A 112,150-nucleotide genomic window follows, 5' to 3' on the forward strand; every position below is an offset into this window, starting at 1 on the left:
CATTAGAAATTCCTGCAGATTATAGGAATTCCAGAATCTTATCGATAAGCTTTTCTACTTTAGAAGAATCGGTAGCCTCATCTAACTTCTGGTTTATCTTTTCTTCTATTTTCTTGCCTACCTTTTCTGCTGCTTTATCCATGGCCTGGTTTGCCTTGTCTTCCAGTCTTTTCTGAACCTTGGCACCAAAACCTTCATCATCAGAAGTATCATTGGAAGAACTGGTGCTTTCATCGTTGGTTCCATCAATGGAAGAGGTGTCGTCGGATGAGGAAGAGTTCATTTCTTCCAGCTGCAGATTGTCGGCACCTTCCAGCGCCTTTACCATATCATCGGCATTCATGGTGTAAACTGTGCCAAGGATACCGAAGCTGACGGTGTGCTGCTTGCCATTAAACTCTACGGTACCTTTAGAACATACGATGTAGTTGTGGTATTCGAAGAGCTGGTTCATGGCTTCATCCATGACGCTGCCCGCCATCATCTTGGCTACCGAGCGGAGGGCTTGAGAGAAGAAATTGTTGTCAGAAGTACTTGTTGCCTTTTCGATGGCTTTGCCTACTTCCGTGCGAACCTTCTCCTTGTGGGCATCAGCTCCTGGATTGGAAACAGCGAAAACGGCTATGATGAAGACAATCAAGCCGATAATCAGCTTCATTGCCATATGGCTCTTTCGTTTCTTTGGTTGCTGCTGGAAGTTGGCATTCATGGCTGCTCCCTGTTGGAAACCTTGCAGGTAAGCCTGTTGCTGAGCCTGCTGATATGCCTGTTGCTGAGCCTGCTCAGAAGTTTGCTGCTGAGGCTCTTGGTTTTCCTGCTGGTTCGTGGCGTTTGTCTTGTTGGCTTCAACAGCCTCCAGTACAGTTCTCAATTCTTCAACTTTCCACGCCGGTGTCCAATCTGCCATTCCCTGTTTCCAGACTAATGTTTCTGGGCTGATGGCTTTCTGGACAAGCTGGTCCTGACTGAAAGGACCTGCTTGCTGACCGTTATTATCTATGATAAAATATTCCATCTTTGTTTTTTGATTTTTGTACATTGAACTTAATGAAGCGGTCTAACCTGTGGTCAAACCGTTTCATGTTAATGTGTAGCTTTCCACCAACCGGTCTTCTCTCTTCCCTTGATAGCTACGCTGTTCTGGCTAGGGTCGGAGACGGAAAGACCGCAATAGTTCTTCACCTTGAAGGTCTTGCCATAAAAACTCATTAAGGCAGTATAGGCTTCATCCGTATGTTCCGCAGCCTTGATGGTGAGCTTTAATTGTGATGTGAACTCATCTTTCAGATAGCCGCTAGGGTAGAGGCTGTCTACGTAAACCGAGAGATCGTAGAAGAGATTTGGCGAGAAACCATCCAGAGGCTGGATAGAGTCGAGTGGCACTGTCGAAGCCAATGTATACTTGCTGTTGATCTCTTTCATGATGCTTGCCAGTTTGTCTATCTGTCGGCAGTCAATAGCCGCCATGTTGCAGTAAGGTACAGTGGAATTCTTATAGAAGTTGACGATGCCTGATACTGCGCTGGAATAGTTTGGCACAGATGAGCAGAGATAGCTCCATATAGTCTTGTATGGGATGCCTTCGCCCATCACTTCGCTGCTGGAACTGATCAGGAAGTTGGTTACATCCTTCAGTTCGTAAGCAGTCTCTACATTGCCCATGTAGCAGGCATCAAAGAGGATGAATTGCATCTTGAGTCCGCTGAGTTTGATGCCTTCGGCTAAGGTGGTGACATCGATGGCATTGTCTGCCTGACTTACGCTTCCAAAGAAGCGGGTGACAGGTTTGTTGGGATCATTGCCAAACTGGATGCCGCTAAAACTGTTGGAAGTAGCATTGGATACAGCATTATCATCATTTCCATTTCTGATGGAACCGCCTTTTGGTCGTGCCTTATATGGATAATTCACCCAGTCGTTGGCGTAAGTCCATCCGCAACCATGTGCTCCGATAATCAAGGAGTAGTTGAGGGCTTCTGCGTTTTGTCTTACTTCGTTCAGCAAGTCAGCGAATCCTTCAGCTGTGCAATGACGGTTGCCTTCGTATTTCTTGATAGGAATACGGTTCACGGTCTTGGTTGTTGCGTCATACTGAAGATCGTAGAGTGTGCTCTGATTGTATTTTTCGGTGAAGAAAACTAATACTCTGGCATTGGTAAGTCCCTTCTTGTCAACAATGCCAGCGCACATACTGTCTACATTATTTTTCAATTCACTATATAGACCCGATGAGCCCGTATCGCCTGTCCATGGATAGAAGACGAAAATAGTCTGCTTGTTGACTGTTTCCACATCAACGGCTTCATCGCTACAACTGGTGAAAGTCATAGCAAGCGAAAACAAACATATAAATAAGGTGAAAAGCTTCTTGATCATGTTTCTCTTAAAATATGAAATGTTAAGCGTGAAATGCTAAGTTCAAACACTTAACATTCAACGCTTAACATGACAAATATAATATTATTACTTCTTCTTGAGTTCCTCGATGGTTGCCTTGAGGGCAGCGATCTTCTCTACAGAGTCGCTTTCCTTCTTGCGCTCCAGGGCAACTACCTTCTCAGGAGCGTGAGCTACGAAGTTCTCATTGCTGAGCTTCTTGCGTACACCCATCAGGAAGCCCTCCAGGTGCTTGAGCTGAGCCTCTGCCTTCTCAATCTCGGCTGCCACGTCGATGAGGTCGCCCAATGGAACGGCAAACTCGTCGGTACCTACCATGAAGCTTGATGCATCGGCACTCTTCTCTGCGATGACCTCAATCTTGTCGAGGTTGGCCATCTTTAGAGTTACGTCGTTGTAAGCCTCGAAATCGTTCTTGCCTACTACCTGAAGAGACAACTGCTCCTTCTGGGCAATGTTCTTCTGGTTGCGAACGGTACGAACGCCGGCAATAATCTGCTTCACAGCCTCGATATCTGCTGCCAACTTCTGCTCCTCAGCTGTAGGTGCAGGAATCTCCAGCTTCTCGCGCATGATGCTCTCGCCATCCTTGCGGTCGTAGATGTGCTGCCACAATTCCTCGGTGATGAATGGCATGAATGGATGCAACATCTTCAGGAGGGCATCGAAGAAACGGAGGGTAGCGTCGTAGCTCTTCTGGTCGATAGGCTGGCCGTAAGCTGGCTTCACCATCTCCAGGTACCAAGATGAGAACTCATCCCAGAACAGCTTATATACAGTCATCAAAGCCTCAGAGATACGGTAGTCCTTGAACTGCTTCTGCATCTCTTCGTTCACCTCCTTGAGCTTGGCATCAAACCACTTCACGGCGATTTCGGCACTCTTAGGCTGCTCGATATCTGCAGTCTCCCAACCCTTCACGAGGCGGAAGGCATTCCAGATCTTATTGTTGAAGTTACGTCCCTGCTCGCAAAGGCTCTCGTCGAAGAGGATGTCGTTGCCGGCTGGAGCACTGAGCATCATACCCATACGAACACCGTCGGCACCAAACTTATCGATCAAATCCAATGGGTCTGGTGAGTTACCGAGACTCTTGCTCATCTTGCGGCCGAGCTTATCGCGAACGATACCTGTGAAATATACGTGCTTGAATGGCATCTTGCCACGATACTCGTAGCCAGCCATGATCATACGTGCTACCCAGAAGAAGATGATATCCGGACCAGTTACGAGGTCGGAAGTAGGGTAGTAGTAGTTGATCTCCTCGTTGTCAGGATTCTCGATGCCATCAAACAGAGAGATAGGCCACAACCATGAAGAGAACCAAGTGTCGAGGCAGTCGCTCTCCTGCTCAAGATCCTCAGCCTTGATGCTGGCATTCTTCTCCTGAGCAAGCTTCAGCGCTTCCTCTGCAGTCTCTGCTACCACGAAATCCTTCTTGCCGGCATTGTCGAAGTAGTAAGCTGGGATGCGGTGACCCCACCAGAGCTGACGGCTGATACACCAGTCCTTGATGTTCTCCAACCAGTGGCGATAGGTGTTCTTGTACTTCTTAGGATAGAACTCAATATCATCGTCCATTACTGGAGGGAGGGCGATGTCAGCAAAGTGCTGCATCTTGAGGAACCACTGTGTAGAGAGCTTTGGCTCGATAGGCACATTGGTACGCTCAGAGAAGCCCACCTTATTATTATAGTCCTCAATCTTCTCCATCAGGCCGGCATTCTGAAGGTCGATGGAAATCTGCTTGCGCACGTCCATGCGGTCCATGCCAACATAGAGACCTGCTGCCTCGCTGATGGTACCGTTGTCGTTGAAGATATCGATGGTTTCCAAACCGTGCTTCAAACCGAGTGCGTGGTCGTTGATATCGTGAGCTGGAGTTACCTTCAAGCAACCGGTACCGAACTCGATATCTACGTATGTATCCTCGATGACAGGAATCTCGCGGTTTACGAGAGGCACAATCACGTGCTTACCCTTCAACCAGGTATTCTTCTTATCCTCTGGGTTGATACACATGGCAGAGTCGCCCATGATGGTCTCAGGACGGGTGGTTGCTACTACTGCATAATATCCCTTCTCATCCTTGTGAATCACGTTCTCCTCGTCCACCTGCTGGCAGTCCTGCTCTACTACATGATACTTCAGATGGTAGAGCTTAGAGTGCTCATCCTTGTAGATAACCTCCTCGTCAGAGAGTGCAGTCTGAGCCTTAGGGTCCCAGTTAACCATGCGCACGCCACGATAGATGAGGCCCTTCTGGTAAAGGTCGCAGAATACGTGGATGACGGCACGGGAACGGGTCTCGTCCATGGTGAATGCTGTGCGGTCCCAGTCGCAGCTGGCACCGAGCTTGCGGAGCTGCTTGAGGATGATGCCACCGTGCTCGTGAGTCCAGTCCCAAGCGTGCTTGAGGAACTCTTCGCGGGTAAGGTCTGTCTTCTTGATGCCCTGCTGAGCGAGGCGGTTAACCACCTTTGCCTCAGTAGCGATACTGGCGTGGTCGGTTCCAGGTACCCAACAAGCGTTCTTGCCCTCCATGCGAGCACGGCGAACGAGAATATCCTGAATTGTATTGTTGAGCATGTGTCCCATGTGGAGCACACCCGTTACGTTTGGTGGAGGGATCACCACTGTATAAGGTTCACGACCATCTGGCTTAGAGCTGAAAAGCTTGTTGTCGAGCCAGTACTGATACCATTTACTTTCCACTGCTTGTGGATCGTACTTACTTGCTAATTCCATTCTTAATATGTCTTTTTAATTTTCTAATCTTTTTATCTTCGAAAACTGCCCCAAAAGTTACCGCAAACAATCAATTATACGATAAAATATGCAAGTTTCCTTAAAAATACGGTGCAAAGATACTACTTTTTGAGCGAAAATCATTATCTTTGCATGAAAAAATTGCAGAATGGCTAGTCAGATACCATATTTAGACGTACAAAACCTCACCAAACGATTTGGTGCGCAGGTTCTTTTTGATAAGATTTCCTTCTCTATCGCCGAAGGACAGAAGGTGGGACTCGTGGCACGTAATGGCACGGGAAAGTCTACCTTGATGTCTGTTCTGATGAATAAGGAGGGACATGAAAGCGGTGATATCATCTATCGTCGCGATTTGAAGATAGGATATTTGGAGCAGTCTCCTCAATTCGATCCGGAGGAGAGCGTGCTCGATGCATGTTTCAATCATGAGGGAGACCCGGAGAAGGTGCTCCGTGCCAAGCAGATCCTGACCCAGCTACATATTACCAATATGGAGCAGCCGATGGGGCAGCTTAGCGGAGGACAGCAGAAACGTGTTGCCCTGGCTAATGTGCTGATAGAGGAGCCCGATTTCCTGATGCTCGATGAGCCTACCAACCACCTTGACCTGGAAATGATAGAATGGCTGGAGGGATACTTGAACAGAGGAAACAAGACCATCTTCATGGTTACTCACGACCGTTTCTTCCTGGACAAGGTGTGCAATACCATCCTGGAACTTGACGATAAGACCATCTATACCTATAGAGGCAATTATGCTTACTATCTGGAGAAACGTCAGGAACGCATGGATAATCTCCGGGCTGAAATTCAGCATTCCAAGAATCTCTACCGCAGAGAGTTAGACTGGATGCGCCGCCAGCCTCAGGCACGTGGTCATAAGGCTAAGTATCGTGAAGATGCCTTTTATGAACTGGAGAAGGTGGCTAAGCAGCGTATCGAAGACCGACAGGTGCGTCTGAAGGCTTCTACCGTATATATCGGTTCCAAGATATTTGAATGTCAGTATGTAAGCAAGGCTTTCGATGACCGTGGTAAGAAGAAGGTGATACTCGATAACTTCTATTACAACTTTGCCCGATTCGAGAAGATGGGTATTGTGGGTAATAACGGAACGGGTAAGTCTACCTTCATCAAGATGCTCTTGGGTGAAGTTCAGCCGGACAGCGGTAAGTTTGACATCGGTGAGACGGTTCGCTTCGGTTATTTCTCGCAGGAGGGATTGAAGTTCAAGGAAGACCAGAAGGTGATTGATGTCATTACTGAGATTGCCGATTATATCGACTTGGGTAATGGCAAGCACATGACGGCTTCGCAGTTCCTGCAGTTCTTCCTCTTTACTCCAGAAGAGCAGCACAACTACGTATATAAGTTGAGTGGAGGCGAGAAGCGCAAGCTCTATCTCTGTACGGTGCTGATGAGGAATCCTAACTTCCTGGTTCTCGATGAGCCTACCAACGACCTTGATATCCAGACACTCCAGGTACTGGAGGAATACTTGCAGGATTTCGCCGGTTGCGTTATCGTAGTAAGTCACGACCGCTATTTCATGGACAAGGTAGTGGATCATCTTCTGGTGTTCAAGGGCGAGGGCGAGATACAGGATTTCCCTGGCAACTATACCCAATACCGTGACTGGAGCCGATTGCAGGAGAAGGATGAGGCAGAGAAAGCTGCGGCTAAAACTGCCAGCAATAATGCTGCAGTCAATGATGGCGCCGGCACAGCCAAGCGTGACGCCAACTTTGAGAACAAGCGCAAGATGAGCTACAAGGAGAAGCGTGAATATGAACAGCTGACCCAGGAAATTGATAAGCTTACCGAAGAGCAGAAAAAATTGGAAGAGGCCCTTTGCAGCGGAACGCTTTCGGTAGATGAACTGACGGAAAAGAGCAAGCGACTGCCGGAAATCAAGGATGAACTTGATGAGAAGGAAATGAGATGGCTGGAATTGTCAGAGATGCTATAGACTTTGAACTTTGAACATTGAACTTTGAGGTTTGAACATTGAACTTTTGATTAGTTCGTTTGCTGACATTTAGTGATTAACATAATAATAGAAAACATAACGATGGAAATTAAGAAATCTGAATTTACAATATCTGCTCCACGAGTGAGCATGTGTCCAAAGGATAATAAGGCTGAGTACGCCTTTATCGGTCGAAGCAATGTGGGTAAGTCTAGTCTTATCAATATGCTTTGCAATCATAAAGGTTTAGCTAAAACTTCAGCCACACCGGGTAAGACGTTGCTGATCAATCACTTCATTATCAATAATGAATGGTATCTGGTTGACCTTCCCGGCTATGGATTTGCCAAGCGCTCCAAGACTGTCCAGAAGCAGTTGGAGCAGATGATCAGCAGCTATATCCTTCAGCGCCCTCAGTTGGCAAACGTCTTTGTTCTTATCGACGTACGCCATGACCAGCAGAAGATTGACCGTGAATTCGTAGACTGGTTGGGCGAAAGCAATGTGCCATTCTGTATCGTTTTCACCAAGGCAGATAAGTTGGGACCGGTAAAGGCTCGTATGAATGCCGAGAAATGGATGCATGCATTGGAAGATCGCTGGGAAGAGCTTCCTCCTTATTTCATTACAAGTAGTGAGAAAAAGATGGGACGTGACGAAGTACTCGATTATATTGACGAGATCAACAAGTCGCTTGCTGGAGAATAAAAATCATCGAAACGTATGAAACAGATCAATTGGGGATTTATCGGCTGCGGAGAAGTAACCGAAAAGAAGAGCGGACCGGCCTTCAATGAGGTGGAAGGTTCGCAGGTTGTGGCAGTGATGAGCCGTAGCGAGAACAAGGCTCGTAGTTATGCTGAGCGTCATCATATCCGTAAATGGTATACGGATGCCCAGGAATTGATAGATGACCCTGATGTAAATGCCATCTATATCGCTACGCCGCCATCGTCTCATGCCACCTTTGCCATCATGGCAATGCGTGCAGGCAAGCCTGTTTATATAGAAAAGCCATTGGCAGCAAGCTATAACGACTGTATCCGTATCAATCGTATCAGTGAGCAGACAGGTGTTCCTTGCTTTGTGGCTTATTACCGTCGTTATCTTCCATATTTCCAGAAAGTGAAGGAGATCATTGAAAACGGTACCATCGGTAAGGTAATCAATGTTCAGATAAGGTTCTCTGTGCCTCCTCGTGACCTTGACTATAAAAACGAAAAGGAATTGCCTTGGAGGTTGCAGCCGGATATTGCGGGTGGAGGTTATTTCTATGATTTGGCCCCACACCAGATTGATTTGTTGCAGAATATTTTCGGTGTTATCACCCGTGCACATGGTTATCCTGCCAATCGTGCTCATCTCTACAAGGCAGAGGATACCGTTTCAGCTTGTTTCTTCTTCGAAAATGGGGTTACGGGCAGTGGAAGCTGGTGCTTTGTGGGACATGAGAGTGCAAAGGAAGACCGTATCGAGGTTATCGGTGATAAGGGTTCCTTGTCTTTTTCGGTATTTACATATGAACCTATTGTTCTCATCACCAGTGAAGGAAAACAGAGTATTACCGTACCAAATCCTTCCTATGTGCAATTGCCGATGATCAAGCATGTCATAGAGCATTTGCAGTGCATCGGGCATTGCGACTGTACGAGTATCTCGGCTACACCGGTTAACTGGGTGCTAGACCGTGTTTTGTGGAAGAATTAGACTTAAAATAAAAAAGTCTCTGTATGAGAAAAATTTGTTTTTTGTGGATGATGTTAGCCTTTTTTCTGCTGCCTGTAGGGGCAGCAGAAGAGGAATCTTTGTCTGCAAAAGACAATGAAAAGAGGGTGGAGGTGACGGACACCCTTTTTGTACGCCATCTTTTCAATTCTACCATGTTTAAGCACAACTCCACGGATAGCCTGATAAGAGCCCGTCATAAGCGGACTTTCTTTCATCAGGTGGGCAACGTCTTTACCCGCTTTTTCCGGGAATTCAATACCACCGATTCTTCCTATATCGAAGACCAGCATTACAACTATACAGTAATGCTGCAGAATACGAATACCTACGAGATTTATACATTGCGCAACAAGGAGGGACAGAGCATTACCTTTGCCCCTGACCCTTCCTGGCGATTAGGTCCGTATCTGGGATGGCGATGGGTATTCCTGGGTTATACTTTCGACTTGAAGCATATCAATGCCAATAACAGTCATACGAATAAAAAGGAGTTTGACTTGAGTCTCTACAGCAGTCTGCTGGGTGTTGATCTCTTCTGGCGTCAGACAGGTAATGATTATCATGTCAAGCGCATGAATCTGGGAGAACATATCAACTGTAATGCGATGAGAAAGGCGCCTTTCGGGGGATTTAAATCGAGTATCAAGGGGCTCAACCTTTACTATATCTTTAATCATCGAAGATTCTCTTATCCAGCTGCTTATGCACAGAGTACCGTACAGCGCAGAAGTGCCGGCTCCATGCTCCTGGGCATCGGATATACCCAACACAAACTGGAAGTGGATTGGGACAAGTTCACCCAGCTTGTTGATGATCGCTTGAACCAGGGTGTTCCTCCTGGAGAGCAGGCTAAGATAGACAGTAGCCTGATGTTTTCGCAGGTGAAATATAGTGATATCAATGTAAGTTGTGGCTATGCTTATAACTGGGTGTTCGCCAAGAATTGGCTTTTCAATGCCTCGCTCTCGGTGGGGCTTGCCTACAACCAGTCTACCTCGGATACCGAAAGTGAACATTTCGACATCATGAACTTCCGTTTCAGGAATGTCAACTTGGATGGTATAGGAAGATTTGGAGTAGTATGGAACAATACCCGATGGTATGCGGGCATGAGTACTATCATCCATTCTTATAATTATAGAAAATCTCAGTTTTCTACCAATAATTCCTTCGGTTCGGTCAATCTGTATTTCGGAGTTAATTTTGGAAGAAAACGTAATCATTAAAACTGTAGGAAAATGAAAATTCTAAAGAGAATATCTGTATTAGTTTTGGCTGTCTTGTCGTTGATGCCATCTATGGCAAAGAGTGGTGTTGTGTATCAGCGCCAGGACAGTATTCGTATCATCAACTTGTTGAAGCAGGCAAAAGCCTTGAAGACGAAACCTGCCAACTGGATGTTGTGGTTTGGCAAGCAGTTTGTGGGGATTCCATACGTTGGAGGTACCTTGGATAGGACAAAGGAAGAGGTTCTCATCGTGAATACACGTGAACTCGACTGTACCACCTATGTAGAGATGGTGACAGCCCTGACGATGTGCGCCCAAAAGCATGAAACCTCCTTTGCTTCCTTCTGCGAACATTTGAAGCACGTGAGATATGTAGGTGGGGAAGTATCTTATGTGAAGCGCCAGCATTATTTTACCATTTGGATGGACGATAATGAAAAGGAGGGTATTGTCAGAAACATCGCTCCTAATCCGCCATTTACTGCCGTCCAGACCGTCAATGTCAACTGGATGTCTACTCATACATCGAGCTATAAGATGCTTTCTGCTCATCCTGAGTGGAAAGCAGGCATTCGCCAGTTGGAGAAGAGCGTAAACGGGAAAAAATACCGTTATGTTCCCAAATCGACCATTGCCAATAACCAGATATTCAGAAAGGCTATTCATGACGGTGACATCATCGTGATTGTTACCAACAAGAAAGGATTGGACACCACGCATATCGGTCTGGCTTCCTGGCACAGGGACGGACTCCACCTGCTCAATGCGAGCAGTATACATAAAAAAGTAATAGACGAACCGATGACACTGTATACCTATATGCAGAAACATCCGGTGCAGATTGGCATCAGGGTATGTAGGGTGCTGTAATTTGGCACGCTATTTGTATAAGCCATAGCAAACATAAAAAATAAAATAATAACATTAAAAGATATAATAACTATGGCACAGAAAGGTAATATCGGTGTAACGACAGAGAACATTTTCCCTGTCATCAAGAAATTCTTATATTCAGATCATGACATCTTCCTCCGTGAGATGGTTTCCAACGCTGTGGATGCTACACAGAAGTTGAAGACTCTTGCTGCCCAGGGCGACTTCAAGGGTGAGATAGGTGACACTACCGTTCGCATTTCTCTCGACGAGAAGGCTGGTACCCTCACTATCAGCGACCGTGGTATCGGTATGACAGAGGAGGAAATCGATAAATATATCAACCAGATTGCATTCTCTGGTGTAACAGACTTCCTCGACAAGTATAAGGAGAATGCCAATGCCATCATCGGTCACTTCGGTCTCGGTTTCTATTCTTCTTTCATGGTAGCCAGCAAGGTGGAAATCATCACCAAGAGCTACAAAGAGGGTAGCAAGGCTGTAAAGTGGAGCTGCGACGGTTCACCAGCTTTCGAAATTGAGGACGCTGACAAGGCTGACCGCGGTTCAGATATCGTTCTCCATATCGCTGACGACTGCAAGGAATTTCTCCAGAAGAGCAAGATTGAGGAACTCCTGAACAAGTACTGCAAGTTTATGGCAGTGCCTGTAGCCTTCGGCAAGAAGACTGAGTGGAAGGACGGCAAGAACGTGGAGACAGACGAGGATAACATTATTAATAATGTAGAGCCTCTCTGGACCAAGACTCCTAGCACCTTGAAGGATGAGGACTACAAGAAGTTCTATCATACTCTCTATCCAATGCAGGACGATCCATTGTTCTGGATTCACCTGAACGTAGATTTCCCATTCAACCTGACGGGTATTCTCTACTTCCCACGCATCAAGAACAGCATCGACATGCAGCGCAACAAGATTCAGCTGTATTGCAACCAGGTATTCGTAACAGACCAGGTAGAGGGCATCGTTCCTGAGTTCCTGACCCTGTTGCATGGTGTTATCGACTCACCGGATATCCCATTGAACGTGAGCCGCAGCTACTTGCAGAGCGACAGCAACGTGAAGAAGATTTCTACCTACATCACCAAGAAGGTAGCAGACCGCTTGAACTCTATCTTCAAGGAGAACCGTAAGGAATTCGAGGAGAAGTGGGATGACCTCAAACTCTTCATCAACTACGGTATGCTTTCACAGGATGACTTCTACGACCGCGCCAAGGACTTCGCTCTCCTGAAGGATGTGGAGGGTAAGTACTTCACTTACGAGGAGTACAAGACACTCATCAAGGACAACCAGACCGATAAGGATGGCAACCTGGTATATCTCTATGCCAACAACAAGGAGGAGCTGTACTCTTACATCGAGGCTGCCAAGCAGAAGGGTTACTCAGTGCTTCTGATGGAAGGTCAGCTGGATACCCCAATGGTGAATATGCTGGAGCAGAAGTTGGAGAAGAGCCGCTTCACCCGTGTGGATGCGGATATCATTGACCGACTCATTGTAAAGGAAGATGCCAAGAAGACAGATTTGACAAAAGACCAGTCTGACAACTTGACAGAAGTATTCCGTTCTCAGATGCCTAAGCTCGACAAGGCAGAGTTCTTTGTAGAGATTCAGGCTTTGGGCGAGCAGAACCAGCCAGTGCTCATCACCCAGAATGAGTACATGCGCCGCATGAAGGCGATGAGCCAGTTCCAGGCAGGCATGAACTTCTACGGTCAGATGCCAGACAGCTACAACATCGTGTTGAACTCCGACCATGCTTTGGTGAAGAAGGTATTGGAGGATGCTGAGGCTAATACAGCAGATGCATTGAAGCCAATCCTTGCTGAAATCAAGGGTCAGGAGGCTCGTCTTGCAGTACTTCATCAGGAGCAGGGCAAGAAGAAGCCAGAGGAGATTACCCAGGAAGAGAAGGATGATGTTCACAATACAGAGAAGGCTATCAGCGATGAGAAGGCAAAGCGCAATGATATCATCTCGGGTTATGCCAAGAACAACAACATTGTTCATCAGCTTATCGACCTCGCCCTGTTGCAGAACGGTATGCTGAAGGGTGCTTCTCTTGATGCTTTCCTGAAGAGAAGTGTGGATATGATCAAGTAATTGGGGCTTTATTAAAGTGTATATTACTTTACGAAATGTAACATTGAAGGTTACAAATTGTTTCTAGATATGTGCTAAATGTTTCAAAGCAGACATTTAGCACATTTTTTTATCTCATTTCTTTGGTGATGCTATCTGTTTTTCGTACCTTTGCAATACAATTAATGTAAAAACATAATAATCAAAACCACCATCATGGAACAGAACATTGAATCTAAGCACAGCATCATTGCTGAATACTATACAGAGTGCTACGCCGAATTGAAAGGTTTTGTAGCTTCTCGCTTGCTGGGGGATGAAAAAGCCGAGCAGGCAGAAGATATCGTGCAGAATGTTTTCGTGCGCTTGTTGAAGATGGATTGTATGATTACACGTATTACTTTACCTTGTCTGGTATATACTATAGCACGCAATCTTATTCTGGATTATTGGCGTCACAGGCACTGTCTGGAAAAATATGAGTATGTAGTCCGGAATACTGATTGGCAGAACAGGTATGTAGATGATGTTGCTACCATCTATTCTGCCCATGAGATTCAGGCGAAACTGGAAAATGGTATTGCACAACTTTCAGAGAAGCAAAGTAGTGTCTATAGGTTAAACCTGGAAGGAATGACAGTGAAGGACATTGCTCTCCACCTGAACATCAAATATAAGTGTGCAGAGCATTATTTAGGTAATGCGCGTAAGAGTGTGCGAAGATACGTAAAAGAGGAAATGGCTTCTTAGTTTTTATATGTGTGTAAGAAAGAAATATGTGTATAAGATAGAAAATATGTGTGTAAAATAGAAAAAGGTGTCAGCAATCTCGTCAGAGAATGGCTGGCACCTTTTTGGTTAGTTTTGCTTGAAGGCGACGACATGAGTCAGCGCCTTGTCCATATAGAATGTCTGTGTGAGCTCTTGCTGTTTGCCATCTTTGTCGGTCAGCTTATAAGTGGCCCTTATATATAATAAGGTGTCGGTAATGGCATTGTCATTATAGCTGATGTCTTTCTTGATGTATGGCAAAGTGCTCATCTCCTTGCGCATTGATTTTACTTTATCTATGTCAATCATGGCAGTAGGAGTGAGATTGCTGAATCGCTCATAGCTGCAGTCGTTGTCCGTGGCAAGGTTCTCTTTCAGGAAATCCTTGACCAGTGACTTGGCCTTGTACTGGTCTCCACAGGAGGTGAGAGCCAATACGAAGCCCAATGTCAATACATATAATATCTTTTTCATATCCTGAGAATGTGGGAAATGAAACAATATCTGTTGTTATTTAACGCTGCGCAGAATGTCCAGCAAGTGATCCCATACCATCTGGACGGTAGGAATCAGAAGAGCCTCGTCTGGAGTGTGGACATTGCGAAGAGTAGGACCGAAGCTTACCATGTCGAGGTCTGGGTAACGCTCAGAGAAGAGACCGCACTCCAGACCGGCATGGATGCCCTTTACCAATGGCTTCTTGCCGAAGAGCTTTTCGTAACTCTTCACGGTGATGTCGGTCAGCTTGCTGTTGGCACGCATCTTCCATGCTGGGTATTTTCCGCCAACGTTTACCTCGGCTCCAGCCAGGAGGAATGCTGCCTTTACAGTGTTGGTCATATTATCCAGGTTGCTCATCACGTTACTGCGCTGAGAAGCCACGATGTGGATGCTGTTCCCGTCGGTAGCAACGCTTGCCACATTGCTGGAAGTCTCTACCATCTCGGCGAGTGCCTCGTCCTGACAGTTGGTAAGAGGACCATTGTCTACAGCCTGCAAAGCCATGATGAACTTGTCTGCAACGGTCTTCTCGATGACAGGAGCAGCATCGGCAGAACCCATGTTGAACTGCGTAGACTGTTCTGTAACATGGAATTCATCCTCTACTTCAGAAGCGAAGATGTTCCAATCAGCACGTACCTGCTCTTTAGCTTCATTCTTGACAGCGAAGACAATCTTGCCGTCACGAGGGATGGCATTGTGCATCTTTCCGCTGTTGAAGTTAACCAGACGGAGTTCACCACCCAGCTTCTCATTCTCCAGGAAGAGGAAACGTGCAAGCAACTTGATGGCATTGGCGCGCTTCTTGTTGATGTCATCGCCTGAGTGACCACCGTTGAGACCCTTCAGGGCAGCCTCCATGAAGAAATAACCTGCAGGAGCCTCCTCACGGTTGAAGTGGAAGGTAGCCTTGGTAGTCTGACCGCCTGCACATGATACGAAAATCTGTCCCTCATCCTCTGAATCGAGGTTGATGAGCATCTTGCCGGTCATGAAACCAGCCTTCATGCCAACGGCACCTGTCAATCCTGTTTCCTCATCACGGGTGAAGACGCACTCGATAGGACCATGCTCGATATCGTCGGCAGCGAGGATGGCAAGTTCGATGGCACAGCCGATACCGTCGTCAGCACCGAGGGTAGTACCCTTTGCCTTCAGCCATTCACCGTCTACGTAGGTCTGGATGGCATCCTTATGGAAGTCGAACTCTACGTCTACCAATTTATCGCAAACCATATCCATGTGGCTCTGGAGGATGATGGTATCAGCGTTCTCATATCCTGGAGTTGCAGCCTTGCGAATGAGAACGTTTCCTGTTTCGTCGACCAGAGTCTCGAGCTGATGGCTTTTGCCGAATTCCTTCAAGTACTCAATCATGTTTTCCTCATGCTTGGAAGGGCGAGGTATTTCGTTGATTTTAGCGAACTGCTCAAACACGAGAGCAGGTTTTAATTCTTTTTTTTCCATTTATTGATATATTTATGTTATTTTGTTTTGAATTTTCTATTATTTCTTTATTTTATTTTGAGTTTTCCTCGAAAAATCGTACCTTTGCAACGCGAAGTGCACTAAGGCACTGCAAAGGTAATAAAAATGGTAAAATTAATGTTATTAAGTCTGTTAATAATTGCTATAGCAATGGCATTATTTAGCGTGAAATTGATTTTCAAAAAGAATGGTAAGTTCTCTTCCCAGCATGTTCACGATAATCCGGGCTTGCGCAAGATGGGTATCCACTGTGTGGTAGATCAGGATCGCGAGGCGCGTGAAGCCAATAAGGCTTATTAGAAATATGAATGAATTGAATTTACCGGGAGTAAGAAATTAATAAGTAGAAATATAAATTATAAAATACTAGAAAATGAAAAAGAACATTTTGAGTTCAGTGGCTATTGCTGCTGTTGCTGCTTTGTCATTGGCATCTTGCAACAAGTCACAGCCTCAGGTTGAGGCTAAATCAGAGACTAAGGCTTCTACGGGGTTGAAGGTTGCATACGTTGAGGTTGACTCAATCATGACTCAGTATACCTTTGCTAAGGAGTATTCTTCTATCTTGGAGAAGAAGGGTCAGAATATTCAGGCTACTATCGCACAGAAGGGGCAGCAGTTGCAGGCTGCTGCTGCTAATTTCCAGCAGAAGATTCAGCAGAACGCATATACTCGTGAGCAGGCTGAGGCTATTCAGGCTGGTCTTCAGAAGCAGAACAATGACCTTCAGGGATTGCAGCAGCGTTTGAGCAATGAGTTTGCTGCTGAGCAGGACAAGTATAACAAGGCTCTCCACGACAGCATTGCCAACTATCTCAATAGATATAACAAGGAAAAGAAGTATAGCATCATCTTCTCTAAGAGTGGTGATAACCTGCTCTATGCTGATAAGGTTTTGGATATTACCAACGAGGTGATTGCTGGCTTGAACAAGGCTTACAAGGGTAAGTTGAAGGGTGCAGAGAAAACTCCTGCTAAAAAATAAACAATATGCTTCGTAACGAAAGATATAATTTTATATTGAATCACTTCAGAGATGCGCTGCCGAATGTGACTACCGAGTTGCAATTCGGTAGCGCATTTCAGCTTCTGGTGGCTACCTTGCTTTCGGCCCAATGTACCGATAAGCGTATCAATATGGTTACTCCGGCTCTTTTTGCCCGTTATCCCGATGCTCTGCACATGGCGCAGGCGAGTGAGGAGGATATTTATGAACTGATCAGTTCCGTCAGCTATCCCAATGCCAAGGCAAAGCATCTTGCCCAGATGTCCCGTCAATTGGTGGAGATGTTTGGGGGCGAAGTGCCTGAGGCGACTGATGATCTGGTGAAGTTGGCTGGAGTGGGGCGCAAGACTGCGAACGTGATTCGTGCCGTATGGTTCGGCTATGCTACGATGGCGGTGGATACGCATGTCTATCGTGTGAGCCATCGTATGGGATTGGTGCCCCGCACGGCAGATACGCCTCGCAAGGTAGAGGATTATCTGATGAAGCATATTCCTGCAGAGGATATTCCGAATGCTCATCATTGGATTCTGCTGCATGGCAGATATATCTGCAAGAGTGCCAAGCCGCTTTGTGATAAATGCTTTTTCAATGAGCATTGCCCTAAACTATTAAAGGACAGTAAACTTTAGGTAATAATTAGTGAATAGTTAGTAGTGATAAGTTTGTTAATCACTACTAACTATTCACTAATTAAAGTTTTATGGTTTTATTCATCAGATAGTTATCCAGGATAACCATGGCTACCATTGCCTCTACTACTGGTACGGCTCTTGGCAATACGCATGGATCATGTCGGCCGCGGGCTGTAAGCTTGGTCGGATTTCCTTCCAAATCCACAGTGTCCTGTTCCATCAATAGGGTGGCTACAGGCTTGAATGCTACCCGGAAATAGATATCCTGACCATTGCTCAAACCGCCCTGGATACCTCCGCTATGATTGCTTCTGGTCGTGATGCGGGCTGCAACATCCTGGTTGATGGATTTATCTGCAGCCTGATTTGTATTTTCATCCTTCGGAACAAACACATCATTCTGTTCGCTTCCACGAGCGGTAACGCCAGCAAATCCCTCTCCATATTCAAAACCCTTCACGGCATTGATGCCGAGCATGGCTGCACCCAGTTGTGCATGGAGCTTGTCGAATTCCGGTTCACCCAGTCCCTCAGGGCATCCCTTGATTACGCATGTGATGATGCCTCCAATGGTATCACCGTCGGCTTTAACCTGGGCAATGAGGTTTTCCATCTCCTTGGCTTTAGCCTGGTCCGGACAACGTACCGGATTGTCTTCGATGGTGTTGAGGTCATACTGATGGTAATCTTTCTCCAAAGCGATGTTTCCCACCTGCGATGTGTAGGCAGTGATGCTGATGCCCAGCTGGCGGAGTGCCAACTTGGCAAGGGCGCCACCCACGCAGCGTGAGATGGTGATGCGGGCAGATGAGCGTCCGCCTCCACGATGGTCTCTGATGCCATACTTCTCGTTGTAGGTGAAGTCGGCATGTGATGGGCGAAACAGACAGCGCATGTTCTCATAGTCTTGAGAATGCTGGTTCTGGTTTCGTACTTCAAAGCCGATAGGTGTTCCCGTTGACTTTCCCTCGAAGACACCACTTAGAAATTCCACCTTGTCTGCTTCCTTTCGGGCAGTAGTAATGTGACTTTGTCCAGGGCGTCGACGATTCAGTTCGCTCTGGATAAAGTCCATGTCTATGTCAATGCCAGCAGGGAAACCGTCGATGACGCCTCCTACAGCTATGCCGTGACTCTCTCCGAAAGTGGTGAGAGTGAAAAGATTGCCAAATGTATTCCTCATTGTCCTATGTATGATATAGAGGCTCGTTCTTCCCATGATGATAGGGTAGGTAAGCCTCATGAGTTGATATGAAGAGCGGCTATCCCAATTTTGCTTGAGACAGCCGCTATGGTTTATTCTCAAATATTACTTGTTGCAATCGCAGCCGCCTTCGCAGTTGCCGTCCTTGCAGTCGCCACCACAGTTGTCGCAACCGCCACCGCAACCACCAGCTTCACCGCTGATCATCTGAGCCATCTTAGCGATTTCCTCAGCTGTTGCTTCACGGCTTTCCAATACCTGACCGCAGAAGTTGAGCTTCAAACCTGCCAATGGATGGTTGAGGTCGCATGTAACCTTCTCGTCGGTGATATTCTTAACGACAGCATTGAAGTGGTTGCCGTCCTCGTTCTGCAATGGGATGATGGCACCAACCTGTACGTGCTGAGCATCAAACTGGCCATTGACTGTAAAGATCTGCTTGTCGAGATCGAGTACGCGCTCGTCATAGTGGAGGCCATAAGCCTGCTCTGGCTCCAGCTCAAAGTCGAACTCCTCGCCCTTTTCAAGATTTACCATCTTCTCTTCGAATGCTGGCAATGTTACGCCCATGCCGCTGATGAAGATGAAAGGACGCTCGTCTGTTGTACGCTCGATGAGCATTTCTTCACCGTTATCACCTTTAGTTACATCGTAGAGTGCATAAGACACTACAATAAATTTGTTCTTGTTGTTTGATTCCATTATTATTTATGTTTTTATTTTATCTTGTTTTGATACTATTACCTATTTTATATATATAGGCAATATGATTTTATTTTTTCTTATTCATGCGTTGGCGTCTTTGAATGCTGACGCTTTTCACCATTTCCATGCGCTCCAGATAGATAGGACGCCATTTGTCTATGATGTCTTGCAGGCTCTTGCTCTTTTGGGATAGTTCTGCATATTCATCACCTTCTGTCTGATTTGCCTTTTTCAGTTCAAGCATGCGGGCGATGAAATGCTTCTGCTGTTCTTCGGCTGCCTTCAGTTGGCTGCCGAGTTTTTCCAAGCTTTCCATAAATGCCAGTGCCTTGTCTATATGTGTCTGTTGTTCCATTTCTTCTTTAATTGTTGCTTAACTTCTGCAAAGGTACAAATAAATATTGGGATATGGAAGAGAAATCAAGGAAATTTTCCTCTCCACCTTAATTATTTTGAGCCATCTTACAATTTGTTAGCTAAAATCTGTAAAAAATTACTTTCTGCTCCTGGTTTTAGACTGCTCTTGTTGATTTATGTCAAATAATAAACGGATTTTTGAAAAAAAACAAATAAATGTTTGCGCACACAGCAGAAAGTTCGTATCTTTGCAGCGTCTTAAAGAAATAAGACTATAGGATAATGTTTAACAAGAGTTCTCTGGAAACGGAGCAATTAGGATATCTGCTCCATGAGACTCGTAAAGTAAAGAAAGGTAAAAAGATTATGAAGAAGATTATGATTTTAGCAGTAGCATTGTTGAGTATGACAACTACTTTTGCAGCAGAAGAGGCTACAAACGCAACAGCAGCTTACAACATGAACATCAAGATGGGTAGCTTGGCTGATGCATTGTCACTTAATATCGATCAGGTTGATGCTGTTTCTGACGTTCACAAGAACTTCACAGCAGACATGATGAATGCTGCTTCTGCATCTAAGGAGGATCGTGCAGCTATGATTGACAAGGCTGTCATCAAGGATTTGAAGTACATGCACAGCATCCTCAACAATACACAGTATCGCAAGTACGTGATGCTTTTGAATGCTACACTCATCAACCGTGGTTTGAAGTAATCACGCAGGTGTAGATTCAAGAATCAAAATAGATTGAGAGAGAGATTTTAATAGAAACTGCAGGTTGGATTTCATATCTGACTTGCAGTTTTTTTATTGTCTGCGTTTGAAAACTCTGGGTTTTTCCGGGATATCTCTGTGAAATAAATCCGTATCTCTGTGTTTTTCACTCCGTATCTCTGTGATATAAATTCATATCTCTGTGTATTCTATTCAGAAATGCGCAGTTTTCTTGTCCTGATTCTGTATATTCCGGAAACTATCGTATGTTTATCTTTTTTCAGATACCTACTATTAGGTAATAGTGAAAACCCCCATTTTTAGGTATTGCACATTCAGAGAAAAAGTAGTACCTTTGCAAACGAAAACAAGAAGATGTTTGAAACTTAAGATATATTCGGTTTATTGTGACTTTTAGATAGAATAGTTACTTATCAGAAAAATAAGAATCTTGTTCGCTAATAGAAATAATTCATAATGTTTTTGTACAATATGTAGAAAGGGCTGCCTGTGAAGGTAGCCCTTTTCTGCTTTTGTCCTATTTTACATATCTCAGTATCTCCTTGCTTTTTCTGCTTTTTTTTGCCGGAAGGGGCATGAAGCCCTCGGTAAGTCCGGTTTTCTCTGTCATCGCCTGGAATACTGCTGCCGCATAGCCGGAAAGCTTCAGCGTCTGCAATTCCTCATTGATGGCATCCTCATCATAATTATCGGCATATAATAAGGTATGCAGGCTGTCCAGATAGTTCTGTGGAATGTTCTGGTGAGGCATACGACTCTTTATCTGCAGGATTTGAGCGATGATAGGTTCCTTGGTCTGTGCTGCAATCATTTCTGCCTTGTGCTGTTCAAAACCGGAAAGGGTAGAGATGTTGGTGTCTGCCCAGTTGTCCAGCATGGCGCCTTCTGATGTGAGATGACTGTAACCGAAATATCTGATCAGGGCGATGTTCTTGTTCCAACCCAGCTGGGCGAGATAGTTCTTCTCCATCGGTGTTGTGGCGATGACGAGATCAGCTTTTTGATACATCGTCTTCTGATACACGAGCGACTGGAGGCTGCGCTTGAGGTGAGGATTCTTCCGGTTTCGTTCAGAGATGTCTCCGAGTGGACACACCATGTATGGAATGCCCATCTTGCGTGATTTTCCGGCAAGCTGTGCTCCCTGCATGGTCCATGCTCCCAATATCATAACGATGTCGGCATCTGCCAGATTGTGGGTGATGTCGAGCTTTTTGCCAAGTGCTTCAATGTATGGGAGGTACATTTTCAGCGTCTTCTTCTGTTTAGCTATATACAAATATACTTTCATGGTTGTGTCTTTTTAAAATCCTTTAATTCAGATTTTCCTCTTGTAATCTATTTCCCGAAATCTATTTCTCCGGTATCTTACAGCTTATGGCTGGTGAAGTCATTCTTGTCTGCACGCCAATATCTTATCTTGTTGGCGAGGTTTCTCCAGATGATTCCATATTCATAGAACGGCAACTTGATGCTGTTCATCTCATCGTCGAAGTGCCTGATGGCCTTGATGGCAATGATCATGCGGAGCAGGAAGAGCAACAGGAGAGCGAAGCCGGCTATTCCCGTTAAGAGCCAATCCTGCGTGATGATGGCGAAAGCTAATACTGCAATAGAAGCAATGAGGCTGAGATGAGGGAAGAGATGATCGAAGAACATCAGAGTACGCATCGATTTCGCCCTATCTAAACTCTTTCGTGATGACAGGTGATAGAGGTGGGCGTTGTGCCATGACTTGTTGGTTGGTTCGTCACGGACCAGCCAGGCATCGCTATCCAATACTACAGCTGTTTCTCCCAGTTGTCCATACTTGTTGACAAGGAAATCATATTCTCCACGTACATACTCCAGGTTGCCCTGGTAGCCTTGTTCCTGCATGAACTGGCTCTTGCGGAAAGCTACGTTTGGCATGTGGCTGCGATAGCCATAAGAGTGCTGGGCACGTCTTAACAGATAGAATGCCTTGCGTATGCTGTCGAAGCGGCGGACTCCTTTGGTTTCTTCATCCAGTTCTACATAGCCCAGGACCAGATTGCATGATTGACAGAAGTGTTGAGACATGGCTGTCAGCCAATTGTCGTTCTTTGGCTTGCAGTTTGGCTCGGTGAGGATGATCCATTCATACTTGGCTGCTTTTACACCGAGCGTAATCTGCAATTTCTTGCGGCTCATATAGCGGGAACTCTCAGGAATGTATGTATAATACAGATGAGGATTCTCTGCAGACAAGCGCTTGAGATAGTCCTGGGTTTCTGCATCTGTGCTTTGGCAGACTACGATGACCTGATAATCGGCAGCGTATTGCTGCTTGAGGAACAGCGGGAGGTTGCGTTCCAGTTCGGGCAGATTATCATGAGCGGTAATAATTACTGTTATCGGTTCTTTGGATACCGGAGTATCTTCCTCATTTTCCTCTGTTTTAGGAAAACGCAGCGAGCGCAGGAATGGGTTTATCAGCGATCCGAGAATCGCCAATAAAACCACTGCTGCGCCAGCTATAATAGTTGTTAAACTAATTGTCATCATTTCTTTTTCTCGTATTTCTTATGCTTTTGCCCTTCTGGGGGCATACGGCATTTGACTTTAAAAGTCTTCAGTGATGTAACCCTTTGGCAACTGACGGCAATTGTACTGACTCGCCATAATCTCACCGTAAGCGCCGGCAGAGCGGAGAGCGATGAGGTCGCCGCGATGGGTCTTGTTCAAGTCGGTTGCCTTAGCGAATACATCGCTTGATTCACAGATAGGGCCTACCACATCGTATGTCTCCATAGGTTCATCGCTGGAGATATTCTCGATTTTGTGATATGCCTGATAGAGGGCAGGGCGAATCAAATCGGTCATTCCGGCATCAACGATGGCGAACTGCTTGGCTGTACCCTGTTTGATGTAGAGGGTCTTGGTGATGAGGCTTCCCATCTGACCTACTACGGCACGACCTAACTCGAAGTGGAGTTTCTGACCATCACGCAACTTCAACTTCTTGGCGTATGTATCAAAGTAATCCTTGAAGTCTGGGATTGGTACACGGTTAGGGTGGTTATAATCGATGCCCAGGCCACCACCTACGTTGATGTTCTTAACCACGATATGATGAGCTTCCAGCTGGTTCTGCAACTCGTTGATTCGGTTGCAGAGAGCCTCGAAGTCACCCATGTCAAGTATCTGACTACCAATGTGGAAGTGAAGTCCCAGGAACTTGATGTTCTTCATTTTTGCAGCTTCCTCGATGACGCTCTCCATATCGCGCATGGCGATACCGAACTTGTTCTCTGCCAGACCGGTTGTGATGTTGGCATGAGTATGAGCGCCCACATCAGGGTTGATGCGGAAGCAAACCTGAGCTATCTTATTCTGTTTTTCTGCAAGTTCGTTAATAATCTCAAGTTCCGGAATGCTCTCTACATTGAAGCAGAAGATGCCCTTCTCCAGACCGAGATTGATTTCCCAATCACTCTTGCCTACACCTGCATATACAATCTTGCTGGCAGGGAAACCTGCCTTGATGGCAGCCTGAATCTCTCCTCCGCTCACGCAGTCGGCTCCTAATCCTGCCTGACAGATGATGTTGAGCACCTTAGGATTGGCGTTTGCCTTCACGGCATAGTGAACCTCAAATCCCGGATGTTTGCCAGCCTCTTCGTTGATGGTCTTCAAGGTTTGGCGCAACACATTGGTGTCGTAATAGTAAAATGGAGTCTGTATCTCCTGAAATTTGTCTATCGGAAATGTTCCTTTCATTTCGCTTAGTTTTAAATTAAAATTTTATTATAGTCAAATTAGAAATCAAACGAAGAGTGGACAGGAATCATTACATACGAATTCTCCACTCTTCACTCTTCGTTCTTCACTGTTATATTACTTCTCGAACAATACCTTGCTCAAGTTCTGTAATGCCTGCTTCTTGTCTCTTTCCTTGATGAGGAATGAGATGTTGTAGTTGCTGCCACCGTATGAAACCATGCGGATAGGGATATTCTTCAATGCATCGGTTGCGATGGTCTCGAAGCCTACATTGCTCCAATCCAGGTCACCAACAACGCAGATGATACACATGTCTGCATCTACGGTAACAGTACCATACTTCTTCAGCTCATTGACGATGTCGTTGAGGTGAGTGTCGTTGTCGATACTCATGCTCACGCCTACCTCTGAGGTAGCAATCATGTCGATTGGAGTCTGGTAGCTCTCGAAGATTTCAAATACCTTGCGCAGGAAACCTGTGGCGAGCAACATGCGGCTACTCTTAATCTTGATAGCTGTGATATTGTCTTTGGCAGCAACAGCTTTGATCTTGCCACGAACGATGACGTTGTCGATGATGGTACCGTCAGCCTTTGGATCCATGGTGTTCTTCAAGCGTACAGGAATGCCGGCATACTTAGCTGGCTGTACGCAGGTAGGGTGGAGAATCTTTGCACCGAAGTAAGCCAACTCGGCAGCCTCTTCAAAGTTAAGCTGGCGAACAGCTTCTGTGTGCTCAACTATACGAGGGTCGTTATTGTGCATACCGTCGATATCTGTCCAAATCTGAATCTCCTCAGCCGGGAGAGCTGCACCGATGAGTGATGCTGTGTAGTCGCTACCACCACGCTGGAGGTTGTCTATCTCACCGTAAGCATTGCGGCAGATGAAGCCCTGGGTGATGTAAATCTGATAGCCCTGGTTCTCCTCCATGAGAGCGGCAAGCTTTTCCTTGATGTACTGTGGATCTGGCTCAGCATTCTTGTCTGTGCGCATGAAATCCAATGCGTTGAGCAATACTGCCTTTACGCCCTGTTCCTTCAAGTAGTTTACAACCATGTTGGTGCTCATCATCTCACCTTGAGCTACGATGCTCTTCTCCTCGAAAGAAGTGAAGAGATCCTTGGTAAATGAGCGGAGATAGTTGAACTCTCCCTGCAGGAACTCACGTGTGGTCTGTTTCATCTCATCTGTAGAGTAGAGCTCTTCCACGTGCTGCATGTATTTCTTCTCCAAGTTGTTGATTACCTCGTTTGCACCCTCTGGGTTCTTCTTGTAAAGATAGTCAGAGATCTCAACGAGAGAGTTTGTTGTACCGCTCATCGCAGACAATACGATGAAAGTTGGTTCACCTGATTCTGTAACCAAAGAGGCTACTCCCTTCATGCGCTCTGGTGAGCCTACAGAAGTACCTCCGAATTTCATTACCTTCATAGTCGTAATATTTTAATAATTTATAATTTACATTTCATTTAATTCTCCTCGCCATCTTCAGTGAGGTCGATGTGATTGTATTCTTTTGTTACGTCGCGTAAAATTCCGTCTTTGCAGCGATATACGATACCTGGGAATTTGTCAAGCATCGGGATGTTGTGAGTTGTCATCACTACGGCGGTGCCTTGTTTGGTGATGTCTTTCAGCAGACTCACAATGTTGGTGGCAGTCTCTGGGTCGAGATTGCCCGTAGGCTCATCTGCGATGATAATCTTAGGATTGTTGAGCAGAGCTCTTGCTATAGCCACACGCTGCTGCTCACCGCCAGAGAGTTCATGAGGCATCTTGTCGATTTTATCTATCATGCCAACCTCGTTGAGAACTTCCTCAATGCGCTGGGTGATTTCTTTCTTTCCCTTCCATTTAGTTGCCTTGAGCACGAACTCAAAGTTCTTGCGGACTGTGCGGTCGTGGAGCAGCTGGAAGTCCTGGAAGATAATGCCCAGTTCTTTGCGTAATGCTGGTATTTCCTTGCGCTTGATGGTCTTGAGGTCTCTACCGAGGATTTCTGCTTTCTCGGTTTCGCCTTCTACTAGATCAAGCTCGCAATAAAGAGTCTTTAAAAGAGAACTCTTACCAGATCCCACTTTACCGATAAGGTAAGCAAACTCGCCTTCATCAATATGGAAATTGATGTCCTTGAGGATGCATTTGTCGGCTTGGTATATGCTTACATTTTGATAATCTATTAACATCTCCTAATTTTTTCTCTTTGTTATTGGTTTATTTCATCTCGCCCTTGCTTTTGGCTATGCGGCGTTTCTTATCCCATTCCGGGTCGTGGCGCATCTGTAATTCCTTCACTACATCTTCTATGCTCAAGCCCTTGCTGGTGAGCAATACGATGAGATGGTAGAGGAGGTCTGAACTTTCGTAGATGAGCTTTTCGTCATTGCCGTTTGTGGCTTCGATGATAGTCTCAACTGCTTCTTCTCCAACCTTTTGTGCCATTTTGTTAACGCCTTTCTTGAAAAGACTTGTTGTATAGCTGCCTTCTGGCATCTCTTCATGGCGCTTATCAATGAAGTCTTGAAGTTCTGACAGGAAGAGAATCGGATTCAGAGTGTTCTCTTCTGCCCAGCAAGTATCTGTACCCTTGTGGCAGGTAGGTCCGTCTGGATGTACCTTTACCAATAAGGTGTCGTTATCGCAATCGTTCTGGATGCTGACGAGGTTGAGGAAATTTCCTGATGTCTCGCCTTTTGTCCAAAGGCAGTTTCTGGAGCGGCTCCAGAAGGTTACCTTCTTTGTTTCTATGGTTTTATCGTATGCTTCCTTGTTCATGAAGCCAAGCATCAAGACGTTTTTGGTTACTGCGTCCTGGATGATTGCCGGAACAAGTCCACCCATTTTTTCAAAATCTATTTCCATTGTATCTTGTTTAAACAGGTTATTTTCTTTTTATATTCTCACGTTGATACCTTCTTCTCTCAAGTAGTGCTTGAGGTCAGGAATGGCGATTTCGCCAAAGTGGAAGACGCTGGCTGCCAAGGCTGCATCAGCTTTTCCTAATGTGAATGCATCACGGAAATGCTCCATCTTGCCTGCGCCACCTGATGCGATGATTGGGATACTTACCTCTTCGGCCAGTCGGGCAAGAGCTTCGTTGGCAAAACCTTGCTTTACGCCGTCATGATCCATACTGGTGAAGAGAATCTCGCCAGCACCGCGGTCGGCTACTTCCTTTGCCCAGTCGAACAAGCCAAGTTCTACCCGTTCTCGGCCACCCTTCACGTAGCAATGCCATCCATCTGCATCCAGGCGGGCATCAATGGCGCATACGCAAACCTGAGAACCGTAATGATTGGCTATCTCATTGATGAGTTCAGGATGTCGGATGGCAGCACTGTTGATGCTCACCTTGTCGGCTCCCGCATTCAATAGACGATCAACGTCTTTAAGCTCGTTGATGCCACCGCCCACAGTAAATGGAATGTTGATTTCGGCAGCCACACGAGTCACCATATCGGTAAAGGTCTTGCGCTCTTCGAAGCTGGCAGTAATGTCGAGAAAGACGAGTTCGTCGGCTCCAGCATCGCTATAGGCTTTACCCAGTTCTACTGGATCGCCTGCACTACGGAGGTTGACGAAGTTGGTACCCTTTACTGTCTCTCCGTTCTTGACATCGAGGCAAGGGACGATTCGTTTTGCCAAGCCTTTTTTACTTTGAACTTTGAACATTGGACTTTGAACTTTATGATTACTTAACTCCTAGCTAATCACTAATCACTAACAACTAATCACTAACAACCAGCTTTTCAATATTGATTTTACCCTCGTAGAATGCTTTTCCAAAGACTACGGCAGGAATGCCAGTGGCTTCCAAAGCCAGTATGTCTTCATTGCAGCTTACACCGCCAGAAGCGATGAGATGCAACTGAGGATAGGTTTCCATAACCTTTTTATATAGGTCGATGGCTGGACCCTGTAAGGTTCCGTCCTTGCTGATTTCCGTGCAGAGTACGTAGCGCACTCCTTTATCAATGTACTTCTTGAGGAATGGAAGAAGGTCTTCTGAAGAATCTTCTTTCCAGCCATTGATGGAAATCTTGCCGTTTCTTACATCGGCTCCCAGAATGAGTTTATCTGCTCCATACTTGTCCAGCCATTCCATAAAAAGGTCGGGATTGGTCACGGCGATACTACCCACTGTTACCATCGTTGCCCCAGCGGCAAAAGCCTTCTCTATATCTTCCTCGGTCTTGATGCCACCGCCAAAATCAACCACAAGATTTGTCTCTGCAGTGATGGCTTTCAGTACGGCATCATTCACGATGTGCTTTGATTTGGCACCGTCCAGGTCTACTACATGAAGTCTCTTAAATCCCAGACTTTCAAATTGTTTAGCCACTTCGGCAGGATTATCATTGTAGACTTTTTTCTGGTCGTAGTCGCCCTTGGTAAGTCTGACACACTGACCATTAATCAAGTCGATGGCTGGAATTAATTCTATCATATTTCTTTTATCTCTAAGAAGTTCTTTATAATCTGTTCTCCCACCTTGCTGCTTTTTTCCGGATGAAATTGGCAAGTGAAGAAATTGTCTTTGTGGAGCGATGCGCTGTAGGGAAGAATATAATCTGCCTTGGCGATTGTCTCCTCGCAGAGAGGTACATAATAACTATGTACGAAATAAGAGTAGGGATGTGATAAGGCATCTGAAATGACTTCGTCTGTTTCGTCAATTCTGTTGCTGAATCCCCTATAAAGGTCTGTTTTCAAATCGTAAATCTCATTCCATCCCATAGCTGGCACTTTGTCTTCATGCTTCTGCGGTTGAAAACGCTTTACATCTACATCAAAGATGCCGATGCAGTCTACATTGCCTTCCTCCGAGTGACGGCACAACAGTTGCTGCCCTACGCAGATGCCCAGGACGGGTTGTTTCAAGTTTTTTATCACTTGATCCAGTTTGTGTGCCTTTAGATAATCCATGGCTTCTCTAGCTTGACCTTGTCCCGGGAAGAGTACACGGTCTGCTTTCTGAAGTATTTCGGCATCATCGGTGAGCATAGGCTCAATCCCTAAACGCTTCATGGCGTTGACTACCGAATAGATGTTTCCGGCATTGTATTTTACGATTGCTACATCCATAACCTAACGTGTTTCTAATTTTCAGTTGCAAAGGTACATATTTTCTTTCAATTTAAAGAAAATATTAGCAAAAAGATTACGGAAACAAGGAAAATTCTTGCAGATAGTTAGTAAAAGGGACAGAAAAACCGTCTTTATTATCACCATTCGGGATAATAAAGACGGTTTTTCTTTCATTTTATCTTGTCTTCTATTTTTTCTTTTATTTTTCTTCGCTATCAGCCGTTCTGAGAATGATACTCGTTGCTCCGATGGTGAAGAGGGTACCGTCTTCGATGACACGTCGTTCACGGTCGCCCAATATCTCATTGTCTACGAAGGTTCCTGTATAGCTTGGACCATCGCGGAGAACGTACTTTAAACGTCCTTTTTTGTCGCGGCTGACATTGATGACGCAGTGGTTCATGTCTACGCTAGGGTCTACAGTCTCAATAGGACAGTTGATGCCACTGTTTTTCATGTATCTGCCAATTACATTATCACCCATTTGAAGTGGAATGACCTGCTTGTATGCGAATACGTTCTCGATAACTACGATAGAACCCACGCCGTTTTCATTGGCATTTTCATCTATAGTCTCTTCCTTGCGGGTTTCGCGAAGTTTGGATACACCCATGCGGATTCCAAACTGTTTGTTGCAGTTTGGGCAAACGAAGACGAGGCTTTGACCTGCTTCATACTTGGTTTCATCGAATGTGATGAAATTATCGCATTTCGGGCAGCGTACTCTTTTCATATGTTTTTTTCTTTATTTCTTTTGTTTCTTGATTATTCCTTTACTTTTGTAATCCAGCCATCCGTGAACTCCTCATAGCTGTGTAAGCGATTGAGAGCTGTATATGCCTCATTTTCTGTGCTGTACGATCCGTAGATTACTTTTACATTGGTATCGGTGATAAGTACTCGAGCTTCCTTGAACCCCTTGTTCTGTAAATATTCTGCGTATGTGGCAGCATTGCGCTTGGTAATACGGCTAGCCAGTACAATGCTGTAATAGGCAGAAGATGTGGTGGTTATTTCGCTGTCCTGGGTCATCTTGCCAGTATTGGCGGCAGGGGTTTCTGCAGCCTGAACATTGTTGGCTAATACCAACTCGTGGGCAGGCTGTGTCAATTCCTTAGGCATTACCTTGGTAAGCATACCTGTGTCGATTTGACTCTTCTGGACATTAGAAGTGCCTAATGGGGTAGAAAGTGTGAAAAAAGCAATGATGGCGATGCAGGCTGCAGCTATATTGCGAAGCCAACTCTTTCGGATACTGATAAATTCTGTACTTGAGTTCTCTTCTTCCTCTTCTTCGTTGATGAATACGGAGTTGTTGGCAGAGACAATGTTTGCCTCTTTCTTAATGTCGGAACTCTCTCTCTGCTGAGCAGGCTTGTATTCGTCTGCAGTCATCTCAACGACTGTAGTATGTTCGGCTGTTTCCGTATTCGAAATCTGTGCGAGTGGAAGCATGTCGAAACCGCCTAAACCATACAGCTCAGGTGTTAAGATGCCAGCTTCACAAGGTTCGAAAGTATAATTGCCGGTTTCATTCAATATGATGGTGCCGATATCGTTGAGTTCGAATCTGCCTGTATTCTCCAATGTCTGTTTGATTTCTGCAACTTCATCTGCAATACGGTTCAGCGCTTCTGGGTAGCTGATGTCATATGTTTCTACGTATGAAAGTGCGAGCAGAGAATCGTTCATTGTGAGCTGTGGATTAAAGCCAATGGTTCTCTGCGGTGGCAAAAACATGTTGTCTCTGCCATCGTAACGTGCATCTACATGATGAGCCATGAAGCCACCAAACTCTGGGACAATCACGCAATCGTTGCTCAAAAGTAGGATCTCTATATGTCTTTTTAGTTCATTCACGTTTGCAAAGGTAGCTATTTTTTCGGAAAAGACCAACGGTTTTTGAAGAAAATTTTATCCGGAATGATAAAAAGTTCTAATTGTTTTGTCATTCCGAGAAAAAACATTATCTTTGTGCCTAAAAAATAAATAAGGTATAATGGAATATACAGAAACAGAAATCGATGGCGTTTGGATTATCCAACCTAAGGTTTTCAATGATGCCCGAGGTTATTTCTTCGAGGCATGGAAACAGGCAGAGTTTGATGAGCATATAGGTCATCATGTGGAATTTATACAAGACAACGAGTCTAAGTCTAGTTTCGGTGTGTTGCGCGGACTTCATTATCAGAAAGGTGAATTCTCACAAGCTAAGCTGGTACGTGTTATCAAAGGCAAGGTTCTGGATGTTGCCGTTGATTTGCGCCGGAGCAGCAAGACTTTCGGTAAAAATATAATGGTGGAATTGAGCGAGGATAATAAGCGCCAGTTCTTTATTCCTCGTGGCTTTGCCCATGGATTCCTTGTGCTCAGTGAGGAGGCTGTTTTTACTTATAAGGTTGATAACGTCTATGCACCGCAGCATGAGGCTAGTATCAGGTGGAATGATGAAACCGTAGGTATATCTTGGCCTATAGAGGGCGAAAACGTTGTACTCTCAGATAAAGACCTCAATAAGGCAAAGGCGTTTGAGGAGGCTGATTATTTTGAGTAATATTAAATTTAACATGAAACAAGCATTTAACATTTTGTTGTTGGTATGCTTCCTGATGGGGGTGGCTGCATGTGGACAGAAGTCTGAAAAAGAACAGCCTGAACAAAAGGAGGATACTACTGCCAAGAAGCTGTTGCAGGGTATTTGGCTTGATGGAGATGACGAGGATAATGTTGTCTTCCGGGTTAAAGGTGATACAATCTATTATCCTGATTCTACCAGCCAGCCTGTGTACTTTTACATTCTGGGTGATACGCTCGTGATGAAAGGAGCTAATCTGAGCAAGTATCCTATCATGAAGCAGGCTGCACATATTTTCCAGTTTAAGGTTCAGAATGGTGATATTGTCAAGCTTGTCAAGACTGATGATCTATCTTATCTGCAGCAATTCTCTCATGAACAGCCTGTGACACTTAATCAGAACAAGCTTGTAAAGCGTGATACGGTTGTGAATGCTGGAGATGAGAAATTGCATCTGTATGTACAGGTGAATCCTACAACTTTCAAGGTCTATAAGAGCAACTACAACGATGATGGGGTAGAGGTTGATAATGTTTACCATGATAATATCGTAAATGTAAATATCTATCAAGGCTCCCGCAAGATTTTTGGTCGAGATTTCCGCAAGGAGGATTTCAAGGAGCAGGTCCCTCATGAGTTCTTGAAGCAATCGATATTGAGTGATATCGTGTTCAGAAAGGTTGATGCTGATGGCGTTCATTATAGAGTGGTGCTGGCGATGCCGGATAGCAGTATGAGTTATCAGGTGGAAATCATCATTTCGCGTGAAGGTAAAATGACAATCCGGAAAAGCTAAGCTGTTTTTCGGGAAAGATAGAAAGAAGTAATAAACCTATATATGATAAAAGGGAATTTGCAAATGAGCAAATTCCCTTTTATCGTTTAATTGAAGAAGCCAAGCAGGGCTCCTGCTGCTACGGCAGAACCGATAACTCCTGCAACATTAGGGCCCATGGCGTGCATGAGCAGGAAGTTGTGGCGGTCGTACTCCAAACCGAGGTTGTTACTGATGCGGGCGCTCATTGGCACGGCACTCACGCCGGCGTTTCCGATGAGCGGGTTCAGCTTCTTGCCCTTTGGCAGGAAGAGGTTCATCAGTTTCACGAAGAGGATACCGCTGGATGAAGCGATGATGAATGCCAGGGCACCGAGGGCGAAAATCTTGATGGTATTAAGTGTCAGGAACTCCGATGCCTGAGTGGAGCATCCCACGGTAAGTCCGAGCAGCATCACCACGATGTCATTCAGGCTGCTACCTGCCGTCTTGGCAAGTCGGGTAGTCTTTCCGCTTTCCTTCAGAAGATTTCCAAAGAAGAGCATGCCGAGCAATGGAAGTCCCGATGGTACGATGAAGGTTGTGAGCAGCAAACCTACGATAGGGAAGAGAATCTTCTCGGTCTGCGATACCTGGCGGGCTGGCTTCATCTTGATGATACGCTCTTCCTTGGTGGTGAGCAGACGCATCAATGGAGGCTGGATTACTGGCACCAATGCCATGTAGGAGTAGGCACAAACGGCGATGGCTCCCATCAGGTTAGGACTTAACTTACTGCTCAGGAAGATGGCGGTAGGTCCGTCAGCACCACCTATGATGGCAATGCCGGCTGCCTGGTTGGGTTCGAAACCTAGCGCTAAGGCTATCATGTAAGCACCGAAGATGCCAAATTGGGCGGCGGCTCCAATCAGAATCAGCTTCGGGTTGGATATCAATGCAGAGAAGTCTGTCATCGCTCCGATACCCAGGAAGACGAGTGGGGGATACCAACCCTGCTTTACTCCTTGGTAGAAAATGTTTAATACTGAGTTGTCTTCGTACAGGCCAATCTCTAGTCCGGCATCTGCACGGAAGGGGATGTTGCCAAGAATGATACCTAGTCCGATAGGAACCAGAAGAAGCGGTTCGAAATCCTTCTTAATGGCAAACCAGATAAAGAGGGCTCCCACTACAATCATGGCGAGATTTCCTGCCGTGGCATTTGCAAAGCCAGTATAGGTCAGGAACTCATTGAAGTTTTGTATGATGAAATCCATAATTTACTTTGAACTTTGAAAGTTGAACATTGAACTTTATGATTAGTTTTCTTATTTGAAAGAGTAATCATAGTTGTTCCTGCTTTATCGCGTGTTAGGCGATAGTCACCAGTGTATCTCCTTCCATCACGGCATCGCCCTTGTTCACGTTGATGCTGGTGATGGTTCCGGAAGTCTCAGCCTCGATGTTGTTCTGCATCTTCATGGCTTCAAGGATCACGACGGTATCGCCAGTGTTAACCTTGTCGCCCACCTTCACCTTGATTTCATTGATGGTTCCTGGCAGAGGGGCTACTACTGGCTTGCCGGAGGCTGCAGCGGCAGGTTGGGTGGCTGCTGTTGTGGTTAATGCCGGTGTGGCTGTTGCGGTCGATGTGGTAGTCGGTGCTGATTCCTTTCGTTCTCCACTCAACTTCACTTTCTGCTTGCCAGCCTTCACAGGCAGTTTCATTTCCACTTCGAATGGGATGCCATTTACGGTTACGTTGGCGATATTGCCTTCTATATCTTGGATTTCGACCTCATAGTCGATACCTTTCACTGTATATTGATACTTCATATCCTTTGAATTTTGAACATTGAACTTTGAACTCTATGAAGTGTAAAGCTGTAGAATTGGCTTACCCCTCGGTCGCCGAACGTTGTTTCTTCACTCTTCACTTTTCGTTCTTTACTTAATATTATTAAATTTCGGAGCATTCCATCTTGTCTGTTTAGGTTTGATGGTAATGATGCCAGATTCCACATCATGTACATCCTCCAGATATTCCTTGAGGGCGAGTGAAATCACTGCCATATAAATTTCCTTATCGATTCCCTTGGTTTTCAGACCATCTTTCAGAATCACGTTGGTCTTATGACTCAGGTCTTGCGTTACCTCGATGGTCTTCTTACCCGTCTTATATAATAAGGTGGCATGCTTCTCTGTGGCGCGGGCAATGCGCTGTTTGTGTTTCATGTAGGCTCCGAATGCCCAGAATACGACGAAGAGCAGGGCGAGACAAGAGAATACAATTCCCATTGAAAGTACGGCTATGCCGATGCCGTAGGGGTCCTGCTTCTTTAGAAGCTGCGCCTTGCTCAAGCCTACGTGCTGTGGCAGATAGCCTGGAGTTATGGCACCTGCAATGGCTTTATCCCATGTCTTGAAATCCTGGCTCAACTTGTAGCTCTCGTCGGCTGCCAATATCGGCACACTTACGGAGTCTATCAGGTCGACGGCATTTCCATCATAAAGTGCAATCCAGTTGGTCTTCTTTTCCTGAAGAATAAGGTTGAGATGAAAAGGTCCCGTTTTGGCAGAATCCTTTGCCTTCCATTGATGCCCGTTACGGCCATCTTTGTACCAGGAACTGCTGTCAAAGATGATGATACTCTTCTTGCCCCCCAGTGTGGTTCGGGGTTCATTGTTCGGTAATGGACACATCAGTTGGCGGCGTAGTTCTGGCGACATTTTCTTGTCGAGAACCCTTCGGTCGGTGGTTAGGAACATACCACGCACATTATACGTGGTAAAGGAGGAATTGCTTAATTCCACCCATGATTTGTGCAGGCCGTACTCATCTACAAGATTTGTACGGTTGTTGGTCATCACCTCCGTAATACGGATGCTCTTGGCTCCTTGACTCCAAGTGGGCAAGGAAGTGAAGACTAGCATGGTTATCAAAAATCCCAATTTCTTCATACGCTTCTAACGTTTTATAGGGTTATTGTTTCTTGTTTCGAAATACTCTTTTATCATGTAGAAACTTCAGATGTTTCTATAGATTCATTAGGTTTATTTCTTGTGCTCAAAGGTACGAATAATTTCTGAAAAGGCAACAAAAAAGGTGCACAAATTTTTATCTTTGTGCACCTCTTTTATAATTTATAACTATTACTAGTTGTTTTGTTAACTTTTGTAAGCCTTTATCCTCCGCAGAAGAACAGCACAACAATCTGAGCTGTAAAGATACGGAGGAACATACTCAATGGATATACAGTAGAGTAACCTACGGCTGGAGCCTCCTTAGAGCATGATGCGTTGGCATAAGCCAATGCTGGAGGGTCGGTATAAGTACCGGCAAGCATACCCATGATAGTAAAGTAATTAAACTTAAACTTCAATCGAGCGATAGTACCGATGATGAGGATAGGAATGATGGTGATGAGGAAACCGCATCCCACATATTTCAATCCGTCGCCCTGTACCACTGTATCCCAGAATCCGGCACCAGCCTTGATTCCCACACTTGCCAGGAAGAGTACCAAACCTATTTCTCGCAGCATCATATTAGCCGAAGTTGTGGTATAGGTTACCAGCTTCATGCGATAGCCGAAACGGCCGATGAGGATAGCGATAATCAGCGGACCACCTGCGATACCCAATTTCAGAGGTACAGGCATGCCTGGAATAGCAAATGGGAGAGAACCGAAGATGATACCGACCATGATACCGATAAAGATGGTAGCGATGTTTGGTGCATCAAGGCGCTTCACAGAGTTACCCATAATTTCTGCTACACGGTTTACGTTCTCTTCTGGACCTACAACCAAGATTTTATCACCCACGTGGAAGTGGTGGTTTCTGCCAGCAAAGATGTCCATACCCTGGCGTGAGATACGGGTAACGTTTACACCGTATACACTGGAGAAGTGCATCTTACCGAGGGTCTTACCATTCATCTCTGGACGGGTAACGATGATACGGCGAGATACGAAATGTTGAACTTCATCCTTCTCGCGATCCCATTCTGCTTCTACTTCGGGACCGATGAAAGCCTTGATTGCTTCAGCATCTGCCTCTGCACAAACAACGAGCAACTCATCGCCAACCTCGAAATGTGTCTTGCTGTTAGGAATACTTACTACTCCGTCGTGGAGAATACGAGAGCAGACAATGTCTCGATTCAAGAACTCAGAAACCTCTCTCAAGGTTCTTCCAGTAATGTAAGCGTTCTCAACGCGCAAATGCATATTATGAGCCTTGGCATGAGGGTTAGCCGCGTCCTCATCGTTCAACTGCTGTTCCTCCTCATCTGTATCAATCTTACAGATGTACTTGATAAGGATGGTTGCACCGATGATACCAACTACACCGAGAGGGTAAGCGCAGGCATAACCGTTGGCGATACTAGGAGCGCCATTAGGGAAAACGCTGAGCAAAGCCTCGTTGGCGGCACCAAGACCAGGGGTGTTGGTAACGGCACCATAGAGCGTACCTACCATCATTGGCAGGTTGTTAGGATTGCTGGTGTCAAAAAAGAGGTAATAACATCCGAACATCACCAGGATGTTGAGCAAGATGGCAGAAGCCGACAACATATTGAGGGTTACACCACCTTTCTTAAAACTCTCGAAGAAACCTGGACCTACCTGCAAACCAATCATGAAGACGAAGAGAATCAATCCAAAGTCTTGTACGAAGGTGAGGATTTCTTTTGGGCCTGTAAAGCCTACATGTCCAGCCAAGATACCAGCAAAGAGCACGAAGGTTACACCCAACGAGATGCCGAAAATCTTGATCTTGCCTAGATAGACACCAATGGCAATCACTATTGCATAGAGTAGGGCGATGTGTGCCACTGACTCCGTATTGGTGAAAAGATTAATAATCCAATCCATGAATTTGATTTAAAATTTTAATTTTATAATGATTAAAGGGAATTTTGAAAGATCGATTGAGTCTGTTTGGTATCTTTTCTTATTAAGGTGTGTACCGGATATGGCTACCTTCGTTAGGATACCTATATCTGATAACTGAAAAATCGAGGACATCCGCAATGGGATGCCCCCGAACTATGTATATAGATACCTATTGATTACTTCTCAATAGCTGCTACACCTGGCAATACCTTACCCTCGATAGCCTCGAGGAGAGCACCACCACCTGTAGAGATATAAGATACCTGATCTGCCAAACCGAACTTGTTGATACAAGCTACAGAGTCGCCACCACCGATGAGTGAGAATGCACCTTCCTTAGTAGCCTCAGCGATTGCGTCAGCGATAGCCTTAGAACCACCAGCGAAGTTGTCGAACTCGAATACACCTGCAGGACCATTCCAGAGGATTGTCTTAGCGCCCTTGATAGCTGCAGCGAATGCCTTGCGAGTCTCAGGACCTGCGTCCATACCCTCCCAACCGTCAGGGATATTGTTAGATGGGCAAACCTGAGTGTTGCAATCGTTCTTGAAGTCGTCACCGCAGATAGAGTCTGTACCGAGTACGAGGTTTACGCCGTTCTCCTTAGCCTTCTTGATTACGTCAAGAGCAACGTCGAGCTTGTCATCCTCGCAGATAGACATACCGATCTTGCCGCCGAGAGCCTTAGAGAATGTGTAAGTCATACCACCGCAGAGAATCAGGTTGTCAACCTTAGTCAACAGGTTCTCGATGATACCAATCTTGGTAGAAACCTTAGAACCACCCATGATAGCTGTGAATGGGCGCTTGATGTTGCCGAGAACTGCGTCAACAGCCTTTACCTCTTTCTCCATCAAGAAACCGAGCATCTTGTGATCCTTTTCGAATGAATCTGCGATAACAGCTGTAGAAGCGTGCTTGCGGTGAGCTGTACCGAATGCATCCATTACATATACATCAGCATAAGAAGCCAACTTAGCAGCGAACTTCTTCTGGCGCTCCTTCATCTCAGCCTTAGCAGCGTCGAACTCAGGTGTACCCTTCTCTACGCCAACGGGCTTGCCTTCCTCTTCTGGATAGAAACGAAGGTTCTCGAGCAAGAGAGCCTCACCTGGCTTCAAGGCAGCAGCCTCAGCATCAGCGTTACCACAGTCCTTAGCGAACTTAACCTCTACACCGAGAGCGTCAGAAACGTTCTTTACAATCTGAGAGAGAGAAAGCTCTGGCTTAACCTTGCCCTTTGGCTTGCCCATGTGGCTCATCATGATGAGCGCACCGCCGTCAGCGAGAACCTTCTTCAAAGTAGGGAGGGCACCACGGATACGAGTGTCGTCTGTTACATTACCATTTTCATCCAATGGCACGTTGAAATCAACGCGTACGATTGCCTTGTGACCGGCAAAGTTAAAATTTTCAATCTTCATTTTTCCTAAATTTTATATTAGTTATTACTTAATTGTTTATTTCTCTTTTCTGAATTCCCGAGTAGATAGCTGCTTTTATTTGGAAACTTATCTGTATACAGACTGGTCCTTTCAGCACTGTTAATCTCGAGTCTTCCTTGAATTAAATATTTTTCAACTCAATGCGTAGGCAAAAGTAAGAAAAATAATTGGTATAGCCAAATGTTTGCCGACGTTTTAATCATTTTTTGTTCTAGATGGCAATGAATTGCAATATCTAGGTAGCAAAAAGCGTAACTGTGACGGTGCCAGTTACGCTTTTTGCCTTTTTTTCTTTTTGTATCGTTACTTCTTTTCGCTTTTCTTTTTCTTCTTCTTCAATCTGTTGATTCCAAAGAAGTCACGCCAACCGTTGAAGTCTTTCTTCATGATGAGACCGAGGCCTTGTGTGTTAAGACTGTTACGGGTAAAGTAACGGTCGTTTGTCTGGTTATACATTCGGATAGCCAAATTACCATTCGGGAAAATGAGGTATCTCATGTCAAAATCACCGATGAAACTCTGTGTGGCATTCGCATTGTCGCGATAGCCAAACTGACCATTGAACAACAGGCGGTTATTGAGTAGCTTGCCACTCAGGATGCCCTCATACTCGGCATTATTGAAGCCTTCGTCACCCGTAGAAATATTTGCACCGAAATTCCAGTTGTTACTCTTTACGACATTGGAAAGTACAGTGTTTATCTGTTGTGAGATGGTGCCGCTCAGAAGACTCTGCATGGCTAATGATGTCTGACTCTGTTGGGCAGCATCTTCGCTTGCCTGATTGTTGTTTGTCTGTGAATAGAAGCGGCCGATTCCTAAGAGGTAGAGTACCTGCTGGTTCATCTCTTCCTGTGAATTGATGATAGAGTAAATCATCTGTTTAGCATCGCTGTTTACTGTTGGCAAATCCATGGAGAAGTCTACTTTCGGAGATTCCGGTGTGCCTGTGATATTCATCAGGCAGTCTACACGGATGTTGTTGCTACTGAAAGATTTTCCTATGCTGAGGTCGCTCAGTGGTACACCGTTTACCGTGTATTTTGCCTGCAGATTGAGAGGCGCATTGTATGGATTTCCACCGAAGGCAATGGTTCCGCCATGCATGAATTCAAACTCCTTCTTGATAAGATTCTGGATTGTGAGTTTATACATGCCATGATCTACCACATAGTTGCCAAACATGTCGAATGCTCCTTTGTTATAGTAATTGGCTCTAATCACACCGTTTCCGTTCAGAGAGATATAGTCACCTGACTGCTCGTCCATAATGAGCTTCAGGGTGAGGTTCTGGTTGGTATTGACGAGGAAGTTTATGCGCATATCCGATGAGAAGTCGATGTCGTCATTATCTTCTTGATCCTTGAGTGTCATCTGCCTGTTGATACTGTCGGCAAGTTCCGGTACAATCTCATGCCAGTGTATAAAGCTCTTATCGCTGATGGCGTCAGGGCTGGCTACATTGTATACGAAGATACTTCCTTTTTCTGGTTCTGCATTGATGTCTATAATGGTTTCTCCGCTCTTGCCGTGAATGCCTACATCGCCTGTTGCATAAACCGTGCCATAGAAGGTGTTGTCTCCAAACTCATGGGTGTCATATCCCAGAAAATTACGAGTCTTCAGGTCAAGGTCGTAACTCAATTTGGTGAGGTGTTTATGGTGGATGCCGCCATTGACGATGGCAAAGTTGTTGTTGCGGTCGTAGATGGTATCTCCTTTTAACTGGATATCATCAGGAATGGCATGGGCACGCAGTCTGTTGAAAGTGTAGTCGGTATTCAGCTGCTTCATGTGCATCTTGCCATGTGCCACGATGTCGCCAACGAGGTTGATGTTGCTCAGATTGCCTACGACATTCAACTTTCCGTTGCCCCAAGCTTCTACGTTGTCCATAAAGCTGCCGCAGAAGTTCTCTATAAACTTCATGCTGGTTCCTCTTGCATCAATACCAAGATCTATATAATTGCGCTTAGGAGATACATAGCCGGCAATGAGGGTTTGGTGTTCTGGACCGTCATCTGCCACAGCGTTGATGTCAATCTGCTCCTGCTCCTTATTGTAGCATACATTGGCGTGCAATATACCCAACGGTCCATTCTCAAAGGTGAACTCCTTGACGTCCAGGTGAGCTTGTGCGTCAGGATCGTTTAAAATGCTTTTTAAGATAGCCTTGCCCGAAGCTCTTCCGGTGAAGTCTACCGAATGGAAGTTGACCAGGTTCAGAATATACGCTACGTCTACATCCTTCAGGTCTGCCACAATAGAGTCTTTCTTGTTTGGAGTGGCGAGGCCGTCGATGATGATGTGCTGCTGGTTGTGACTTACGGCAAAGTGATCTATCTCTAGATGATTCTTGCTGTATGTTATTTCTGAAGGATGTACTTCCCAAGGTTTATCGCCAAGTTTAAACTGTGATGGCAATACGCTGATATGGGCTGTTGATACATCATTCTGATTCTTATAGAACTGAGCCAGCGATTGGAGAGTAGCATCTACTGGCAGTTTCTTGGAACGGTTGTCGTAATGCAACTGAGTGGCGAGGGTGTTGTTGGCTGCTGCCGCCTTGATGTTGACGATAGGACCAACTGTGCCCTGTGCTCCTTGCTGGATACTAGCCTTCAGTTTCAGCGTGTCGCCCTGAGTGTGAACATTAACCAAGCCGTTGCTGAATGCCTTTCCGTTATATACGAATCCAGGGATATTTGCATAGAGGTTGGCTGCTTTTTCCTTATCGGAAATCATGCCATCAGCATAGATTGGATTGTTGATGTCGAGAGGAATGCCGAGCATTCTTCTGAGAATCTCGGTAGAGCGAACCTCCAGGTTGATGGCAAAGTTGTTTCTGGCTTGATTCGAAATCTTGCCGATTCCTGGTAGGGTAGGCAGTTTGCTGGCCACTAAGTTCTTGCAGCTCTGATAGAGAGTTGCATAGTCGTACTGTCCCTTTACGTGGATATCTGCAAATGGAGCTTCCAGGTCGAAGTAGCAGTCTCTGCCTTCGTTCTTGGCACTCACACTGATATTGTCGAGTGTGTAGCTAGGGTCAGCCATCTTTATGCCTAAGATGCTAGGCAGAAGGTGGTTGATGTTGGCTGTAGCTGCATATTGCTTTTTCTTGAAATGGTATTGTCCGCTTACCTGCAGGTCGATATTAGGGTCGGCAATGGCTGCCAATCCTTCCAGGAGTCCCTGGTTGTAGCTTCCGTCAATTTTGATGTTGCGATAGTTGTACTTGTTGAAGTTCAGTCTAGGAATGCTTCCTTTTGCAAAGAGGTGCTTCTTGGTGCCATGTATGTCGAGAGTGGCAGCCAGGGTACCTAGCTGCTTGCTGTTGATTATTTTCCCAAGTAGAATACCCTTGGTGTCTATGTGAGCCAAGAGATTTTCACCTTTCTTTTCGGCTTTTAGACTGGCATTGCCCACATCGGTTCGCAGGTTGCCTTGTGTACCGATACTTGGTCCTTTACCATAAACGATACCTTTAAAATATATATCACCAAGGCGCAATACTTCTTGTGGAATGTTGATTTTCTTGCCGAAGTTCTTGGCTATTTGTCTGATACCATCGCCTGATAGCTTAAGTGTGTTTATGTTTACATTCCAGTGGAGGTCGTTCCTGCTTCTTGCGCTTGAGCCATTCGTTGTCGTCTTGTCCTTTTCTTTCTTTGAGGCAAAGTCGAAGTTGGCTACTTTTCCGTTTGCGTTGAAACAGATGCTTCCACTACGTGTTTTGAAGTTGAGGTTCGGACATCTGAGCGATGTGCTGGTGCCAGAAAAATTGCACTCAAGTGTTAACTCATCATCGAAGTTCCTAAGTGCAGGAACAAGGCAGGCAATGTCGGAAAGGGTTACCTGAGATGGTTTGATGCCTCCTTTGAATTGTAGGCTTGGCATCACAATCTTGCCTTCCTGCATGCGATAGGTGGCATGCAGATCCATCAACTCTACCTGTGAGTGGGGCAGTGCCAGATGGAAGTTTCTGAGGATGGCTTCCTGCTGGTTAATATCTACTTTGAAACGTAAATTCTTTAGTTGAAGTCCTGATTTATCCGAAAAAGATAATTTTTTGATAACCAGGTATATATCTGTATCGGTAATATGGTCGAGAATGACGTGTGTTGACAATTCCCGGATGCCGATGTGCTTAGGCGAAAAAATACCATTTATGGCTGCTACGTCTCGCTGGTTATAGGCAATTGCGCCATGACGGATGATAATGCTTCCGATGTGTAAATCGAGAGGAGTATGCTTGGTAGTATCTTTAGATGCCAGTGAATCGAGTAGGAACTGGAAGTTGGTCTTGCTTCTTGCATTCTGCTTGTAGAGGTTGGCATTCAATCCAAACAGTTGTGCTGAAGAAATGGAAATCTTTCCTTCCTTCAGCGGCAGAAGATCTATTTTTGCAGAAATGCGCGAAGCGTAGATCATGCTGTCTCCCTGTTGATCTTTCATCATCACGTCATCGATGATAATGCGGTTCAGAAAACCCAGGTTTACCTTCCCTATATTTACTTCTGTTCCAAACTTGTCCTTTAAAGCACTGGCTGCTTGAGAGCCAATGAAGGCTTGTACTGGTGGCAACTGCACCAGTACGATGAGCATGAAATAGATCGCAGCAAGCGTCCAGACAATGCCTATGATAATATGTTTAATGCGTTTCAGAGCTGATAAATTTTCTAGTTTATAAATCTTAATTAATGTTGAGCTACTGACTCATTTTTGTAAACTGCAAGTGTCAATTTCTCTTTTGCTTATTGCATAATCATTAAATTTTAGTGCAAAAGTACTCTATTTTTAGCGAATATTCGAATAATTCGCAGATTTTTCTTCCATATCTCACAAATTTTCACTATTTTTGCACCAATATTTGAATGTTTTGACTAATTTATAGAAGAAAAATAACGGCAACTTTAGAATGAAGTTTCTGAAATAATATGTAGAAAACGGTTTAGAATTAGAATATAAAGTATTTTTATAAATTTAAATGTAGTTATGGCAAATGTAATTAAGTTACGTAAAGGCTTGGACATAAACCTTACGGGTAAGGCTTCCAAGGATGTAACTGTTCCTGTGGCTCAGGCTAGCGAATATGCGCTGGTACCTGCTGCTTTCGAGGGCGTTACTCCTAAGGTTGTCGTACGCGAAGGTGACCATGTCAACGCCGGAGACGCCTTGTTTGTGAACAAGGCTTGCCCAGAGGTGAAGTTTGCCTCACCAGTGAGCGGTGAAGTCACTGCCATTGAGCGAGGTGAGCGCCGCAAGGTGCTATGCGTAAAGGTGAAAGCCGACGCTGTGCAGACCTCTACGGATTTTGGTGCTAAGAATGTGGATGCATTGGATGGCGAAGCTGTTAAGCAGGCATTGCTTGAGGCTGGTCTGTTCGGTTACATCAACCAGTTGCCTTATGCTGTGTCAACCACACCTGGTACAGAGCCTAAGGCGATTTTCGTGTCTGCACTTCGAGACATGCCTTTGGCTTCCGACTTTGAGGTGGAACTCGCTGGCAACGAGGATGCTTTCCAGGCAGGTTTGACAGCTTTGAGCAAGATTGCGAAAACTTATCTCGGTATTGGTGCTCAGCAGCAGAGTGCTGCTTTGACTGGCGCCAAGAATGTAGAGGTGAATGTGTTTGATGGTCCTTGTCCTGCAGGTAATGTGGGTGTTCAGGTGAACAACATCGATCCTGTTAATAAGGGTGAGGTGGTTTGGACCGTTGATCCTGCATCAGTTATTTTCTTTGGTCGTTTGTTCCTTACTGGCAAGGTTAACCTTCACAAGGTGGTTGCTGTTGCTGGTAGCGAAATGAAGAAACCGGGTTATGCTGATGTTTTGGTTGGTACACCGCTGAGTACTTTTGTTGGTAATCAGTTGAAGGCTACAGAACATGTACGTCTTATCAATGGTAATCCATTGACCGGTACCAAGACCACCGTGGCAGATTTTGTAGGCGGACACACATCAGAGATCACAGCCATCCCAGAGGGTGACGACTGCGACGAGATGCTGGGCTGGATTCTTCCACGCACCAACCAGTTCTCTACATCGCGTTCTTATCTCTCCTGGCTCTTCGGCAAGAAGAAGGAGTACAATCTCGATGCCCGCATCAAGGGTGGCGAGCGCCATATGATTATGAGCGGCGAGTACGACCAGGTTCTCCCTATGGACATCTTCGGTGAGTATCTCATCAAGGCAATCATCGCAGGCGATATCGACAAGCAGGAGCAGCTCGGTATCTACGAGATTAGTCCTGAGGACTTTGCGGTAGCTGAGTTCGTGGATAGCTCTAAGCTCGAATTGCAGAAGATAGTACGTGAGGGCTTGAACACCCTGCGCAAGGAGAATGCTTAGTTTTTAGTACTGTTAATTATTAAAATAATGAGTGCATTAAGAAATTATCTCAATAAGATAAAGCCTAACTTCCAAGAGGGAGGTAAGCTGCATGCCTTCGAGAGCGTGTTTGACGGTTTTGAGAGCTTCCTGTACGTGCCAAATACGACAGCGAAGAGCGGAGCCAGCATCCACGATTCAATCGACTCGAAGCGCATCATGAGCTTTGTGGTAATCGCCCTGATTCCTGCTTTGCTCTTCGGTATGTATAATGTGGGATACCAGAATTTCAAGGCTGCAGGTACACTGGATGCTACCAGCTTCATCGAGGTCTTCGGCTTCGGATTCCTGGCTGTCCTTCCTAAGTTGCTGGTTAGCTACATCGTGGGTCTCGGCATCGAGTTTGCCTGGGCTCAGTGGAAGCATGAGGAAATCCAGGAGGGTTACCTCGTCAGCGGTATCATCATCCCATTGATCATTCCTATCTCTACACCGCTGTGGATGCTCGCTCTGGCGTGCGCCTTCGCAGTCATCTTCTGCAAGGAAATCTTCGGTGGTACAGGTATGAACATCTTCAATGTGGCTGTGGGTGCCCGTATGTTCCTCTTCTTCTCATATCCATTGGCTATGAGTGGTGATAAGGTCTGGGTGGCTAAGGATGCTATCTTCGGTTTGGGTAACACCCTGCCTGATGGCTTTACTGCTGCTACTCCTCTCGGTCAGCTGGCTCAGGGCAGCATGCCTTCAGCTAGTCTCTGCGATTCTATCATCGGTTTCATTCCTGGCTGTATCGGTGAGACTTCAATCATCGCCATCGCCATCGGTGCCATCATCCTTCTCTGGACAGGCATCGCATCATGGAAGACCATGGGCAGCGTATTCGCAGGCGGCATCGTGATGGCGCTTATCTTCCAGGCTCTCGGTATGACACCTATCGCTTGGTATGAGCACATCGTGCTGGGTGGTTTCTGCTTCGGTGCCGTGTTCATGGCTACCGACCCTGTAACCTCTGCCCGTACAGAGAAAGGTAAGTACTTCTACGGATTCTTCATCGGTGCCATCGCCGTTATCGTACGTGTGATGAACCCAGGTTATCCAGAGGGTATGATGCTCGCTATCTTCTTCGGCAACATGTTTGCTCCACTCATCGACTACTGTGTAGTTCAGAGCAACATCTCTCGCCGTGCTAAACGTGCTATTAAATAATGTAGGAGGAATGTAGATATGAAGACAAATTCAAATAGCTATACTATTATCTATTCGGTTATCATCGTGGTAATCGTGGCATTCCTGCTCGCGTTCGTGTCTTCTTCGCTGAAGGCAACACAGGATGCCAACGTGGCTCTTGATACTCAGAAGCAGATTCTGAACTCCCTCAACCTGCGCGACCTTGACAACGCTACTGCGGCTGCCAAATATAAAGAGGTGGTGAAGGACGAGAAGGAGAAGGACGGCATGAAGTATTACGAGTGCGAGATTGATGGTCAGAAGAAGACCGTATATTCCGTGAAGGGTATGGGTCTTTGGGGTGGCATTTCAGGCTTCATCGCCGTTGATGCCGACAACAACACCATCTATGGCGTATATTTCAACCACGAAGGCGAGACAGCCGGACTGGGTGCTGAAATCAAGGACAACCTGAAGTGGCAGCAGAAGTTCCAGGGCAAGAAGATTCACAAGGATGGAGTAGAGGGCATCGCTCTGGGCGTTGAGAAAGACGCTCCTGCCGGCGACCCAAACAATGTGGATGCCGTTACCGGTGCTACATTGACATCCGACGGTGTGGATGCCATGCTCAAGGAAGGTCTTGCTAAATTCATTAAATAACATTGAACGTTGAACATTGAAATTTGAACTTTATGATTAGCTTTCGAGCTTAGATGAAGTTTAGAGAAATATATACATATCATAAAGTTCAATGTTCAAAATTCAAAATTCAAAGTAAATAATATGGCATTATTTAGTAAACAAAATAAGGAGGCATTCATCAAGCCACTGAACGGCGACAACCCTGTCCTCGTCCAGGTGCTTGGTATCTGTAGTGCCCTGGCTGTTACTTCCCAGCTGAAGCCAGCCATTGTGATGGGACTTGCCGTTACTATCATCACGGCATTCTCTAACGTGATTATTTCCATCATCCGCAACACCATCCCTCAGCGCATCCGTATCATCGTCCAGCTGGTGGTCGTTGCTGCCCTGGTTACCATCGTGAGCCAGGTGTTGAAGGCTTTTGCCTACGACGTGAGCGTGCAGCTCTCAGTGTATGTGGGTCTGATCATCACCAACTGTATCCTGATGGGTCGTTTGGAGGCATTCGCCATGATGAACAAGCCTTGGCCTTCATTCCTCGATGGTGTAGGTAATGGTTTGGGTTACGCCCTCATCCTCGTGATTGTGGGTGCAGTGCGTGAGTTTTTGGGCCGTGGTTCTCTGCTCGGTTTCCAGCTGATTCCAGAGGGAGCTTACAGCTTTGGATATGTTAACAACGGTATGATGACCATGCCAGCCATGGCATTGATCCTCGTTGGATGTGTAATCTGGGTACATCGTGCCTATATTTATAAGGAGGAGAAGTAAGATGGAGCACGCAATAAGTTTGTTTTTCCGTTCGATTTTCGTCGATAACATGATCTTCGCCTACTTCCTGGGTATGTGTTCATACTTGGCAGTATCCAAGAACGTGAAGACCTCTTTGGGCTTGGGCTTGGCAGTAACCTTCGTGTTGCTCATCACCGTGCCTGTAGATTACCTGTTGCAGACCAAGGTGCTCAGCGCCGATGGCATTCTGGGTGTTGACCTCACTTACCTGAGCTTCATCCTCTTCATCGCCGTCATCGCCGGCATCGTGCAGCTGGTAGAGATGATTGTAGAGAAGTTCTCACCATCGCTCTATGCAGCGCTGGGTATCTTCCTGCCATTGATTGCCGTAAACTGTGCCATCATGGGTGCATCGCTCTTCATGCAGCAGCGCATCCTGATGGAGCCTACCAATACTCAGGCTATCACCTCTGTATGGGATAGCATCGTTTATGCCGTAGGTTCCGGTTTGGGTTGGACTCTCGCCATCGTTCTGATGGGAGCCATCCGCGAGAAGATGCAGTATTGCGACGTGCCAAAGCCACTGCAGGGACTCGGCATCACATTTATCACAGTAGGCCTCATGGCAATGGCTATGCTTTGCTTCTCAGGCTTGAAAATTTAATAACATTGAACATTGAACTTTGAAATTTGAACTTTATGATTACCTTTTCTTATCTCTCATATACGAGCTGAGATGGGTATAGGTTCAATACAAAGCATATCATAAAGTTCAATGTTCAAAGTTCAAATTTCAAAGTATAAAAATATGGGTAATACATCATTTATATTGGCTAGTATCGGAGTTTTCCTCGTGGTGATTCTCCTGCTGGTTATCATCCTGCTCGTGGCTAAGAAGTATCTGAGCCCTAGCGGAAATGTAAATATCGAAATCAATGGCGACAAGACCATCAACGTGCCTCAGGGCAGCAGTTTGATGACTACGCTGAATGAGAACGGCATCTTCCTGCCTTCTGCCTGCGGCGGTAAGGCAAGCTGTGGCCAGTGTAAGGTTCAGGTGCTCGAGGGCGGCGGCGAGATTCTCGATTCCGAGAAGCCTCACTTCACCCGCAAGCAGATTAAGGACCACTGGCGTCTGGGATGCCAGTGCAAGGTGAAGGGCGACCTGAAGATCAAGGTGCCTGAGAGCGTGATGGGCGTGAAAGAGTGGGAGTGCGAGGTTATCTCCAACAAGAACGTTTCATCATTTATCAAGGAGTTCAAGGTGGCTCTGCCTCCAGGCGAGCACATGGACTTCGTTCCGGGTTCTTACGCTCAGATCAAGATTCCTGCATACGACTGCATCGATTACGACAAGGACTTCGACAAGGATCTCATTGGCGAGGAGTACATCGGAGCATGGAAGAAGTTCAATATCTTCTCTCTCAAGGCTCACAATCCAGAGCCTACCGTTCGTGCTTACTCTATGGCGAACTATCCAGACGAGGGTGATATCATCACTCTTACTGTCCGTATCGCCACAACTCCATTCTTGCCACGTCCACAGGTAGGATTCCAGAACGTACCTACAGGTATCGCTTCTTCTTACATCTTCTCTCTGAAACCAGGCGACAAGGTAATGATGAGTGGTCCTTACGGCGACTTCCATCCTAATTTCACATCAGGCAAGGAGATGATCTGGATTGGTGGTGGTGCCGGTATGGCTCCATTGCGTGCTCAGATCATGCACATGACCAAGACCCTGCACACCACAGATCGTGAGCTTCACTTCTTCTACGGAGCGCGTGCATTGGGTGAGGCATTCTTCCTTGAGGACTTCTGGGAGCTTGAGCAGGAATTCCCTAACTTCCACTTCCATCTTTCATTGGACCGCAAGGACCCAGTGGCAGATGCTCAGGGCGTGAAGTACTACGAGGGCTTTGCTGTTAACTGCATCCGTGATACCTACTTGAAGGATCACGAGGCACCAGAGGATTGCGAGTACTATCTCTGCGGACCTCCAATGCTGATCAAGACCGTTACAGATTATCTGGATTCTCTGGGAGTTGATCCTGAGAGCATCATGTATGATAACTTCGGATAATCTGAAAGGTTCAGATATAAAATATAAGGCTGCAATGTGATGAACATTGCAGCCTTTATTTGTTTATGTCATATTGCGATCGTCTTCATTTTTGGGCATAAAAAAAGCGATGACCTTCACAGGCTACCGCTCCAAATCTTCAATAGGTATTAGTTTTCCTTAAGGTAAAAAGATTGTTTTCAGGATAACTGCTGCAAAGGTATACATTTTTTTTAATATTACCAAATTATTTGAGCAGTATTTTATAAAGGAATGTGGCGTGTGGGGACACAATAATGTTTATTAAAATTCTTTAACTAAAAACTGATAAAAGATAATAAAAAAAAGGCCGAAACATCACGTCCCAGCCCAGTTGTTGTACTCTCTAAAAATCATTTCGCTAGATGTAAAGAGAATACGGAAAAAATCCTTTTATTTCTGTTGCTTAATCTTTTCTACGTAAGCATCGATCACTGCTACTGCAGTAATGTTAACGATGTCCTGAACGCTGCTCTCAGAATCGGTGAAGTGGATAGGCTTGTTAAGACCCATCTGGATAGGACCGATGATTTCAGCCTCAGGATTCAATGCCTGGAGGAGCTTGTAAGCACCGTTGGCACTGCTCAGGTTAGGGAATACCAATGTGTTGACATCCTTGCCCTTGAGACGAGAGAATGGATACTTCTCATCGCGGAGATCCTTGTTGAGAGCGTAGTTCACCTGCATCTCACCGTCAATGGCAAGTTCAGGGAATTCCTTCTGCATTTCAGCAACAGCCTTCTTTACCTTGACAGGAGAACCTACGTTGTCGGTACCGAAGTTAGAGTAGCTCAACATGGCCATGATAGGCTCCTCGTTGAAGAACTTCACTGTTCCGGCAGACAACTTGGCGATGTCGGTCAGGACATCCTCGTCAGGGTGACGGTTAATCAATGTATCTGCAATGTAGTATACGCCCTTCTGGGTGTTGAGGATGTGCATGGTACCGAATGTCTTGTATTCGTCACGGATACCGATAACGTCCTTAGCCACCTTGATGGTATTGCTGTATTTAGTATAGAGACCAGTGATGAAAGCATCAGCATCACCCTGCTCAACCATAGACATACCGAAGTAGTTGCGCTCATACATCTTGTCGTAAGCCTCTTCGAAGCTGTAGCCCTCACGAGCACGCTTCTCAGCCAGGTGCTTGGCGAACTTGGCACGGCGACCCTGCTCTTTGTCTGCACGCATATCTACGATTTCGATGTCAGAGAGGTCGAGCTTCAGGCGGTTAGCCACACGGTTCAGACGATCTGGGTTACCCAACAGGATAGGCTGGCAGATACCCTCGCTCTTAGCCTGCACGGCAGCCTTCAGCATGGTAGGGTTACCGCCCTCTGCGAATACTACGCGCTGTGGGTGAAGGCGAGCTGTGTCGTGGAGCTTGCGGGTAAGCTTGGTCTCCTGACCGAGCAACTGGCGCAACTGCTGCTTGTACTGCTCCCAGTCTGTGATAGGAGTACGTGCAACGCCACTGTCCATAGCAGCCTTGGCTACTGCTGCAGAAACCTCAGTAATCAAACGTGGGTCAACTGGCTTTGGAATGAAGTACTTAGGACCGAATGAAAGGTCGTTTACGTGGTAAACATCATTCACTACATCAGGTACAGGCTGCTTTGCCAAATCAGCGATAGCATGAACGGCAGCCATCTTCATCTCTTCGTTGATGGCGCGTGCGTGAACGTCGAGCGCACCACGGAAGATGTATGGGAAACCAATTACATTATTAATCTGGTTAGGATAGTCTGAACGGCCGGTAGACATCAGTACGTCTGGGCGGCTAGCCATGGCATCCTCGTAGCTGATTTCAGGAACAGGGTTAGCCAAGGCGAATACTACAGGACTGTCAGCCATAGAGCGAACCATATCCTGAGTCAGTACATTGCCCTTGCTCAATCCAACGAATACGTCAGCACCCTTTACAGCCTCTTCCAGGGTATGGATGTCGCGGCGGTCGGTAGCAAACATCTTCTTCTGCTCGGTCAGGTTCTCACGGTCGCTTGTGATAACGCCCTTAGAGTCGAGCATCACGATGTTCTTGATCTGTGCACCGAGAGCAACATAGAGTTTTGTACAGCTGATAGCAGCAGCACCTGCACCGTTTACGACGATCTTTACGTTCTTGATGTCCTTGCCGGCCACTTCGAGAGCGTTCTTCAAACCGGCAGCAGAGATGATTGCAGTACCGTGCTGGTCATCGTGCATGACAGGGATGTCAAGGTTCTTCTTCAGGCGCTCCTCTATATAGAAGCACTGAGGTGCCTTGATGTCCTCCAGGTTGATACCACCAAATGTAGGAGCAATACGTTCTACGGTTTCGCAGAATTTCTCAGGGTCTTTTTCAGCCACTTCGATATCGAAAACGTCGATGCCGCCATAAATCTTGAAAAGCAATCCCTTGCCTTCCATAACTGGCTTTCCGCTCATGGCGCCAATGTCGCCGAGACCGAGCACGGCAGTTCCGTTACTAATTACTGCTACCAAGTTACCCTTGTCAGTATACTTGTATGCGTCATCTGGGTTTTGCTGAATCTCGAGGCAAGGGAATGCTACGCCTGGAGAGTAAGCAAGGCTCAGGTCTGTCTGTGTGTGGTAAGGTTTTGTTGGCTTTACCTCAATCTTACCAGGACGGCCATTCTCATGATACAGAAGAGCCGCCTCTTTTGTGATTTTTACCATAATAATATATTGGTTTGAAGTTTTATTTTCTTACAGATTCGTGCTTTTAAGCAGCGATTTCTAAAAGTTTTTGCAAAGGTAATAAAAAACTTAGTAAAAACGAATGGTTTTTTATTTTTTTTTGTATCTTTGCACAAAAATAAGTCCACAAAGCATATAAATTGACATATAGATATGGCAGAAATTAATCAATACAGACAAGAGCTGAGAAATAAAATCATAGACTATGCCATGGCTGAGTTTTACAAACGAGGCGTAAAAGCGGTTAAGATGGATGAAATCTCTCGCGGACTTCATGTATCTAAGCGCACTGTTTATGAAATATTCGGTGACAAGGAGGAGCTTCTTCTTGCCGGCATGAAGATGCAGCAGGCGAAAGAACTGCAGTCGCTGGAAGAGTTTGCCAATACGCAAGCCCGCAATGTGATTGATATCATCAGTTATGTGTATAAGCTGCAGATGCGTCGCAATGAGCAGGTGGGAGTGGTTTTCTATGAGGAGATCCATAAGATTCCCCGTGTTGTGGAATTCATGCGCGAGTATCATTCTAAGGAGTGTGAGGAGAGAAGCAAGTTTTTTGCTGCAGGTGTGAAGGAGGGACTGTTCCGCCCTAATCTCAATTATGAGGTGTTGTCTGAAGTGGGGCATGTTACCATGGAAGAAATCATGCACCGTCAGCTTTATCGCACTTATTCGATGCAGGAACTTTTTGATAATTATGTGCTTACGGTTATCAGGGGCTTCTGTACCGAGCGTGGACTCATGGCGCTGGATAGGGCTTTGGCTGGTCTGTAAAGCTGCAGCCCCTCTAGGGGCTTCCTCTAACTTCCCTTAACTTCCCCCTATGCGAAAGCCCAGTCTATTACTGTTTGTAAATCCAATATAAAATTTTGTTGATGATTCGGGTATAGAATCTGAACCATCTGTAGCTTGTTACGGGTTTGCCACCGAAGTTGAGGAGGAATTCCCTGTATAGATTCTGCTTCCAGGGTAAACCCGCATCCATGAAGCGGAAATGGGCGTAGCCGTGCTCATGGGCATACTTCAGGGCATACCAGATGGTCATGGCTTCTGGATGCAGATGGAGGCGGCTCTTGCGCTTGCCCACTGCATAAAGAAGGTAGGCATTGCCCTGGAAGAAGACGCAGGCACAGCCTCCTATCACTTTCCCCTTGTATGTGGTAACGAAGATTCTGCTCTCGGGGTTTCCTGCAAAGTGCATGAAAAACTCCTTAGCTGGGACGAATCTTCTCAGCTTTAACCGATAGAAATTCTTGAGCATCCGGTAGAAGAGGGCGATGTCCTGAGCCGATGTGGCTTCGTGGTTTTCCACTCCCTTTGCCGTCATGCGCTCTACTATGTTTGCCATCTTGGCAGAGAGTCTGCTTTCCGGTGCCTTGCTGTGGAGCGAATGGTGTATTTCCTGCCAGGCGATAGGGAAGTAGCCCAGTCTGCGGAAGAAGCGATAGCCGAACATTTTCTTCTTCATGTCCGAAAATTCGATGTAGAAGCAGAGGCGGTGGCGAAGCTTCAGGGTGATGGCCTTCAGCAGCAGTGGAAAGAGGGTTTCTGTCTCTGTCTCGTCCGCATAGCATCCTTCCCCATGCGCATGTGCGTGCGTATATAAATAAGGTGGAAAGAGCGAACCTCGTCTGCGTACGATGACGAGCAGCTGTCCTCTTACTTCGCCGTCTCTGGTTGCTACGGCCATGTAAGGGGTGTCTTTGGGTGTCTGTTCCTCTATCAGGAACAGTGTTTTGCTGTGAAAGAAGTTGCCTTCCAGGAGTTCGGGCAACTCATTGCTTTCTGTATATATCCTGATGCTGAAATCATTCATATCTTTCTCTTTCTGCTGTTTTATGCAAAAATAATAAATTAATCATAAAAATGCAAATCTTTTATCAAAAGTATGACTTATTTTTAGTATTTTTGCACATTATGAAGATAATTATGATAGGTGCTGGCAATTTAGCCACCAGTTTGGCTGTGGCTTTAACCGATGCCGGTCACGATATTTTACAGGTTTATAGTAGGACGATGCAATCGGCGCAGACTTTGGCAACGATTGCAGGCGGGGCTGCTGTCACCGATATTTCCCAGGTGAGAGCCGATGCTGATGTCTATATACTTTCCGTGAAGGACGATGCGCTTCCAGTGCTTATTCCTCAGCTTTGCAGGGGCAGGGAAGACAAGCTGTTCCTTCATACCGCAGGTTCTGTTTCCATAGATGTTTTCCAGGGTATGGCCCGCCATTACGGTGTGTTTTATCCTATGCAGACGTTCTCCAGGCAGAAGCGTGTCTCCTTCGAAGAGATTCCTTGTTTTATAGAGGGTTCGGGCGAAGAGGAGACAGATGCCATCGAGGCGTTGGCTTCTCAGTTGAGCCATCGGGTTTACCGTTTGTCGAGTGAGGCTCGCAAGTATCTGCATCTCTCTGCCGTCTTTGCCTGCAATTTTGTGAATCATTGTTATGCCATCAGTGCCGAGCTTCTTGAGAAGCATGGTATTCCGTTCGATGTGATGCTTCCGCTGATTGACGAGACGGCAGCCAAGGTGCATCAGATGTTACCGAAGGATGCGCAGACCGGTCCGGCGGTAAGATATGATGAGAATGTAATCAGGGCGCAGAGTCAGCTTCTCAAGAATAATCCGCTGGTGAAGGATATCTATGACAGAATGAGCATGAATATCCACCGTTTAAGTGAAGAGTTCAATAGCTTTACTAATCATAAAGTTCCAAGTTCAAAGTATGATAAATTACGATTTAGATAAGATAAAGGCCGTTATTTTTGATGTGGATGGCGTGTTGTCTAGACAGACCATTACGCTGGCCAGTTCTGGCGAACCGCTTCGCACGGTTAACATCAAGGACGGCTATGCCATTCAGTTGGCACAGAAGATGGGATTGCGCATAGCCATTCTCACGGGTGGTACCACCGAGGCGATACGCAAGCGTTATGAAGGTTTGGGCTTAGAGGATATTTTCATGGGATGTGCCGTGAAGATTCATACCTACGATGAGTTCCTGGTGAAGTATCAGCTTTCGGATGAGGAGATTATCTATGTAGGAGATGATATTCCTGATTATGAGGTCATGCGCCGTTGCGGATGTCCATGTTGTCCTGCTGATGCCTGTTCGGATATCAAGTCTATTTCCCGCTACATCTCTTCAGCCAATGGTGGCGAAGGAGTGGGCAGGGATATTGTAGAGCAGGTGCTTCGTGCCAAGGGCCATTGGCTTTCCAGCGCCAAGGCCTTTGGGTGGTAATGTAAGTGAAGAGGGAATTTAAGTGAAGAAACAACGTTCGGCGGCCGAAAGGGAAAGCCAATTCAATAGCTTTACTAATCATAAAGTTCAAAGTTCCAAGTTCAAAGTTCCAAGTTCAAAGTAAGATGAATTATAAGATCATTTTGGCGAGTAATTCGCCACGCCGCAGGGAACTGCTGGCCGGATTGGATATTCCTTTCGAGGTAAAGGTTATCAAGGGCATTGATGAGAGCTATCCTGAATCTCTTGATGCCTATGAGGTGGCAGAATATATTTCCAGTAAGAAGGCAGAGGCTTATCGGAGCCTTCTGGATGAAGAACCTTCTGGAAAAGCTTCAGAAGAACAGGGTGAGGATGCAGCCCAGACGCTCATTCTTACTTCTGATACCGTTGTGATTGCCCCAACTGCTGACGAGCAGAACGATCAGGAGGGAAAGGGCGTAATTCTCGGAAAACCGAAGGATGAGGAGGATGCCGTGCGCATGCTACGGATGCTGAGCGGCAAGACCCATCATGTGGTAACGGGCGTATGTCTGACTACCCGCAGTCAGCAGCGCCATTTCTCGGTTACTACCGAGGTAACGTTCAAGCAGCTCAGTGATGCAGAAATCAGATATTACATCTCGCATTACAAGCCTTTCGACAAGGCAGGAGCCTATGGCATTCAGGAATGGATTGGCTATATCGGATGCACTGGATTGAAGGGCAGCTATTTCAATGTAATGGGCCTTCCCGTACAGCGCATCTATGAAGAAATAGCCAGGATGTAATACGTATGATTGTAAGCGGATTTGTCGCTGAAATCGCCGGAATGAAAGCTGAAAAGGCGCAAAAGTGAAAGAATGTACGGCAATTTAGATTTTTTAAAATTTGATTTTTCCTCATATCATAAATTATGACTATCTTTGTGCGTTTTATGTAACTAACGAAGAAATATGAGTGAAAAAATGAAAGCCCAGGCAAGAGAAATCCTGGACCAGTATCTGGAGTCAAACCTGCATCGTAAGACCCCGGAAAGATATGCCATCCTTGATGCTGTCTTCAGCATGAGAGGACATTTTACATTAGAGGAGCTGGGTGCTGCTCTGGAAAGGAAGAATTTCAGAGTGAGCAGAGCCACGCTCTATAATACCATCCATCTCTTCCTGGAGTTGAGATTGGTGGTGAGACATAGTCTGGTGGATGGAACCAAGTACGAGGCCAGTTCCAGCAACGAGAACCACGTGCATCAGGTATGCACCGTATGCGGAAGAGTTACTGAGGTGCAGGCACCCCTGGTGACGGCAGCCATCAACGAGACCAGATTGCAGCGGTTCCGCAAGGACGCCTTCGTGCTCTACATCTATGGTGTATGCAGCATCTGTCAGGCAAAGATTACGCGACTCCGCAACAACAAGAACGAAAAGTCTAAATAATTTTATATTAAAATAAAATGAACACAGGTAAAGTAGATGTCCTACTGGGTTTGCAGTGGGGCGATGAAGGTAAAGGTAAGGTGGTTGACGTGTTGACCCCTAAGTATGATGTCATTGCTCGTTTCCAGGGTGGTCCTAACGCAGGTCATACCCTCGAGTTCGAAGGCGAGAAGTATGTGCTCCGCTCTATCCCTTCTGGTATTTTCCAGGGTGGTAAGGTGAACATCATTGGTAATGGCGTAGTCTTGGCTCCAGACCTCTTCATGGGTGAAGCTAAGGATTTGGAGAAGAGCGGTCACGACCTCAAGAGTCGTCTCTTCATCTCGAAGAAGGCTCATCTCATCATGCCTACTCATCGTGTGCTCGATGCTGCTATCGAGGCTTCTAAGGGTAAGAACAAGGTGGGTACTACCGGTAAGGGTATCGGTCCTACTTATACAGATAAGGTGAGCCGTACCGGTCTCCGTGTAGGCGATATCCTCGACAATTTCGAGGAGAAGTATGCTGCTCATAAGGCTGCTCATCTCAAGACCATCGCAAGCCTCGGTTATACCGACTTCGATATCACAGAGGTTGAGAAGACCTGGATGGAGGGCATTGAATACTTGAAGCAGTTCAAGCTCATCGATAGCGAGGTGGAAATCAACAAGGTGCTTCGTTCCGGCAAGGATATCCTCTGCGAGGGTGCTCAGGGTACTATGCTCGATGTTGACTTCGGTTCTTATCCTTTCGTTACTTCTTCCAATACCATCTGTGCTGGTGCCTGCATCGGTCTGGGTATCGGTCCTAACCGCATCGGCAATGTCTATGGTATCATGAAGGCTTATTGTACTCGTGTTGGTGCAGGTCCATTCCCTACAGAGCTCTTCGACGAGACAGGTGTCAAGATCCGTGATCTCGGTCATGAGTATGGTGCTGTTACCGGACGTGAGCGTCGTTGCGGCTGGTGCGACCTCGTACAGCTCAAGTATTCTGTGATGGTGAACGGTGTTACCGAGCTCATCATGATGAAGAGCGACGTGCTCGATGGCTTCGATACTATCAAGGCCTGCGTGGCATATAAGTTGAAGGACGGTTCTGTTACCACCGATTTCCCATACGAAATCGATGATGTAGAGCCTGTATACAAGGAGTTCAAGGGCTGGAAGACAGATATGACCCAGTTCACTTCTGAGAATCAGTTCCCACAGGAGTTCAAGGACTACATTGCATTCGTAGAGGAGTTCCTCGAGACCAAGATTGGCATCATCTCAATCGGTCCAGACCGTGCTCAGACTATTGTACGTAAATAATCAAGATTTAAAAATAAAAGAATAAGAATTAAGAATGGATTCATGTTTCAGACCATGAATTTCATTCTTAATTCTTAATTATACATTATTAATTAATACAACATGGCTCAGAAACCAAGTATACCAAAGGGCACGAGAGATTTTGGTCCTGTAGAGATGGCGAAGCGCAATTACATCTTCAATACCATCAAGGACGTATATGCCCTTTACGGATTCCAGCAGATTGAGACTCCTGCCATGGAGACCCTTCAGACATTGATGGGAAAATATGGCGAGGAGGGCGACAAGCTGCTCTTTAAGATTTTGAATTCAGGAGACTATATGAATAAGGTGAGCGATGAGGACATTCATTCGCTCGGATCGCTCAAGTTGGCTGCCAAGCTCTGCGAAAAGGGACTTCGCTACGACTTGACTGTACCTTTTGCCCGTTACGTAGTCCAGCATCGTGAAGAACTCCAGATGCCTTTCAAGCGCTATCAGATTCAGCCTGTATGGCGTGCTGACCGCCCTCAGAAGGGTCGTTACCGTGAGTTCTATCAGTGTGATGCCGATGTGGTTGGCTCTGATTCTCTTCTCAACGAGGTAGAGCTGATGCAGATTGTGGATACCGTCTTCACCAAGTTTGGCGTGCGCGTATGCATCAAGATCAACAACCGCAAGATTCTGACTGGTATCGCTGAGGTTATCGGCGAGGCAGAGAAGATTGTAGACATCACCGTGGCTATCGACAAGCTCGACAAGATTGGTCTCGACAATGTAAACGAGGAACTTCGTCAGGATGGTATCTCTGAAGAAGCGATAGAGAAGTTGCAGCCAATCATCTCTCTGTCAGGCACAAACGATGAGAAGCTTGAAGTAATTTCTAATGTTCTCGAAGGCTCGGAGGTGGGCTTGAAGGGAGTAGAGGAAACCAAGTTTATCCTCGATACCTTGAAGGCTGTAGGTCTGAAGAACGAGATAGAACTCGACCTTACCCTGGCTCGTGGCTTGAACTATTATACTGGAGCCATCTTCGAGGTGAAGGCGCTCGATACTCCTATGGGCAGTATCACCGGTGGTGGCCGTTATGACAACCTTACCGGCATCTTCGGTCTTCCAGGCTTGAGTGGTGTAGGTATCAGTTTCGGTGCCGACCGCATCTATGATGTGCTGAATGCCCTCGATCTCTATCCTAAGGAGGCGGTGAATACCACCCAGGTGCTCTTCATCAATTTCGGTGAGAAGGAGACTGCCTACTGCCTGCCTGTCATCAGTGCAGCCCGTGCAGCCGGTATCCGTACAGAGATTTTCCCTGATAAGGCGAAGATGAAGAAGCAGATGAGCTATGCCAATGCCAAGAACATTCCGTTTGTGGTGCTTGCAGGCGAAAACGAGATGGCTCAGGGCAAGGTTACATTGAAGAATATGGAAAGCGGTGAACAGACCCTGGTTTCTACCGAGGAGCTGATTGCTGCTGTAAAGAAATAAGAATTTAGTTGTTTATATATAGGTCTCGTCCTCTCATGCTGATGTATGTGAATATATGGTATGGCAGGGCGAGTTTTTTTATTCTGTAATGACAAATTCTTAAACTACAAAAACAATGAAGAAAATAAAGGCTATTTTATGTGTCTTCCTGTTGGCTTTGTTGATGACATCCAGCACGAAGACCACCACCATCTTTGTGATTGGTGATTCTACCGCAGCCGAGAAGGGCAATTACAAGACGAGTCCTGAGCGTGGCTGGGGTATGGTTTTGCAGGGTTGTTTCGATGACAGGATCATCGTAGACAATCATGCCGTCAACGGTCGCTCTTCCCTGAGCTTCCTCAACGAGGGCCGCTGGCAGAAGGTATTGGACAAGATCAAGCCGGGCGATTATGTCTTCATCCAGTTCGGACATAACGACGAAAAGCCGAAGCCAGACCGTCATACCGATCCGGGTTCCACCTTTGATGCCAATCTCGCCAAGTACGTGAACGAGACCCGTGCCAAGGGCGGCATTCCGGTACTTTTCAATGCCGTAGTACGCCGTTGCTATTATTCTGAGGAACTGAAGAATGATGATGATGAGAAACTGCGCAACAAGAAGTATGACGGCAAGGAGCTCATCAACAGCGATACCCTGATAGATACGCATGGCGCCTATGTGGTAGCGCCTCGTCATGTGGCAAAGGCATTGAATGTTCCTTTCGTTGATGCTACCAAGGTTACCCACGACATCGAGACCAGCATGGGCATCGAGGGCAGCCGCAAGCTTCACATGTGGTTCTTGCCAGGCGTGAACCCGCAGGTTCCCGCTGGCAAGAAAGACAATACACATTATAATATCTATGGAGCTCGCATCGTAGCCAACGCTTTGGCTGATGAAATAGGCAAGCAGGTTCCGGCACTCAAGAAACACGTCCGTCATTTCGACCATGTGGTATCCCAGGAGGGTAGAGGTGATTTCTTTACGCTTCAGGAAGCGGTAGATGCCATTCCGGCAGGCAAGAAGACTACCATCCTCATTCTGGGTGGTGACTGGAAAAAGCCAGTCCGCATGGATGGAAAGAAGATTAAGTTCGTAAAGTATTTCGGTGCAACCATCAGATAATGGATTCCTGCGCCAGCCATGCCTTGACGTCGAAACAAGGTATCAATATCAATGAGGCCAATACCCATGATTTCGAGACCATGTTTAACAGACTGTGCACATCCCGACCAAAAACGACCGATATGTGGAGTCTTCTTGCCAGCTTTGCTGATGTAGCTGGGATCAATGGCAATAGCCCATCTTCCCTGTTTACCAAAGAAGCGCTTGGCAAGTGATACATTAAGTTTGAGCCAGTCAATGCTTTTCGACTTTTTTAAGCCGAATGCGTTGCGATAGGTTTGCTCAACATGCGAGCCATACCTCCCCATTTGGGTGAAATTTATCTTTCTTGGTATTACCATGAACAAAATTATCACCTCGATGAGTATTTTCTCGAAACTTTTTGTTAACTTTGCAGCCGAATCTTCAACTGCATCTTTAAAGATATCCATATATTGGTCAAGTCCTGTATTCATATAATTTTGCGTTTGTCGTGATTTGCAAAGTTACTGAAATTCAGCGACTTGACCAACTTTTTATAGTTACGTTTTCATATGCATTTCTTAATATAAGTTATTGATTTACAGACGATTAAATATTAATTTAACGCAGTATTGACTTTTTAAAGTAGATTCAGTAATGGGATAATAAAATCTGTGTAAATCTGTGAAATCAGTGGGACTTAAAAAAAACAATCAGTGGGACTTAAAAAAATAATCCGTGAGAAAAAAATAATCTGTGGGGTGATGAAAAAAAGCCCAGAGCAGAAAGAATCTGCCCTGGGCAATATTTCCCATGAAAAACGGGAGGTGCTTTTACTTGAAATATCTCTTGTAGAGACCAGCGAAGCCAGCGCAGTGGCGAGCCTCGTCCTTAGCCATTTCGTGAACTGTATCGTGGATGGCATCAGAACCCTGCTCCTTAGCGAGCTTGGCAATGCGGAACTTATCCTCGCATGCACCCTTCTCAGCAGCGATACGAGCCTCGAGATTGCTCTTTGTATCACCCAGAACCTCACCCAGTAACTCAGCAAAACGAGATGCGTGGTCAGCCTCCTCGAAAGCATAACGCTTGTAAGCCTCTGCAATCTCTGGATAACCCTCACGGTCAGCCTGGCGAGCCATGGCAAGATACATACCCACCTCGCCGCACTCACCTGCGAAGTGATCCTTCAAACCCTTGATGACCTCCTCATTGACGCCATCCTTATATGCCTGACCGAGAACGTGAACTGTAGCGAATGTCAAATCCTCATCCACTGCATCCTCCATCTCCTTGAACTTGCTGGCTGGAGCCTTGCAGATAGGGCACTTCTCTGGTGCCTCTGTTCCCTCGTAGATGTAACCGCAAACGGTGCAAATAAACTTCTTCTTCATAATGTTAATGTTTTAAATGTTATTGTATATAATATGAGTTAATTCAACTTCTTGGCACATTCAGCGCAGATGCCCTTATAGTAGAGCTGCTCTTCCTGTACGATGTTGCCATTGCTCACCTTGTCGCTTTTCAGTGATGGTGCCTCCTCGTCGAAGAGGTCGATGATCTTACCACATTGCTTGCAGAAGAAATGGACATGACTGTCGGTATTGCCATCATAGCATACACGATGGTCGTCGATAGTAATCATCTGGGCAGCATGCTTCTCACTCAACATTCTTAGTGTATTATAAACTGTGGTACGACTCAACGTTGGAAGCTCCTCGCAAAGAGCCTGGAACACATCGTCGATTGTTGGGTGGGTAGGATGCTTAATCAGGTAATCCATGATGGCTAGTCTCTGTACCGAAGGACGAACGCCACTCTCCACCAACCTAGTGTAAGCTTCTTTCTTCTTCATGCTTTTTATTTATTACTGTTGTTGATTTTTCTGAGTGCAAAGGTAATATATTTATTTTTAATAACAAAATAATTCTGTAAAAAATCCAAATAATTTTAGGACTTTTTACAGAATTAATTGAATTTTTACTTTTCCGGGGGTCGATTTTACTGTTTTTCCTGGAGTTTTTCGATGAAAGCCTTCATTTCAGCCTCATGTTCCTTTGCCTTGAGGAAGAGGTGCCACTGGTTCTGGGCTCTAACCAGGTTGTGCTCAGGATATTTGCACTTCCAGTAGTGGTCGCCGTTGAGGTAATCCCAGAGGAAGCGCACTGCCTGCATGTATGGGAAGAGCTCGGCTGCATGAGGCAGGAGGGAAATCTCAAGAGGGGAGAGGAAGGCTGATGCTGACTCCACGTAGCCACGGGTGAAGGATTCGAAGATGTCCATGCGGAAATCTATCTTTCCGAACTCAGGAGAATCCTCGGCGATGGTATTGGCTGCCGTACGGAGGAAATCTCCATAATCGCTCACGAAGAGGGATGGCATTACTGTATCGAGGTCGATGACGCACAATACGCGGCCCTCCTCATCAAACATCATGTTGTTCACCTTTGTATCGCAGTGGCAGACGTGCTTTTGCAGCTTTCCTTCACGGAAGAGGCGCAGGCAGAGACACATCTCGTCCATATAGCTCTCTATCTCTGCGATGAAATCCTTCACGCCCGCTGCGCGTCCGGCACGGTCTTCCTTTACAGCCTGGCGCAGCTGGTCGCGGCGCAGTTCCATGTTGTGGAAATCAGGGATGGTTTCGCCGAGGCGGTCGGTGATGTCGGTGAGCTGTGCCTCGAACTCGCCGAAGGTCTTGCCGGCGTAGTAGGAACTTTCCGGGTTGACAGCTTCCTGGGTGATGGCACGAGGGATGAAGACGGAGATGCGCCAGTACTGCTGGTCCTGGTCCTTGACATAGGTCTTGCCGTCGTGTGCCTTGACGAAGGTGAGTACCTTGCGGTCGATATCGTCAGCGCCCTTTGCTTCGAGCTGCTGCCGGATGTGGGTGGTCACTTCCTCGATGTTGCGCTGCAGGAGGTCAACATCGGTGAAGATGGCGTTGTTGATGCGCTGCAGAACGTAGTCGGGTGCATCTTCTTCCTGGGTTGTCACCTTGTAGGTGTCATTGATGAGTCCGTTACCGAGGGGTTTCACTTCACTTACAGTTCCCTTGATGTCGAACTGCTTGAGGATTGTCGAAAGATCTTTCATGTTAGTTTGGAGTTTAATTATTTATTTTAAAGCTTTTGCTCTTACAGGGCGTCGTTTCTGATTGAATTTTAAACCCAGGGCGCTGCCCTGGGCTAGGAGCTTCTGCCCTTTCAAATTATCTTAAATCGATGACCTCTGCATTAGGGAATTCCTTGCTGTTGAAGGTGAAGGCACTGTTGGCGATGTTCTTCGCCTTGAAGCCATAGATATTGATGGTGCTCCAGGTAGAGCCCTGGCGCATCTTCACCTGCGAAGGCACGTGGGTCTTCTTGTTGATGGTGATGTACATCTCTGCCACGGTGCGCTTCTGGTTGTTGGCTACGAGGTGAACCTGGTAGTTGCCGCCCACGGTCTTGAGGGTGCTCTTGTAGCCTGTCTTGTAGATATTGATGAAGGTATATGGATTCATCGACATCTGCTGTGCCTGGGTAGGGTTGGTGACGTTCACCTCGTTGGTCTTCTTCATGTACGACCACTGTGTCTTTCCGTTATACCATACGATAGCCTGCGGCGTGCGGGCGTTGAACTTATTGCCCTTGATGGCAATAGAACCGCTGGTGGAACCATATTTAGGGCTTGACAACTTGAAGCTGGCGCTGGCGCCCTTCTTGTTGCCCACGATGGCAGCTGTCTTGTTGAGAACCTGCTGGGCGGTCTGTGCCATAGTGCCCAGGCTCATCATCGCTACGAAAGCGATAGCTAGAAATTTTTTCATATCCTTACTGTTTATGATGTATGTTAATTGTATATGAAGCCGTAAAAGCGACCTTCAGATGATTAGACGCTTCTACGGCTTCAAGGTTTAATGATTTTATGAGTTTCTGAGCTGGAGCAGGAGGTTGTTGAGCTGATTCTCATCCTGTATCAGCACTTCACGAGGCTTGCTGCCCTGGGCTGCACCTACGATGCCGGCTTCCTCCATCTGGTCCATCAGGCGTCCGGCACGGTTGTAGCCGATGCTGAATCGGCGCTGGATCATGCTGGTAGAACCCTGCTGGGAGAGGACGATGGCATGGGCTGCCTCCTCGAAGAACGGATCCAGATTCTTGGTGTCCACTGTGCCGCCGGAAGGACCACCCTCGTTGTTGGCTGGCTCTGGCAGTTCCATCGGCTCAATAGGACCAGGCTGCTCCTGGATAAACTCGTTGATGCGCTCAATCTCAGGCGTATCAACAAAGGCACACTGCACACGTACCGGCTCCTGACCGTTGAGATAAAGCATATCACCACGACCTATCAGCTGGTTGGCTCCGGTGCGGTCGAGAATGGTCTTCGAGTCGATGGCAGACGTCACCTTGAAGGCTACGCGGCCAGGGAAGTTTGCCTTGATGTTACCGGTGATGATGCTGGTGGTAGGGCGCTGAGTGGCGATGATCATGTGGATGCCCACGGCACGTGCCAGCTGGGCGATGCGGGCGATAGGAAGCTCCACTTCCTTGCCGGCGGTCATGATCAGGTCACCAAACTCATCTATGATGACTACGATGTATGGCATGTACTCATGTCCATCGGTCAGTCGCAGCTTATGGTTGATATACTTCTGGTTGTATTCCTTGATGTTTCGGGCTCCCGCCTTCTTCAGCAGGTCGTAGCGGCTATCCATCAGGACACAGAGACTGTTGAGGGTGCGTACTACCTTGGTTACATCGGTGATGATCGGCTCGTCCTCGTCAGCCAGTGCCGCCATGAACTTGTTGGTGATGCGCGAGTAAACGCTGAACTCCACCTTCTTAGGGTCGATGAGCACCAGCTTGAGCTCGTTAGGGTGCTTCTTATATAATAAGGAGGTGATGATGGCATTCAGACCCACAGACTTACCCTGACCCGTAGCACCGGCAACGAGCAGGTGAGGAATCTTGGCAAGGTCTACCATGAACACTTCGTTTGTAATCGTCTTACCCAGCGCGATAGGCAGCTCCATCTTGGTTTCCTGGAACTTCTTGGAGTTCAGTGTGCTCTCCATGCTCACAATCTTAGGGTTGGCGTTAGGCACCTCGATACCGATGGTACCCTTGCCAGGGATAGGAGCAATGATACGGATGCCGAGCGCCGCAAGACTCAGGGCGATATCATCTTCCAGGTTCTTGATCTTGGAGATGCGGACGCCCTCGGCAGGCTGAATCTCATAGAGGGTGATGGTAGGACCCACGGTGGCACGGATGGTCTTGATCTGTACGCCGAAGTTGCCGAGCACCTCGATGATTCTGTTCTTGTTGGCGCGCTGTTCCTCCTCGTCGATGGAAACGCCGTCGTCCTCATATTTCTTCAGGAGATTGAGGGTAGGGTATTTGTATCTTGTAAACGGTTCCTTCGGATTGATAGGCGTATTGAGCACCTCGGCACTGCTGACTGTATTTCCCGATGCCTTTTCGTCAGAGGCAGCCACGGAGATATCCATGTTGAGCGCCTCGCTGGCAGCAGCAGCCTTCGTCTCCTCATCTTCCTGTTTGGCTCTTGCCGCACGCAGCTGACGCTGCTGTTCCAGGAAAGAAAGTGGTTTTCCGGCAGTCTCTGCATCGGTCTGCTCTTCAGCAGCATTCTCCTGACTGTCGGCAGCATCAGCCGTTTCATCGGTCTGAGCCTGCCCGTTCTCCTGGCTTGCAGGCTCTGAGAAGGTCTTGTCAGGGGCTACGTCCAGGTCGATGACGGTAGGTTGCTCATCGTCCTTGTATTCTTCCTGTTCCTCAGGCTGTTCCTCGGCCTGCCCCTTGGCAGCATGCGCATAGGCCTCGTCGATGGCGTTGGTTTCTGCCTTGTTGTCGTGGTTGGTAATCTCGAACTTCACCTTATTAGATATATATCCGATAGGGTTGAGCGCCTTTCTGATGATGGTGATGGTCTCAGACGTGAGATAGGTGAGGAAGGCGATAGCCACGAAGAGGAGGATGGCGGTAAGTCCCGGAGGCCCCACTACGTTTTCCAGATTCTGTACCACGAAGAGTCCATGCTTTCCGCCGGGATTGAAGATGAGTCCACCCATGATAGGAGTGAGGAACTTGGCGAAAGTGACAGACGACCATATCATGACAATCATCAGGCAGAAGAACCATTTCCAGAGGTTCACCTTGTATGCATTCATGAGCTGCAAGCCAGCCATGATGATGTAGCAAGGCAGGAGGAATGCCGGGAAACCGAAGTTCACGGCTATGAGCCAGTAGGAGATGATGGCACCCAGGGAGCCGCAGTAGTTCTGGAACTGCTGCTCGTTGTTGGTCCATTCGCTTGCTTTCAGATTCTCCAGTATACTCTGGTCGGCATATCCCGTGTTGAGAAATGAAACCATAGCGATGATGGTGACAATAGCAATACCAATCAGCGCCAGCCCTAGGAAAAAGTCGGTGATAGTATTGTTAAAAATATATTGCAAACCTATAGCTTCGCCAAAAGATTTAGCTTTGCGTTCTGTTCTTTTTTTAGCCATTTTTTTTTGTCTTTGAATATTTTATCTGCAAAATTAGCGAAAATAAATGAAAAAACCGCTCTTTTCTCAGTTTTTTTTTTTAATTTTGCAAATTGTAAAGAATAAAATGAGTAATGAGGATTATTTTCACTAAATTCGATAAGAAATCAATAAACAGTTTGCCGAGGATTCTCTTCCCAGGTAAAATCGTACTGATTGACAAGGCTGAAGACACGGAAGAAGCCGTAAATTTCCTCCTGAGCCAGCCCATTCTAGGTGTAGATACGGAGACCCGTCCTTCGTTCAGCAAGGGCAGGGGATTCCAGGTTTCGCTGCTCCAGGTGAGCACCCGTGATACCTGCTATCTCTTCCGTCTGCATCTGACGGGCATTACGCCTGCCATCATCCGGTTCCTGGAAGACAAGACGGTGCCCAAGGTGGGATTGTCATGGCATGACGACCTGCTGCAGCTGCATAAGAGGGCTGAGTTCAAGCCGGGATATTTCATAGAACTGCAGGACGAGGCGAAGAAGTTCGGACTGCAGGACATGAGTCTGCAGAAGCTTTATGCCAACCTCTTCCATCAGAAAATCAGCAAGGCACAGCGGTTGAGCAACTGGGAGGCTAGCGAGTTGAAGGACTCGCAGATGGCGTATGCTGCCACGGATGCCTGGTGCTGCATCAATCTCTATGAAGAACTGCTCCGACTGAAGCAGGAGGGAGATTATGAGCTCGACGAACTGTAGAATTCGGAAATAAATAACTGAACTTTCACATATCAGGAAGTTAAAGGAGTTAAGGAAGTTAAGGAGTTAAGACGTATGTCTTGCAGCTTAAAACCTACGCCAAAAAGACTACTGTCTTAACTCCTCAGCGACCGTAGGGAGCGATAACTCCTTTAACTTCTTTAACTCTTGAACTCGCGAAACTTGAATTGTAACTAATCAATATATATATAAATATGTATAAGAGCATATATTTGAAGAAAGGTAAAGAGGAATCGCTCAAAAGATTTCATCCATGGATTTTCTCCGGTGCCATCCAGGCGATGGATGAAGGCATCGAGGAAGGAGAAATCGTTAGAGTGATTACACGTGGGGGTGATTTCATCGCCGTAGGTCATTATCAGATCGGTTCTATCGCCGTGCGCGTTCTTTCCTTCAAGGATGTAGAAATCAATGAGGAATTCTGGTGCTCACGCCTGGAGTCGGCATATAAGATGCGAGTGGCTGTGGGTATCGCCGAGAATCCTGAGAACAATACTTACCGTCTGGTGCATGGAGAAGGAGATAACCTGTCAGGACTCGTCATCGACTGCTACGGACCTACTGCCGTGATGCAGGCTCACAGCGTGGGCATGCACGTATGCCGTATGGAAATAGCCAAGGCACTGAAGAAGGTGATGGGAGACGAACTGCAGAACATCTACTACAAGAGCGAGACAACCCTGCCATATAAGGCTGACCTCAGACAGGAGAACGGATTCATCCTGGGAGGTGATGCCGACGACGTGGCGGTAGAGAACGGACTGAAGTTCCATATCGACTGGCTGCGCGGTCAGAAGACCGGTTTCTTCGTAGACCAGCGCGAGAACCGTTCGCTGCTGGAGCATTATGCCAAGGGCAAGAGCGTGCTCAACATGTTCTGCTATACCGGCGGATTCTCTGTCTATGCCATGCGTGGTGATGCCAAGGCAGTCCATTCCGTAGACAGTAGTGCCAAGGCCATCGAACTGACCAATGAGAACATCGCCCTGAACTTTCCTGGCGATGCGCGTCATCAGGCTATCTGCGAGGATGCATTCAAGTATCTCGATGACCACGACCAGCAGTATGACCTCATCATCCTGGATCCACCAGCTTTTGCCAAGCACCGTGCAGCCCTGCATAATGCCCTGAAGGGATATACCCGTCTGAACGTGAAGGGACTGCAGCGCATCAAGAAGGGCGGTATCCTGTTTACATTCAGCTGCTCGCAGGTGGTGACGAAGGACAATTTCCGCAATGCCGTCTTTACGGCAGCAGCCCAGGCTGGCAGAAAGGTGCGCATCCTGCACCAGCTGCATCAGCCTGCCGACCATCCTATCAATATCTATCACCCGGAGGGTGAGTATCTGAAGGGACTGGTACTTTATGTGGAGTAAAAAACAGAAGGTTATGAAGAGATTATTATGGATCACGTTGGTGAGTGGCTTTATTTTTGGAATGTGCAGTTGCAGCGATTCCCAGCAGGAACGCCAGCGGCTGAGCAAGCAGGAACGTGCCCGTATGGACAGTATCGACCGGGCTGCGCTCAAGGTGGGCGTGATGCCCACCCTGGACTGCCTTCCCGTATATCTAGCTTATGAAGACAGCCTCTTCTGCAAGCAGGGAGTGGATGTTCATCTGCGCTATTATACGGCACAGATGGACTGTGATACAGCCCTGATGAATGGCAGGGTAGAGGGTTCCATCACCGACCTGATCCGAGGAGCCCGAATGGTAAGGAAGGGCACTCCGCTCACTTATCCTATCGCCACAGATACCTACTGGCAGCTGATTACGAACAAAAAAGCCCGTATTGCCGACCTGAAGCAGTTGAGCGATAAGATGATAGCCATGACACGCTATTCGGCTACCGACTATCTTGCCGACCTGGCAGTAGACAGCGGCAAGCCGAAATATGACGTGTATCGTGTGCAGATAAACGATGTGAATCTTCGTCTCCAGATGCTTCTCAACAACGAGATGGATGCCATGCTCCTGCCGGAGCCTCAGGCAACCAGAGCCCGTATGGACAAGCATGTGGTATTGATGGATAGCCGCGACAAGAACCTGAACCTGGGTGCTTTTGCCTTCCGCGAGAAGGCGCTGAAGCAGCCGGGACGCAAGCAACAGCTGCAGAAATTCATCCAGGCTTACAATATAGCTGTGGACAGCATCAACTCCAAGGGAGTGAAGCATTACTCCAAGCTTATCAGTAAGTACTGTCATGTAGATGAGAAAACAATTGGCAACTTGCCTAAAATAAAATACAACCATGCATTGGAACCTCGCCGTCGTGACCTTGAGGCTGCAGCTCGTGTGGCTAAACATTAATCTATAAAATCAAGAAAAATGGAAGAAAATGACATTAAAAAGTTGAGAAAGATACCTGGTTTTGGGGACCTCAAGTCTTTCCGTTTTCTGGTAGAGAAAATGTATACGGAACTCGAAGCCCAGCCAGAGAAGGAGAAGAAGATGGTGGCTCTGCTTCTGGGAGAGTCATTGCATGAGCTGGATGTACTGGGGAAGCATGCCTTCTCGGCAACTCATCCGATAGACTTCAGTGTTGTGTACAATACCTACGAGCATTTGTATACGATTGTTCAAAAATACCATTATTTGCTCATGCTGAGTAATGATTCCACTCTTTCAGCCCTTCGTAATAGAGGTAAGAAGCTGGGAAATCTCAGCGACCTGAAGGAGAAATTGGTTTCTGCCTTGGCAGATGTGGCTATGCTCTCTCTTGACGAGGGAGGTTCGAAAAAGAAGAAGATAGATCAGATGATTGAGACACAGAAACGTCTCAACGAGTTGCGCAATGTCATCTTCTCTTATATCACAAGCTCACCTATGTGGGATGAAGACGAGGCGAAGGAGTATCAGGAACTGCTGCATTCCAGAGCCGTCGATTCCGTCACAGCCCAGCTCATGGTGAGTGCCATAACCCTTTCCTGCCTCTACTTCTTTGACCGTAAGAAGTTCAAGTTCCTTTTCAAGCTGGCTAAGGAGAGCGAAGACATGCAGGTACGTGTACGTGCATGGGTGGGCTGGGCCTTGTGTTCCAGTCAAGTTCCAGGCTTTATGGTAGATGAGTGCGCCAAGGATATCGAGTCGCTGAAGGAGGATGAGGAAGGCAAGAAGCTGCTGCTCCTGATTTCCAAAATCCTGCTACGTTCCCAGGATATGAAGGAGGATAGCGAAGCGATGATGAAGAACATGTTCCATAATATGGCGGACAAGTTAAGTCATGAAGATATTGACTTGGAGGGGAAGTCAAGCTTCTCTTTTATCCAGAAAGATGATGATGAGGATGAGCCGGAAGACGGTCGTGATGTCGACGAGACGGTGGAATTGCTGGAGGATGGTGCTGACATCTATTTCACGCAGTTTAGAGAAACCAAGAAACTGGGCTTCTTCCATTCCATGTACAACTGGTTCATGCCGTTCTATTTCGAGTCTCCACTTTATCTCTCCGTTCAGGAGATGGCGGGTGACAAGGAACGCAACCTGCATCTGCTGCTTGTGAATGGTACCGCCTGCGACAGCGACCGCTATAGTCTGCTTCTGATGCTCGAAAAGGAGAAAAAATCCTTTACAGAGGCGCTGGAGAACATGGCTCCTGATGAGATAGCAGAAGAGTATCTGAACTCGATGGATGAAGATGAAGCCGCAGGGTTTAATGAAGAGGAGAAAAAGTATTTGGAAAAGAAAAAAATACATACTGCGGTGATCTATTACATCCAGGATCTTTCCCGTTTCTTTAACCTCGCTCCGATGCGCAAGGCGTATGACAATAGCATCAAGATGGATGCTGAAGACGAACTGTATACTACTCTTGTGCTGCCTATCTTTAAGGATGCTGCATTCGACGAGCTGCGCTACAAGATGGCGAGATATTGCTTCAAGCGTAATTATAAGAATTTCATCTTCGACCTGATGGGTAATCATTATCCTGACACTGTGGAGAGTCATTATCTGCTGGCATGGGCTGCTGTGAAATCCAAAGCTAAGGAGAATGTTGTTCTGGCTTATCCTCATATTGATTATCTGATGAAGAATGAGCCCGGACAGTTTCAGCTGGTAGAAATGGCTGTGGACTTTTACGAGAAGGTTGCCAGCTACGAGAACGTGAGCGCTTATCAGAAAGCTGTGGACTGCCTGACTCATCTGATGGAAATCAAGAAAGATGACGAGAAGGCGCTCTTATGGTGTAAGAAACGTCTGGCTAAGATCTATGTCTTGATGGAACGACATGAAGATGCCGTCAAGCTGTTTTACGAGATTACCTATCTCGAGCCGGACAACCTGACTGCGACTGCTAATCTGGCTGAAGCACTTCTCTATATGGACGGTGACGATCAGAAGAACCTGGAAAAGATTGAGAAAATATTGAAGTCAGGAAAGGAAAAATTGATGAATCTGAGAAGGGATAACTTTAAGTTGGACAGTTTCCCAGACGATCCAAAGGAAGGAATAGCAACTTTCTTTTCTGCCATGTCTGCTTGCTTAAATATGGACTTCATGGTAGACTTTGAACTGTATAAAGTGGACGGCATGCTTTGGTGGGCTCGTGACGATCGGCAAAAGGCTATGAAGTCTTGGCAGAGAGCCTATGAAGCTAGAAGCATGGCTCATCAGGAGGGTCCGTTATTTGACGAAAAGCAGGGAAAATGGTTGTCTGCGCATGGAATAAATGAAAATATGCGTATCTATTTGGAAGAATTGATGGCTCAAAAAATTCGTCAAGGTATGAAAAAAATGATGGATCAATTTAGACATGATGAAATGAAAGATAATGGCGAATAATAATATAGGTAACAATAAAAAGGGGCAGCAAGCTCCGATAGATAATAATTATGCGCATCTTCAGCCGCAGGCGATAGATGTGGAGAAAGTGGTGCTGGGTGCCCTCATGGTGGATTCGGACGCCTTCTCCATGGTATCCGAGGTGTTGAAACCCGATTCCTTCTATGAGCCTCGTCATCAGAAGATTTACCAGGCTATCCAGACCATGGATATGGAGGAGCGCCCGGTGGATGTCATGACACTCACTGATGAGCTGGCGAAGATGGGCGAACTGGACAGAATAGGCGGACCTGCCTATCTGATGGAGATTTCTTCCCAGGTGGCTTCGGCTGCCCATATCGAGTCGCATGCCAGAATCCTGGCGCAGAGATATCTGCAGAGACAGCTCATTCATTTTGCCGGTGGCATCGAGACCAAGGCGTTCGACATGAGCGTGGACGTGGATGAACTGATGCAGCAGGCAGAGGGTGAACTCTTCCAGATTTCGCAGAACAACATGAAGCAGGATTATACACAGATTGATCCGGTCATCAAGGATGCCGTGGATATCTTGCAGCGGGCTGCGCAGAACAAGGGAGGTTTGACTGGTATTCCTACCGGTTATCACGGTATGGACGAGATGACTTCCGGATGGCAGGATTCCGACCTCGTCATCATCGCCGGACGTCCTGCCATGGGTAAGACTTCCTTCGCACTCAGCATTGCCAAGAACGTGGCGGTGGATTATCATATTCCTATCGGATTCTTCTCCCTTGAAATGAATAACGTTCAGTTGGTGAACCGCCTTATCTCCAATGTATGTGAGATTTCCGGTAAGAAGATACTGAACGGTCAGCTCGATCCAAGCGAGTGGGAGAGACTGGATAAAAAAATCCGTGACCTGACGGGGGCACCTATTTATGTTGATGATACGCCGGGTCTTTCGGTTTTCGAACTGCGTACCAAGGCTAGAAGACTGGTAAGAGAGAAGGGAGTGAAAATGATCATGATTGACTACCTGCAGCTGATGAATGCCAACGGTATGAAGTTCGGTAGCCGTCAGGAAGAGGTTTCTACCATCTCACGTTCGCTCAAGGGACTTGCCAAGGAGCTGAATATCCCGGTCCTGGCTCTCTCACAGCTCTCACGTAACGTGGAGAACCGTGAAGGTCTCGAAGGAAAGCGACCTCAGTTGAGCGACCTCCGTGAATCCGGAGCCATCGAGCAGGATGCCGATATGGTACTCTTCGTTCACCGTCCGGAATACTATCACATCTATCAGGATGAAAAGGGAAACGACCTGCATGGCATGGCGCAGATCATCATCGCCAAGCACCGTAAGGGTGCTACGGGTGATGTGCTCCTGAACTTCCGTGGCGAGTTTACACGCTTCCAGGACCCTGAAACTTCGTTCGCTCCTATCCAGGAGGGTGGCGAAATCATGGGCTCCAAGATGAATGCCGGAGGTGACGACAGCCAGTTGCCTCCTCCTCCTGTTCCTAATGGTCCGTTGCCATTCTAGTTTTGGATTCGTAGCCATTCAGGTCTTTTTTGCTGCTTTTTACTGCATAAAGGCGCAATTTTAGCGCATTTTTGCGAGAAAAGTGCAGGAGGAATAGTAATTTGTTAGATTTTCTATTAAAAAAGTTATAAATTGTTTGCGTATATCAAAGAAATATATTACCTTTGCAAGCGATAAAAATATAACATAAAAAATAGAAAGATATGAGAGCAATAGCGTTGAATATTACAAGCATTATTATTCGACTTCGACTACAGACTGTGGGCGGAAGTGATAAGGTGTGCGTATAGTTCATCGGTTTGGATATATGAAGCCTTTCTACACTTCCGTATCGGGGAGTGAGAAAGGCTTTTTCTCATATTATAATATAGAGTATTAAAAATATAAAGAGATATGAGTGACAGATTATTTATTTTCGACACAACCCTTCGCGATGGCGAACAGGTTCCAGGATGCCAGTTGAATACAGTTGAGAAAATTCAGGTGGCTAAGGCGCTGGAGCAGTTGGGCGTTGATGTCATTGAGGCGGGCTTCCCTATTTCTAGCCCGGGCGACTTCAATTCGGTGGTGGAGATTTCCAAGGCTGTGACATGGCCTACCATCTGTGCGCTGACACGTGCAGTGGAGAAGGATATTGACTGTGCTGCCGAGGCGCTGCAGTATGCCAAGCACAAGAGAATCCATACGGGTATCGGTACCAGCGATAGCCACATCAAATATAAGTTCAATTCCAACCGCGAAGAAATCATCGAGCGTGCCGTGGCTGCTGTCAAGTATGCCAAGAAGTACGTGGAAGAGGTAGAGTTCTACGCTGAGGATGCTGGCCGTACCGACAATGAGTATTTGGCTCGCGTGGTAGAGGCTGTCATCAAGGCGGGTGCTACCGTAGTCAACATTCCTGACACTACCGGTTACTGTCTGCCTGATGAGTATGGCGACAAGATCAAGTATCTGATGGAGCATGTGGATGGCATCGAGAAGGCATGCATCTCTACCCACTGTCACAACGATCTCGGTATGGCTACTGCCAACACCCTGCAGGGTGTATTGAATGGTGCACGCCAGGTAGAGGTGACCATCAATGGTATCGGTGAGCGTGCGGGTAATACATCGCTCGAGGAAATCGCCATGATCCTGAAGTGCCACAAGAACATCGATATTGATACCAATATCAATACTACCAAGATTGTTCCGATGTCCCGAATGGTGAGCAGTCTGATGAACATGCCTGTGCAGCCTAACAAGGCTATCGTGGGCCGCAATGCCTTCGCCCATTCTTCTGGTATCCACCAGGATGGCGTGCTGAAGAATGTTCAGACTTACGAAATCATCGACCCTAAGGATGTGGGATTGGATGATAACGCTATCGTATTGACAGCCCGCTCTGGTCGAGCAGCCTTGAAGTATCGCCTCCACGTTAACGGCGTGAACATCGAAGATGAGGAGAAGCTTGACAAAATCTACAAGAAGTTCCTCCAGTTGGCTGATAAGAAGAAGGAAGTTACCGACGAGGATGTACTGATGCTCGCTGGTGCTGATTCTGCCGATAAGCATGGCGTACAGCTCGACTGGTTGCAGGTAACTACTGGCAAGGGCGTGAAGAGCGTGGCAAGCATCGGCTTGAACATCGCAGGTCAGAAGTTCGAGGCTGCATCTTCTGGCAATGGTCCTGTGGATGCTGCCATCCGTGCCCTCAAGAAGGTCATCACCAAGGAGATGAATCTCAAGGAGTTCACTATCCAGGCGATTGACAAGGGTTCAGACGATGTGGGTAAGGTTCACATGCAGGTAGAATACGACGGTCATGTATATTATGGCTTCGGTGCAGATACCGATATCGTAACCGCTTCTGTTGAGGCTTACATCGACTGTATCAACAAGTTCAAGGTAAGATAAAATTAATTCAGATAAATATATAACAAACAGGATATTATGGATACATTATTCGACAAGATTTGGGACAAGCACGTTGTCCAGATTGTTCCGGACGGTCCTACACAGCTTTACATCGACCGTCTCTACTGTCACGAAGTAACATCACCTCAGGCATTCGCTGGTATGCGAGCACGCGGACTCAAGATGTTCCGTCCAGACCAGATTTTCTGTATGCCTGACCACAATACACCAACCCACGATCAGGATAAGCCAATCGAGGATCCTATCTCAAAGAAGCAGGTAGATACCTTGGCAAAGAACACCGCTGATTTCGGCGTAACTCACTTTGCCATGAACACCAAGGACAATGGTATCATCCACGTGGTTGGTCCTGAGAAGGGTCTTTCTCTTCCTGGTATGACTATCGTCTGCGGCGACTCTCATACTTCTACTCATGGTGCTATGGGTGCCGTAGCTTTCGGTATCGGTACTTCTGAGGTGGAGATGGTGATGGCTTCACAGTGTATTCTCCAGAGCAAGCCAAAGTCTATGCGCATCAGCATCAACGGCAAGCTCAGCAAGGGTGTTACAGCTAAGGATGTAGCTCTTTATCTGATGAGCCAGCTCACTACTTCAGGTGCTACCGGTTACTTCGTTGAGTACAGTGGCGATGTAGTGAAGGATATGTCTATGGAAGGTCGTCTTACCCTCTGTAACCTCTCTATCGAGATGGGTGCCCGTGGTGGTTTCGTAGCTCCTGATGAGACCACATTCGAGTACATCAAGGGTCGTGAATACGCACCTAAGGGTGAAGAGTGGGACAAGGCTGTGGCTTACTGGAAGACCTTGAAGAGTGGCGATGACGCTGTCTTCGACAAGGAGTTGACTTTCGAGGCAAAGGATATCGAACCACGCATCACCTATGGTACCAATCCTGGTATGGGTATCGGTATCACAGAGAATATCCCAACTCTCGATGAGATTCCTGAGGAAGAGCAGGCTGGTTTCAAGAAGAGCCTCAACTACATGGGCTTCCAGCCAGGCGAGAAGCTCGAGGGTCATCCTATCGATTATGTATTCCTGGGCGCATGTACCAACGGCCGTATTGAAGACTTCCGTGCCTTCGCTTCATTGGTTAAAGGAAAGAAGAAAGCAGACGGCGTAACAGCTTGGCTTGTACCAGGTTCTTGGTCGGTTGATAAACAAATACGTGAAGAGGGAATTGATAAGATTGTAGAGGCAGCCGGCTTCGAAATCCGTCAGCCTGGATGCTCTGCTTGTTTGGCAATGAACGATGATAAGATTCCTGCAGGCAAGTACTCTGTAAGTACATCCAACCGTAACTTCGAGGGTCGTCAGGGACCTGGTTCCCGCACTATCCTTGCCAGCCCATACGTAGCAGCTGCTGCCGCTATCACTGGTAAGATTACCGACCCAAGAGAGTTTATGTAATTTTAAATTAATAACGTACAATTAATAATGTACAATTGACAAGTACACTTATGAAACAGAAATTCAATGTAATTACATCAAGCTGCATTCCTCTTCCATTGGAGAATGTAGATACAGACCAGATCATCCCAGCCCGTTTCCTCAAGGCTATCGATAAAGAGGGTATGGGCGAAAACCTCTTCCGCGACTGGCGCTACAATGCCGACGGAACTCCAAAGCCAGACTTCGTGATGAATGACCCTTCTTACAGTGGTGTCATCCTCGTAGCTGGCAAGAACTTCGGTTCCGGTTCTTCCCGTGAGCACGCTGCCTGGGCTATCGCAGGTGCAGGCTTCCGTGTAGTCATCAGCTCTTTCTTTGCTGATATCCACAAGAACAACGAGTTGAACAACCTCGTATTGCCAGTAGTAGTAAGCGAGGAATTCCTGAAGGAACTCTTCGAGAGCATCGACCAGGATCACAAGACAGAGGTAAAGGTAGATCTTCCTAACCAGACAGTCACCAATCTTGCTACCGGCAAGAGCGAGCACTTCGAAATCAACGGCTATAAGAAGCACTGTCTGGAGAATGGTTTGGACGATGTGGATTTCCTCGTTCAGAACCGTGACAAGGTTGAGGCTTGGGAAGCTCAAAACAAGTAATTATGGACGTTAACGCAAAGAGAGATAATTCCCGCATCAAGGAGATTGAGATCATGGACTGCACGCTGCGTGACGGCGAGCAGACCAATGGTGTCAGTTTCCTTCCTCACGAGAAGTTGATGATAGCAAGAATGCTGTTGCACGACATCAATGTTGATCGCATTGAGGTGGCTTCAGCGCGTGTGTCGGAAGGCGAAAAGGATGCTGTCGCTCGTATTTGCCGTTATGCCAAGACCATTGGTAAGCTGGGTTCCGTTGAGGTGTTGGGATTCGTGGATAACAACAAAAGCGTAGACTGGATTGCTGAATGCGGCGGTCACGTCATCAACCTCTTGACGAAGGGTAGCTACAAGCACTGCACCCAGCAGCTCAAGATGTCGCCTGAGGAGCATCTCGCTCATATCAAGCAGACCATCGACTATGCCTTGAGCAAGGATTTCACCGTAAATCTCTACCTGGAGGACTGGTCGAGCGGAATGCGCGACAGTCGTGACTATCTCTTCACGATGATGGACGAGCTGGTGAAGTTGCCTATCAAGCGCTTCCTGCTTCCTGATACTTTGGGTATCCTGAACCCATTGCAGTGTGTGGAGTACATGCGCCAGATGGTTCGCCGTTATCCGAACTCTCACTTCGACTTCCATGCCCATAATGACTACGATTTGGCGGTGAGCAACTCGCTGGCTGCCGTGTTGAGTGGCGCCAAGGGTCTTCACGTTACCGTGAATGGTTTGGGCGAACGCTGCGGCAATGCACCATTGGCGAGTGTTCAGGTGATTCTGAAGGATATGTTCGAGGCAAAGACCAATATCAAGGAAGACCGTCTGAACGATATTTCCCGATTGGTTGAAGGATACAGCGGTATTGCCGTGGCTCCAAATACACCGGTTGTTGGAGACAACGTCTTCACCCAGGTGGCTGGCGTACATGCCGATGGCGATAACAAGGACAAGCTTTATTGCAACGATCTGGTGCCTGAGCGTTTCGGAAGACATCGTGAGTATGCATTGGGTAAGAATTCCGGTAAGGCGAACATCATCCAGAACCTCAACGAGCTGGGATTGGAGTTGACTCCAGAGCAGACCAAGGCTGTGACCAAGCGAATCACCGAACTCGGCGACCGCAAGGAACTGGTAACCCAGGACGACTTGCCATACATCGTGAGCGATGTATTGAAGCATAGCACACCTGAGGATAAGGTAAAACTGGTCAGTTACATGGTGTCTACCTCCTATGGTTTGAAGCCTATCGCTAGCGTGAAGGTAGAAATAGAGGGTAAGGAGTATGAAGACAGGAGTTCAGGCGATGGTCAGTATGATGCCTTCGTAAAGGCTCTTCGCAACATTTACAAGGTGAAGCTCGGCAAGACCTTCCCTACGCTCGACAACTATCAGGTAACCATTCCACCTGGTGGCCGTACCGATGCCCTCGTTCAGACCGTCATTACCTGGCGTGAAGGCGACCGCATCTGGCGCACCCGCGGCTTGGATGCCGACCAGACGGAGGCAGCTATCAAGGCAACGCTCAAAATGCTTAATATGTATGAGGCAGATAAGAGCGATGAACAGCCGGCATCGCCTCGAAATTTAGATATGGAATAAAAACAATTAAAAAATCAGATAAGATGAAATTAAACATTGCAGTTCTCGCCGGTGATGGTATCGGACCAGAGATTATGAAGCAGGGCGTAGCAGTAATGCAGGCCATTGCAGAGAAGTTCAACCACGAGTTTACTTACAACGAGGCTATCTGCGGCGCTCACGCTATCGACGAGGTAGGTGATCCATTCCCAGAAGAGACCTTCAAGACTTGTATGGATGCTGACGCAGTGCTCTTCGCTGCCGTTGGTGACCCACGTTTCGACAACAACCCTACAGCCAAGGTTCGTCCAGAGCAGGGTTTGCTCGCTATGCGTAAGAAGTTGGGTCTCTTTGCCAATGTACGCCCAGTGGCTACATTCGATTGCCTGCTCCACAAGTCACCATTGAAGGATGAGCTCCTGAAGGGTGCTGACTTCGTAGTCATCCGCGAGTTGACTGGTGGTATGTACTTCGGTGAGAAGTATCAGGATAACGATAAGGCATACGATACAGATATCTATACCCGTCCTGAGATTGAGCGCATCCTGAAGGTAGCTTTCGAGTTTGCCATGAAGCGCAACAAGCACTTGACAGTAGTAGATAAGGCAAACGTATTGGCATCTTCTCGTCTCTGGCGTCAGATTGCCAAGGAGATGGAGCCACAGTATCCTGAGGTAAACACCGACTATATGTTCATCGACAACGCTTCTATGCGTGTGTTGACAGAGCCTACATTCTTCGATGTCATCGTTACAGAGAATACCTTCGGTGACATCCTTACCGATGAGACCTCTTGCATCACCGGTTCTATGGGCTTGCAGCCATCTAGCTCATTGGGCGAGCACACCCCATTGTTTGAGCCTGTTCATGGTTCATGGCCACAGGCAGCTGGCAAGAACCTGGCTAACCCTGTAGCTCAGATTCTTTCTGCAGCCATGTTGCTCGAACACTTCGGTTTGAACGGGGAGGGTGCCTTGATCCGCAAGGCAGTAGATGCTTCTCTCGATGCCAATGTCCGCACACCTGAAATTCAGGTTGAGGGTGGTGCTCACTATGGCACAACAGAGGTTGGCGAGTGGATTGTCAACTGGATCAAGAATGCATAAGCATAAAATGTGAATAATCATATCAAGGGCCTTATGGAGGAATGGTTTCTTCCATAAGGCTTTTTTATTTTGGTAATTGTAGTTTTTTTATATGGATAGTTGTCATATTTGCCTTTTTTTTGTTTATTTCTGGAAACCTATTTAAGTTTAATAGTTTTTTACTTGGTTGTTTGCTAAAGTATTTGTAATTTTGCAAGCATGAAAAAGAAAATGATTATATCAATGTTGTTAGGAGTTTGGGCTTTGTCTATGTCGGCTCAAAGTCAGAACGAATCTGAAAGCTTAAGCAAGGACCAGGCGAAGGCTTTGAGAGATTCTCTTGCTCAGGCTACGGAAGTTCTGGCGTATTATCCGGATAGTATCGACCTTCGTCTTAAGAAGGCTGCCTGGAATATCCAGCTCAAGCAGTGGCAATATGCCAAGGACGATCTCGATAAGGTGCTGTTTCTCAACAATACCAATATCGCAGGTCTCTTTTATCGTGCCTATGTCAACGAACAGCTGCGCAGATACAACTTCGCCCGTTTAGACTATCAGAATCTGCTGGTTCTGGTGCCTGGTAATTTCCAGGCACAGCTCGGTCTCGCTCTTCTCAATCAGAAAGACAAGCATTATACCGAGGCTTATAACGGCATTAATATGCTGATAGAGCAATATCCCGACAATGCCATCGCCTATGCTGCACGTGGAGGAATGGAGAAGGAGAAGGGACAGCTTGAAGCTGCGGAATATGATTATGCCAAGGCGATGGAGCTGGATGCTGATAATGCCGATTATGTGCTGAATCATCTGGACCTGCTCATCTTGCTGAAGCGTAGGAATGAAGCCTATGCTGATTTGCAGCGGTTGATGAAGATGGGGTATTCCAAAGGGCAGTTGCTGGAGTTCTATAACAGACTGAAGAAGAAGTAGTAGTTCCATCTGATATAATCTATAGGGAAGAATAGAACAATTAGAAGATACTTGTTTATGAAGAAAATTTTTACGCAGATTGCTGAAGCTTTTGGCTGTCTCTTCCTGGCGGGCTGCGATACCGTTTTTGATGTTCATCCATACGATGTTCATGTGGATGGAGACAAGAACGTGAATGCTGCCAATATCGCCAAGATAGAAAGTGCTATCAAGTATAAGGATACCATCCGCTTTGCAATGATCAGCGATACTCATCAGTGGCTCGACGATCTGAAAAAGGAAGTGAATGATATCAACAGGCGCAAGGACAGTATCGACTTCGTACTTCACTGCGGAGATGTCACAGACTTTGGAGCTACGCAGGAATTTCAGTGGACCCGAGACAGATTGCAGAAGCTGAAGATGCCGTTTGTGGTATTGCTCGGCAATCATGACTGTCTGGGAACCGGAAACCAAACTTACGAGGTGGTTTTCGGCAAGCCGGATTTCAGTTTTATCGCCGGCAGGGTGAAGTTCGTATGTCTCAATACCAATGCCATTGAGTACGACTATTCCCGTCCTGTACCTAACTTCGATTTTATGGAAGAACAGTGCAAGGCGGATTCTGCCGATTTCGACCGTACCGTTATCTGTATGCATGCTGCTCCTTATTCAGAGCAGTTTAATAACAATGTGGCTAAGGTATTCAACTATTATACCCATCAGTTCCCTGGTCTGATGTTCTGTCTCTATGGTCATGGACATCATACCAAGCAGACCGATATGTATGGTGATGGCACGATGTATTATGAGATATGCAATGCTCCTAAGCACCAGTATTATATATTTACCATTACTCCAAAAGGCTACCGTTATGAGATTATCGATTATTAATAGACACTTCTCCTTTTCGTCAGTGAAGAGATTTTCTTCCTTGAAGAGAAGCTTATGTCTGGCTGGATGCTTTCTGGGTGCTGTTGTCTCGGCTTCTGCTGCTGAAGGCGAGATGAAGAATGACAGTATTGTTCATGATACACTGGTTGTTAATGAGCAGGGTGAACTCTCGCGTTATGACAGGCGGGTACTCAAATACCGCAAGCAATGGGATTTGCTGATTCCTACCAACGGAGCGATACAGTTTTGTGGTAATATGGGTGTGTTTTCCCTGGGCCTCGGATGGGATTATGGCAAGCATCGCCAATGGGAGACGTTTGTGATGCTCGGATATATTCCCCGTTTTGATTCTGACGATTCGAAACTGACACTCACGATCAAGGAGAATTTCATTCCCTGGCACCGTGATATCGGTAAGGGATGGTGGTTTGAACCGTTGGAGTGCAGCATCTATTTCAATACCATCTTCGGACATGATTTCTGGACCAAGCAGCCTACCAAGTATGAAAACGGGTATTATCCGTTCTCTACCCGTATCCGTCCTAACATCGCCTTCGGTGAGCGCTTCAGATACAATATCCCGCACAATATGCGTAAGCGCATCAAGAGCATTACGTTCTTTTATGAGTTGGGAACCAATGATATCTATACCATGCGTTTCATACGTAATGGCAATGGCAACTTCTGGGACATCTTCGGTCTTTCCCTGGGCGTTAAGATGCAATATTTATAATGTTTCAGGAACTTCCCAAGGGTTCTTGAAAAACTAAAGGCTTCATCAGCCGTTTCTTCGGAGAATTAAATTCCTCTCTCTTCGAAGAAACGGTTGATGAGGTTGATGATTCTGTCCAGTTCTTCCTGCTTCAATGTAGAATTGCAGGGAAGGCTGATTTCCTGCTGCGCTATCCGTTCCGTTGCAGGGAACGAAAGATGGTTCCATTCCGGATAGCAAGGCTGCTGATGAGGCGGAATAGGGTAGTGACACACGGTCTGCACCCGATGCTCTGAAAGGTAATCGCGCAGTTCATCCCGTTTTTCTGTCAGGAAAGGGAAGACATGCACCACATTTTCTGATTCCTCCTTATATAGTTCTTGCGGAATGCAATGCTCTACTATCTTTTTGTCGAGTTTGGAAAGATAGTATTGGGCTTTCTGGAATCTGTCTTTCGCCTCTCCGTATGGATTCTTCAGCTTGACGCAGAGCACGGCAGCCTGGAGCTCTTCCATTCTCGAATTGAGTCCCTGATAATTGTATTCGTATTTGCTCACCCTGCCATAGTCGCGGAGGGAAGTGATGACCTCTGCCAGCTTCCTGTCGTTGGTGGTGATGGCTCCTGCATCGCCCAATGCGCCCAGGTTCTTGCCCGGATAGAAGCTGTGAGCGGCTGCATCACCGATATTGCCCGTATGAATGCTTTCCCCGTTGACTTCGTTTTTCTCTCCCAGCATCTGGCAGGCAAAAGCCTGCGCATTGTCTTCAAACAGCAATAAGTGATGTTTCCGGCAGAGTTCCTGCATCAGGGGCGTTACAGACAGCTTGCCGTATAGATGGACCGTCAGTAGCGCCTTGGTCTGGGGTGTGATGTGCTGTTCGATGAGTCGCTCATCTATCTGCAGGGTGTCCAGCCGTGCATCAATGAGCACAGGCTTCAGTCCTACGCTTGTGATGGCAAGGATGGTGGCATAGTAGGTATTGGCAGGCACGAGAATCTCGTCGCCCTTCTGCAGTCTGCCCAGTTCCATTTCGCCTACGAGAATGAGTTTTAGGGCATCCAGTCCGCATCCGCATCCTATGCTGTATTCTGAGCCGATGAATGCTGCGTATTCTTCTTCAAACTGCTTCAGGGCTTTGCCGTGCAGATACCAGCCGCTGTCTAATACCTGGGCAATGGCATTGTTGATTTCCGGCTGATATTGGTCATTGATGGCTTTCAGGTCTAGATACTTGATTTCCTTTTCTGCTGCCGTCAGTCGCAATACTACGGTTTCTTCTGTGAAATCTGTCAGCTGATACGGACAGTCTGCCGTAATCAGGGCTCCCTCGTTTGGATTATCAAGCAAGGTTTCTGCTCCGGTTCCGTCCTGTTCTATTACCCGAAGGGTAAAGTGACCGGCGAGTGCAACCAGCATGGTTTCTCTCTGATGCAGGGTGATGACGGTGCATTTCGGTGAAAACCATTCCGTATTTCCTATTTCAAAAGGCACATGGGTATTTTCCTCAGCGACGACAAGTGTGCCGCGAGGGTCATATATCTTTTGTAACTTGATGATGTCTATTTTCTTATTCATATATAATATAACGTCTGAAAAGGGAGTATATTATATGGGAGGGTTATAAAAAACTAAGAGCAGCTACCTTCGCAGGCAACTGCTCACATTCAATAGGTATTAGTTTTCTTTAAGGTAAAAAGATTGTATTCAGGATAACGTTTGCAAAGGTACATATTTTTTTTTTAATAAAAGAATAAAACTTAAAGTATTTTTTGATTACTCATCATTTTTTTTTTAATGTAGTAAGTTCAGATACTTTATTAGAAATTATTTTATTTATTCATCATATGCCCCTTGTAATATTGTTTTGTTGCCACACGCTCTTTCAGGGCGAGTGGAGCAAACTGGATTTGTTGGTTCAGAGGTGAGTGGGATATAAACGAAAAAAAGGAAATTCAAATGAATGAATTTCCTTTTTTCTGAAGAGGTGTCTAGCGGAGTCGAACCGCTCTACACGGTTTTGCAGACCGTTACCTAACCGCTCGGTTAAGACACCATTTATAAGCGAAGCAACCATTTCTGAATTGCGAGTGCAAAGGTACTATTTTTATTTGGTTCCACCAAATTTTTCATCTACTTTTTTCAAAAAACTTTCATTTTTTATTGTTTTCCCCTTGTTTTCTCTGTTTTTACTTCAGATTTTCTCTTTTTCTGTTCACATTTTTCCAGAAAAGGGCAGTTGGCGCATTTGAAGTCCTTACACGTCTTGGCTTTCCGGTAAGTTTTATAAATGCGATTGGCGGTATACATCACGCATACCGCCAATATCAATAGAATTAACACGTTTTGTGTCATTTATAAAATGTATGAATTGATGATTCTACTTTAACCTACGGCATTGTAGCCGTTGGTAGAGTTCTTGCGCATGATGTCACGGATGTTCATCTCCTTGAAACCATTCTCGCGCTGGATCTCTTCCAGTTCCTTCTCCTCTTCCAGATCCTTTTCAGAACGGGTAAAGGTGAAAGCCTTATACTTAAACTCTGCGATAGCCCATCCTACGATGGCTACCACAACTAATGCGATAAATCCTACTAAAGCGTTCATTTCCTTATCTATTATTTAATAATGTGTAAATTCCTTTTTTTATTCTCACTACTTCCAGTTTTGGGAATCCTCTGTTAGTAGTCGTCGTCAGCAACATCTTCTGCATCGTCAAGACCGAGATTCTCCGGGTCTTCGAATGTAGTGCGATAACTCTCTTCGGTCAACTTGTCGTCGTCGAAGGCATCATCGTCCTCGTCAGGATCGTTGTAGTGATCCTCAATCTCTGGTGCATCCTCATCGTCGTCATCGATGTCCTCGATATCGTCCTCACGGTCCAGCTCGTCTTCATCCATGAATTTCATGCGGATCTTCTCAACCTTTGGCTTCTCCTTAGCGAAGATTGCTTCCACCCATGTACCCTTTGGTACAACGAGTACTTCATAATCATCGGCAAGTTTCTTCTCGTACAAGCCACCTGGTTTCTTCAGGCGGTCCTTAGGAAGGGTAGTGGTACTGATATCAAAGTTGCTCTCGATGATGTCCTGGATGCTCTGTGGCAAGCTTTCCCATCCGCCACCGAAGTTGCGCTCCAGCAGCTCGATGAGCTTGCTGGCTGTAATATGGCCTACGTTCTCGTATGTCAGGTCGGTAACGCGCATGATAGGACGCTTCTTGATGGCATACTTCACGTTCTGGTCATCGATACGGAAGGTACCGATCTTGAAGCCACGTTCTGTTAACTTATCCAGCACCTCTGGGCGATCGACGGTAATCTTCTCCATTTCGAATGCGCTGCGGATAGTGTCTAGATACTTACGCTGGTTGTCCTTCAGGTCGTTGTCTTTCTCGGCAGCTTCCCAAAGGCGGAAAACATCGTTCTCCTGCACTTCCCATACACTACTCTTTGTGAGAGTCTTGAGTGTTATAACTTTGTCTTTTTTCATTGTCTACTATATTTTGATTGCAAAATTAAGTACTTCTTTTTATATATCCAAATTTTCCAGCCTATTTTTTTATTTTTCATTGTATTTTTTGTGTCGGTTTCGTTTTTTTTATTACCTTTGCAGTATGAGTGAACCATTAGCTGAAAGAATGAGGCCTCACACGCTTGCTGATTATGTCGGTCAGAAGCATCTCGTTGGTGAGGGAGCCGTCCTGCGCATGATGATAGATGCAGGGCGTATATCTTCTTTTATCCTATGGGGACCACCGGGAGTGGGAAAGACTACCTTGGCGCAGATTGTGGCGCAGACCTTGAAGGTGCCTTTCTATACACTCTCTGCGGTGACCAGTGGCGTAAAGGATGTGCGTGAAGTGATAGAAAGGGCAAAGAACGGAAGATTCTTCAATTCCGCTTCACCTATTTTATTTATAGATGAGATTCACCGATTCTCCAAGAGTCAGCAGGACTCTCTCCTGGGAGCGGTAGAAAAAGGAATCGTTACCCTGATTGGTGCTACTACGGAGAATCCTTCGTTCGAAGTCATCAGACCGTTGCTCTCCAGATGTCAGCTCTATGTCCTGAAACCTTTGGAAAAGGAAGATCTAGAAGGACTGCTGAATCGTGCCATTACGGAGGATGTGGAACTGAGGGAAAAGCATATTGAACTGAAGGAGAAGGGTGCCTTGCTGAGATATAGTGGTGGTGATGCCCGCAAGCTGCTCAATATCCTTGAACTCGTGGTTGAATCGGCTGGGTCGGATGATGTGGTCATTACCGACCAGATGGTGGTACACCAGTTGCAGCAGAATCCGCTGGCTTACGACAAGCAGGGAGAGATGCATTATGACATCATCTCCGCTTTTATCAAGAGTATCCGTGGCAGTGATCCTGATGCGGCTCTCTATTGGATGGCACGTATGATAGAGGGTGGAGAAGACCCGCAGTTCATCGCCCGAAGGGTGGTTATCAGTGCCAGCGAGGATGTGGGACTGGCTAATCCGAACGCCCTGCTGCTGGCGAATGCCGCCTTTGATACGGTGATGAAGATTGGCTGGCCTGAGGCTCGTATCGCACTTGCCGAGGCTGTAGTTTATCTAGCCACCAGTCCTAAGAGCAATAGTGCCTATCTGGGCATCAATGATGCCATTGCTACCGTTAAGCAGACGGGCAATCTGCCTGTGCCTCTGCATCTCAGGAATGCGCCTACCAAGCTGATGAAGGACCTTGGCTATCATGATGGCTACAAGTATCCTCACGATTATCCGGGGCATTTCACCGAGCAGCAGTATCTGCCGGATGAACTCAGAAATTCGCGATTCTGGTATCCGCAACATTCTCCTTCTGAGGAACGACTCTATAACTGGATGGTAACCTGCTGGGGAGAGCGGTTTAAGGATTAACAATTTATAAATGATAATTTACAATTTATAATTGATATTTTTAATTGATAGAAAATCATATAATTGAAAACAACTAACTGTTACGAGAAAAATGACTATTCATAATGACCCGGAACTGGTGATGACGCTTCAGAGTGTCATTGAGTTCATAGGAACCTTTGCGTTTGCCCTTTCGGGCATCCGACTTGCCGCCACCAAGCATTACGACTGGCTGGGCGGATTTGTGTGTGGTGTGGCTGTTGCCATCGGTGGCGGAACCATCCGTGATGTGATGTTGGGTCTGACTCCTTTCTGGATGTCGAGTCCAATCTATCTTCTGTTTACGCTGCTGGCTCAGCTAGTAGTCATCGTCTGCCATCATTATCTGAAGCGTCTCGACAATACCTGGTTTCTTTTCGATACGCTCGGTCTGGCGCTTTTCAATATTGCAGGAATCCAAAAGACCCTTGATTGCGGCTTCCCGTTCTGGGTGGCAATCATCATGGGTTGTATTACGGGTTCTTTCGGTGGAGTAATCCGTGATGTGCTTCTCAATGAGGAGCCGGTTATCTTCCGCAAGGAGATTTATGCGATGGCTTGCGTCATCGGTGGTCTCGTCTACTGGGGATTCAGTTGTCTGGACGTGAGTCTCTACGTAACGGTGGTTGCTTCCTTCGTTACTGTATGTGCCATCCGTCTGCTTGCAGTGAAATACCACATCTCGCTGCCTACATTGCGGGATGAGGATGAGAAGGATAATTAAATAATTAAACATTAAACAATACTACATGAGAAGAGAGAAAATCTTTGGATTGCTGATTCTGGCGATGATGCTGATGTTTCAGACTTCGCTGATGGCACAAAACAAGCGAGAGTTTCGTGGCGCATGGATACAGTGTGTCAACGGACAGTATTTAGGTAAGAGTACGCAGCAGATTCAGGCTATGCTCACCAGACAGCTGGATGAATTGCAGAAGGATGGTGTGAATGCCATCATCTTCCAGGTGCGTGCTGAGTGTGATGCGCTCTATGCCAGTGAGTATGAACCATGGAGCCGTTATCTGACGGGTGTGCAGGGAAAAGCTCCTTCTCCTTACTGGGATCCGCTGCAGTGGATGATTGAGCAGTGCCACAACCGAGGTATGGAACTTCATGCATGGATCAATCCGTTCCGTGCCAAGCACAGTTCTACTCCTTATGCCACTCTCTCACCAAAGAGTGTTGTCAAGCAGCAGCCTGAACTTTGCTTCAAGTATGACAACCTGGTGCTTCTCAATCCGGCTTTGCGAGAGGCTACTGAGTATACTTGCCGTATTGCAGCTGATATTGTAGGAAGATATGATATCGATGGATTCCATATTGATGATTATTTCTATCCTTATCCTGTAGCAGGCAAGCAGATTCCGGATCAGGCGCTCTACAGACAGCATCCTAGAGGATTCCGCAATATCGGTGATTGGCGCCGTGACAATGTAAGCCGATTTGTTCAGGAATTGGGTGAAACCATTCATACCATCAAGCCTTGGGTGAAGTTTGGTGTTTCTCCTTTCGGTATTTATCGCAACAAGCGTACCGATCCTAACGGTTCTGAGACCTACGGCTTGCAGAACTATGATGATCTCTATGCTGATGTGTTGCTCTGGGTGAACAATGGATTTGTTGACTATACCGCGCCTCAGCTGTATTGGGAAATTGGCAACAAGGCGGCAGACTATAAGACGCTCATCACCTGGTGGAACAAGCATGCCGGCAACCGTCCTCTCTATATTGGTGAAGACATTGAGCGTACTGCCAAGCATGCTGATCCTGGAAATCCTCGCAGTCATCAGTTGCCTGCCAAGCACCGTCTGCACCAGCAGATGAGCAATGTGCAGGGTACTGTGTTATGGTATGCTAAGACTGCCGCTGATAATGTGGGCAATATTGGCCATACGCTCCGCAACAATTATTGGAAGTATCCGGCTCTTCCTCCATTGATGCCTTTCCTGGATGATAAGGCTCCTAAGGGAGTGAAGGGAATGAAGTTGCACTGGACTGAATTTGGTCCGCTGCTTGTATGGAAAGCTCCAAAATGGAAAAAGAAGAAATGGGGTGATGAAGCGAATCGTTTTGCTGTCTACCGTTTCGGAATGGGAGAGAAGATAGATCTCCGTAATGTGAAGGCTTTGCAGAAGATAACCTACAATCCTTTCTATAAGGTGAAGTACGAGAAGGGAAAACAGTATGTTTATGTAGTGACAGCTCTTGACAGAGTAGGTAATGAGAGCAAGGGAAAGAAAGTCAAGGTTTCATTCTAGCTTCATTCGGTTAATCCGATGATATGATTAAAAAGCCCCGGAAGTCTGATAATGACTTCCAGGGCTTTTACTATATATAGAAACTAAATGTTAGTTCTTGAAACTGTGGATAGGAGCTGGGATGCGACCTAAACGGTTGATAAATGCCTCGCAGCTGAACTTGTTCACTGGCATGATAGGAGCGTGACCCAGCAAGCCACCGAAGTCTACATTGTCACCAACCTTCATTCCTACAACAGGGATGACGCGGACGGCTGTGGTCTTCTGGTTGACCATACCGATAGCAGCCTCGTCGGCAATGATGCCGGAAACTGTTGTGGCAGGAGTATCTCCCGGAATGGCAATCATATCGAGACCTACAGAACATACGCAGGTCATAGCCTCCAACTTTTCGATGGTCAGTGCACCCGCCTCAACGGCATTGATCATACCCTGGTCTTCACTGACAGGAATGAAAGCACCGCTCAAACCGCCAACGTATGATGACGCCATGATACCGCCCTTCTTTACCTGATCGTTCAGGAGAGCAAGAGCTGCTGTAGTTCCAGGAGCGCCTGCATGCTCAAGACCGATGAGTTCGAGGATATCAGCAACACTGTCACCGATGGCAGGAGTAGGAGCCAGAGAGAGGTCGATGATGCCGAATGGTACGTTGAGACGGCGTGAAGCCTCCTTAGCAACCAACTGACCTACACGGGTAATCTTGAAGGCTGTGCGCTTGATGGTTTCGCAGAGAACCTCGAAGCTTTCGCCCTTCACCTTCTCCAATGCATACTTTACTACACCCGGACCGCTGACACCAACGCTTACTACAGCATCAGCCTCTGAAACACCGTGAAAGGCACCAGCCATGAATGGGTTGTCATCAGGAGCATTGCAGAGAACGACAAGCTTGGCGCAGCCCAAAGAACCCTTTTCCTTGGTAGCTTCAGCCGTATCCTTGATGATTTCTCCCATCAGACGGACAGCATCCATGTTGATTCCGGTCTTAGTAGAACCCACGTTGACAGAGCTGCAGACGAAATCTGTCTGAGCCATTGCCTGTGGGATAGACCGGATAAGGAGTTCATCGCTCTTGCTCATACCCTTGCTTACGATGGCAGAGTAACCACCGAGGAAGTTGACACCGAGTTCCTTGGCACACTTGTCGAGGGTCTTGGCAATCTTCACGTAGTCGTCTGTAGTCTTGCATGCAGAGCCTCCTACCAGAGAGATAGGAGTGATGGAGATACGCTTGTTGACGATAGGCACTCCAAATTCCTTGGAAATATCTTCGCCCGTCTTCACCAGGTTCTTAGCGAGTCGTGTAATCTTATTATGTATATTCTGACAGAGTTCCTCCACATCGGTAGAAGCGCAGTCCAGGAGATTGATACCCATGGTGATGGTGCGCACATCGAAGTTTTCCTGCTCTATCATCTTATTGGTTTCGATAACCTCAGATATATTGATCATACTTTCAAAATTTAGCTATTGATTATAAACTTTTGGATTCTTGCTTAGATTCTGTGCATCATGTTAAAGATTTCCTCGCGCTGGCATTTCACCTGCACGCCGAGTTCCTTACCCACGTTGGCAAGTTCATCAGCAACCTCTTCAAACGATTTTGTCATCTTGCCCATATCTACAATCATCATCATGTTAAAATACTCCTGTACGATAGTCTGAGAGATATCAAGAATGTTGATGCTGTTCTCTGCCAAATAAGTACAAACTTTGGCGATGATACCAACGGTATCCTTTCCCACTACTGTAATAATCGTTCTGTTCATGATTATAGCTTTTTATTGTTATACTTTTGTTCTTAATATGTTTTATGCCACAAAAGTACAACTATTTTGTCAGACTGCCAAATAAAAAAAAGAAAACTTGCAAAATAACAGATATTTTGCAAGTTTTCTCTGCTTGTATTCTAAATAATTGATACTTCTAATTATTTGATACCTCTTTCATTCAATGCCTTTGAATATTTAGCAGCATTCTGCAGGTGCTCCTGATAAGTGCGTGCAAAATTATGGGTGCCGCTGAAATCCTCCTTGGCGCACATGTAGAGATAATCGTGCTTGACGAGGTTGAGAACAGCGTCAATGCCAGCTACTGAAGGGATGCGGATAGGTCCTGGTGGCAATCCCGGATTCACATAGGTATTGTATGGACTCTTGATGCGCAGCAGATTGTTGTAAATGCGCTTCAGGTCGAATCGCTTCCAGGCGTATTTGATGGTTGGATCTGCCTGCAGAGGCATTCCTTCCGGATATTCTGCATTGCGCAGCTTGAAGCGGTTGTAGTACATTCCGGCAATCATCGGCTTCTCGCCGTTGTTGGCAGTTTCTTCGTCCACGATGCTTGCGATGGTGATGACTTCTATCGGAGTCAGCTGCAGAGCCTTTGCCTTCTGCGTACGGTCTTCATTCCAGAACTTCTCGCTTTCCTTCTTCATTCGGTCGAGCAGTTTTTCTACGGATGAGTTCCAGTAGATGTCGTAGGTGTTCGGGATGAACATGCAGGCGATGGTGGTGGTGTCGTAACCATACTTCTCGCAGGTAGCCTCATCGGTCAGCGCCTGGAGAATGGAGGTGCTGTCTATCATCAGCTTCTTGCTGAGTTCTACCGACAGCTTGTCTAGTGTACGTACGGAAGGCAGTGTGAGGTTGATTGGTTCCTGCAGTCCGTTCTTCATGTGTCGCCACACCTTCAGTGCGCCTTCTCCCGGATGGATGGCGTAGCGTCCGGTATGGATATGCTCCGCATATCCGAAGTGATGGGTCAGGGTCTTGAATGCCTGATACGGGAAACTGTTGGCTATCGGTTCCACCTTTTTATATACAGAGTCTATATTGTCGTCTGTGTCAATATAGACATACTGCGTATTGCTGCTCTTCGAGAAAGAGGAGAAGCAGTAGAGGTAACCAACAATGGCAACTATCACGATGCATGCGATGGCACCGTAGAGATAGAGCTTAGAAACTGATTTTTTCATTTTCTTTGTATTCATTTTTGTTTTGCTTCACTTTTTTCTGTTCAATCCTATCATAAACATGATATTGCGTTCTTATCTGCAAAAGTACTGCAAAAATGGGAAATGGCAAAGTATCGTCAATTAAATTAGGTTAAAAAGCCTCTCTCGTTGTCAATTTCTTATGTTTCTCTTTTTCTCTTTCAAAAAAAATATTTACTTTTGCGGTCGACATACGGAATTTCTGTGCGATGGGGATACTGATGGTTTCCAGCACAGTGATTTGTTGAATCAATAAGAATAACTAGGAGAAAGAAAGCATGAAGATAAATTTTTCTTTACCATATAAGGCTCATTGGGGCGAGATGCTATGTGTGAATCTCACCTTTTATTCTTCAAGGGGAGTCAGTCTGGAGGTGAAACTCCTGATGAATACCCAGGATGGTTATCACTGGATGGTGGAAACTTCTACCCGTGAAAACCGCCAGCATCCCTTTGATCTGATTTACTATTATTATACGGTTGTTGATGAAGACGGCAAGGTGCTCCGTACGGAATCGGTTGATTCGCCGAGAGTATACGTATATGATTCTTCCAAGAGTTATATCTTTGACGATTTCTGGCTGGAGGAGAAGTTGGCAGCCCGCATGGCTACAGCTATCGGCAGAACTCCCAAAGTGGATGTGGAATCGTATGAGCGCATGGAATGTATGCCGCTCTTCGGCGAGACAATCATCTTCAAGGTTCATGCTCCCCGTCTGCACGAAGGTGAAGCGATTGCCTTATTGGGCAATCATCCTACGCTGGGCAACTGGAACATCGATCATTTCCTGCAGATGAAGTCTCTGGGCAAGCATGAATGGGTATTGTCGGTCAATGTGGCTCCGATTGATGCTCCGATAGAATTCAAGTACATCATTGTGAATACGGACACCCAGCGATTCAAGCGCTGGGAGTATGGTGGAAACCGTACGCTTGACGAGCGTATCTATCAGGGCGAGGTTCATGTGCTTCATGGCGGTGATTTCCGCATCAAGAAGTTCCCGCCACATGCTCAGTTTGACTTTGAAACATACGTCTTCGACCTTGACGGCACCCTGATTTCTTCTCTTGAAGATCTGGCTTCCAGTTGCAATTATGCCCTGCGGACGAATCAGTTGCCTGAGCGTTCCATTGAAGAAGTGAGAATGATGGTGGGCAACGGTGTGAAGTTGCTGATGGAGCGTGCGATAGGAAAGGAACGGCTGGAGTCGGGCGAGGTGGATTTCGACCGCGTGTTCCAGGACTTCCGAAATCATTATATGGTTCATAATCTGGACGAGACTGCTCCTTATCCTGGAATCATGGACATGCTGAAAGAGCTGAAGGCGCGCGGCAAGAACATCGCCGTGGTCAGCAACAAGTTCTATGCTGCTACGGAGGAACTCTGCCGCCATTTCTTCGGAGACCTTGTAGACGTAGCCATCGGTGAACGGGAGGGCATTGAGAAGAAGCCGGCTCCGGACACCGTGAACGAAGCACTCAGACTGTTGCATGCGGACAGGGAGACAGCCGTATATATCGGTGACAGTGATGTGGACGTGATGACGGCACGCAACAGTCACATGCCTTGCATCAGCGTGCTCTGGGGCTTCCGCGACTGCGATTTCCTGTCAGAGCATGGGGCAACCATCTATGTCAGTGCTCCTGACCAGCTGCTCTGATGATTGTCGGATATTATATAAATTGATGAGCATCATACAGAATGCTCATCAATATAGGTTTTTACAACATCGCTGAAGGTGTCAGAGATAGGAATGCCCAGCGATCCGTATATCAGCTTGCCCCGTTCGATGACGTCGAACTTGGTCATGTTGGCAAGATAGGAACGGTGTATTCTTCTGAATTTCTCTTTCGGAAGTCGTTCTTCCAGATGCTTGAGGTTGCCCAGGGTGGATACGTTCTCCATTCCTTCCAGATGGAAGAGAATGTAATCTTTCAGGCTTTCTACGAAGAGAATCTTATCGAACGGAATGCGTACATATTTATAATCGCTCTTCACGATCAGGAACTTGTCGCGTTTGATAGGATTGTATTTGTCGTCCTGCATGTAGGAGTCGAAAACCTTCTTGCAGGAGTCCATGAAGTCAGGATAGCTGATAGGCTTCAGCAGATAGTCGAAAGCGTGCACCTTGTAGGCTTCGATGGCATACTCCTTGAAGGCTGTAGTGAAGATGATCTTGACGTTCTTAGGTACCACCTTGGCGAATTCCAGTCCACTGATTTGCTGCATGTGGATGGCCAGGAACAGGATGTCGAGATGACAGTGGCGTATGCCGTCTACTGCATCAATGGCAGAAGGGTAGGCGCCGATAAGATTCAGCGTAGGTGTTTCGTCTACGTATTTCTTCAACTGCTCCAGGGCAGTAGGATCTTCATCTATAATTGCACAGTTTAAAATCATAAGCGTTTGTTGTGGTTTAAAATATATTTTTCGGTATAAACGCATTTCTTATTTATATATTGTATTGTGTTTCGATTTTTTTGCGTTAATAATTATTTTTCTTCTTATAAACTTAAATTTGTTTAATCTATTTGGTCATTTGACGAAAAACTTATAACTTTGGGGATTGAAACATGAGATTACTGTATATGAAAAAGAAATATAATAAGAAATCTATAGCAGACAACGTCAATCAGTCATCTTCGGCGTGTAGATTTTTCTGGCAGAACGGAAAGCAGATGCTTCTGGCGTTGGCTCTCTGTCTCAGTCCGTTGTCTACCTTCGCCCAGAAGATTTCGCTGGGTTCCTGCATCACCCGTGACGGTGGTCAGTACAAGGGCGAAATGGTAAGCGGAAAGCCTCAGGGCAAAGGTGCTGCCGTCTATCCGAACGGCGATACTTACGAAGGCGCTTACCAGAAAGGAAAGCGTGAAGGATATGGCGTATATACTTTCTCTGACGGTGAAAAGTATGAAGGTCAGTGGATGCAGGACCAGCAGCATGGCAAGGGTACTTTCTATTTTCAGAATAATAACAAGTATGTAGGACTCTGGTTCAGAGACTTCCAGCACGGTCATGGAGTCATGTATTATTATAATGGTGACAGATACGACGGCGACTGGTATAAGGACAAGCGACAGGGTAGAGGAACCTATACCTATTCCAATGGTGCCCAGTATAAGGGCCAGTGGATGAACGACATGAAGAATGGCAACGGTTTCTTCAATTGGGGTGACGGTACTACCTACGACGGTCAGTGGGTGAACAACCAGCGTTCCGGAAAAGGCGTATTCAAGTATGCTGACGGTGATGTCTACAATGGCGACTGGAAGGATGATATCCAGGACGGCAAGGGAATCTACAAATTCCACAACGGTGATGTCTATGAAGGCGATTATGTTCAGGGCGAACGTACCGGTGAAGGCATTTTCCGTTCGATGAACGGCTCCAAGTATACAGGACAGTTTCTCGACGGTCAGCGTTCCGGTCAGGGTACTTTCGTATGGAAGAACGGAGACATCTATGTTGGTTCCTGGAAGGATGACCTGCAGAACGGAAGGGGCAAGCTGACCAAGAAGAACGGTGATATTTACGAGGGTGAATTCCGCAACGGTCATGTAGAGGGCAATGTGGTGATTCACTATGCCGACGGTCGCCGTTTCAAGGGAAACTACCGCAAGGGCAAGCGCGAAGGAGCCTGCATTGAGGAAGATAAGAACGGCAAGCGTTTCGAGGGCAACTATCGCAACGACATGCGTGACGGCAGATTCGTAGAGAAAGACCGCAATGGTCAGGTTACAGCCAAGGGAACCTACGAAAAAGGCAAGCGTTTCGAAGATTAATCGAATTAAATAGAACTAATAAAGAAGATTAATCGGAAAAATAGGAATAATAAAGAAATAATAAATAGGAATAATATGAATTAATAACGAGATACTGAACAGTGAACATATCATAAAGTTCAATGTTCAATGTTCCGAGTTCAAAGTTCCATGTTCAAATCTCAAAATTCAAAGTAAGACTATGATAGTTGATACATTAGACAATTTGGAGAGATATATTTCTCTCAATCCACTCTTCCCGGAAGTGGTGAAGTTTATTAAGGAGAACGATCTCACTCAGCTTGAGGCAGGTAAGCATCCTATTCAGGGCGCCGACCTTTTTCTGAATATTGCTGAGGCTCAGGGTAAGAACGAGGAGGATGCTGTTATCGAGACTCATCGCAAGATGATCGATATCCAGATTCCACTTGATAATGAGGAAACCTACGGATATACTCCTTTGAAGGACCTTCCAGAGGTAGAGTACAACGAGGCAAAGGATATTACCAAGTATCCTGGCGTGAAGGCGCAGACGCTCGTTACCTGCAAGCCGGGTCAGTTTGCCATCTTCTGGCCAGAGGACGGTCATCAGCCATGTATCGGCAAGGGCGCCATCCACAAGGCTATCTTCAAGATCAAGGCTTAATCTGGGCAAGTTCACAATCGAATACACATAAATATAAATATTTAAATCTATAATCCATGGCAACAGAAAAGAAGACTACAGCTAAGAAGACAACAGCCAAGAAGGCAGCCTGCAAGAAGACTGCCTGCAAGAAAACAACCAAGGCTGCTACTGTTAAACATATAGGACTTGTAAAGAACGATCCTTACCTGGCAGACTACGAGGATGCTATCCGTGGCCGCCACGACCACGTGCTCTGGAAGATGGGCCAGCTTACCAACAACGGCAAGACCACCCTGAGCGATTTTGCCAATGGCTTCGAATACTTCGGCCTTCACAAGACAGAGAAGGGATGGGTGTTCCGTGAGTGGGCGCCTAACGCTACAGATATCTATCTCATCGGCGATTTCAACGACTGGAAGGAGACAGAGAAGTATCGTGCCAAGAGACAGAAGAACTCAGGCAACTGGGAGCTGAAGCTTCCTGAGAAGGCATTGAAGCACGGTGACCTCTATAAGATGAAGGTGCACTGGGAAGGTGGCGAAGGCGAGCGAATCCCTGCATGGGCTCAGCGCGTAGTACAGGATGAGCAGACCAAGATTTTCTCTGCGCAGGTTTGGAATCCAGAGCCTTACAAGTGGAAGAAGAAGACTTTCAAGGCTAAGACCACTCCGCTCTTGATTTATGAGTGCCATATCGGTATGAGCCAGGATGCAGAGAAGGTTGGAACCTATACTGAGTTCAAGGAGAATGTATTGCCTCGCATCATCGAGGACGGTTACAACTGCATCCAGATCATGGCTATCCAGGAACATCCATATTATGGTTCTTTCGGTTATCATGTGAGCAGCTTCTTTGCAGCCAGCAGCCGTTTCGGTACTCCAGAAGAGTTGAAGGATCTCATTGATACTGCCCATCAGAACGGTATTGCCGTCATCATGGACATCGTCCACTCTCATGCAGTGAAGAACGAGTTGGAAGGCCTTGGTAATCTTGCCGGCGATCCTAACCAGTATTTCTATCCTGGCGACCGTCATGAGCATCCTGCCTGGGACAGCCTCTGCTTCGACTACGGCAAGAACGAGGTAATCCACTTCCTGCTGAGCAACTGCAAGTACTGGCTTACAGAGTTCCATTTCGACGGCTTCCGCTTCGATGGTGTAACTTCTATGCTGTATTACAGCCATGGATTGGGTGAGGCATTCTGCAACTACGGCGATTACTTCAACGGTCATGAGGACGATAACGCCATCTGTTATCTTACCCTTGCCAACAGTCTGATTCATGAGGTGAACAAGAATGCGATTACTATTGCCGAGGAGGTGAGCGGAATGCCAGGACTGGCAGCCAAGTTTGAAGACGGCGGCTATGGCTTCGACTACCGCATGGCGATGAACATTCCTGACTACTGGATCAAGACCATCAAGGAATTGAAGGATGAAGACTGGAAGCCATCCAGCATCTTCTGGGAAATCAAGAACCGCCGTGCCGACGAGAAGACCATCTCTTACTGCGAGAGTCATGACCAGGCACTGGTAGGCGACAAGACCATCATCTTCCGTCTCATTGATGCTGATATGTACTGGCATTTCAAGAAGGGAGATGAGAACTATGTTGCCCACCGCGGTATTGCCCTTCACAAGATGATCCGTCTGGCTACAGCATCCACCATCAATGGCGGTTACCTGAACTTCATGGGTAATGAGTTCGGTCATCCGGAATGGATTGACTTCCCTCGCGAGGGTAATGGCTGGAGCTATAAGTATGCCCGTCGCCAGTGGAACCTGGTAGACAATAAGGAATTGTGCTACCACTACTTAGGTGATTTCGATAAAGCAATGCTCAAGACGATTACGAGCGAAAAGAATTTTAACAAGACACCAGTTGTAGAGATTTGGCACAATGATGGAGATCAGGTTCTAGCCTACATGCGAGGCGACTTGCTCTTCGTGTTCAACTTCTCGCCAACCCGTTCGTTTACCGATTACGGTTTCCTGGTTCCTACAGGCGCCTACAGCGTAGTGCTTGATACGGACAACAAGGCATTCGGCGGCAACGGCTTGAATGATGATGAGCTGACCCATCTCACGACTTACGATCCACTTTACGTGAACGACCGCAAGGAGTGGCTGAAGCTCTATCTGCCAGCCCGTACAGCATTGGTGCTGAAGAAAAATTAATGTAGATAAATTTTATGGGAAATAAAAAGAATAGCACAGCGAAGATGCACTTCGCTTGTGCTATTGTCTTTATCATTTTTGTTTATTGCTACCTGGCTTTTTACCAGGCAGATGTATTAGCCGTTGCCCAGCATGTGCTGAGTGATGGTAAAACCGACTATAGCTATACAGTCGCCCCGCTGCTGATTACGTTGGTACTTTATGTCTTGCAGTTGGGCGTCTATGCGTTAACTCAGGTAAAGCGCCGCTTTCATGCTCTTACGTATTTTCCTTCCTTCCTGATTCTCACCATCATCACCGACATTCCTACGGATGTGGATATTCATCATTCCCTCGGTGCCTGGTGGATTGTGGCTCCCTTGTGCCTTCTGGCTTTCGGCGGAGCGGTATGGGTCATCAGGCAACTGGAACCTTTGGAGCAGGAGCCTCATAGCAGCGGCTGGCTTTCCAAGTATATGTGGATCAACCTCTTCCAGATGGTGGTGATGATTGTCGTGATGAGCTTTGTGGCAAGCAACGACCGTCTGTTCCATGAACGTATGAAGATGGAGCGGTTGATGAAGCAGAAGAATTATGCTGAGGCGCTGAAGGTGGGCAGAAAGTCCTTGCAGACCGATTCCTCGCTGACCATGCTGCGCATAGCTTGTCTGCATCATACGGGTGAACTTGCTGACAAGCTGTTTTCCTATCCGCTGGTTGGTGGCAGCAAGGCAATGTTGCCCGACAGCGTTACCGTGAAGTCATTGATGTGGAAATCTCACCGCTGGATGCAGGAGCCTACCGATTCGATGAAGATGCAGCATCTGGTTTATCGCAAGCCGGACGATTACAAGCTCTGTGCGCTGCTGCTCGACAAGAAGCTGGATCAGTTTGTCGTGGCTCTGTGCAAGCATTATGATTTGAAGACCGCCAAGCTCCCTACCCATTACAAGGAGGCTCTGACGCTCTACATCCATCGTCGCAGCAAGCCTGTCATCGAGTATCACGACAATGTGGTTGATACTGATTTCCAGGACTATCAGCAGATGGAACACAAGTATACGAACAGGCAGGAAATGCAGACTGCCATCCGTGACACCTACGGCAACACGTACTGGTATTATTTCGACTACTGCAGTAAGTAAGGAGAATATCTCTGAGAGATAAAATAATATCTCTGTAAGATAAAAAAATATCTCTGAGAGATAAAATCATATTGCAGTAAGAGATTGCGATTTTATTATATTAAAGAGATTAGAAAATGACAAGATTGAAATACATATGGATGTTTACAATAGTCTTTTTCTTCGGGCTTCCATCTGTGATGCAGGCTCAGAAGAAGGAGATTGCGGCTGCCCGTGATCAGGTCAAGGAGGGCAAGGACCTGAACAAGGCACAGGCTAGCATGGAGAAACTCTTGAAGGATTCGGCTAACCTGGGCAACAAGAAGATTTGGGTTACGCTCTTTGATGCTGTCAGAAAGCAGTATGAACAGGGCAATGAAAAGCTCTATCTCAAGCAGAAGTATGATACTGCCCAGCTTTTCAATCTTGGCAGGCAGATGTTTCTCATTGCCCAGGGGCTGGACTCGGTAGAGATGGTTCCTAACCGGAAGGGCAAGGTGGATATTGAGTATCGCAAGGCGCATGCTGAATATCTCAAGCGCATCCGTCCCAATATCTACAACGGTGGAGTCTGGTTTCTGCAGAAGAAGAAATATCCGGAGGCTTATCAGTTCTTCGACCTCTACATCGACTGTGCCAACAAGCCGCTCTTCAAGGGCAATGATTTCCAGAGCAAGAATCCACCGCTCCATACTGCTGCCTACTGGGCTGTGTATTCCGGCTATAAGATGAAGAACAGCAAGGCTACCCTGCATCATTCCTACGAAGCGTTGAAGGATACGGTTCACTACAACTATATGTTGCAGTATCTGGCTGAGACCTACAAGCTGGATAAGGATACTGCCCGCTATGTGGCTACGCTGAAGGAAGGCTTCTCACGCGCTCCGAAGTTCCCGTTCTTCTTCCCGCGTCTGGTGGAATACTATTCGGACAGGAACCAGCTCGATTCTGCAATGGATGTGGTCAATCAGGCGCTGGCTGTAGATTCGGTGAATGATATTTATCTCTTCACCAAGAGCACCCTGCTGCTCAATCTCTGCCAATACAAGGATTGCATCAAGGTGTGCGACCGGATCATTGCGCAGAACGATACTATGCCGGGAACCTATCTGAATGCTGGATTGGCTTACTTCAACATGGCTGTGGAGCAGGACAAGAACCTGAAACAGTCCAACAAGCAGCGTTTGCAGATTCAGAGCGATTACAAGAAGGCTCTGCCGTATCTGGAGAAATACAGAAAGATGATGCCCGACAAGAAGGACCAGTGGGCCTTGCCGCTTTATACCATCTATCTGAACCTGAACATGGGTAAGGAATTTGATGAGATTGACAAGCTGCTGAACCAGGGCAGAAAATAGGGATTAGAAAATTGATAATGAAGAAAATAAATATGATAGATAGAATATTGAATAAACTGGGAATCTCGCTGAACGAGATGCAGCAGGAGGCTTTTCAGTCTATTGCACATGGCAATAAGGATGTGGTTGTTCTTTCGCCTACGGGCAGTGGAAAGACGCTGGCTTATCTCTTGCCGCTTTCCCAGCTGGTGGATGCGGGCGATGATGAGCCGCAGGCAATCGTGGTTACTCCCGGCCGTGAGCTGGCTTTGCAGTCGTCTACCGTATTGAAGGATATGAGTTCGGGGCTTCGTGCCATGGCTTGCTACGGCGGTCGTGCTGCTATGGATGAGCATCGGGTGCTGAAGCAGGTTCGTCCGCAGATTATCTTCGGAACTCCAGGTAGACTGAACGACCATCTCAGCAAGGGCAACTTCTCGCCTTATCATATCAAGTATCTCGTCATCGACGAGTTTGACAAGTGTCTGGAGATGGGTTTCCAGGACGAGATGAGCCGCCTCATCCAGTTTTTGCCAGGCTTGCGCCGCCACTTCCTGCTTTCTGCTACCGAGGCAGAGGAGATTCCTCGCTTCGTCCACATGGGCAGGGTAGAGAAGATAGATTATCGCATGGACGAGGAGCAGGTGCCTGAGCGAGTACATATATATAAGGTGGAAAGTCCGGTGAAGGATAAGCTGGAGAGTCTGGGTCGATTGCTTCGCAGTCTGGGCGAAACCAGCACCATCGTTTTCCTGAACTACCGTGACAGCGTGGAGCGCACCAACACCTATCTGGTTGAGCAGGGTTTCTCCACTTCATTCTTCCATGGCGGATTGGAGCAGAAGGAGCGTGAAGCTTCCCTTTACCGATTCAGCAATGGCAGCGCTAATATTCTGGTGAGCACCGACCTGGCTTCCCGTGGTCTTGATATTCCTGATATTGACAACATCATCCATTACCACATTCCTGAGAGCGAGGACGGCTACATCCATCGTGTGGGTCGTACTGCCCGTTGGGAAGCGCAGGGTAGAGCCTTTTTCCTGCTGGGTCCTGAGGAGCATATTCCTGAATATGTGGATGCAGAGGTTGAGGATTACGAGATTCCTGCCGTTGAGGAGTTGCCGGCACCAGCCAAGCCAAAGATGGCTACCTTATATATAGGTAAGGGAAAGAAGGACAAGATCAGCAAGGGCGATATTCTCGGCTTCCTCTGCAAGAAGGGAGGTCTGAATTCTTCTGAAATCGGAAAGATTGATGTCAACGACCGGTACGCCTATGCAGCCATCGCCCGTCCTAAGCTGAAGAGCGTGCTCAACAATGTGAAGGGCGAAAAGATTAAAGGTGTCAAGACGATTGTCGAAGAAGTGAGATGAAACTTCAGGTTTTGGATAAAAAAACTGCAAAGTGAGTTAAATTTATAGCTAGTAAAAGCCTCATCTTGGAATCTGTTTCCAGATGAGGCTTTTTAGGTTATAAATTGTAATTTAGGGCATAAATATGCAGATAATATGTTAAAACTGGTGACAAAAAGAAAGATTTATGCCCAAAATGCTAAAAATGTGCAGAAAAATTTGGTAGTTTGAAATAAAAAATGTAATTTCGCAGTCGTAAGTCCTATCATAAGGTTTACAGCTAAGCCTATATGGGTGGATTGCGCATGTATGTCTCCTGCTAACAGGAGGGTTATACGATTAATTACTTAAATAATTATATAAAGATGAAGAAGTACAATTTTAACGCAGGTCCATCAATGCTTCCACGCGAAGTGATTGAGAACACAGCAAAGCAGATTTTGGATTTTAATGGTTCAGGTCTTTCATTGATGGAAATCAGCCACCGTGCTAAGGATTTCCAGCCAGTTGTTGACGAGGCTGTCTCCCTTTTCAAGGAGCTTCTTGACATTCCTGAGGGTTACTCCGTAATCTTCCTTGGTGGTGGTGCGTCATTGCAGTTTATGCAGATTCCTGCTAACTTCCTCATCAAGAAGGCTGCCTACATTAATTCTGGTACTTGGGCCAAGAAAGCAATGAAAGAGGCGAAGCATTTTGGTGAGGTCGTGGAGATCGCATCATCGTCCGACGCCAACTACACTTTCTATCCTCAGGTTCCTAACAATGTGCCAGCCGATTGTGATTACTTGCATTTGACAAGCAACAATACTATATATGGTACTGAACTCCGTGTAGATCCAGACGTGAACGTTCCATTGATTTCTGATATGTCTTCAGACATCATGAGCCGTCCTGTAGATGTTTCCAAGTACACCGCTATCTATGCAGGTGCTCAGAAGAATCTCTCTATGGCTGGTGTTACCGTCATCGTCGTGAAGGATGAGATGCTCGGCAAGGCTCCTCGCGAGATTCCTACCATGCTCGATTATCGCACTCACGTAGAGAAGGGCAGTATGTTCAATACTCCTCCTGTAGTTCCTATCTACACCTTGATGGAGAATCTCCGCTGGTTGAAGGCTAACGGTGGTGTTGAGGCTGCTGATAAGCGTGCTCACGAGCGTGCTGAGGTTCTCTATACAGAGATTGACCGCAACAAGCTCTTCAAGGGTACTGTAGAAGAGGCTTCCCGTTCATTGATGAACATCTGTTTCGTAATGAACGATGAGTACAAGGAGTTGGAGAAACCATTCCTCGATTTCGCTACAGAGCGTGGTATGGTTGGTATCAAGGGTCACCGTTCAGTAGGTGGTTTCCGTGCCAGCTGCTACAATGCACAGACCATGGAGGGTATTCAGGCACTCGTCAAGGCAATGCAGGAATTTGAAGCTAAGTATTAACATTGAACTTTGAACATTGAACTTTATGATTACTCCAAAGATTATATATCTATGTGTAATCTGGAAATATTGAAAAAGCAAATCATAAAGTTCAAAGTTCAAAGCTCAAAGTTCCAAGTAAAATCGCAAAATGAAAGTATTAGTTGCAACAGAAAAGCCATTCGCAGCAGCTGCTGTCGAGGGCATTAAGAAAGAAATAGAGGGAGCAGGCAACGAATTGGTGCTGCTCGAAAAATATACAGAGAAGGCTCAGCTTCTCGATGCTGTGAAGGATGTGGATGCGATGATTATCCGTTCTGACAAGGCTGATGCCGAGGTGCTCGACGCAGCCAAGAACCTGAAGATCATTGTTCGTGCTGGTGCCGGTTATGATAATATCGACCTGGCTGCTGCTACTGCTCACAACGTGGTGGCTGAGAATACTCCTGGTCAGAACTCCAACGCCGTTGCCGAGTTGGTTTTCGGTCTGCTGGTTTTCACCGTTCGTAATTTCTACAACGGCAAGGCAGGCTCTGAGTTGAAGGGCAAGAAGTTGGGTATCCTGGCTTTCGGTAACGTGGGTCGCAACGTGGCTCGCATCGCCAAGGGCTTCGGTATGGAGGTAGCTGCCTACGATGCATTCTGCCCAGCTGATGTCATTGAGGCTGCCGGTGTTCACGCCGTGAAGTCTCAGGATGAGTTGTTCCAGACTTGCGACATCGTTTCTCTTCATATCCCTGCTACTCCAGAGACCATCAAGAGCATCGATTACAAGACCGTGAACCAGTTGCCAAAGGGTGGTATCCTTATCAACACTGCCCGCAAGGAAGTAATCAATGAGCCAGAGCTCCTGAAGCTTCTCGCTGAGCGTGAGGACTTGAAGTTCATTACCGACATCAAGCCAGATGCTGATGCAGACTTCGCCAAGTTCGAGGGTCGCTACTTCTCAACACCTAAGAAGATGGGTGCTCAGACTGCCGAGGCTAACATCAATGCCGGTATTGCTGCCGCCAAGCAGATCAATGCGTTCTTTGCAGATGGCTGCACAAAATATCAAGTAAACAAATAATTTTAGGATATAAGAGAGCTCATAAAGGGTGCTTTGTATAAGTACTCTTTATGGGCTTTTTGTCTTTTAATTATGGGATTCCTTGTAATCTTAGCGTTATATTACTTTAGAAACATTCAAATATTAATTATAAAATAAAACATTATGGCAATAATAAAACCTTTTAAGGGAGTAAGACCTCCTAAAAGTATTGTTGAGCAAGTTGAGTCTCGTCCATACGATGTCCTCGATTCAGAGGAAGCTCGTGCCGAGGCTGGCGATAACGAGAAAAGCCTTTATCATATTATTAAACCTGAAATCAACTTCGAACCAGGTACATCAGAGTATGATCCTCGCGTCTATGAAAGTGCTGCAGAGAACTTCAGGAAGTTCCAGGAGAACGGCTGGTTGAAGCAGGATGATAAAGAACAGTATTATATCTATGCACAGACCATGAATGGCAAGACTCAGTATGGTCTTGTTGTGGGTGCATACGTTAATGATTATATGACGGGTGTCATCAAGAAGCATGAGCTCACCCGCCGTGATAAGGAAGAGGACCGCATGAAGCACGTTCGTGTCTGCAATGCCAACATCGAACCTGTCTTCTTCGCTTACCCTGATAATTCCGTACTCAATGAGATTCTGATGCGCTATGCTGCTACAGAACCTGAGTATGATTTCATCGCTCCGATTGATGGCTTCCGCCACCAGTTCTGGATTGTCAGCGATGATAAGGACATTGAGACCATCACCGCAGAATTTGCCAAGATGCCTAGTCTCTATATAGCTGACGGTCATCACCGTTCGGCAGCCGCTGCTTTGGTAGGCGCAGAGAAGGCTAACCAGAATCCTAACCATACTGGTAAGGAGGAATACAACTATTTCATGGCTGTCTGCTTCCAGGCTAGCCAGTTGACCATCCTCGACTACAACCGAGTAGTGAAGGACCTGAATGGCTTGACATCAGAGCAGTTCCTCGACGCATTGACCAAGAACTTCGAGGTGATAGAGATTGATGCGATTAATGTGAACGTATCTGGCGATGAGGAGGGAATCCCTTGCTACGAGAAGTTTGCCATTGATGCAGCTATCGAGCAGTTCGGTTTGGATATTCTGAAGCCAGCCGCTCTCCATTCCTTCCTTCTTTATCTGGACGGCAAATGGTACGGTCTGTTTGCCAAGCCGGGAACATACGATGATGAGGACCCAATCGGTGTGCTCGATGTAGACATTTCTTCCCGTCTGATTCTTGATGAGATTCTGGGAATCAAGGACTTGCGTTCAGACAAGCGCATTGACTTTGTGGGTGGACTTCGTGGTCTCGGAGAGTTGAAGCGTCGTGTAGATAGTGGTGAGATGAAGATGGCATTAGCCTTGCATCCAGTCACCATGCAGCAGATTATGGACATTGCAGACAGTGGCAAGATTATGCCTCCTAAGGCTACCTGGTTTGAGCCTAAGTTGCGTAGCGGATTGATTATTCACAAGTTGGATTAATGATTGACGAATTTAAGACCATATCAGATACTGTAGGCGAGGGATATTACACCGAGAAAAGGAGTAAGTTTCTCGCCTTTGCTCACCACGTGACGACCGTTGACGAGGTGAAGGAGATTGTTGCCGGGTACCGTAAGAAATATTACGATGCCCGACATTGTTGTTATGCCTATATGCTGGGTCCGGAGCGCACCGAGTTTCGTGCCAATGATGATGGTGAACCATCTTCTACGGCTGGCAAGCCTATCCTTGGACAAATCACGAAGGCGGAATTGACGGATATTCTTATTGTCGTCATCCGCTATTTCGGAGGTGTGAAGTTGGGTACCAGCGGACTCATCATGGCTTATCGTGAAGCAGCAATAGATGCTTTGGCGCATTGTGAGGAAGTGACGCAGCAGGTAGAGGAAATCGTTACCTACGATTTCACCTATCCGATGATGAATGATGTGATGAGGATTGTCAAGGAGATGAATCCCCGTATTGTGGATCAGACTTTCGACAATACCTGTACCATCAAATTATCCATCCGGAAAAGCGAGGCGGAGCAGCTCCGCACCCGCCTAAAGAAACTTTCCTTCGAATAATTTCGGGAAAAAGAATCGCAGATTTTTCGCATGTTGGCGTCACACGCCCTGGTTGAAGCCTGTCGCCCTGAACCGACTTGCGGCTGGTTATGTCGTGAATGATAAGTTGAAGAGTAGCACACCTATCGGTTATGACATTTTAGGGCAGATGGCGCAATTAGTACCTGCCTCTGATTTCCTGGGACACTATTCGCCAAGCAGCAACATTAAGGAACTTGGAGAGAATGCTGTACTTGCGGCAACTCCGACAACCATTTCTCCAGCCCTGGAACTTGCCTTCAATCGAGATTGGACTGGCTGATCATTCTATCGTGATTATGACTATCTTGATAAGGCTCCAGTATAATATCTGGAAAGCTGCTGACAGTTATATATCGAAGAAGAAACGGCAATTAAACTGACATCTAACAACCCGGAAGTAATCAAGTCGATTAATGAAGACATCGATTGAAAGATGCAGGAGGCGGTGAATGACTTGGATAAGTTAAATTAGAATTCGTATAAACTACAAAGAAAAGTGGCGGTAGGTGATACAACCTATCGCTATTTTTTGTACTTTTGTATGAGATTAAAACGTGAACAATATGAAGAAAATTTTACTATTATTATTGCTATTTTTAGCACCAGGATTAGCATTTGCCCAATACGACTCTTTGGAAGCAGACTCTGTCGCAGGGGAGCTAGATTATACGACTAGCATTTGTGGGGTCGATTTTGGAACTGATTTTGAAACTGCAAAGACTATTCTTGAAAATAAATTCGGAAGGGAATCTGCATACGCAGAAAATTACGAATTAAGATTTCGAAACAAATCTTATGCAGGCGTATTCTTTGATGAATTAATATTTGGCTTTCAGAGTGATAGTAATAATACTTATTTCAACAAGTGTGTCCTTTGTATAGATGCAATGAATGCAGAAGATGCTAAAAAGAAAAGAGACTACTTGCATAAAGTTTTGAGTGACAAATACTTTATGATCGCACGAATAGACGATAATAAATTCAAATTTTACAATGGTGGAACATCACCATTAAATGATGAAGAATGGGGATTTTTAATAGATGTTTACCATGAAGGTAGATTTTGGTGTGCCAGATTATTTTATGGTCCATTTAATTATATAAAAGAGGAATTTTAATATTTTATGATATGAAACAATTGGTGAAAAGAGTGTTATTAATAATTGTTGTTATTGCTACATTCACATTAACATGTCATGCACAAAGCTTCTGGGATATAGGATTAGATTGTGAGGAATATATTAGGCAATACGATGTGCCATCAGAGCTTCAAAACCTACCCAAAAATAAAGTTGCTGAATTTTGGTGGAAGAGACATTGGTATGACAAACGTATTGATAAGGCATTAACAGCAAAGTCTAAAGCTGCAAAAAATGCAATAAATGAATATACCATCTCTTGCAATTACATAACTCAAAATATAAAGCCCAGCAAATATTGTGATGAAAATTATAAAGGTCTTATTAATAAGCTAAATGATATTTTTGACTTTCACAGAATAGATGTGCATTTGGAAGTTCACGTCATGCCCGATAACGAATTTAATGCCTCAACTTATCCTACAGGTTTTATTGCAATAAATACAGGTCTCATTGAAAAACTTGACACTATGGAAATTGTGGCAGTATTAGCGCACGAAATACAACATTTCATAGGTAAACATTCTTTGAATCGAATATACGCAATCAGGAAAAAAGAAAGAAATAACAAGGTCTGGGCAGAAATTGGTGGAGCCGTTGCTGCTACAGCATACGCTTATGCGGGTGCAGTTAACAGTCAATACACTTCAACACCAAATAACCAATATGCGAAAAATATAATCCTTGCCAGTGGAGCTTTTGATAGTGACGCCTATCTAGCTACAAGCAGATACAAAATGAGATATTCTAGAGAGCAAGAGATTGAGGCAGACATAGCAGCCTATCGCTTCATGCAATTTATTGGAGCCGACCCTAAAATCTGGATAGGCGTGCTTGATAAAATTGCGGCAATGGAAGGATATAAAAAGACTTCTAAAAAGAACGATCATCCTTCTGCGGTATTCAGAAAGAAGATTTTGTTGGCTATAGAAAAATATGATAAAAAGAAGAAATAGATAAGGCGGGTGCTCTGGTTAATTTTTTAGCCGTCACCCACCTTATTATATTATATAGCCTTCAACAACTCTTCAAACTTATCATCATACCATCGTGGCTGAGTCTCGCTCTGATTCTTTGGAGATACTTGATTCTCTCCATAGGACTTGCCCTTCTCTGTAATCACCTTGAACTTGTGAATCTTTGTGGTTCCCTGTCGGGTCTCTTCTTTCAAGAAACCGAGCTTAACCATCTGCTGGTTGAACTTCAATGCTGACATCTTGGAACCAAAGCGCTTCAAAAGTTCGGATGCCGAATGCATCACGCCTTTGCTGGCTACGTAGTCGGGAGAAGGCAAGCCGAGAGGTTCTGCTACCTTCTGCATCAATGCAAGCGTTGATGAATCGCTGAGGTTAAGGATTCGCTTGCAGCCTTCCACCCATATCATACCTGCCTCTACTCTATCCTTGATTACATTCGTAACAGAGTAGCATCCTGTGCGACGGATAGACTTTAGAATTTCTTTCACTCCCTTCTTGTACTGCTTAGCCTGTGGCTTGCGGCTCTGCATCAAGACTTCGTAAAGACCATCCTCGGTGAGGAACCAGGCGTTCTGATTTCCTTCAGGGGTACAAACAATGCTTGTAACCTTCTTTTCATCATCTACGTTACGCATCATCATAGAAACATCAGAATGCTCAATCCATGCGGCAACATCTTTTGCCAAGAACAAAGGGGTTTCTGCGTTACCATACACGTCAATCTCCTTACCAAGGAAAGTTGACTTACTAATCAAAGTGATTTCTTTCATAATAATATATTTTAAAATTCTACTTCAAATGTAAGGGCATAAGAAATGCCCCATCCGCTAATGTGAGAGGTGCAGACAGGGCATTGTATATTGTATGATGAAATCCATTGATTCTGTGTCTGTTTGTGCCTCTCTCCTCACGAACTTACGAGTGCAAAGATAGCACGATTTTTCGAAATAAGCATAATTTAAAAAGTTAAGAAATTCGTACAACGTAAACTTGTCAACAACCGTTCAACGACAGTTCTACGCATTATCTCTGAAATCCCCTTTGTTTATCGGTACTTCACACCATTTAACAGTTTCCGAAAGGAGAAGTTTTA

Annotated in this window: 97 protein-coding genes, 1 tRNA gene and 1 pseudogene; 58 read left to right on the top strand and 41 right to left on the bottom strand. The window is 46.3% G+C overall.

Annotation, left to right across the window (positions count from 1 at the left end; genetic code table 11):
• Positions 1 to 19: 19 nt before the first annotated feature.
• From ACQRBJ_RS07745 to ACQRBJ_RS07755, 3 genes are all read right to left on the bottom strand, one after another.
• Complete coding sequence (locus ACQRBJ_RS07745) at positions 20 to 1,015, bottom strand: GYF domain-containing protein (protein ID WP_445303279.1); 996 nt, start codon at positions 1,013 to 1,015, stop codon at positions 20 to 22.
• Between the two features lie 68 nt (positions 1,016 to 1,083).
• Positions 1,084 to 2,376, bottom strand: coding sequence for a clostripain-related cysteine peptidase (locus tag ACQRBJ_RS07750; RefSeq protein ID WP_445303280.1), 1,293 nt, complete (start codon positions 2,374 to 2,376; stop codon positions 1,084 to 1,086).
• 87 nt (positions 2,377 to 2,463) lie between these two features.
• The gene (locus tag ACQRBJ_RS07755) at positions 2,464 to 5,145 is read right to left on the bottom strand and encodes a valine--tRNA ligase (RefSeq protein WP_445303281.1); all 2,682 of its coding nucleotides are present in this window, start codon (positions 5,143 to 5,145) and stop codon (positions 2,464 to 2,466) included.
• Between the two features lie 169 nt (positions 5,146 to 5,314).
• On the opposite strand from ACQRBJ_RS07755, the gene ACQRBJ_RS07760 reads away from it, so the two are divergent.
• The 7 genes from ACQRBJ_RS07760 to ACQRBJ_RS07790 all read left to right on the top strand — a co-directional run bounded on the left by ACQRBJ_RS07760 (position 5,315) and on the right by ACQRBJ_RS07790 (position 13,824).
• Positions 5,315 to 7,138 (top strand): ABC-F family ATP-binding cassette domain-containing protein, encoded by a 1,824-nt coding sequence (locus ACQRBJ_RS07760; RefSeq protein WP_295347380.1) that lies wholly within the window; start codon positions 5,315 to 5,317, stop codon positions 7,136 to 7,138.
• Positions 7,139 to 7,240: 102 nt separating this feature from the next.
• Positions 7,241 to 7,846 (top strand): ribosome biogenesis GTP-binding protein YihA/YsxC, encoded by a 606-nt coding sequence (gene yihA / locus ACQRBJ_RS07765; RefSeq protein WP_153122788.1) that lies wholly within the window; start codon positions 7,241 to 7,243, stop codon positions 7,844 to 7,846.
• Between the two features lie 15 nt (positions 7,847 to 7,861).
• Complete coding sequence (locus ACQRBJ_RS07770) at positions 7,862 to 8,845, top strand: Gfo/Idh/MocA family protein (protein ID WP_445303282.1); 984 nt, start codon at positions 7,862 to 7,864, stop codon at positions 8,843 to 8,845.
• 23 nt (positions 8,846 to 8,868) lie between these two features.
• Entirely contained in the window at positions 8,869 to 10,092 is a 1,224-nt protein-coding gene (locus ACQRBJ_RS07775; protein ID WP_445303283.1) for a DUF4421 domain-containing protein, read from the top strand.
• A 12-nt stretch (positions 10,093 to 10,104) separates the two neighbouring features.
• Positions 10,105 to 10,965: an N-acetylmuramoyl-L-alanine amidase-like domain-containing protein gene (locus ACQRBJ_RS07780; RefSeq protein WP_445303284.1), complete on the top strand. Its 861-nt coding sequence runs from the start codon at positions 10,105 to 10,107 to the stop codon at positions 10,963 to 10,965.
• Positions 10,966 to 11,037: 72 nt separating this feature from the next.
• Positions 11,038 to 13,095, top strand: coding sequence for a molecular chaperone HtpG (htpG, locus tag ACQRBJ_RS07785; protein ID WP_445303285.1), 2,058 nt, complete (start codon positions 11,038 to 11,040; stop codon positions 13,093 to 13,095).
• A gap of 195 nt (positions 13,096 to 13,290) precedes the next feature.
• Complete coding sequence (locus tag ACQRBJ_RS07790; RefSeq protein ID WP_256620930.1) at positions 13,291 to 13,824, top strand: RNA polymerase sigma factor; 534 nt, start codon at positions 13,291 to 13,293, stop codon at positions 13,822 to 13,824.
• 108 nt (positions 13,825 to 13,932) lie between these two features.
• On the opposite strand, the gene ACQRBJ_RS07795 is transcribed toward ACQRBJ_RS07790, so the two are convergent.
• On the bottom strand, positions 13,933 to 14,319 hold the full coding sequence (locus tag ACQRBJ_RS07795; protein WP_445303286.1) for a hypothetical protein: 387 nt from the start codon (positions 14,317 to 14,319) through the stop codon (positions 13,933 to 13,935).
• Positions 14,320 to 14,355: 36 nt separating this feature from the next.
• A complete protein-coding gene (locus tag ACQRBJ_RS07800) occupies positions 14,356 to 15,813 on the bottom strand; it encodes an aminoacyl-histidine dipeptidase (protein WP_445303287.1) in 1,458 nt (485 codons plus the stop codon).
• 126 nt (positions 15,814 to 15,939) lie between these two features.
• Here ACQRBJ_RS07800 and ACQRBJ_RS07805 point away from each other — a divergent pair, with 126 nt between their 5' ends.
• From ACQRBJ_RS07805 to nth, 3 genes are all read left to right on the top strand, one after another.
• Positions 15,940 to 16,134: a hypothetical protein gene (locus ACQRBJ_RS07805; protein ID WP_217759863.1), complete on the top strand. Its 195-nt coding sequence runs from the start codon at positions 15,940 to 15,942 to the stop codon at positions 16,132 to 16,134.
• Positions 16,135 to 16,207: 73 nt separating this feature from the next.
• Complete coding sequence (locus tag ACQRBJ_RS07810; protein ID WP_218416334.1) at positions 16,208 to 16,819, top strand: OmpH family outer membrane protein; 612 nt, start codon at positions 16,208 to 16,210, stop codon at positions 16,817 to 16,819.
• A gap of 5 nt (positions 16,820 to 16,824) precedes the next feature.
• Positions 16,825 to 17,472, top strand: coding sequence for an endonuclease III (nth, locus tag ACQRBJ_RS07815; protein ID WP_294968131.1), 648 nt, complete (start codon positions 16,825 to 16,827; stop codon positions 17,470 to 17,472).
• A 61-nt stretch (positions 17,473 to 17,533) separates the two neighbouring features.
• Here nth and aroC read toward each other — a convergent pair whose 3' ends face one another.
• From aroC to ACQRBJ_RS07830, 3 genes are all read right to left on the bottom strand, one after another.
• Entirely contained in the window at positions 17,534 to 18,658 is a 1,125-nt protein-coding gene (gene aroC / locus ACQRBJ_RS07820; RefSeq protein WP_445303288.1) for a chorismate synthase, read from the bottom strand.
• A 126-nt stretch (positions 18,659 to 18,784) separates the two neighbouring features.
• On the bottom strand, positions 18,785 to 19,381 hold the full coding sequence (locus ACQRBJ_RS07825; RefSeq protein ID WP_153122812.1) for an FKBP-type peptidyl-prolyl cis-trans isomerase: 597 nt from the start codon (positions 19,379 to 19,381) through the stop codon (positions 18,785 to 18,787).
• Between the two features lie 70 nt (positions 19,382 to 19,451).
• The gene (locus tag ACQRBJ_RS07830) at positions 19,452 to 19,739 is read right to left on the bottom strand and encodes a hypothetical protein (protein ID WP_294968134.1); all 288 of its coding nucleotides are present in this window, start codon (positions 19,737 to 19,739) and stop codon (positions 19,452 to 19,454) included.
• 368 nt (positions 19,740 to 20,107) lie between these two features.
• Here ACQRBJ_RS07830 and ACQRBJ_RS07835 point away from each other — a divergent pair, with 368 nt between their 5' ends.
• On the top strand, positions 20,108 to 20,458 hold the full coding sequence (locus tag ACQRBJ_RS07835; protein ID WP_218416335.1) for a hypothetical protein: 351 nt from the start codon (positions 20,108 to 20,110) through the stop codon (positions 20,456 to 20,458).
• A 538-nt stretch (positions 20,459 to 20,996) separates the two neighbouring features.
• Here ACQRBJ_RS07835 and ACQRBJ_RS07840 read toward each other — a convergent pair.
• The 11 genes from ACQRBJ_RS07840 to ACQRBJ_RS07890 form a co-directional block, all read right to left on the bottom strand.
• Positions 20,997 to 21,770: a glycosyltransferase gene (locus tag ACQRBJ_RS07840; protein WP_294968138.1), complete on the bottom strand. Its 774-nt coding sequence runs from the start codon at positions 21,768 to 21,770 to the stop codon at positions 20,997 to 20,999.
• A gap of 77 nt (positions 21,771 to 21,847) precedes the next feature.
• The gene (locus ACQRBJ_RS07845; RefSeq protein WP_295347398.1) at positions 21,848 to 23,005 is read right to left on the bottom strand and encodes a glycosyl transferase family 2; all 1,158 of its coding nucleotides are present in this window, start codon (positions 23,003 to 23,005) and stop codon (positions 21,848 to 21,850) included.
• A 57-nt stretch (positions 23,006 to 23,062) separates the two neighbouring features.
• Positions 23,063 to 24,220: a diaminopimelate decarboxylase gene (gene lysA / locus ACQRBJ_RS07850; RefSeq protein WP_153122821.1), complete on the bottom strand. Its 1,158-nt coding sequence runs from the start codon at positions 24,218 to 24,220 to the stop codon at positions 23,063 to 23,065.
• A 117-nt stretch (positions 24,221 to 24,337) separates the two neighbouring features.
• Complete coding sequence (locus tag ACQRBJ_RS07855) at positions 24,338 to 25,657, bottom strand: aspartate kinase (protein ID WP_217759855.1); 1,320 nt, start codon at positions 25,655 to 25,657, stop codon at positions 24,338 to 24,340.
• Between the two features lie 38 nt (positions 25,658 to 25,695).
• Complete coding sequence (locus tag ACQRBJ_RS07860) at positions 25,696 to 26,412, bottom strand: cell division ATP-binding protein FtsE (RefSeq protein WP_153122825.1); 717 nt, start codon at positions 26,410 to 26,412, stop codon at positions 25,696 to 25,698.
• A 28-nt stretch (positions 26,413 to 26,440) separates the two neighbouring features.
• Entirely contained in the window at positions 26,441 to 27,106 is a 666-nt protein-coding gene (hisIE, locus tag ACQRBJ_RS07865) for a bifunctional phosphoribosyl-AMP cyclohydrolase/phosphoribosyl-ATP diphosphatase HisIE (protein ID WP_445303313.1), read from the bottom strand.
• Between the two features lie 12 nt (positions 27,107 to 27,118).
• Entirely contained in the window at positions 27,119 to 27,898 is a 780-nt protein-coding gene (hisF, locus tag ACQRBJ_RS07870; protein ID WP_153122829.1) for an imidazole glycerol phosphate synthase subunit HisF, read from the bottom strand.
• A 55-nt stretch (positions 27,899 to 27,953) separates the two neighbouring features.
• Complete coding sequence (gene hisA / locus ACQRBJ_RS07875) at positions 27,954 to 28,673, bottom strand: 1-(5-phosphoribosyl)-5-[(5-phosphoribosylamino)methylideneamino]imidazole-4-carboxamide isomerase (protein WP_294968155.1); 720 nt, start codon at positions 28,671 to 28,673, stop codon at positions 27,954 to 27,956.
• Positions 28,670 to 29,311 carry an imidazole glycerol phosphate synthase subunit HisH gene (hisH, locus tag ACQRBJ_RS07880; protein WP_445303289.1) on the bottom strand — a complete coding sequence of 214 codons (642 nt, stop codon included), beginning with the start codon at positions 29,309 to 29,311 and terminating at the stop codon, positions 28,670 to 28,672. Before hisH ends, hisA begins: the two co-directional genes overlap by 4 nt.
• Positions 29,312 to 29,513: 202 nt before the next feature.
• Positions 29,514 to 30,047, bottom strand: coding sequence for an FHA domain-containing protein (locus tag ACQRBJ_RS07885; protein ID WP_153122835.1), 534 nt, complete (start codon positions 30,045 to 30,047; stop codon positions 29,514 to 29,516).
• A gap of 32 nt (positions 30,048 to 30,079) precedes the next feature.
• Entirely contained in the window at positions 30,080 to 31,174 is a 1,095-nt protein-coding gene (locus ACQRBJ_RS07890; RefSeq protein ID WP_445303290.1) for an SPOR domain-containing protein, read from the bottom strand.
• A 139-nt stretch (positions 31,175 to 31,313) separates the two neighbouring features.
• On the opposite strand from ACQRBJ_RS07890, the gene rfbC reads away from it, so the two are divergent.
• Both rfbC and ACQRBJ_RS07900 read left to right on the top strand, forming a co-directional pair.
• Entirely contained in the window at positions 31,314 to 31,868 is a 555-nt protein-coding gene (gene rfbC / locus ACQRBJ_RS07895; protein WP_445303291.1) for a dTDP-4-dehydrorhamnose 3,5-epimerase, read from the top strand.
• Between the two features lie 13 nt (positions 31,869 to 31,881).
• Entirely contained in the window at positions 31,882 to 32,685 is an 804-nt protein-coding gene (locus ACQRBJ_RS07900) for a DUF4738 domain-containing protein (RefSeq protein ID WP_295347412.1), read from the top strand.
• An 86-nt stretch (positions 32,686 to 32,771) separates the two neighbouring features.
• On the opposite strand, the gene ACQRBJ_RS07905 is transcribed toward ACQRBJ_RS07900, so the two are convergent.
• The 6 genes from ACQRBJ_RS07905 to ACQRBJ_RS07930 form a co-directional block, all read right to left on the bottom strand.
• Positions 32,772 to 33,920: a sodium ion-translocating decarboxylase subunit beta gene (locus ACQRBJ_RS07905; RefSeq protein WP_445303292.1), complete on the bottom strand. Its 1,149-nt coding sequence runs from the start codon at positions 33,918 to 33,920 to the stop codon at positions 32,772 to 32,774.
• A 94-nt stretch (positions 33,921 to 34,014) separates the two neighbouring features.
• Entirely contained in the window at positions 34,015 to 34,479 is a 465-nt protein-coding gene (locus tag ACQRBJ_RS07910; protein ID WP_295347414.1) for a biotin/lipoyl-containing protein, read from the bottom strand.
• A 111-nt stretch (positions 34,480 to 34,590) separates the two neighbouring features.
• Positions 34,591 to 35,604: an OadG family protein gene (locus ACQRBJ_RS07915; protein ID WP_295347416.1), complete on the bottom strand. Its 1,014-nt coding sequence runs from the start codon at positions 35,602 to 35,604 to the stop codon at positions 34,591 to 34,593.
• Positions 35,605 to 35,828: 224 nt separating this feature from the next.
• Positions 35,829 to 37,523, bottom strand: coding sequence for a putative transporter (locus ACQRBJ_RS07920; RefSeq protein WP_295347418.1), 1,695 nt, complete (start codon positions 37,521 to 37,523; stop codon positions 35,829 to 35,831).
• 197 nt (positions 37,524 to 37,720) lie between these two features.
• On the bottom strand, positions 37,721 to 38,968 hold the full coding sequence (locus tag ACQRBJ_RS07925) for a phosphoglycerate kinase (protein ID WP_294968185.1): 1,248 nt from the start codon (positions 38,966 to 38,968) through the stop codon (positions 37,721 to 37,723).
• A gap of 324 nt (positions 38,969 to 39,292) precedes the next feature.
• Complete coding sequence (locus ACQRBJ_RS07930) at positions 39,293 to 43,594, bottom strand: translocation/assembly module TamB domain-containing protein (protein WP_445303293.1); 4,302 nt, start codon at positions 43,592 to 43,594, stop codon at positions 39,293 to 39,295.
• A 390-nt stretch (positions 43,595 to 43,984) separates the two neighbouring features.
• Here ACQRBJ_RS07930 and ACQRBJ_RS07935 point away from each other — a divergent pair, with 390 nt between their 5' ends.
• The 6 genes from ACQRBJ_RS07935 to nqrF all read left to right on the top strand — a co-directional run bounded on the left by ACQRBJ_RS07935 (position 43,985) and on the right by nqrF (position 49,940).
• The gene (locus ACQRBJ_RS07935) at positions 43,985 to 45,340 is read left to right on the top strand and encodes a Na(+)-translocating NADH-quinone reductase subunit A (protein WP_294968191.1); all 1,356 of its coding nucleotides are present in this window, start codon (positions 43,985 to 43,987) and stop codon (positions 45,338 to 45,340) included.
• Between the two features lie 27 nt (positions 45,341 to 45,367).
• Positions 45,368 to 46,525 (top strand): NADH:ubiquinone reductase (Na(+)-transporting) subunit B, encoded by a 1,158-nt coding sequence (locus ACQRBJ_RS07940; RefSeq protein ID WP_295347422.1) that lies wholly within the window; start codon positions 45,368 to 45,370, stop codon positions 46,523 to 46,525.
• Between the two features lie 18 nt (positions 46,526 to 46,543).
• Positions 46,544 to 47,146 (top strand): FMN-binding protein, encoded by a 603-nt coding sequence (locus tag ACQRBJ_RS07945; protein WP_089542478.1) that lies wholly within the window; start codon positions 46,544 to 46,546, stop codon positions 47,144 to 47,146.
• A gap of 123 nt (positions 47,147 to 47,269) precedes the next feature.
• Positions 47,270 to 47,896, top strand: coding sequence for an NADH:ubiquinone reductase (Na(+)-transporting) subunit D (locus tag ACQRBJ_RS07950; protein WP_441932000.1), 627 nt, complete (start codon positions 47,270 to 47,272; stop codon positions 47,894 to 47,896).
• A 1-nt stretch (position 47,897) separates the two neighbouring features.
• Complete coding sequence (nqrE, locus tag ACQRBJ_RS07955; RefSeq protein WP_006848996.1) at positions 47,898 to 48,521, top strand: NADH:ubiquinone reductase (Na(+)-transporting) subunit E; 624 nt, start codon at positions 47,898 to 47,900, stop codon at positions 48,519 to 48,521.
• Positions 48,522 to 48,665: 144 nt separating this feature from the next.
• Complete coding sequence (gene nqrF / locus ACQRBJ_RS07960) at positions 48,666 to 49,940, top strand: NADH:ubiquinone reductase (Na(+)-transporting) subunit F (RefSeq protein ID WP_445303294.1); 1,275 nt, start codon at positions 48,666 to 48,668, stop codon at positions 49,938 to 49,940.
• Positions 49,941 to 50,351: 411 nt separating this feature from the next.
• Here nqrF and ACQRBJ_RS07965 read toward each other — a convergent pair whose 3' ends face one another.
• Positions 50,352 to 52,640: an NADP-dependent malic enzyme gene (locus ACQRBJ_RS07965; RefSeq protein WP_445303295.1), complete on the bottom strand. Its 2,289-nt coding sequence runs from the start codon at positions 52,638 to 52,640 to the stop codon at positions 50,352 to 50,354.
• 174 nt (positions 52,641 to 52,814) lie between these two features.
• Between ACQRBJ_RS07965 and ACQRBJ_RS07970 the strand changes: the two genes are divergently transcribed.
• The gene (locus ACQRBJ_RS07970) at positions 52,815 to 53,435 is read left to right on the top strand and encodes a TetR/AcrR family transcriptional regulator (protein WP_295346896.1); all 621 of its coding nucleotides are present in this window, start codon (positions 52,815 to 52,817) and stop codon (positions 53,433 to 53,435) included.
• Between the two features lie 67 nt (positions 53,436 to 53,502).
• Here ACQRBJ_RS07970 and ACQRBJ_RS07975 read toward each other — a convergent pair whose 3' ends face one another.
• Positions 53,503 to 54,477, bottom strand: a complete 975-nt coding sequence (locus ACQRBJ_RS07975; protein ID WP_294968207.1) for a GNAT family N-acetyltransferase — start codon at positions 54,475 to 54,477, stop codon at positions 53,503 to 53,505.
• 101 nt (positions 54,478 to 54,578) lie between these two features.
• Here ACQRBJ_RS07975 and ACQRBJ_RS07980 point away from each other — a divergent pair, with 101 nt between their 5' ends.
• The 7 genes from ACQRBJ_RS07980 to ACQRBJ_RS08010 all read left to right on the top strand — a co-directional run bounded on the left by ACQRBJ_RS07980 (position 54,579) and on the right by ACQRBJ_RS08010 (position 61,190).
• The gene (locus ACQRBJ_RS07980) at positions 54,579 to 55,412 is read left to right on the top strand and encodes a Rossmann-like and DUF2520 domain-containing protein (protein WP_295346895.1); all 834 of its coding nucleotides are present in this window, start codon (positions 54,579 to 54,581) and stop codon (positions 55,410 to 55,412) included.
• On the top strand, positions 55,390 to 55,908 hold the full coding sequence (locus ACQRBJ_RS07985; protein ID WP_295346894.1) for an HAD-IIIA family hydrolase: 519 nt from the start codon (positions 55,390 to 55,392) through the stop codon (positions 55,906 to 55,908). The genes ACQRBJ_RS07980 and ACQRBJ_RS07985 overlap by 23 nt, the downstream gene beginning before the upstream one ends.
• 125 nt (positions 55,909 to 56,033) lie before the next feature.
• Positions 56,034 to 56,678 (top strand): Maf-like protein, encoded by a 645-nt coding sequence (locus ACQRBJ_RS07990; RefSeq protein WP_294967499.1) that lies wholly within the window; start codon positions 56,034 to 56,036, stop codon positions 56,676 to 56,678.
• Positions 56,679 to 56,843: 165 nt separating this feature from the next.
• The gene (locus tag ACQRBJ_RS07995) at positions 56,844 to 57,323 is read left to right on the top strand and encodes a Fur family transcriptional regulator (protein ID WP_217759839.1); all 480 of its coding nucleotides are present in this window, start codon (positions 56,844 to 56,846) and stop codon (positions 57,321 to 57,323) included.
• 17 nt (positions 57,324 to 57,340) lie between these two features.
• Complete coding sequence (locus ACQRBJ_RS08000; protein WP_445303296.1) at positions 57,341 to 58,615, top strand: adenylosuccinate synthase; 1,275 nt, start codon at positions 57,341 to 57,343, stop codon at positions 58,613 to 58,615.
• A 102-nt stretch (positions 58,616 to 58,717) separates the two neighbouring features.
• On the top strand, positions 58,718 to 60,082 hold the full coding sequence (hisS, locus tag ACQRBJ_RS08005) for a histidine--tRNA ligase (RefSeq protein ID WP_441937318.1): 1,365 nt from the start codon (positions 58,718 to 58,720) through the stop codon (positions 60,080 to 60,082).
• A gap of 115 nt (positions 60,083 to 60,197) precedes the next feature.
• A complete protein-coding gene (locus tag ACQRBJ_RS08010) occupies positions 60,198 to 61,190 on the top strand; it encodes a GDSL-type esterase/lipase family protein (protein WP_295346890.1) in 993 nt (330 codons plus the stop codon).
• A gap of 794 nt (positions 61,191 to 61,984) precedes the next feature.
• Here the strand turns inward: ACQRBJ_RS08010 and ACQRBJ_RS08015 are convergent.
• From ACQRBJ_RS08015 to ACQRBJ_RS08035, 5 genes are all read right to left on the bottom strand, one after another.
• Positions 61,985 to 62,545, bottom strand: coding sequence for an NADH peroxidase (locus ACQRBJ_RS08015; RefSeq protein WP_218416366.1), 561 nt, complete (start codon positions 62,543 to 62,545; stop codon positions 61,985 to 61,987).
• Between the two features lie 38 nt (positions 62,546 to 62,583).
• Complete coding sequence (locus tag ACQRBJ_RS08020; RefSeq protein WP_445303297.1) at positions 62,584 to 63,006, bottom strand: Fur family transcriptional regulator; 423 nt, start codon at positions 63,004 to 63,006, stop codon at positions 62,584 to 62,586.
• 146 nt (positions 63,007 to 63,152) lie between these two features.
• The gene (locus ACQRBJ_RS08025; protein ID WP_294967509.1) at positions 63,153 to 64,247 is read right to left on the bottom strand and encodes an aminoglycoside phosphotransferase family protein; all 1,095 of its coding nucleotides are present in this window, start codon (positions 64,245 to 64,247) and stop codon (positions 63,153 to 63,155) included.
• 115 nt (positions 64,248 to 64,362) lie between these two features.
• A complete protein-coding gene (locus ACQRBJ_RS08030) occupies positions 64,363 to 64,962 on the bottom strand; it encodes a LolA-like putative outer membrane lipoprotein chaperone (RefSeq protein WP_294967511.1) in 600 nt (199 codons plus the stop codon).
• 96 nt (positions 64,963 to 65,058) lie between these two features.
• A complete protein-coding gene (locus ACQRBJ_RS08035) occupies positions 65,059 to 67,668 on the bottom strand; it encodes a DNA translocase FtsK 4TM domain-containing protein (RefSeq protein WP_445303298.1) in 2,610 nt (869 codons plus the stop codon).
• Positions 67,669 to 67,781: 113 nt separating this feature from the next.
• Here ACQRBJ_RS08035 and ACQRBJ_RS08040 point away from each other — a divergent pair, with 113 nt between their 5' ends.
• The 13 genes from ACQRBJ_RS08040 to ACQRBJ_RS08100 all read left to right on the top strand — a co-directional run bounded on the left by ACQRBJ_RS08040 (position 67,782) and on the right by ACQRBJ_RS08100 (position 83,869).
• Entirely contained in the window at positions 67,782 to 68,393 is a 612-nt protein-coding gene (locus ACQRBJ_RS08040; RefSeq protein WP_264949997.1) for a 3'-5' exonuclease, read from the top strand.
• A 215-nt stretch (positions 68,394 to 68,608) separates the two neighbouring features.
• Positions 68,609 to 69,790, top strand: coding sequence for a class I SAM-dependent rRNA methyltransferase (locus ACQRBJ_RS08045; protein ID WP_294967516.1), 1,182 nt, complete (start codon positions 68,609 to 68,611; stop codon positions 69,788 to 69,790).
• A 13-nt stretch (positions 69,791 to 69,803) separates the two neighbouring features.
• Complete coding sequence (locus tag ACQRBJ_RS08050; RefSeq protein ID WP_295347307.1) at positions 69,804 to 70,724, top strand: ABC transporter substrate-binding protein; 921 nt, start codon at positions 69,804 to 69,806, stop codon at positions 70,722 to 70,724.
• 18 nt (positions 70,725 to 70,742) lie between these two features.
• Positions 70,743 to 73,196: a tetratricopeptide repeat protein gene (locus ACQRBJ_RS08055; RefSeq protein ID WP_445303299.1), complete on the top strand. Its 2,454-nt coding sequence runs from the start codon at positions 70,743 to 70,745 to the stop codon at positions 73,194 to 73,196.
• The gene (dnaB, locus tag ACQRBJ_RS08060; protein WP_445303300.1) at positions 73,186 to 74,697 is read left to right on the top strand and encodes a replicative DNA helicase; all 1,512 of its coding nucleotides are present in this window, start codon (positions 73,186 to 73,188) and stop codon (positions 74,695 to 74,697) included. Before ACQRBJ_RS08055 ends, dnaB begins: the two co-directional genes overlap by 11 nt.
• A 393-nt stretch (positions 74,698 to 75,090) precedes the next feature.
• The gene (locus tag ACQRBJ_RS08065; protein WP_294967522.1) at positions 75,091 to 76,593 is read left to right on the top strand and encodes a 2-isopropylmalate synthase; all 1,503 of its coding nucleotides are present in this window, start codon (positions 75,091 to 75,093) and stop codon (positions 76,591 to 76,593) included.
• Between the two features lie 36 nt (positions 76,594 to 76,629).
• Positions 76,630 to 78,024: a 3-isopropylmalate dehydratase large subunit gene (gene leuC / locus ACQRBJ_RS08070; RefSeq protein ID WP_445303301.1), complete on the top strand. Its 1,395-nt coding sequence runs from the start codon at positions 76,630 to 76,632 to the stop codon at positions 78,022 to 78,024.
• Positions 78,025 to 78,074: 50 nt separating this feature from the next.
• Positions 78,075 to 78,665: a 3-isopropylmalate dehydratase small subunit gene (gene leuD, locus ACQRBJ_RS08075; RefSeq protein WP_441936605.1), complete on the top strand. Its 591-nt coding sequence runs from the start codon at positions 78,075 to 78,077 to the stop codon at positions 78,663 to 78,665.
• Between the two features lie 2 nt (positions 78,666 to 78,667).
• Positions 78,668 to 80,266 (top strand): alpha-isopropylmalate synthase regulatory domain-containing protein, encoded by a 1,599-nt coding sequence (locus tag ACQRBJ_RS08080; RefSeq protein WP_445303302.1) that lies wholly within the window; start codon positions 78,668 to 78,670, stop codon positions 80,264 to 80,266.
• A gap of 23 nt (positions 80,267 to 80,289) precedes the next feature.
• A complete protein-coding gene (gene leuB, locus ACQRBJ_RS08085; RefSeq protein WP_294967530.1) occupies positions 80,290 to 81,351 on the top strand; it encodes a 3-isopropylmalate dehydrogenase in 1,062 nt (353 codons plus the stop codon).
• Positions 81,352 to 81,561: 210 nt separating this feature from the next.
• A complete protein-coding gene (locus ACQRBJ_RS08090; RefSeq protein WP_441936607.1) occupies positions 81,562 to 82,263 on the top strand; it encodes a hypothetical protein in 702 nt (233 codons plus the stop codon).
• Positions 82,264 to 82,320: 57 nt separating this feature from the next.
• Positions 82,321 to 83,136, top strand: coding sequence for a metallophosphoesterase family protein (locus tag ACQRBJ_RS08095; RefSeq protein WP_294967532.1), 816 nt, complete (start codon positions 82,321 to 82,323; stop codon positions 83,134 to 83,136).
• A gap of 40 nt (positions 83,137 to 83,176) precedes the next feature.
• Complete coding sequence (locus ACQRBJ_RS08100; protein ID WP_294967534.1) at positions 83,177 to 83,869, top strand: hypothetical protein; 693 nt, start codon at positions 83,177 to 83,179, stop codon at positions 83,867 to 83,869.
• A 65-nt stretch (positions 83,870 to 83,934) separates the two neighbouring features.
• On the opposite strand, the gene ACQRBJ_RS08105 is transcribed toward ACQRBJ_RS08100, so the two are convergent.
• From ACQRBJ_RS08105 to ACQRBJ_RS08120, 4 genes are all read right to left on the bottom strand, one after another.
• On the bottom strand, positions 83,935 to 85,425 hold the full coding sequence (locus ACQRBJ_RS08105) for an aminotransferase class I/II-fold pyridoxal phosphate-dependent enzyme (protein WP_441936610.1): 1,491 nt from the start codon (positions 85,423 to 85,425) through the stop codon (positions 83,935 to 83,937).
• A gap of 407 nt (positions 85,426 to 85,832) precedes the next feature.
• Positions 85,833 to 85,903 (bottom strand) — tRNA-Cys (locus ACQRBJ_RS08110).
• A gap of 329 nt (positions 85,904 to 86,232) precedes the next feature.
• Complete coding sequence (locus tag ACQRBJ_RS08115; protein WP_153124744.1) at positions 86,233 to 86,454, bottom strand: hypothetical protein; 222 nt, start codon at positions 86,452 to 86,454, stop codon at positions 86,233 to 86,235.
• A gap of 74 nt (positions 86,455 to 86,528) precedes the next feature.
• Positions 86,529 to 87,338, bottom strand: coding sequence for a hypothetical protein (locus tag ACQRBJ_RS08120; RefSeq protein ID WP_295346725.1), 810 nt, complete (start codon positions 87,336 to 87,338; stop codon positions 86,529 to 86,531).
• A 124-nt stretch (positions 87,339 to 87,462) separates the two neighbouring features.
• Between ACQRBJ_RS08120 and ACQRBJ_RS08125 the strand changes: the two genes are divergently transcribed.
• From ACQRBJ_RS08125 to ACQRBJ_RS08135, 3 genes are all read left to right on the top strand, one after another.
• Positions 87,463 to 88,737: a replication-associated recombination protein A gene (locus tag ACQRBJ_RS08125; RefSeq protein WP_441936613.1), complete on the top strand. Its 1,275-nt coding sequence runs from the start codon at positions 87,463 to 87,465 to the stop codon at positions 88,735 to 88,737.
• A gap of 91 nt (positions 88,738 to 88,828) precedes the next feature.
• A complete protein-coding gene (locus ACQRBJ_RS08130) occupies positions 88,829 to 89,479 on the top strand; it encodes a trimeric intracellular cation channel family protein (protein WP_294967538.1) in 651 nt (216 codons plus the stop codon).
• A gap of 25 nt (positions 89,480 to 89,504) precedes the next feature.
• Positions 89,505 to 91,013, top strand: coding sequence for a glycoside hydrolase family 10 protein (locus ACQRBJ_RS08135; RefSeq protein WP_445303303.1), 1,509 nt, complete (start codon positions 89,505 to 89,507; stop codon positions 91,011 to 91,013).
• A 90-nt stretch (positions 91,014 to 91,103) separates the two neighbouring features.
• On the opposite strand, the gene ACQRBJ_RS08140 is transcribed toward ACQRBJ_RS08135, so the two are convergent.
• From ACQRBJ_RS08140 to mltG, 3 genes are all read right to left on the bottom strand, one after another.
• On the bottom strand, positions 91,104 to 92,468 hold the full coding sequence (locus ACQRBJ_RS08140; protein ID WP_295416409.1) for a PFL family protein: 1,365 nt from the start codon (positions 92,466 to 92,468) through the stop codon (positions 91,104 to 91,106).
• Positions 92,469 to 92,512: 44 nt separating this feature from the next.
• The gene (locus ACQRBJ_RS08145) at positions 92,513 to 92,785 is read right to left on the bottom strand and encodes an ACT domain-containing protein (protein ID WP_153124755.1); all 273 of its coding nucleotides are present in this window, start codon (positions 92,783 to 92,785) and stop codon (positions 92,513 to 92,515) included.
• 161 nt (positions 92,786 to 92,946) lie between these two features.
• Entirely contained in the window at positions 92,947 to 93,993 is a 1,047-nt protein-coding gene (mltG, locus tag ACQRBJ_RS08150) for an endolytic transglycosylase MltG (RefSeq protein ID WP_441932018.1), read from the bottom strand.
• Positions 93,994 to 94,679: 686 nt separating this feature from the next.
• Here mltG and ACQRBJ_RS08155 point away from each other — a divergent pair.
• Both ACQRBJ_RS08155 and ACQRBJ_RS08160 read left to right on the top strand, forming a co-directional pair.
• Positions 94,680 to 94,934 (top strand): annotated as a pseudogene (locus ACQRBJ_RS08155) (carbohydrate-binding module family 20 domain-containing protein); the annotation flags it as partial.
• A 66-nt stretch (positions 94,935 to 95,000) separates the two neighbouring features.
• A complete protein-coding gene (locus ACQRBJ_RS08160; protein ID WP_264951783.1) occupies positions 95,001 to 95,672 on the top strand; it encodes an HAD family hydrolase in 672 nt (223 codons plus the stop codon).
• 32 nt (positions 95,673 to 95,704) lie between these two features.
• Here the strand turns inward: ACQRBJ_RS08160 and ACQRBJ_RS08165 are convergent, their stop codons facing one another.
• Positions 95,705 to 96,412, bottom strand: coding sequence for a LytR/AlgR family response regulator transcription factor (locus ACQRBJ_RS08165; RefSeq protein WP_294967546.1), 708 nt, complete (start codon positions 96,410 to 96,412; stop codon positions 95,705 to 95,707).
• A 278-nt stretch (positions 96,413 to 96,690) separates the two neighbouring features.
• On the opposite strand from ACQRBJ_RS08165, the gene ACQRBJ_RS08170 reads away from it, so the two are divergent.
• The 13 genes from ACQRBJ_RS08170 (at position 96,691) to ACQRBJ_RS08230 (ending at position 111,036) form a co-directional block, all read left to right on the top strand.
• Positions 96,691 to 97,794 (top strand): phosphatidylinositol-4-phosphate 5-kinase, encoded by a 1,104-nt coding sequence (locus ACQRBJ_RS08170; RefSeq protein ID WP_445303314.1) that lies wholly within the window; start codon positions 96,691 to 96,693, stop codon positions 97,792 to 97,794.
• A gap of 181 nt (positions 97,795 to 97,975) precedes the next feature.
• Entirely contained in the window at positions 97,976 to 98,419 is a 444-nt protein-coding gene (locus ACQRBJ_RS08175) for a YhcH/YjgK/YiaL family protein (RefSeq protein WP_217759815.1), read from the top strand.
• A gap of 56 nt (positions 98,420 to 98,475) precedes the next feature.
• A complete protein-coding gene (locus tag ACQRBJ_RS08180; protein ID WP_294967549.1) occupies positions 98,476 to 100,578 on the top strand; it encodes an alpha amylase C-terminal domain-containing protein in 2,103 nt (700 codons plus the stop codon).
• A gap of 14 nt (positions 100,579 to 100,592) precedes the next feature.
• Entirely contained in the window at positions 100,593 to 101,702 is a 1,110-nt protein-coding gene (locus tag ACQRBJ_RS08185) for a DUF6057 family protein (protein ID WP_445303304.1), read from the top strand.
• 116 nt (positions 101,703 to 101,818) lie between these two features.
• Positions 101,819 to 103,039, top strand: coding sequence for a tetratricopeptide repeat protein (locus ACQRBJ_RS08190; protein ID WP_441932022.1), 1,221 nt, complete (start codon positions 101,819 to 101,821; stop codon positions 103,037 to 103,039).
• 32 nt (positions 103,040 to 103,071) lie between these two features.
• Positions 103,072 to 104,391, top strand: a complete 1,320-nt coding sequence (locus tag ACQRBJ_RS08195; RefSeq protein WP_445303305.1) for a DEAD/DEAH box helicase — start codon at positions 103,072 to 103,074, stop codon at positions 104,389 to 104,391.
• Between the two features lie 344 nt (positions 104,392 to 104,735).
• Complete coding sequence (gene serC / locus ACQRBJ_RS08200) at positions 104,736 to 105,806, top strand: 3-phosphoserine/phosphohydroxythreonine transaminase (RefSeq protein WP_445303306.1); 1,071 nt, start codon at positions 104,736 to 104,738, stop codon at positions 105,804 to 105,806.
• A gap of 130 nt (positions 105,807 to 105,936) precedes the next feature.
• Positions 105,937 to 106,854 carry an NAD(P)-dependent oxidoreductase gene (locus tag ACQRBJ_RS08205; RefSeq protein ID WP_118139440.1) on the top strand — a complete coding sequence of 306 codons (918 nt, stop codon included), beginning with the start codon at positions 105,937 to 105,939 and terminating at the stop codon, positions 106,852 to 106,854.
• A 144-nt stretch (positions 106,855 to 106,998) separates the two neighbouring features.
• Entirely contained in the window at positions 106,999 to 108,333 is a 1,335-nt protein-coding gene (locus ACQRBJ_RS08210; RefSeq protein WP_445303307.1) for a DUF1015 domain-containing protein, read from the top strand.
• Complete coding sequence (locus ACQRBJ_RS08215; RefSeq protein ID WP_445303308.1) at positions 108,333 to 108,920, top strand: IMPACT family protein; 588 nt, start codon at positions 108,333 to 108,335, stop codon at positions 108,918 to 108,920. Before ACQRBJ_RS08210 ends, ACQRBJ_RS08215 begins: the two co-directional genes overlap by 1 nt.
• 52 nt (positions 108,921 to 108,972) lie before the next feature.
• Positions 108,973 to 109,221, top strand: coding sequence for a hypothetical protein (locus tag ACQRBJ_RS08220; protein WP_445303309.1), 249 nt, complete (start codon positions 108,973 to 108,975; stop codon positions 109,219 to 109,221).
• Positions 109,222 to 109,504: 283 nt separating this feature from the next.
• A complete protein-coding gene (locus ACQRBJ_RS08225; RefSeq protein WP_445303310.1) occupies positions 109,505 to 110,059 on the top strand; it encodes a hypothetical protein in 555 nt (184 codons plus the stop codon).
• Between the two features lie 11 nt (positions 110,060 to 110,070).
• On the top strand, positions 110,071 to 111,036 hold the full coding sequence (locus ACQRBJ_RS08230) for a M48 family metalloprotease (RefSeq protein ID WP_445303311.1): 966 nt from the start codon (positions 110,071 to 110,073) through the stop codon (positions 111,034 to 111,036).
• 50 nt (positions 111,037 to 111,086) lie between these two features.
• On the opposite strand, the gene ACQRBJ_RS08235 is transcribed toward ACQRBJ_RS08230, so the two are convergent.
• On the bottom strand, positions 111,087 to 111,827 hold the full coding sequence (locus tag ACQRBJ_RS08235) for a BRO-N domain-containing protein (protein ID WP_445303312.1): 741 nt from the start codon (positions 111,825 to 111,827) through the stop codon (positions 111,087 to 111,089).
• Between the last annotated feature and the right edge of the window lie 323 nt (positions 111,828 to 112,150).

The organism is Prevotella sp. SGI.167, assembly GCF_050313615.1.
Classification (GTDB): Bacteria; Bacteroidota; Bacteroidia; order Bacteroidales; family Bacteroidaceae; genus Prevotella.

What these genes read in the sequence shown, in the direction of transcription:
- ACQRBJ_RS07745 (WP_445303279.1), bottom strand. Translation starts at nt 1,015, where the DNA reads ATGGAATATTTTATCATAGATAATAACGGTCAGCAAGCAGGTCCTTTC.
- ACQRBJ_RS07750 (WP_445303280.1), bottom strand. Translation starts at nt 2,376, where the DNA reads ATGATCAAGAAGCTTTTCACCTTATTTATATGTTTGTTTTCGCTTGCT.
- ACQRBJ_RS07755 (WP_445303281.1), bottom strand. Translation starts at nt 5,145, where the DNA reads ATGGAATTAGCAAGTAAGTACGATCCACAAGCAGTGGAAAGTAAATGG.
- ACQRBJ_RS07760 (WP_295347380.1), top strand. Translation starts at nt 5,315, where the DNA reads ATGGCTAGTCAGATACCATATTTAGACGTACAAAACCTCACCAAACGA.
- yihA (WP_153122788.1), top strand. Translation starts at nt 7,241, where the DNA reads ATGGAAATTAAGAAATCTGAATTTACAATATCTGCTCCACGAGTGAGC.
- ACQRBJ_RS07770 (WP_445303282.1), top strand. Translation starts at nt 7,862, where the DNA reads ATGAAACAGATCAATTGGGGATTTATCGGCTGCGGAGAAGTAACCGAA.
- ACQRBJ_RS07775 (WP_445303283.1), top strand. Translation starts at nt 8,869, where the DNA reads ATGAGAAAAATTTGTTTTTTGTGGATGATGTTAGCCTTTTTTCTGCTG.
- ACQRBJ_RS07780 (WP_445303284.1), top strand. Translation starts at nt 10,105, where the DNA reads ATGAAAATTCTAAAGAGAATATCTGTATTAGTTTTGGCTGTCTTGTCG.
- htpG (WP_445303285.1), top strand. Translation starts at nt 11,038, where the DNA reads ATGGCACAGAAAGGTAATATCGGTGTAACGACAGAGAACATTTTCCCT.
- ACQRBJ_RS07790 (WP_256620930.1), top strand. Translation starts at nt 13,291, where the DNA reads ATGGAACAGAACATTGAATCTAAGCACAGCATCATTGCTGAATACTAT.
- ACQRBJ_RS07795 (WP_445303286.1), bottom strand. Translation starts at nt 14,319, where the DNA reads ATGAAAAAGATATTATATGTATTGACATTGGGCTTCGTATTGGCTCTC.
- ACQRBJ_RS07800 (WP_445303287.1), bottom strand. Translation starts at nt 15,813, where the DNA reads ATGGAAAAAAAAGAATTAAAACCTGCTCTCGTGTTTGAGCAGTTCGCT.
- ACQRBJ_RS07805 (WP_217759863.1), top strand. Translation starts at nt 15,940, where the DNA reads ATGGTAAAATTAATGTTATTAAGTCTGTTAATAATTGCTATAGCAATG.
- ACQRBJ_RS07810 (WP_218416334.1), top strand. Translation starts at nt 16,208, where the DNA reads ATGAAAAAGAACATTTTGAGTTCAGTGGCTATTGCTGCTGTTGCTGCT.
- nth (WP_294968131.1), top strand. Translation starts at nt 16,825, where the DNA reads ATGCTTCGTAACGAAAGATATAATTTTATATTGAATCACTTCAGAGAT.
- aroC (WP_445303288.1), bottom strand. Translation starts at nt 18,658, where the DNA reads ATGAGGAATACATTTGGCAATCTTTTCACTCTCACCACTTTCGGAGAG.
- ACQRBJ_RS07825 (WP_153122812.1), bottom strand. Translation starts at nt 19,381, where the DNA reads ATGGAATCAAACAACAAGAACAAATTTATTGTAGTGTCTTATGCACTC.
- ACQRBJ_RS07830 (WP_294968134.1), bottom strand. Translation starts at nt 19,739, where the DNA reads ATGGAACAACAGACACATATAGACAAGGCACTGGCATTTATGGAAAGC.
- ACQRBJ_RS07835 (WP_218416335.1), top strand. Translation starts at nt 20,108, where the DNA reads ATGAAGAAGATTATGATTTTAGCAGTAGCATTGTTGAGTATGACAACT.
- ACQRBJ_RS07840 (WP_294968138.1), bottom strand. Translation starts at nt 21,770, where the DNA reads ATGAAAGTATATTTGTATATAGCTAAACAGAAGAAGACGCTGAAAATG.
- ACQRBJ_RS07845 (WP_295347398.1), bottom strand. Translation starts at nt 23,005, where the DNA reads ATGATGACAATTAGTTTAACAACTATTATAGCTGGCGCAGCAGTGGTT.
- lysA (WP_153122821.1), bottom strand. Translation starts at nt 24,220, where the DNA reads ATGAAAGGAACATTTCCGATAGACAAATTTCAGGAGATACAGACTCCA.
- ACQRBJ_RS07855 (WP_217759855.1), bottom strand. Translation starts at nt 25,657, where the DNA reads ATGAAGGTAATGAAATTCGGAGGTACTTCTGTAGGCTCACCAGAGCGC.
- ACQRBJ_RS07860 (WP_153122825.1), bottom strand. Translation starts at nt 26,412, where the DNA reads ATGTTAATAGATTATCAAAATGTAAGCATATACCAAGCCGACAAATGC.
- hisF (WP_153122829.1), bottom strand. Translation starts at nt 27,898, where the DNA reads ATGTTCAAAGTTCAAAGTAAAAAAGGCTTGGCAAAACGAATCGTCCCT.
- hisA (WP_294968155.1), bottom strand. Translation starts at nt 28,673, where the DNA reads ATGATAGAATTAATTCCAGCCATCGACTTGATTAATGGTCAGTGTGTC.
- hisH (WP_445303289.1), bottom strand. Translation starts at nt 29,311, where the DNA reads ATGGATGTAGCAATCGTAAAATACAATGCCGGAAACATCTATTCGGTA.
- ACQRBJ_RS07885 (WP_153122835.1), bottom strand. Translation starts at nt 30,047, where the DNA reads ATGAAAAGAGTACGCTGCCCGAAATGCGATAATTTCATCACATTCGAT.
- rfbC (WP_445303291.1), top strand. Translation starts at nt 31,314, where the DNA reads ATGGAATATACAGAAACAGAAATCGATGGCGTTTGGATTATCCAACCT.
- ACQRBJ_RS07900 (WP_295347412.1), top strand. Translation starts at nt 31,882, where the DNA reads ATGAAACAAGCATTTAACATTTTGTTGTTGGTATGCTTCCTGATGGGG.
- ACQRBJ_RS07905 (WP_445303292.1), bottom strand. Translation starts at nt 33,920, where the DNA reads ATGGATTTCATCATACAAAACTTCAATGAGTTCCTGACCTATACTGGC.
- ACQRBJ_RS07910 (WP_295347414.1), bottom strand. Translation starts at nt 34,479, where the DNA reads ATGAAGTATCAATATACAGTGAAAGGTATCGACTATGAGGTCGAAATC.
- ACQRBJ_RS07915 (WP_295347416.1), bottom strand. Translation starts at nt 35,604, where the DNA reads ATGAAGAAATTGGGATTTTTGATAACCATGCTAGTCTTCACTTCCTTG.
- ACQRBJ_RS07920 (WP_295347418.1), bottom strand. Translation starts at nt 37,523, where the DNA reads ATGGATTGGATTATTAATCTTTTCACCAATACGGAGTCAGTGGCACAC.
- ACQRBJ_RS07925 (WP_294968185.1), bottom strand. Translation starts at nt 38,968, where the DNA reads ATGAAGATTGAAAATTTTAACTTTGCCGGTCACAAGGCAATCGTACGC.
- ACQRBJ_RS07930 (WP_445303293.1), bottom strand. Translation starts at nt 43,594, where the DNA reads ATGCTCATCGTACTGGTGCAGTTGCCACCAGTACAAGCCTTCATTGGC.
- ACQRBJ_RS07935 (WP_294968191.1), top strand. Translation starts at nt 43,985, where the DNA reads ATGGCAAATGTAATTAAGTTACGTAAAGGCTTGGACATAAACCTTACG.
- ACQRBJ_RS07940 (WP_295347422.1), top strand. Translation starts at nt 45,368, where the DNA reads ATGAGTGCATTAAGAAATTATCTCAATAAGATAAAGCCTAACTTCCAA.
- ACQRBJ_RS07945 (WP_089542478.1), top strand. Translation starts at nt 46,544, where the DNA reads ATGAAGACAAATTCAAATAGCTATACTATTATCTATTCGGTTATCATC.
- ACQRBJ_RS07950 (WP_441932000.1), top strand. Translation starts at nt 47,270, where the DNA reads ATGGCATTATTTAGTAAACAAAATAAGGAGGCATTCATCAAGCCACTG.
- nqrE (WP_006848996.1), top strand. Translation starts at nt 47,898, where the DNA reads ATGGAGCACGCAATAAGTTTGTTTTTCCGTTCGATTTTCGTCGATAAC.
- nqrF (WP_445303294.1), top strand. Translation starts at nt 48,666, where the DNA reads ATGGGTAATACATCATTTATATTGGCTAGTATCGGAGTTTTCCTCGTG.
- ACQRBJ_RS07965 (WP_445303295.1), bottom strand. Translation starts at nt 52,640, where the DNA reads ATGGTAAAAATCACAAAAGAGGCGGCTCTTCTGTATCATGAGAATGGC.
- ACQRBJ_RS07970 (WP_295346896.1), top strand. Translation starts at nt 52,815, where the DNA reads ATGGCAGAAATTAATCAATACAGACAAGAGCTGAGAAATAAAATCATA.
- ACQRBJ_RS07975 (WP_294968207.1), bottom strand. Translation starts at nt 54,477, where the DNA reads ATGAATGATTTCAGCATCAGGATATATACAGAAAGCAATGAGTTGCCC.
- ACQRBJ_RS07980 (WP_295346895.1), top strand. Translation starts at nt 54,579, where the DNA reads ATGAAGATAATTATGATAGGTGCTGGCAATTTAGCCACCAGTTTGGCT.
- ACQRBJ_RS07985 (WP_295346894.1), top strand. Translation starts at nt 55,390, where the DNA reads ATGATAAATTACGATTTAGATAAGATAAAGGCCGTTATTTTTGATGTG.
- ACQRBJ_RS07990 (WP_294967499.1), top strand. Translation starts at nt 56,034, where the DNA reads ATGAATTATAAGATCATTTTGGCGAGTAATTCGCCACGCCGCAGGGAA.
- ACQRBJ_RS07995 (WP_217759839.1), top strand. Translation starts at nt 56,844, where the DNA reads ATGAGTGAAAAAATGAAAGCCCAGGCAAGAGAAATCCTGGACCAGTAT.
- ACQRBJ_RS08000 (WP_445303296.1), top strand. Translation starts at nt 57,341, where the DNA reads ATGAACACAGGTAAAGTAGATGTCCTACTGGGTTTGCAGTGGGGCGAT.
- hisS (WP_441937318.1), top strand. Translation starts at nt 58,718, where the DNA reads ATGGCTCAGAAACCAAGTATACCAAAGGGCACGAGAGATTTTGGTCCT.
- ACQRBJ_RS08010 (WP_295346890.1), top strand. Translation starts at nt 60,198, where the DNA reads ATGAAGAAAATAAAGGCTATTTTATGTGTCTTCCTGTTGGCTTTGTTG.
- ACQRBJ_RS08015 (WP_218416366.1), bottom strand. Translation starts at nt 62,545, where the DNA reads ATGAAGAAGAAGTTTATTTGCACCGTTTGCGGTTACATCTACGAGGGA.
- ACQRBJ_RS08020 (WP_445303297.1), bottom strand. Translation starts at nt 63,006, where the DNA reads ATGAAGAAGAAAGAAGCTTACACTAGGTTGGTGGAGAGTGGCGTTCGT.
- ACQRBJ_RS08025 (WP_294967509.1), bottom strand. Translation starts at nt 64,247, where the DNA reads ATGAAAGATCTTTCGACAATCCTCAAGCAGTTCGACATCAAGGGAACT.
- ACQRBJ_RS08030 (WP_294967511.1), bottom strand. Translation starts at nt 64,962, where the DNA reads ATGAAAAAATTTCTAGCTATCGCTTTCGTAGCGATGATGAGCCTGGGC.
- ACQRBJ_RS08035 (WP_445303298.1), bottom strand. Translation starts at nt 67,668, where the DNA reads ATGGCTAAAAAAAGAACAGAACGCAAAGCTAAATCTTTTGGCGAAGCT.
- ACQRBJ_RS08040 (WP_264949997.1), top strand. Translation starts at nt 67,782, where the DNA reads ATGAGGATTATTTTCACTAAATTCGATAAGAAATCAATAAACAGTTTG.
- ACQRBJ_RS08045 (WP_294967516.1), top strand. Translation starts at nt 68,609, where the DNA reads ATGTATAAGAGCATATATTTGAAGAAAGGTAAAGAGGAATCGCTCAAA.
- ACQRBJ_RS08050 (WP_295347307.1), top strand. Translation starts at nt 69,804, where the DNA reads ATGAAGAGATTATTATGGATCACGTTGGTGAGTGGCTTTATTTTTGGA.
- ACQRBJ_RS08055 (WP_445303299.1), top strand. Translation starts at nt 70,743, where the DNA reads ATGGAAGAAAATGACATTAAAAAGTTGAGAAAGATACCTGGTTTTGGG.
- dnaB (WP_445303300.1), top strand. Translation starts at nt 73,186, where the DNA reads ATGGCGAATAATAATATAGGTAACAATAAAAAGGGGCAGCAAGCTCCG.
- ACQRBJ_RS08065 (WP_294967522.1), top strand. Translation starts at nt 75,091, where the DNA reads ATGAGTGACAGATTATTTATTTTCGACACAACCCTTCGCGATGGCGAA.
- leuC (WP_445303301.1), top strand. Translation starts at nt 76,630, where the DNA reads ATGGATACATTATTCGACAAGATTTGGGACAAGCACGTTGTCCAGATT.
- leuD (WP_441936605.1), top strand. Translation starts at nt 78,075, where the DNA reads ATGAAACAGAAATTCAATGTAATTACATCAAGCTGCATTCCTCTTCCA.
- ACQRBJ_RS08080 (WP_445303302.1), top strand. Translation starts at nt 78,668, where the DNA reads ATGGACGTTAACGCAAAGAGAGATAATTCCCGCATCAAGGAGATTGAG.
- leuB (WP_294967530.1), top strand. Translation starts at nt 80,290, where the DNA reads ATGAAATTAAACATTGCAGTTCTCGCCGGTGATGGTATCGGACCAGAG.
- ACQRBJ_RS08090 (WP_441936607.1), top strand. Translation starts at nt 81,562, where the DNA reads ATGATTATATCAATGTTGTTAGGAGTTTGGGCTTTGTCTATGTCGGCT.
- ACQRBJ_RS08095 (WP_294967532.1), top strand. Translation starts at nt 82,321, where the DNA reads ATGAAGAAAATTTTTACGCAGATTGCTGAAGCTTTTGGCTGTCTCTTC.
- ACQRBJ_RS08105 (WP_441936610.1), bottom strand. Translation starts at nt 85,425, where the DNA reads ATGAATAAGAAAATAGACATCATCAAGTTACAAAAGATATATGACCCT.
- ACQRBJ_RS08115 (WP_153124744.1), bottom strand. Translation starts at nt 86,454, where the DNA reads ATGAACGCTTTAGTAGGATTTATCGCATTAGTTGTGGTAGCCATCGTA.
- ACQRBJ_RS08120 (WP_295346725.1), bottom strand. Translation starts at nt 87,338, where the DNA reads ATGAAAAAAGACAAAGTTATAACACTCAAGACTCTCACAAAGAGTAGT.
- ACQRBJ_RS08125 (WP_441936613.1), top strand. Translation starts at nt 87,463, where the DNA reads ATGAGTGAACCATTAGCTGAAAGAATGAGGCCTCACACGCTTGCTGAT.
- ACQRBJ_RS08130 (WP_294967538.1), top strand. Translation starts at nt 88,829, where the DNA reads ATGACTATTCATAATGACCCGGAACTGGTGATGACGCTTCAGAGTGTC.
- ACQRBJ_RS08135 (WP_445303303.1), top strand. Translation starts at nt 89,505, where the DNA reads ATGAGAAGAGAGAAAATCTTTGGATTGCTGATTCTGGCGATGATGCTG.
- ACQRBJ_RS08140 (WP_295416409.1), bottom strand. Translation starts at nt 92,468, where the DNA reads ATGATCAATATATCTGAGGTTATCGAAACCAATAAGATGATAGAGCAG.
- ACQRBJ_RS08145 (WP_153124755.1), bottom strand. Translation starts at nt 92,785, where the DNA reads ATGAACAGAACGATTATTACAGTAGTGGGAAAGGATACCGTTGGTATC.
- mltG (WP_441932018.1), bottom strand. Translation starts at nt 93,993, where the DNA reads ATGAAAAAATCAGTTTCTAAGCTCTATCTCTACGGTGCCATCGCATGC.
- ACQRBJ_RS08165 (WP_294967546.1), bottom strand. Translation starts at nt 96,412, where the DNA reads ATGATTTTAAACTGTGCAATTATAGATGAAGATCCTACTGCCCTGGAG.
- ACQRBJ_RS08170 (WP_445303314.1), top strand. Translation starts at nt 96,691, where the DNA reads ATGCTTCTGGCGTTGGCTCTCTGTCTCAGTCCGTTGTCTACCTTCGCC.
- ACQRBJ_RS08175 (WP_217759815.1), top strand. Translation starts at nt 97,976, where the DNA reads ATGATAGTTGATACATTAGACAATTTGGAGAGATATATTTCTCTCAAT.
- ACQRBJ_RS08180 (WP_294967549.1), top strand. Translation starts at nt 98,476, where the DNA reads ATGGCAACAGAAAAGAAGACTACAGCTAAGAAGACAACAGCCAAGAAG.
- ACQRBJ_RS08185 (WP_445303304.1), top strand. Translation starts at nt 100,593, where the DNA reads ATGGGAAATAAAAAGAATAGCACAGCGAAGATGCACTTCGCTTGTGCT.
- ACQRBJ_RS08190 (WP_441932022.1), top strand. Translation starts at nt 101,819, where the DNA reads ATGACAAGATTGAAATACATATGGATGTTTACAATAGTCTTTTTCTTC.
- ACQRBJ_RS08195 (WP_445303305.1), top strand. Translation starts at nt 103,072, where the DNA reads ATGATAGATAGAATATTGAATAAACTGGGAATCTCGCTGAACGAGATG.
- serC (WP_445303306.1), top strand. Translation starts at nt 104,736, where the DNA reads ATGAAGAAGTACAATTTTAACGCAGGTCCATCAATGCTTCCACGCGAA.
- ACQRBJ_RS08205 (WP_118139440.1), top strand. Translation starts at nt 105,937, where the DNA reads ATGAAAGTATTAGTTGCAACAGAAAAGCCATTCGCAGCAGCTGCTGTC.
- ACQRBJ_RS08210 (WP_445303307.1), top strand. Translation starts at nt 106,999, where the DNA reads ATGGCAATAATAAAACCTTTTAAGGGAGTAAGACCTCCTAAAAGTATT.
- ACQRBJ_RS08215 (WP_445303308.1), top strand. Translation starts at nt 108,333, where the DNA reads ATGATTGACGAATTTAAGACCATATCAGATACTGTAGGCGAGGGATAT.
- ACQRBJ_RS08225 (WP_445303310.1), top strand. Translation starts at nt 109,505, where the DNA reads ATGAAGAAAATTTTACTATTATTATTGCTATTTTTAGCACCAGGATTA.
- ACQRBJ_RS08230 (WP_445303311.1), top strand. Translation starts at nt 110,071, where the DNA reads ATGAAACAATTGGTGAAAAGAGTGTTATTAATAATTGTTGTTATTGCT.
- ACQRBJ_RS08235 (WP_445303312.1), bottom strand. Translation starts at nt 111,827, where the DNA reads ATGAAAGAAATCACTTTGATTAGTAAGTCAACTTTCCTTGGTAAGGAG.